This is a genomic window from Zoogloea sp. GW822-FHT05C07 (genome assembly GCF_058800215.1).
This window is the reverse complement of sequence record NZ_CM179510.1, coordinates 681,368-793,013: the sequence shown is the minus strand read 5'-3', so window position 1 is coordinate 793,013 and position 111,646 is coordinate 681,368. Positions and strand designations below refer to the sequence as shown.

Genomic DNA, 111,646 nt, shown 5'->3' with positions numbered 1-111,646 from the left:
GATGTAGAGCGTGCAGCCGAGTTCATCAACGTCACAATGCTTCGCGTTGAGCAGTTCCCCGATGCGCGCTCCCAAGGCCAGCAGCATTACGAAGAGCAGGCGAACCGGAGGTGGGGCTTCCTGCAGATGCACGCCAATGACTGCTAGTTGTTCGGCCGTGTAACGCTCCCGTCGCTGGTTGTTCAGCTTCAGCTGGCGGATCGTGGCTGCCGGGTTCGCTGCAATGTCTCCGTTCCTGAACGCCCAGTTGAAGAGCGCCTTCAGGAGGGCGATCACCTGATACACCGTCCCCTTCGAGATCTTCTCGCGGCGATCGGTCGGTTCGGCGCCTTCAAGCAAAGCATCGATCAACTGCTGCAGGTGACGGCGTGTCACCTTCTTCATGACGAGCTTGCCGATCTTGCGTCGAACGTAGCGGTTAAAGACTCCGAGATCGTCTTTCCACGATTTCTTCGTGGCTTGGGCCCATGGCAGTCGACATTCCTCGAAATACTCGGCAACCGTCATTTCGCCCGCGAGGGGATTGCCTCCTGCTTCCAGCGTGGCCAAGAACTCACGGGCCTTCACAATGGCATCGAATTCAGTCATCGCACTGAGTCGGCCCAGCGTTTTGTGCGTGTGCGTGCAGGTGCTCGGCTTGATGTAACTGAGAAGCCAGGTCGGGTCCGGCCAATTCACCCGCAAGATGACTTCCTTCTGGATCTGAGAATGGACCTCGACGGGGGAACGGCGTGGAGTGCCTACTGAGGCGGACGTTGAGCCATCAACCAATGCCGTCGTCGGAGCGTTCGTCGTGAGTGCCTCCATGATTCTTGGCGACAGGATTCGAGTGTCGCCCGGCATATTCAGATCAGTGGCGTAAGGCATTTTGTGACCACGCGGCCGGCGCGTGGTCGGAGAGGACTTGACAGGTTGCAGTCCGGAAAGATCGCGGGGCGCGATCGAAGTGTGCGTGCCAGCGTTCGACCCGTGAAGCGTTTCTACCCGGCCTTCTTGGTGTGCCGTAGAGCCCAAGGGCCGCTGCATTGCAGACCCCGGCGTGATTCGAGGTGCGTCGTTACCCGGGAGCAGGGCAACGAAGAGTGCATGGGGTGCCGCCACGAGTTGCCGCAAATCGTTGGACATGACGCTGGACCTAGCTGCCCGCGTGGGGGCAAGACCGGGTGGCATGGGCGACGTCGTTGAACACCAGTTTCACAAATGACCTCCGAGATAAAGAAGTAATCGAAAGCTGCCGTTTTTTCTGTGCAGCTGCAGCGAACTGTACTCACGAAAACTGGATTGTTCAACTGTTAACTTGTTGATTTTTAAAGTATAAAGTCTGTTTTATATGGGCCGTGGCTTAGGCGGAGCTATGTGACAAAAGTCTTTAAACTATTGTTTTATAAAGAAAGCCGATATAGCCTGATAGGAGCGATTTTTTCCGTATATTCGACACATTTTCTTGAAAAATTGGCGGCTAAACCTCGATCTCGGGTGAGTCCCGAACTGCTCAACTGGGTCCAACGGTATCTAATCGACTGTGCCGAGAGTGGGGGGGAGTCGTCTCGGCGGGCGGCGCCGACAGCGCGTTCGGTTCACGAGGCGTATCTCGCGTCGGGGAAAAAGACCATCTCGGAACAGACGATCCTGCGTTACATGCGCATCGCCTGCGAGTTGTTGGAGACTCCTGTTGAGTTGCCCACAAGGGGCCGCCCCAGTGCGGACGTAGAACCTCTTCTGTGCGTCGCGTGGATCGAGTTCTCGCGACTCACAGGGCTTTCGCGACATCAGTTGTATTCCGCACTTAAGGAGCGATCCGAGCTCAGGTCATTGATTGGCCGAGGTCGGTCATCCCTCTATGCGGCACTGAAAGCTAGCGGGTTTCCGGCTGGTTGGAGAGTCGCAAGGGATCGAAATCTCCAGACCCGCCTCCTGCTTCATCATGTCCTAGTCCGTTCGTGCGAAGGGCATTGGGGGCTGGTCATGCTCGCTTACGATGAGGTTAGCGAATTGCTTCGAGCGCGAGTTGTGCACCTTCCCACTTGGCCTGAGGCGCGCGCCCCAGCGCAAAAACCCCCCCGAGGCCGACCTGTAAAAGAGCCAAAAACCGATCTGAGCTTTAGCGTCACTAAGACCCCGGGAGGCTATCGAATCCAGCCCCCGGCGGCATTGCTCGTCGAGTTTGCCGAGGGGATGCGCGAGCAACTCAAAGAGCTGGCGAGTCTCGTGGATGATGTCTTGCTGCCTCCGGCACTCATCGATGGGGCGCGATTAGTGGAAGAGATGAGACAGGTTGTCGTCCCCCGTCGGTGGAACCATTTTCGTCCTGCATTCAAGTTCCATCCACGAGGGCCAAAAGCAGACCTTGACAGTATAGAAGTTCATCCGTTGCCGGTTTCGTTGGGGGCTCTGCGGAAGTCACTAGAGAAATATATTCGTCTGTACAACGGTCCTAACTGGTCGATGCAGGTCGATGTGATGCAGGCTTCAGTTCTCCACTTCGAAGAGCCGGTTACGCAATGTGAAGGGACTCGGGCAAGTAAGGAGGGGCTTTGAAAAGCACTTTGTCATAGGGTAAATTCACTGAGCCGTAAGGCGGGAAGTCGCTCAACCCTGTGTAGCATCCGACCTATATAGCGCATCATGACTGATACTTTCGAAGGTGTGATGTGGGACGCATGTTCAAACTTGCAGTGGGTAACTGGTTCTATACAGGTAACTCCCGAATCTCATGGAGGCGGACTTTCATTTCAACTGGGGGAGACGCCGGGCGCTTACTGGATGAACATGGAAGACACCGAAAGAGGGGCGATCGAAGCCTTGAAGCGGGCTCAAGAGCATGGTGTCAAATCGGTAACGATATAGACCCCCTTACCAAAATTGACACCAAAAAAATGACCACCCGCCGGTCGCCCTCGACGGGCGACCAAGCAGGTGACCATTCAACGGTCAGGCGTTGACACGCCTTCCGTCTTAACCGATCCACCGTCCTGCTGGGCTGCCTGCGTGGCCCGCGTGATCACATCCGAGATCGCCTGGGAGGCTCGGGCCAGGGTCGAGTCGGCCAGGTGGCTATAGACCATGCTGGTGATTGGACTATGGTGATGTAATAATTTTTGTAAAATAAATAGATTCTGTCCAGCATGACTAACGGCTAAAGATGCATGCGTATGTCGTATATCATGTAAACGAACGTGCCCCCGGATGCCCGCCGCAGCGAGCGCTCTCGCGAATGCCTTACGCGGATCGCATAAGTGCTTCGTCGAATCTGTTGGCGACGGAAACACCCAGGGGCTCGCCTGCCGGCTCTTCAGGCTTTCCAGCAGCGCAATGCACTCGTCCGATAAGGGGGAGGACTGCGGCTTGCCCGATTTTGTCATTGGCATGAACCAGATGCGCCGCTCCAGATCCATGTGCTCCCAGCGGGCCTTGAGGGCATTGCTGCGGCGGCACCCGGTAAGAAGCATGAAGCGCAGCGCCGCCATCACCGACGGCGCCGGGTCCTTGTCCATCGCCACCACCAGCCGCCCGACCTCTTCGAGGCTCAGATACCGGCTCTTGCCCGAGTTCTCCCGGAAGCGCGGAATCCCGCGGCAGGGATTGTCCGGCAGGACGCCGAGGGTCACCCCGCGCCGCATCATCGCCGACAGCAAGGACAGGAACCGATTCGCCGTGGCCGGTGAATGGGTCTTGCGCACCGCCCCGATGAAGCGCTCGACGTCCCGGCGCTGGATGTCGCACAGGCGGCGTTCGGCTCCGAAGAACGGAAGGATGTGCAGGTCGAGCTTGCTCTGGTCATCCCGCCAGCTCCGCTTATGGACCTTGGCGTAGCCGTCCAGGTAGTCCTTCGCGAAGTTTGAGAGCGTCGGCGAACTGCGCTCCAGATCGCGCCCTTCCTGCGGATCGATGCCGCGATCCAATTGGCTGCGGGCCTCCAGGGCCAGACGTCGGGCATCGGCGAGCGGCGTGGCGGGGAACTCGCCCAGGCGCATCGCCCGCTTGCGGGAGCGAAACACATAGCGCAGCCAGAAGGTTTTGCGCCCGGAGGCCTTCGACACGGACAGGCGCAGCCCAGGCACCTCCGTGTCGCTGACTTCATAGCCTTTACCCGGCGCATCAGCGGGGCAGGGCGGTAACTGCTCGATGGCACGGACGGTGAAGCGGAAGCGTGTGGCACGGTTCATCGTGAAATCTCCTCGATCAAGGGAAGAAGGAATGGACAGGACTGATCCCCGCCTGCCCGCCGGCCGCGCACGTCCCTGCGCACTCAGTCTCTTAAGTCCGAGGTGCGTGTCGTCCCGGATCACGACGGGGCGGGATCGGGTCTTGGTACGGCTGAAACGATGGGACGGGCGGGCCGCGGGGGAGGGCGGCGGCCGGCGGGCGCCGGTCGATTGCCGGTGTTTCCGGCGGGGTGGCGGGACCGCCTTACGGCGCCGTGGTGAGCCAGGCCCGATCGCCAAACTGGCGATGCAGCACGTCGGCCAGATCGACGGTGGTCACGTCGGTGAGGCCCAGGTTCGCGAGCTGGTGGCGGGTCGCGACCTCATCGGTTGTGAGCACCCATTGGGTCGCACCACCGGGCTCGACCTGCAGCAGCCAGACCGAAGGTGCGTGGGGGAAGCCGTAACGGGCCAGGGTCTGGATCAGCGCCAGCCGCTCGGCCTCGATCCGCGGCATGCGGGCCTCGAATTCCAGGATGCCGGCCCGCTCCGCGAAGCACTCATAGTGGTTGGCATCGAGCTGACCGACCAGTCGCGCGACGCCGGCATCCCGCGGGATGGGATGGTTCGACGGGATCATGGCTCAATACTCGTCAGCCAGGAGGATCGTCGTCACTGCCCGCGGCTCGGCCTCGGTGATCACGTAGAGCCTGATCCCGGCGACCGTATAGACCGACAGCAGCCGCGCACCGGTCTGGAGCGCCGCCTCGTGTTGGCCTGGGCATCCTCGGGGCCCACCTCGCCCCAGTCGCCGGAGAGGTGGCGAGCCAGCAGCCGGACGGGGTGAAGGTTCTGCTCGTTCAGCAGGGTGTCGGCGCCGCGGGTCGCGACGATCTCTCCGGGACTGAAGCGCAGCTTTGGGGGTTGGTTCATAGGGTTCTCCAGAAAGCAGAACGCCCGATGCGGTCCTCGCATCGGGCGTAACAGGTCAAGGGACGAAAGAAGGGGCTGGTCCTTAGGGGCGGAAACGCCCCACGGCTAGACCTCCACCGGCTCGGTGACGGCATACTCGGCACACAGCGCCAAGAGTCGCGGCTCCACATCCGGATCGCGGGGCACGAAGAGCGTGACGCCTGCATCGCCGTCAGCCGGCACGAAGACCAGCTCGTAGAAGCGGGCATGCCGACCGGCGTACTCGAAGATCGGGCTGAAGGCGGGATCGCCGTAGGTCACGCCGGTGACCGGATTGGTAAGGAGCGGGATGCCGACCGCCGCTTCCACCGCCGGGAGTGCATCGCCGGGGGCCATGACGATGTAGGGCCCGTGCAGATCGGCGTCGAAATCCTCGCCCAGTTCCCGTTCGTCGAGCCGTCGCTCGATCAGCGCGCGCAGCACCTAGGCGTCAAGCGCCGCCACGTCAGACGGATTACGCAGGATCTGCATCGTGCACCTCCTCGCCGACCTCGTCCGTAGCTACGACTGGGACGAAGCGGTTGCCGCCGCGCTTGTCCTTCTTCTTGCCTTTCGGCTCCGCGGATGCCGCCAAGGCCGGCGAGGTCGCTTCGACCGGGGCCGGCGGGAACACGAAGACCTCGCCCGGCAGTGCCATCATCTGCAGCCGCCAGGCATCCCAGTCACCCGCCTTCACGAGACCGAACTTTGCGTCCGGTGACTTGGCGAGCAGGCCCTGGGCGATCAGTGCCGCGCAGGCGTAGGGCGCATTGTTGTTGCTGCGCCCGGTGAAGCCGCCCTTGAGCTGCTTCGAGCCGAAGGGCTTGCCGGCCGGCGCCGCATCGACGACCGCTTCCAGCGCATCGATGCCGACCACCTCCCGGTTGAAGTTGCCGCCGCCTTCGGCTGCGGTGATCAGCAGGAAGACCTCGGCGTGGTCGGGATCGGTCAGCAGCGCGTACTGAATCGCCGAGCTGCCAGAAAGGGTGGGTGCCCGCGATTCGAGCAGGCGGTGATAGGCCGTCGGCGCGACGGCAGGGAAACGTGAAGCCATGAGGGGGTCTCCATAAAAAGTTCGCCCCGGGGCCGGTGGGCCACGGGGCGATCAGGAATGAAAGCGCGGAAAGGGAACGGTCAGCCGGTTGAGCGGTGGATGTCGCTCTGGCGCTGAGTGACGTGGTTGATCACCGCCTCGGCCACGATCGGCACGAGCACAGACAGCAAGGGGCCAGCGCCCGGCACAGCGGCCAGGGCAATACGGGAAAGCACAGTCGAGAGCATGTCATGGGGTCTCCAACAGAACGGACAACGAAAACGCCCCGTCAAGCCAGGCAGCTTGACGGGGCGCAGGGAAAGGACAGGAAAGGAAGGGGAAGGGCTCAGCGCAGCAGCCGGATGACGTCCACCCACACCTCGTCGAACGGCGCGCCGGAACGGTAGAGCGCTGGAAGGTGCGTGAGGTCGAGCGGCAGATGGAGCGCGTCATCGCTCGGCAAACGGCCGCTCTGCCGTAACGCGGCATGGAGATGATCGAGGACCTGCGCGGCACAGCGCTCCCGGGCGTGGGCGACCGCCCGCTCGATCCGCAGCATCTTGTAGGACTCGATGACGGTGCGGGCATAGTCGCCGTCGCAGGCGAGTTCCACGGCGAGCGACACGACCGGGAAGTGGAGCGCCTCCTCGACCGCGTCCAGCGTCATGAGGGACCACTGCAGGGCGGAGCGGTAAGCGCTGACGGGATCGTCATGGGCCAGGGGAGTGGCGGTGGATGGCTGAGCGCGGTCGGCGAACATGGCAGGCTCCGGAGCGAGGGGAAGGACGGCCGCCCAGCGAAGGAGCGGGACAATCGCCTGTTCAGTTGAGGCAGCCCGCCTCAACCTGCCTACCCGACAGGGCGGGCTCACAGCAGCCCGCGTTCGCTGAAGGACAGCGGCGAGGCCGTGCTAGTGACGATGAAGTGATCGAGCACGCGTACATCCACGAGGGCCAAGGTTTTCTTCAGCACATCGGTGAGCGCGATGTCGGCCTGGCTCGGCTCCGGGCTGCCGGACGGAGGGAGTGTCAGATATTTTGTGTTCAAGGCGGTTCGATTCTTCCTGCCCTGCCGCGGCAGGGCAGGAAGAATCGGCTCATCGTGTCATCGCCGGGATGAAACGATCGGTGTAGAGGATGGCAAACTGGTTCATCGCCTGCCTCCAGTACAGCATCGGCTTCTTCCACTCGGCCGTAATGTTGCGCAGCGCCAACCAGATCAACTTGGTCGCCGCCTCGTCCGTCGGGAAGTGGCCCCGCGTCTTGATGATCTTGCGTACCCGCGCATTAAGACTCTCGATAGCATTGGTCGTGTAGATGACCCGGCGCACCTCGGGTGGGAAGGCAAAGAACGGGATCACCTGCTCCCAGGCCCGTCGCCACGACAGCGTGATGGTCGGGAAGCGCTGCCCCCATTCCCCTTCTGCAAACGCCTCGAGCGCCGCCTCCGCCGCCTCGACGCTCACCGCCTGGTAGATCGGCTTCAAGGCATCGGCGAGCCCCTGACGGTCCTTATAGCCGGCGTAGCCCAGGCTGTTGCGCAGTAGATGCACGATGCAGGTCTGTAGCGTCGTGCGCGGATACACCGCTTCGAGCGCCTCGGCCATGCCTTTCAGACCGTCGGTGACGGCAATCAGGATGTCGTCGCAGCCGCGCAGCTTCAGGTCGTTGAAGACCTTCAGCCAGAACTTCGCTCCTTCGGTCTGCTCGATCCACAGGCCCAGGATGTCCCGGCTACCGTCCGAGCGCACGCCCAGCGCCAGGAATACCGCCTTGCTGCACACCACCGCATCCTCGCGGATCTTCACCCGCAAAGCATCGAAGAACACCACGGGGTACATCGCCTCGAGTGGCCGGCTCTGCCACTCCCGCACTTCTTCCATCACCGAGTCGGTGACCTGGCTGATGAAGTCCGGCGACACCTCTGTGTTGTACATCTGCATTAGAAATGCCTGGATCTCGCGCACGCTCATCCCGCGGGCGTACATCGCAATGATCTTGTCGTCGAAACCCGTAAAGCGCCGTTCGTGCTTGCCGATCAACTTCGGCTCGAACTGTCCGGCACGGTCCCGCGGCACGTCGATGCGCAGCGGCCCCTCGTCGGTGAGCACCGTCTTGCCGCTCGTGCCATTGCGCTGGTTGGCGCTCGATTCAGGCTTCTCCTCGCCCGCTGCGTAGCCAAGGTGATGGCTCATCTCGGCCTGCAGCGCCCGCTCGATCAGCGCCTTCTTGAAACCGCGCATCACGTCCTCGACCGCCTCTGCCGTCATCGGACCTGTCACCATCTGCTCCAGCCATCGCTTCGCCTCTTCCGGCAACTCCGCAACGGCGGGCAGGGGCTGTTTCTGTTTCTTCCTTGGCATAACCTTCCCTTTCAGGGCTTACGTTATGCCTCAAACACAAAAATTCTGACAGGCTCCGGACGGATGGTTATGGGCGAGGAGGACCGCCGCCGCGTTGTGCTGCAGTGCCAGCTTCACCACCTCGCGGGGATACACGGAGGTCTGGGACAAGGTCCCGCGGAAGAGCTCGACGACCTCCCGTACCCGATGCTGGCTGTCGAGTAGCACCACCACAAAGACTTCATGAGGCCGGTCCGCGAAGCGCAGGCGCAGCAGGTCACGGACCTTCTGCGGGCTATCGAGGCAATCGCCCAGCTCGACGGCCTCGGCCAGGGCTCGGGTCAGCAGCTCCCTGGCGGCTCCCAGAACATGGGCGACGCGAAAGTCGGCGGAGACCTCGCGGACCCTCGTAGGGCGGGCATGGAGCTGGAAGAGCTCGACCAGCGGGCGCTCGCAGAGCACCTTCGCGGCGACATCGCCGACCAGCACTCCGAGCAGGGTCGAGGTGGGTAAAGAACGGATGGACATCAGGGAATCCGGCATGAAGACCTCCGAAAGAGCGATGCCGGTGCTACGAAGCATCGGCGGCGTGGACAGAGAAAAGCCCCACTCACCGGGGGTGAGCGGGGCTGGAAAAGATCCGGCTGGATCATAGAAATGATATGCGGATCGACGGGAGGGCTCTGACGGGAGCCGGTTGAGGCAGGCCGCCTCAACTGGTGCGAACAGCGTATTGTTGGCCTGACGAGGCCTGTGGAGCCTCCACGACCCGGGCGCGAGGAATCGCGTGCGGGGGAACTCCGGTTATGACGAGGATGCAAGAAGAAGGGGTAGGTGCAGGGTGACCTGCACCTACCCCTTCTTCTCGCGCGCCGCGTTCAAGACGATTTCAGGCCTGCACTCCGAGCAAGCCTTCGTTCGGGATCAGAAGCGTGACCACGGCATAGCGGCCACGGCGTCGATCGGCCTCAATCAGTCCGGCGGCTGACAGGCGGTTGAGCGCATCGAGCGCCGCATCGTCAGAGATGGCGAAGCGGGCGCGCATCCACGAACTGAAGGTAATGGTGTTTGTACCGGTCGAGGCGGCCTGGATGCACAGGGCCAGGGCGACGGCCAGCGTACGGCCGCCGGGCAGCGCCGCAGCGCGGGTGAGGAAACCGAGCGGCAGCGGGGTGACCGGCTTGGGCTTGAGCGCAGGGCGAGGCGGCGGGAGGATAGAGGTGGGCATCGTGACCTCGGGGGTGAAATCGACGATGGGATGTTTTAGAAGGATCGGGCTGGAGGCTGCAACGGGCAGGCGACAGTTATCTGCTAATCAAAAAGATTAGAAGGTGTACAGGCTATTGGCCCGTCTGTAGAATCCATCGTCATCATGACAGCGGCGAGAATCTCTTGGAAGCGGGTGTTCAGGAGGCGGGAGGGGCTCGGAGAGAGAGGCTCGTCCACGTAGATTTCAGACTTTTCTTCCTCGGTGAGGTCTCCCGCGCGGACATCTCGGGAAGGTTCGATGTCGCCCCTGCCGTAGCGACTAGGGATTTCGCTCGCTATCGAGCTCTCGCTCCCGACAACATCCGCTTCGATGGAAGTTCGAAGACCTATCGGGCAACCGACGAGTTCAAGCCCCTGTTCGAGCACTCCTTGGATCGCGCACTGTCCGCTTTGTCCAAAGGTTTTGGGGACGGGCTAGGAGGGGCGGCGAGCGGTCTTGTGCCCTGTGAGTATCCTGTTCCAATAAACCGTCCAGCGATTGAGGTGCTCGCGGCAGTGACCCGAGCCATTAGCGGAAGGCGCATCCTCTCTCTGTCCTACGTGTCATCGTCTAGCGGGGTGACCGAGCGGGAAATCGTCCCACTTGCCTTGGCGGACAATGGTCTGCGCTGGCATGTACGGGCCTTCGATCGAAGGACCTCTTCCTTCCGCGACTTCGTCCTGACGCGCGTCCGCTCGGTTCGGGTTGTCTCCGGCATGCCTTTATCCGAGGAGTCCGTTGCTTATGACATCCAGTGGCTCCGTGAAGTGGAGATGGAAGTCGTTCCCCATCCGGATTTTCCGCGCTCGGAACTGGCCGCTCTGGACTATCCGATGATGGACGGGGTCCTGCGCATCCGGGCCAGGGCTGCTCTCGCGGGCTACGTCCTGCGCCGATGGAGCGTTGACTGCTCCGAAGGGCATTCCCTCAGAGGCCCCGAGTATTGTCTCTGGCTAAGGAATCGCACGGTGCTGGAGGGTGTGGACAGCGCGTTCATCGCTCCCGGCTACCTCCCGTAGGAGCCCGCCCTTGGATAGTCCAGTGAGGAAGCTCAACGCCCTCCTTAGGCTCGCGGCCATTTCGGGTGTCGAGACGGCAGTCAAGCTCCACATTCGCCGAGGCGACGATCTGGATGCCAGAGACGGCTCAGGGGCCACGCCGCTAGCTCTAGCGGCGGCCAAGCGGAGGAAGGGCGCAGTCCGGCTGCTACTGGATGCAGGGGCAAATCCTGCGCTTGCGGACGAATGCGGCATGGACGCTCTGGCTCACGCTAGAAAGGGCGGATGCCCCGAGACGATCGCGCTGCTGATGGAGGCCCTGGCCCGCAGAGCTGCTCCCGAACCTTCTGGGGGGGCTCCTTCGGAAGATCCTGGTTCGCTCTTCAACGAGGAGGAGGTCGTTTCCGTTGAGGGGGCAGCGGAGTCACTACCAATCCCGACCGAGCGCCTTCTGTTGGAAACTTTCGGCGGCGCTTCTGCCGATGAGTCGGAAGCCACGCCTCCTTGGGAGGTTCCCCCGGGTCCTGAGAGCGGGGTCGAGGCTTCCATCTTCGACGTTGCCTCCGAGGAGGCGGCTGACGTCGTGTTGTTTGACGACGAGCCGCTGGATGAACTATCCGCCGACGACTGGGAGGCGGAGGAGGAAGTCACAGCCCCGGAGGGGGACGAGACAGTCATTGAGGCGGCTAGGCAGGTTCACGAAAGCATCGGACGGCACAAAGTAGTGGATCGCGACGAGGACTGGGGGGACGTAGACCTCCATCTGCCCGTCAGAGCCGCTCCACTCGCTCGCGACGAGGGGACGGGGGTAGTCAGGGACCTTTTTCTCACTGCTCTGCGCGAGGGAATGGTTTCAGAGGGCAACCTGATCAAGGTCTGCTCGAACGTCGATGGGAGCCGCAATGACGAGGCCGAGAGGCTTCTGGCCGCAGTCGTCGGAGAGCTTGGGGCGACTGTCGTTGAATGGACTGGGTCGGAGCAGCCGTTTCAAGCCGAACCCACATTGGAGGAGGAGCACCTGCTGACGGAGGCGACGGAGTTTGCAGAGGAGCTTGCCTCTGGCCGAAATGACCCGTTCAGGTTTTACTCGAAGGATATCCGCGGAGATCTTCTCGAGGCCGAGGAGGAAATCGCCTTGGGACGCGAGATGGAGGAGGCTGGTCGAGCAGCCCTGTCGGCCCTGGCGCAGTGGCCGGAGGGCCTCTCTGCCCTGTCCGGCGCTGCTGCCCGAGTCGCGCGAGGGGAGGCGGACGCGGAGTCATTCTCCGCGGGACCGGAGCCGGGGGTGGATGATGAGTCGGATTTGCGGCCGGTCTGTGCGAACGACGAGAGCGACGAGGATGACGATTCGGAACTGGACGAGGAGAGCTTCTTCTTCGTGAATGCCGTTGCCGCTGTCGAAGCCGCCAGGGGAGACGCCCGTCGTACAACAGAGGCTCTGGAAGATGCGCGGCTGACGCGCGGCTTCCTCCTTGAGCTGACTGGAAAGGCTGATCGGGACGGTGCGGGACGCGACTTTGTCGAGGCTCTCGAACGCCAGGCGGCGGCGCGGGATCGCATGATCCTCAGTAACCTGCGACTCGCGCTATCCATCGCCAAGAAGCATCTCTGGTCGGGAATTCCGCTCGACGATCTCGTTCAGGAGGCGAACATCGGTCTCATGAAGGCGGTCGAGCGTTTCGACTGGCGCCGAGGCTTCCGGTTCTCCACCTATGCGACGTGGTGGATTCGGCAACAGGTCTCACGCTCCATAGCCGACACAGGCAGGGTCGTCAGAGCCCCAGTCCACATTCAGGAGACGGCTAGAAATGTCCTGAGAGAAAAGAATGAAGTGGAGGCACGGCTCGGACGTCCCGAGAGCATGGTTGAGACCGCGCGACGCGTTGGCGCGCCCCTCGCGAAGATTCACGTGCTCCTGTCAATGTTCGACGAAGCTGTTTCCCTTGATGAAATCGACCCCGATACAGGACTGCTGCGAGCGGACGGCCTTCCGGACACGCATGCCCTCGACCCAGCGGACGTCGCCGAGCATGCCTCCCTGCGCTCGACCCTTCTCGGAATGCTGGATTGCCTTGATGAAAGGAGTCGGGAAGTAATCCTTCTGCGCTTCGGCCTGACAGGCGAGGACACGATGACCCTTGAGGAGCTCGGGCTGCACTTTGGGGTAACGCGAGAGCGCATCAGGCAGATTGAGTCGAAAGCCATGCGTCGATTGTCGAGTGAGAGTCGACGGGAGACGCTGACTCCGTTCCTGGGGCATTCCGGTGCATCCCGACGCTCTACCCCTCCCGATGAGCCACGGGGCATCAGAGAAGAACTGGATCCAACCGAAGGCGTGGCTCATACCGGGGGGAACACAGTCATCAATGCAGTTCCAGCTCCCGAGGTCAAAAGAGATGATCTAGCCTCAAGATTCCGTGACGAGGCAAGGACGCTCGGGCTGAGAGTCCATGACAATCGTGCCGAAGGCGGGGAGTTGATGATCGTCGCTCCCTATCAATCAACGCCAGCGATTAGGGCGTTCGGTCGCCGGCTTATTGCTTTCGGCTTTCAGAAAGTTCAGAAGGATGTTTTTGTAATATGACGAGTTGTGGCGCCAGGTATGCCCCCCCGAAAGCTGGGGCCATGATGGAGGCGCTGCGAGGCCTCGGGTACTCGACCGCCACCGCTGTGGCTGACGTTGTGGACAACTCAGTATCCGCAGGTGCTCGCGAGGTACGTCTGTTATTCGATTGGAAGGGGCCCGACAGCACGATCTCGATTCTGGATGACGGCCGTGGCATGAACGACCCGGAACTCGAAGCTGCCATGACGCTTGGGACCATCAACCCCCTCGACGAGAGGGCTTCGACGGACTTGGGGCGCTTCGGTCTAGGGCTGAAGACGGCGTCCTTCTCACAGTGTCGCAGGCTCACTGTGGTGTCGAAGCGAGAGGGGCAAAAGATCGTCTGCCTACGCTGGGACCTCGACGCCATCGCCTCAGATCCGGAGGGCGGATGGCGCATGTTCGAGGGGCCGGCTCCCGGCTCGGAGCGTTTTCTAGAGCCTCTTGCCACTTTACGCTCGGGGACGCTCGTCCTCTGGGAGAGGATGGATCGGGTGGTCACTGCCGGCTCGGACTTCGACCACTTCGCCGACCTCGCCATCGACGTAGAGTCCCGTCTCGCCATGATTTTCCATCGCTTGCTGGAAGGACATCGGCCGGACTTTCGACTGTTCGTCAACGACAAGCCCATGGTCCCGTGGGACCCCTTCATGACGGGACATCCGGCCAAGCCGTGGGAGTCTCCGGTCGCACGGATCTCCACCCCCTCCGGCTCGGTCGAGGCTCAATGTCACGTGCTCCCCCACAAGGACAAGCTGTCCGACGACGACTTTGCGAAGGCCGGGGGTCCGGAGGGATGGACGTCCCAGCAGGGCTTCTACGTCTATCGAAACAAGCGCCTGCTGCTGGCGGGAGGGTGGCTCGGACTCGGAAAGGGAAGGGCGTGGAACAGGGAGGAGTCGCACCGTCTGGCGCGGATCAGAGTGGACATCCCGAACTCGGCCGACGCCGACTGGAAGATCGACGTGAGGAAGTCCACGGCGCGGCCGCCGGTCTTCGTCCGCTCGTGGCTGACCGGTCTGGCGGAGAACACGCGCGAAAAGGCCCGCAAGGTCTTCGCCTTCCGCGGCTCGCCCACACCGGGGCCGGGCGGTGCGCCGATCGAGCAGGCTTGGTGGGTCGAGCGCCTGCGGAGCGGCGTCCGATACCGCATCGACGAGAAACATCCCGCCGTCGCCGCCGTCATTGAGGCTTGCGGGGACAGGAAGGACCTCGTCAAGGCGATGCTGCGGGTCGTCGAGGAAACCGTTCCGGTTCAGCGCATCTGGCTCGACACCGCCGAGAACAAGGATACCCCGAGGACGGGCTTCTCGGGCGAGTCCGAGACGGCTCCCGACGGTGTGAGGACGGTGCTCCTGACCCTCTTCAGAGACATGATCGGCCGGCGCGGCATGACCCCGGAGGCGGCCGTCCGTGCGCTGTCCTCCACCGAGCCTTTTCAGAATTACCCCAAACTCGTCGCGGCCCTTCCGGACGTCGCGACGAAGCCTGACGAAGGAAACGCTGGATGACGGAAGAGCAGAGCAAGCTGTTTCAGGGTTTAGTCAGTATCGTCCAGACGACGCTGGCGGCCGATATGGACAAGGGCTCGGTCACGCCGACGCTCATCATGGAAAAGGTCGACTTCGTCGCCGACAACCTCTACCCGGGCAAGGATATCGACAGGACGGAGGCGCGCGACGAGCTCATCCGCCGCTTCAGTCTGTGGATCGGCGGGGCCACGATGCTCTCCGACAAGACGGGCCACAAGGACTGGCTCAACGCATCGCGCCGTAAGGACTGGCGGTACTGGCAGCGCTACCGCGACTTCCTGGAAAGCAAGATGTCACTGAAGGCCGTTGACGCCCTCGATGAGGCGACCAACAAGATTCTGGAACTGCTTGAAGATCCCCTGAGGGAGGGCTGCTGGGATCGGCGGGGCCTCGTCGTTGGGCACGTCCAGTCAGGCAAGACGGGGAACTACACCGGCCTGATCTGCAAGGCGGCCGACGCGGGCTACAAGATCATCATCGTCCTCGCCGGCCTGCACAACAACCTCAGGTCCCAGACCCAGATTCGTCTGGAAGAGGGGTTCCTGGGCTACGAGACCTCGGCCAAGAATGACGTAGTCCGCTACATCGGCGTCGGTGAGAACGGGCGAGATGCGGAGATTCGCCCGAATTGCGCGACGAACAGATCGGACAACGGAGACTTCAACACCAAGGTCGCGAAGCACCTGGCCATCTCCCCGGAGCAGCGGCCCTGGCTATTCGTCGTCAAGAAGAACAAGACGGTGCTCGAACGCCTGCTCAAATGGATTCGCAACCACGTCGCCGACGCCAAGGACGCGGACGGCCGCCCCCTCGTCTCGGGCTTTCCTCTGCTGCTGATCGACGATGAGGCTGATCACGCCTCCGTCGACACCGGGGATCAGATCGTTAACAAGGACGGCACAGTGGACGACGAGTATCAGCCGAAGGCCATTAACAGCCGCATCCGGAAGATTCTCCACTCGTTTGCCCGGAAGGCCTACGTCGGATATACGGCCACGCCATTCGCGAACATCTTCATCGACCGCCGGAAGACTACGAAGGATGAGGGGCCAGATCTGTTCCCTCAGTCATTCATCGTCAATATCTCCGCTCCCTCGAACTACGTCGGCCCCGCCCGCGTCTTCGGGCTGCGCTCGATCGAAGGCAGAGCGGGCGGTCTGCCCCTGACTCGCGAGGTGGACGACCAGACTGACGCCTCAGGCGAGGATGGATGGATGCCCTCTAGGCACGACAAGAACCACGTCCCCCTTTTTGAGGGGCGCGACGAGGTTCCGCCGTCTCTGCGAGAGGCGCTTTCCGCCTTCGTGCTCTGCTGCGCGGTGCGCGTCCTTCGAGGGCAGGGCGACAGGCACTGCTCGATGCTGATTCACGTGACGCGCTACACCGCTGTTCAGGAGGAGGTCCGCCGACAGGTGGACGACCTCGTGAAGAGCTTCCGCAAGCGTCTTCGGGGGTTCGGCGCGGTGGAGAGGGACGAGTTGCTGGCGGAGTGGCGTGAGCTCTGGGCGGATGACTTCGTTCCAACTTCTGCCGCAGTGGCGACGGCCATGGACGAGACGTCCGGCGAGTTTGAGCTTCCCAGCTGGGAGGATGTCGAGTCTGTTCTCCCCGAGGTACTCGAAGACCTTGCGAACGGGGTCAGGGCCATCAACGGGTCGGCCGGCGACGTGCTGGACTACGCCGAGCGGGAGGAGACCGGGCTGAAGGTCATCGCCGTAGGCGGCGACAAGCTCGCCCGGGGGCTGACGCTGGAAGGCCTCTGTGTCAGCTACTTCGTCCGCACCACCAAAATGTACGACACCCTGATGCAGATGGGCAGGTGGTTCGGATACCGTCCCGGCTACCTCGATCTTTGTCGTCTTTACACGACCTCCGACCTCGTCGAGTGGTTCGGCCACATCGCCGACGCGGCAGAGGAGCTTCGCCAGGAGTTCGACACGATGGCGAAGATCCATGCGACGCCCGAGACCTACGGCATGAAGGTCCAGTCGCATCCGGTTCTCATGGTCACGTCGCCCATGAAGATGCGCAGCGCGAAGACCCTGCAAGTCTCGTTCAGCGGCTCAGTGCTTGAAACCGTCGCCTTTCATCGTGACGCATCGATCATCGAGCGGAATCTTGCGGCGACGGAGCGCCTGCTCGAAGCGGCTGGAGCTCCGACGGAGGGAGGAGGCCTCGTCTCGCGCAGGCGGGGATCAGGCGTTCAGGAGTGGAGGGGCGTCCTATGGGAAAACGTTCCTGCCGAGCACGTCGTCGAGTTCCTTTCAACCTATCTGACGCATCCGGCTGCCAGAAAGGTGAACAGCGCGGTGCTGGCGGACTTCGTCAAGGCGATGTCGGCCAAGGGCGAGCTCACCTCATGGACCGTCGCGGTGATTGGCGGCAAGGACGGGGCGGACGGAGGGCCGTTCGAGCTCTGCGGCAAATACGCCCTAGAGCACATGATCGTCCGAAAGCCCAACTCCAACATGGAGCACTACTCCATCGGCCGGCTTCTCTCGCCGAGAGACGAGGCGATCGACCTCGACGAAGAGGCCTGGCTTGCCGCCATGAGGCTTACGCTGGAGGATCGGGCGCGGGACCCCGGGCGAGGAACGGAGGAGACCGGGAAGGAGCCGCCGAAATACCCTGGAGGAGTCTGGGTGCGTCGAGTGCGCGGATTGGGGGACGACAGCGTTCCTGCTCATCCGGAGCGCGGCCTCCTGCTTCTTTATCCGATCGATCAGAAGGACACCGGGTTGCCCGAAGGCTCTATGCCCGTAGTCGGCTTCGGGATCAGCTTCCCTACCAGCCACTCGACGACGACTGTGAAATACGAGGTGGATCATCTTCTCTGGGAGACCGAGTATGCCCCGGCCGATTGACGAGTTCCTAGCCGTATGGGCGGCTCTGTCCGGCCGAGGCGACGAGGAGGGCGGCTGGCTCGGCATCCCCGTGGCCCCTGCGGGAGTCTGCGAGCTCATGGCGGCTAGACGCTTTCCGGGCAACGAGGAGGCTCTTCTCGCCCGCTTTCCCACGGTCCGTCTCGGATCGTCCGAGCGTCTTCCGGAGGGCAAGGGGTTCGAGGTCGTCCGGGCGGACCCGTTCGGCGACGGCAGGACGTGGATAGCTCTGTCCAGGAAGGAGTCGGGTAGTCCCGAACTGTTCGCGGAGATGGTCGGTGACGTTGCCGGAGCCATGGACGCCGACGCGGGGGAGGGCGAGACGGCCGTTCTCAGGACCATGCTGCGCAGGGTGCACATGTGGCAGCAGTTCATGTCGCGCGGAGCCGGGCCTCTGAGTCCCGAAGCGGAGCTCGGTCTGGCGGGAGAACTCTACTTCATGGCTCGTCTTCTCGACGCCGGAGTCTTGCCGGATTGCGTGCTGAGGGGCTGGGTCGGGCCGGACGACGCTCCGCAGGACTTTCTCCTCGGAGACGGGGCGATCGAGGTGAAGGCGACGATGTCCTCGTCGGGGTTCCCGGTGAAGATCGGTTCACTGGAGCAGTTGGACGATGCCGTCGCCTCTCCGCTCTTTCTCGCCGCTGTCAGGTTTGTGCGAGGCGAGGGGGGCGCTACGCTTCCCGAGATGGTCTCCGAGGTGGGGCGGCGTCTCGGGGACGAGCCCGGGGCGATTGACTATCTGCGGGAGCGACTCATGGTCGCGGGCTACGCGGAGGCCTACGCTGGCCAGTATTCTCGAAGATTCGAGCCGAAGGAGAGTCGGGTTTTCTCCGTCGTCGAGGGCTTCCCGCGCCTTACGTCGGGAGTCGTTCCCGCCGGGGTGACTCGCGCCCTCTACGAAATCAATCTGGACCACGCCGGAGATTTCCTGCGCGACTTCGACGAGGTCCTCTTGCAACTAGGAGAGATCCAATGACCCTCGACGACTTCCTCGCCGAGACGCGGACCGAGATAGCGGCGCAGATGAGCGAAGGCTCCCCCTTCGCGGAACTGGTGTTCTGCGAGGTGGTGATGCAGCACCTCGTCGATGCCGGTATGACCTTCGAGCCAGTCGTTTGCCATTTTCAGGGGAAGGTGGCGAATGCCAACTTGCGACTCAGCGGCTATGCCATCTCCGACGACGCCGATCAGCTCGACCTCTTCGTCAGCCTCTACGAGGGATTTGAGACCATAACGCCCGTTCAGGACCAGAACTCCAAGACGGCGGCCCAGCAGTGCGTCCGCTTCCTTGAACTCTGTGCATCGGGGCGTCTTGCCGACAAGCTTGACCCGTCCAGCGACACTCACTCCCTCGCCTTGACCATCAGGGAAATATACGACGGCCTCGAACAAGTCCGGGTGTTCGTCCTCACGGACGGCGTTGCCAAGTCGAAGAGCTTCAAGCCCAGGGATGTCGGCGGCAAGTCAGTCCGTCTCGAAGTCATGGACATTGAGCGATTGTTCCGTCATCGCTCGGAGGGCAAGCCGCGAGACGAGCTTGTCATCGATTTCAATGAGGTTTCAGGATCGCCTCTGCCCTGCGTCTTCGTCCCTGGCCAGACGGGAGACTACGATTACGCCCTGACCGCAGTCCCCGGTGAGGCCCTGCGCCACGTTTACGAGAAGTTCGGCCCTCGGCTTCTGGAAGCCAATGTGCGCTCGTTCCTGAGCGTCAAGGCCAAGGGTGTGAATGCCGGCATTCAGAGCACGCTGCGCGTTACTCCCGAGCGTTTCATGGCCTTCAATAACGGTATCGTCTTGGTCGCCGACGAGATGAAGCTTGCGCGGGCCGAGGACGGCTCCCCCGGAATCGTCTGGCTTCGGGGTATGCAGATCGTGAACGGGGGGCAGACCACAGCCTCGCTCTACTTTGCGAAGAAAAAGTACCCGGATACCGACCTGAGCAAGGTCAGAGTCCCCGCGAAAATCATCGTCATGAGGGAGGCGGATCCGACGAAGGAGGAGGCTCTGGTCTCAGACATATCGCGTTACGCGAACTCCCAGAATGCCGTCCGACAATCCGATCTGTCGGCGAACAAGCCCTTCCACGTGGACGTCGAGCGGCTGTCCCTGTCCGTCTACTGCCCTGATGGGGTGGGCCGCTGGTTCTACGAGCGGGCCGCGGGAAGCTACAACACCCTTCTCTCGCGCGAAGGGACGACCCCGGCCCGGTTGAAGGCCTTAAAGGAGTCCGTTCCGCCCTCGCGCAAGATCACCAAGACAGAGTTGGCGAAATATCTGATGGCGTGGGACGTCAGGCCGGACGTCGTCAGCCTTGGAACGCAGAAGTGCTTCGACCGCTTCATGACGGGGCTTGGCGAGGCTGAAGCGGCGGGGGCTCCGCTCGTGCCCGCCCCCGCGTTCTTCAAGGCCCTCGTCGCAAAGGCCTTGGTGTTCAAGGCCGTCCACAAAACGGCTCGTCCGCTTGTGTCCGCCTTCCTGGCGAACGTGGCTGCCTACACGGTTGCCGTCGTGGCCCAGTCCTATCGCGACGTTTTCGATCTCGAGAAGGTCTGGAGGAATCAGGGCGTCTCACACCAGTTCCTCGAGCAGGTCGAGATATGGGCTCGGGAGGTGAATGAACGTCTGCACGTGACGGCGAACGGGAAGATGATCTCTGAGTGGGCCAAGCGGCCGGAGTGCAAGGAGGCGATGTTCGCACAACCGTTCTCTCCACCATCCGTGGACGTTCCTGAAGCGCGGCAGGGCTGATTCGGTGGCCGACGTCGTCGACGCAGCAACGAGAAGCCGGATGATGTCCGGCATCGGAGGACGGAACACGAAGCCGGAAATTGTCGTCCGCAAGGCTCTCTTCGCGGCGGGTTTCCGATTTCGCCTCCATCGGAAAGATCTACCGGGGCGTCCTGATGTGGTTCTCCCGGGGCGTCGAGTTGTCGTTTTCATCCACGGCTGCTTCTGGCACGCCCATCCAGGTTGCCGCTACGCCAGAATGCCGGCTACGCGTCGTGAGTTCTGGGAGGCCAAGCTCTCCGCCAATGTCGAACGAGATCGACGAGTGCGAGATGCTCTGCTGTCGGCGGGCTGGCGTGTTCTGGTCGTCTGGGAGTGCGCGACGCGCTCGTCCAGAGTCCGGGAGGATCTTCCTGAGCTACTGGCCGGCTGGGTCAGGGGGGCCGAAGTCTGCGGGGAGTTCGGCTCCGGTTCCACGCCTCCATGAACTTCCAGACTACCCTGGCGATCTTGCGGGCGAGAAGAGGAGGAACTGCATTGCCGACCTGAGTGTATTGCTCGGTTCGGTTGCCGGCGAAGAAGTAGTTATCCTGGAAGGTCTGGAGGCGAGCGGCCTCGCGTACCGTCAGGCTTCTGCACTGCGATGGATCGGGGTGAATGAAGTAGTGCCCGTCTTTGGCTATGTGCGCGACCACGGTGGACGACCAAGACCCCTCCAGCTGAACCCGGAAGCGGTCCGCGAACGGCACTTTATCCGAGGAAACATTGTCGTGCTTCGGAAGTAGGGGTGTCGGGAAGTCGGCGATCTTCGGCGAATACCCTTTCACCTTTCCGAAGGCTGCGGCGAAGAGGTAGCGGTGGAGGTCGGAGCGCATGTGCGAGCGCGTCTCGTGCTGAATCACCCCGCCAAGACGTTTGTCGATATACCACTTGTCCAGTCTGGCCCGCATATCGTTGAGCGCCGTATCGTGACGCATGAACGGGCCTCCGGTAGAAACATGAAGGTGGGCTCTTTCGATGGCGCCACTTATTTCTTTGAAGACTGCCTCCAGCTTCTCGGACTGGTGCCAGCGAAGCTCCTCGTTCGTCTCAGCCAGAGCGGAAAGCCATTCTTCGTGTCCGTCGGGTTCCTTTGACAGTCTGCTTCTAAGGGGAGGAAGGCCGGACAGCACTTCTCCGACTGTTACTTTCAAGTTCTCCCTCCCCAGGACGAACTCCTCTGGTGAGGAAGAAAGCTCCGGGACCGAACGTGCGACGTCCGAACGAATCCCGAACAGGATGACTCTGTGTCTCCCCTGGGGAATGCCGAAGCGCTCCGCCTCGATGACGAAGTCTTGTGGATCTATCTCTCCGGCGATGCCGGGTTTCACTAGGGACCGAATCTGATATTCGAGTCCGTCGCCCGGCGCGGACAGGTCGGCCACGATTCTGTCGAAGATCGGTGAGCCTCCGTGCTGCGAGGAGAGCATCCCCTTCACATTCTCCATAACGAACACGGCCGGTTTGTGCTTGCGGATGATGCGCAGGTACTCCCGGTAGAGGAAGTGCTTCTCGTCGCTCTCGAACTTTTCCTGCGATTCCCGCGTCCGGCGGGAGCGTCCGGCTATGGAGTACGCCTGGCATGGAGGCCCGCCTATCAGGATCCAGTCGTCCGCGCCGGCCAGAGCTGTCTGAATCCGGCTGTCGAGGTCTTCCGGGGCGTCCTTTCCTAATTCAAAGTTACGCGCCTCCTCCAAAGCTTCTTTTCCCGCCTCGGCTGCGTTGGAATGGGAGAGGAGAGCTTCGCGGGAGATTTCGCCGCGAATGTGTTCGTAGTAGCAGTCTGGGGCCTTGCCTCGGGGAAACTTGCGGTAAAGCGCGCGAAGGGACAGCGTCTTGTGGGCCGTCTGGTCCTTCTCCGCCGAGACTTTCAGGGAGAAGAAGGGCGAGTGATCCTGGGCCAGAAGCGACGAGAAACCTTCTCCCAAGCCGCCGGGGCCGGCGAAAAGGTCGATTACCGGAATGGGTCTGCGCTGGGCCATGCTTCGTCGTTATGGTTCTTGTGTCGTCAAAAAAGAAAAAGGCGCGACTCGCGCGCCGTCAAATGCTAGTGGAATCGCCAGGGCGCGTAGCATTCAGCGCGCGGATTTTACCTCTTCGATAGGTGCCTTCGATACCCGGAGGGGGCGAGAAGGTACTGCGATAGGTACGTTTGTTTACATTGTACTGTATATTATTTCAGTACTCCATCTGGGCCCAATCATGTCGCTCAAACCATGCGCTTGATCGAGCTGGGCACCTTCATTTGTCAATGCCCCTGTGCTGGATGAGCATTCCTCACGTGTGTGCGAACCGTTTGATTCGGCGACACGGGAGAATCAAGCGGTTCCCCGTGCGTGTGAAATGGACCGATGAATCCGCCCAACTGGGCGGATTGAAGCCGTTCCGGGCTCGCGAGGGCCTGGGGCTGCTGAGGTGGCCTGGCTGTCGGTCGGAGTGGGAGGCGGTCGGCGAGCCGCGAGTCCACGTAGAACGCGGTGTCAATTGACGTACTACATAGACCCCCTTGCCGAGAATGACACCAAGACGATTGGTCGCTTCGAATCCGTCTGAGTGCCGGTCTGGTGACGGGCGAGTGCGTTGAAGAGGCTGTGTTTCCCGGCGTAGAGCCACGGTGAGAGCTTCGCGGCGGGCGGGGCACGTGCAGTCGGATAGGGGGCGCCAGCTGCACCGCTATTGCGGCAGAACCGGCCGCATGGCGTGACGAGTGGCCGAGATCGCCATGACGTCGCATCAAGCACGGCTAGGGCGGAGCGGTCATGCCTCGATGGGCGATCCAGTCTCCGGCATCGTCGACCCCGGACCAGCAATCGACCAGACAACAAAAAAGCCAACCCTTGCGGATTGGCTTTTCTGCTTGCTTGTCTTGGCTCCTCGACCTGGGCTCGAACCAGGGACCTACGGATTAACAGTCCGGCGCTCTACCGACTGAGCTATCGAGGATCTGACGGGTTGGCGATCTGCATCCGATTGGGTGCAAATGACCTGAATTTTTTCTGGCTCCTCGACCTGGGCTCGAACCAGGGACCTACGGATTAACAGTCCGGCGCTCTACCGACTGAGCTATCGAGGAACAGAGGCGCGAAGTATAGGAAGACGTTGCTGAAACGTCAAGCTGGTTTGCGCGAATTTTGCCCCCGGCACGGGCCGGGGGCGGTGCGGCGGAAGCTTAGGCCTTGATGACGGCGGCGATGGCGTCGGCGACGTAGTCGAGGTTCTTGCTGTTCAGCGCGGCCAGGCAGATGCGGCCGGTGCCGACCGCGTAGATGCCGAACTCGGTCTTCATGCGCTCGACTTGGGCAGTGCTAAGGCCGGTGTACGAGAACATGCCGCGCTGCTTGATGACGAAGGAGAAGTCCTGATCGATGTTGCGGGCAGCAAGTTTGTCGACGAGGCCGGTGCGCATGGCGCGGATGCGGTCACGCATGCCGGCCAGCTCGGCTTCCCACTGAGCGCGCAGCTCGGGGGTGGACAGCACGGCAGCCACGACCGCGCCACCGTGGATCGGCGGGTTGGAGTAGTTGGTGCGGATCACACGCTTGAGCTGGGACAGCACGCGGGCGGACTCGTCCTTGCTCTGGGTGACGACGGACAGGGCGCCGACGCGCTCGCCGTACAGCGAGAAGCTCTTGGAGAACGAGCTGGACACGAAGAAGGACAGGCCGGAGGCGGCGAACAGGTTCACCGCGACGGCGTCCGGCTCGATACCGTCGGCGAAGCCCTGGTAGGCCATGTCGAGGAAGGGGATGAGGCCGCGGGCCGCACAGGCCTTGACCACTTCGGCCCACTGGGCTTCGGTGAGGTCGGCGCCGGTGGGGTTGTGGCAGCAGGCGTGCAGCACGATCACGGAGCCGGCCGGCAGCGTGTTGAGCTTGGCGATCATCGCCTCGGCGTTGGCGCCGCGGGTTTCCGGGTTGTAGTACGGGTAGGTTTCGACCGGGAAGCCGGCAGCCTCGAACAGGGCGCGGTGGTTTTCCCAGGACGGATCGGAGATGTAGACCGTGGCGCCGGACACGACGCGCTGGATCAGGTCGGCGCCGATGCGCAGGGCGCCGGTGCCGCCGAGGGCCTGGGCGGTGACGACGCGGCCGTCACGGATGAGGGCGCTGTCGGCACCGAACAGCAGGTTCTGCACCGCGCTGTTGTAGGCAACGGGGCCTTCGATGGGCTGGTAGCCGCGCGGGGGGGCTGCTTCGAGGCGGGTCTTTTCAGCGGTTTTGACGGCAGCCAGCAGGGGAATCTTGCCGTTGTCGTCGAAATAAACGCCAACGCCGAGGTTGACCTTGGTGCTGCGGGTATCCGCGTTGAAGGCTTCGTTCAGGCCAAGAATCGGATCGCGGGGGGCCATTTCCACCGCAGCAAAGATCGAAGAGCTCATGGGGTCTCCAAAAGGGGCGAAGGGAGCGGGGCACCTTGTGCCGGCCGCTGGGCGATAATGCGGGCTTGTCCAACGAAGTCGGGCTTGAAGCAAGGTGCTGTTCAAAGCCTGACTTGAACTTGTAATTTTATCATGGTCGATCAATCCGATAGCGGGCGTGTGGTGGTTTTCGAAGGCAGCCCGTTCCGACTGCACCAACCTTTTCAGCCCGGCGGCGACCAACCGGAGGCAATCCGCAAGCTCGTCGAGGGCATCGAAGACGGTCTGATGTTCCAGACTTTGCTGGGCGTGACGGGCTCCGGCAAGACCTACACGATGGCCAACGTCATCGCCCGCTGCGGCCGGCCGGCGCTGGTGCTGGCCCACAACAAGACACTGGCGGCGCAGCTGTATTCGGAGTTTCGCGAGTTCTTTCCGGAGAACGCGGTGGAGTACTTCGTAAGCTACTACGACTACTACCAGCCGGAAGCCTACGTGCCGTCCCGCGATCTGTTCATCGAGAAGGACTCGGCGATCAACGAGCACATCGAGCAGATGCGCCTGTCGGCCACCAAGAGCCTGATGGAGCGCCGCGATGTGGTGATCGTCGCGTCGGTGTCGTGCATCTACGGTATCGGTGATCCGGGCGACTACCACAGCATGGTGCTGCACCTGCGGGAAGGAGAGCGGATCGTCCATCGGGATCTCGTCCAGCGCCTGGTGGCCATGCAGTACAGCCGCGCGGACGTGGACTTCAAGCGCGGCACCTTCCGTGTGCGCGGCGACGTGATCGACATCTACCCGGCGGAAAATGCCGAGCACGCGCTGCGGGTGGAAATGTTCGACGACGAGATTGAGCACCTGACGCTGTTCGATCCGCTCACCGGGCACCTCAAGCAGAAGCTCAGCCGCTTCACCGTCTATCCGTCCAGCCATTACGTGACGCCGCGGGCCACGGTGCTGAAGGCAGTCGAGGCGATCAAGGAGGAGTTGCGCGAGCGCATGGAGGTGTTCTACAAGGGGAGCAAGCTGGTCGAGGCCCAGCGCATTGAGCAGCGCACCCGCTTCGACCTGGAGATGCTCAACGAGCTGGGCTTCTGCAAGGGCATCGAGAACTACTCCCGCCACATGTCTGGGCGGAAGGCCGGCGATGCGCCGCCGACGCTGATCGACTATCTGCCGAAGGACGGCCTGATGTTCATCGACGAGTCCCACGTGTCGATCGGCCAGGTCGGGGCGATGTACAAGGGCGACCGCTCGCGCAAGGAAAACCTCGTCGAGTACGGCTTCCGCTTGCCTTCGGCGCTGGACAACCGGCCGCTGAAGTTCGAGGAATTCGAGCGCCTGCTGCCGCAGACCGTCTTCGTGTCGGCCACGCCAGCGGCCTACGAGAAGGAGCACCAGGGCCAGGTGGTCGAGCAGGTGGTGCGCCCGACCGGGCTGGTGGACCCGATCATTGTCGTCAAGCCGGCGACCACGCAGGTGGACGACCTGCTCGGCGAGATCAAGCTGCGCCTTGCGGTGCAGGAGCGGGTGCTGGTGACCGTGCTGACCAAGCGCCTGGCCGAGGACCTTACCGAGTACCTGTCCGAGAACGGCATCCGGGTGCGCTACCTGCACTCGGACATCGACACCGTGGAGCGGGTCGAGATCATCCGCGACCTGCGCCTCGGCGAGTTCGACGTGCTGGTGGGCATCAACCTGCTGCGGGAAGGCCTGGACATTCCCGAAGTGTCGCTGGTGACGATCCTCGACGCGGACAAGGAAGGTTTCCTGCGTTCCGAGCGCTCGCTGATCCAGACGATCGGCCGCGCGGCGCGCCACCTGCATGGCACGGCAATCCTCTACGCCGACCGGATCACCGATTCGATGCGCGCCGCGATCGATGAAACGGAACGCCGGCGTGCCAAGCAGCTGGCTTTCAACGAGGCTAACGGTATTACGCCTAAGTCCGTGACAAAGCGCATAAAGGACATCATCGACGGTGTCTATGATGCGGGGACGGATGACAGGAAGACTCCAGCTGTAGCCGAAGGGCGTGCCGACTACCAGCAACTCGACGAGAAGGCGCTGGCCAGGACGATCCGGCAGCTCGAGAAGGAAATGCAGGAGCACGCCCGCAACCTGGAGTTCGAGAAAGCCGCGGCGACACGGGACCGTCTGTTCCGTCTGCGCCAGCAGGCATTTGGTGCCGAAGGGCACGATTCGTCCGCTTCACCCAACGCCACCGGCTGAGAAAGACTGATCAACGTGGTTCTCACTCTTGTACGTTCTGCCTGCCGCCTGCTTAAATTGTCAGTAGGAGGGGAGCACAGAATGAAAATATTGTTCGTATGCACTGGCAACATCTGTCGGTCGCCGACGGCCGAGGGTGTGGCGCGTCGCTGGCTGGCAATGGCCGGGCTGGGGGATGAGGTCGGTGTGGATTCCGCCGGAACACAGGGTTATCACGTGGGGGAGGCGCCGGATCCGCGCTCCCAGTCGGCGGCTTCGCGGCGTGGCTATGATCTTTCCCGTCTGCGGGCACGGAAGGTGGAGGCCAAGGATTTTGCCGAGTTCGATCTGCTGCTGGCGATGGACCGGGACCACCTTCAATACCTGCGGGACAAGGCACCGGAAGGCACCCGCCACAAGGTGCGCATGTTCATGAGCTATGCCCGCATGTCCCGGCGGGACGACGTACCCGATCCTTATTACGGTGGTGCGACGGGCTTCGATGCCGTCCTCGACATGTGCGAGGACGCCGTGCAGGGGCTCATCGACGAGATCCTTCCGGAGGTCAATCGCCGCCGGCAATCCGTGGGCTGAAGAGCGGGCAACGCCAGGAGCGCCAGGCCGCGACGGCAGCTCCTGCGTCCCGTACCGCCAAACAAAAAGGCCAGCCTCGAAAGGCTGGCCTTTTTATTGGTAGCGTTGTGCCCTTACTTGTTGGAGGTTTCCACCTGGACCAGAGGCTCATCGACGACCGGGGTGGCGACGCGGGTGCGGCGACGGCGTGCCGGCTGCGCAGCCTCTTCGGCCGGAACCTCAGCCTGGAAGGCCTTTACGGCATCGGCGCGGGTTTCCACCAGCACCAAGCCGCTGCCCGACAGATCGATGGGCGCCACGATCGGCGCTTCCGGGCTGGTCTTGGTAACGACGGCTTGCACTTCCGACTGGGCCTCGACGACGGGCGCGGCTTCGACCTGCACCGGAGCCGCTTCCTGTTCGGCAGCGGCGGCCGGGGTCAGCTGCTCCACAGCGACTTCGGGCTGGGTTTCGACGGCAGCGACGAGCGGTGCCACAACGGCTTCGCTTTCGACGAGCGGGCTGCTCATCACCTCGACAGCAGCCGTTTCGACCACGACGACCGGAGCGGGCTCGACAGGAGCCTGTTCGACTGCGGGCTGGCCGATGGCCGCGACGGCCTGTTCGATCAGATCGGGCTTGACCTGAGTGTCGGTGGGGGCTTGGACGGCGGGTTCGGCCATGGCTGCCGTTTCGGCCGGAGCGGCTTCCACGACGGCTTCCGCCACGACTACGGTGGGCGCAGCTTCGACGACCACCGGGCTGGCTTCAGCCGCCGGGACTTCGCTGACGACGGGCTGCAGAGCAGCGACGACGGCTTCGGCCGCCGGAGCGACTTCCTGCTCGGCACCTGCCTGAGCCTCATCGCCGATCGCCAGTTCGCCTTGGGCGGCGGCTTCGACGGAGTTGGCTTCCTCGTTGCGGCGGCCACCACGACGGCCGCGACGGCTGCGACGGCTGCGTTCGTTGCCTTCGCCTTCGGCCGATGCCGGGTTGGCTTCGGTCGGTGCCGCAGTTGCGGCCACGGCGTTGGCGGTCACTTGCTCGGCGCTGGCGACGATGCCTTCGGCTTCGGCAGCCTTGGGGGCCGGGTTGTTGCGGCTGCGACGTTCGCCGCGCTCGGCACGCTCACCGCGTTCGCTGTTGCGGCCTTCGCGCTCACCACGTTCCTGGCGTTCGCCGCGCTGGCGCTTTTCGCGCTGCTCGGTCTGCGCTTCGCCGGCGGTGGCGTTGCGTGCGTTGTCACGGGGCTCGCGCGTTTCGCGGGCTTCGCGGTTGTCGTTGCGCTCCTGGCGCTCGCCACGCTCACCACGTTCGTTGCGCTCTTCGCGCTGACCATCCCGGCGGCCGCGGTTGGTGTCGCGACCGTCACGGCGGTTGCGCTCGTTGCGGGGGCGGGATTCGCGGCGCGGCGTTTCGGGTTGGGCCACGACAGGTGCCGGCTCGGGCTGCTTCTCGCCGCGGAAGAACGCGAAGATGCGGGCCAGCAGGCCGGGTTGGCTTTCCGGCACGGCAGCGGCCGGCGCGGCCTTGGCTTCGACGACCGGCGCGGGCTGGTCGGGGGTGATGCCCTTGACCGCGGCTTCCTGGCGTACCGGGCGTTCCGGGTTGGCGGACGGCGGGGTGTAAGTTTCGCCGTCCGGCTTGGTGGCCATGCGGTAGCTCGGCAGGCTGGTGTCTTCGCTGTTGAGCTGGTCGTGGCGCAGGCGAACGATCTCGTGTTGCGGGGTTTCCAGGTGACGATTCGGGATCAGCACCAAGGTGACCTTGTGGCGCAGCTCGATCTTGGCGATGTCGTCGCGCTTCTCGTTGAGCAGGAAGGTCGCCACATCCACCGGAACCTGGCAATGCAGGGCGCCGGTGTTGTCCTTCATGGCTTCCTCTTCGAGGATGCGCAGGATATGCAGGGCCGACGATTCGGTGCTGCGGGTGTGGCCGGTGCCGTTACAGCGCGGGCAGGGGATGTAGCTGGTCTCGGCGAGGGCCGGGCGCAGGCGCTGGCGGGATAGCTCGAGCAGGCCGAAGCGGCTGATCTTGCCGGTCTGCACGCGGGCGCGGTCGTAGCGCAGGGCATCGCGCAGGCGGTTCTCGACTTCGCGCTGGTTCTTCTGCGACTCCATGTCGATGAAGTCGATGACGATCAGGCCGCCGAGGTCGCGCAGGCGCAACTGGCGGGCCACTTCGTCGGCGGCTTCGCAGTTGGTCTTGAAGGCGGTTTCCTCGATGTCCGCACCGCGGGTGGCGCGGCCGGAGTTCACGTCCACGGACACCAGCGCTTCGGTGTGGTCGATCACGATGGCGCCGCCGGACGGCAGGCTGACCTGGCGCGAGTAGGCGGACTCAATCTGGTGCTCGATCTGGAAGCGGGAGAACAGCGGCACGTCGTCGTGATAACGCTTCACGCGGTTCACGTTCTGCGGCATCACATGGGCCATGAACTGGCGGGCCTGCTCGTACACGTCGTCGGTGTCGATCAGGATCTCGCCGATGTCCGGCTGGAAGTAGTCACGGATCGCGCGGATCACCAGGCTGCCTTCCTGGTAGATCAGGAAGGCACCGGCCTGGGATTCGGCGGCGCCGTCGATGGCACGCCACAGTTGCAGCAGGTAGTTCAAGTCCCACTGCAGCTCTTCGGCGTTGCGGCCGATGGCGGCGGTGCGGGCGATCAGGCTCATGCCGCCCGGGACTTCGAGCTGGTCCATGACGTCGCGCAGTTCGGCGCGCTCGTCACCCTCGACGCGACGGGACACGCCACCGCCACGGGGGTTGTTGGGCATCAGCACCAGGTAACGGCCGGCCAGAGACACGAAGGTGGTGAGGGCGGCCCCCTTGTTGCCGCGTTCGTCCTTCTCGACCTGGACGATCAGCTCCTGCCCTTCCTTCAGCGCTTCCTTGATGGAAGCACGGCTGGCTTCGACTCCAGGCTGGAAGTAAGAGCGGGAGATTTCCTTGAACGGCAGGAAGCCGTGGCGCTCGGCGCCGTAGTCGACAAACGCGGCTTCGAGACTGGGCTCGATGCGCGTGATGACGGCTTTGTAGATGTTGCTTTTACGTTGTTCCTTGGCGGCCGACTCAATGTCGAGATCGATCAATTTCTGACCGTCGACAATGGCAACGCGGAGTTCCTCGGCCTGCGTTGCATTGAAGAGCATGCGCTTCATTCGTCTTCTTCTCCCGCGCAGCACACGGGCAGGACGAACCGCGCCACCGCTTAACTGCGGTGACTTAGTTTGGCGTTGTCGCGACTATCCTTCATCGAGGGGAATATCAAACTAATGTGGGCGGCGGGGTTCGTCTATGCACCCTGAACCGCGATTTTCCGCTGGGGACCGTGATGAACCTGGGGCACGACTGGTCTCGCAACTCCTTTGCCGTGCCGTACTCTCGGGTACGACGGCATTTCCCTTTGCGACCTCGGGCCTGCTCTCCAGAACTTCCTCACCGTCCCTGAATTCAGGGCCGTCAAACTGCGTGTGCGCTAGCGCGCAATAAGTACAAGTTTATTGTCGAATACAGTACCATCGCCCTCTTTTTGTCCGGCGATGGACCTTCCTGCGGTGTTTCGGGAGCGGGTGTGACCCTGGTGCTTGACCAGTGTCGAGTCGCTCCGGCGTGGCACAGGCCGGTGTTGAAGTCTTCACAACACGCGTGGGCAAATGCGACGCATCAGAACCGAAAAACCGCTCGCCAGTATATTTCAAAAAGATGGCCTTGAGTAAAGCCCCCTCTGTGATGCGTGTAGTCGTGGATGACGCGAGTGCCGGGCAGCGCATCGACAACTTCCTGGTCCGCGTCTGCAAGGGCGTGCCGAAGAGCCACGTGTACCGCATCCTGCGCAGCGGGGAAGTACGGGTGAATAGCAGGCGGGTGGATCAGACCTATCGCCTGCAGCTCGGCGACGAGGTGCGCATTCCGCCGATCCGCCTCGCCGAGAAAGCGGCGGGGCCGGCCATACCGGTCGGCAAGCCCTTCGACATCGTCTTCGAGGACGACGCTTTGTTGGTCCTCGACAAGCCGGCGGGCCTGGCCGTGCACGGGGGGAGCGGCGTCAGTTTCGGCGTCATCGAGCAGTTGCGCCGCCAGCGACCGGAGGCGAAGTTCCTCGAGCTGGTGCATCGCCTCGACCGGGAGACCTCGGGCCTGTTGATCGTCGCCAAGAAGCGTAGCGCGCTGACCGTGCTGCACGACATGATGCGCGAAGGCAAGGTGCGCAAGCGCTACCTGACCCTGGTGGCTGGGCGCTGGCTGAACCCGATGCAGCACGTGAAGCTGGCCCTGCACAAATACCTGACCGAAGGTGGCGAGCGTCGTGTCAGCGTGAACCCCGAGGGCAAGCCGGCGCATAGCATCGTCAGGCTGCTGAAGCGCTGGCAGAGCTACAGCCTGGTCGAGGTCGAGCTGAAGACCGGCCGCACGCACCAGATCCGCGTGCATCTGAGTCATCTGGGCTTTCCCTTGTGCGGCGACGACAAGTACGGGGATTTTTCGCTCAACAAGCAACTCGAAAAGCAGGGGTTCAAGCGGATGTTCCTGCACGCGGTGAAGCTCGCCTTCCATCACCCGTTGACGGACCAGTTGATCGAGCTGGAGGCGCCGCTGCCGCCGGAGCTGGAGCGCCATGTGGTGCAGGTCGAGCAAACGGAAGAGAGGGAGTATGGCTAAGCGTTTCGAACTGATCGTCTTCGACTGGGATGGCACGCTGATGGATTCGGCGGCGGCCATCGTGCGCGCGATCCAGGCGTCGGCGGCCGACCTCGGTCTGCCGATGCCGTCGGATGCCCGGGCTCGCCACGTGATCGGCCTCGGCCTCAGCGATGCGCTGCATTACGCCGTGCCCGAGCTGGCGGAGTCGGAGTATCCGCGTATGGTCGAGCGTTACCGCCATCACTACCTCGCCGGTGATCATCAGCTGACGCTGTTCGATGGCACCGTCGAGCTGATCGCAGCCCTGCGTGAGCGTGGGCACTTGCTGGCGGTGGCGACTGGCAAGAGCCGCAAGGGGCTGGAGCGGGCGCTGGCGTTTTCGGGGCTAGGCGAATACTTCCACGCGACCCGCTGTGCCGATGATTGTTTCTCGAAGCCGCATCCTGCCATGCTCGAGGAACTGATGGACGAGTTGGGCGTGGCTCAGACGTCGTGCCTGATGATCGGCGACACCACCCACGATCTGCAGATGGCCAGGAATGCAGGGGTGGAAGGGCTGGCGGTGAGTTTCGGGGCGCATCCGGTGGAGCAGTTGCAGGCGGAGGCGCCGCTGGCCTGTGTGCATTCGCCGGCGGAGTTGCGGGAATGGCTGGAACGCAACGCCTGATCTGTCCATCGGACGCGCTTCGCGAGGGCGAGGACGGGGTGCGCTTCAGCGTCACCCGAGTCACCGGGGAAGAGCCGGCCTTTGTCGTGCGTTTCCGCGGGCGGGTGCATGCCTACCTGAATCGCTGCGCCCATGTGCCGATCGAGCTGGACTGGACGCCCGGGCGTTTCTTCGACGACGAACGTCTTTACCTGATCTGCGCGACCCATGGTGCCCTCTATGAACCGGAGAGCGGCCGCTGCGTGGCGGGGCCGTGTCGGGGTAAGCGCTTGCTGGCGCTCTCCGTCGAAGAGCGCGATGGAATGGTATTTCTTGTAGACGAATAGCGATGGACGAAAGCGGGTCTGAACATTGGGAGCGCCGGGTGCTGGAAAAACTGGCGCTGGAGGGGCTGGCGGAGCAGAAGCGCCGTCGCCGCTGGGGCGTGTTCTTCAAGCTGGTGGCCGTGTTCTACGTGGGGCTCGCGCTGTGGATCCTGGGTGATTTCGGCGCAGCGGAACCGCTTGATGGCGGGCGCTTCACCGCACTGGTGAGCGTCGATGGCGTGATCGCCGCGAAGGGGGAGGCGAGCGCGGAGCGGATTGTGGCGGCCCTGCAGTCGGCGTTCGACGACAGCGGCACCCAGGGCGTTGTGCTGCGCATCAACAGTCCCGGCGGTAGCCCGGTGCAGGCAGGCATCATCAATGACGAGATCGGCCGGCTGCGTGCGCTGCATCCGCAGGTGCCGGTGTATGCGGTGGTCGAGGATGTCTGCGCGTCGGGCGGCTACTACGTGGCGGTGGCGGCGGACCGGATCTTCGTGGACAAGGCTAGCATCGTCGGATCGATCGGTGTGCTGATGGATGGTTTTGGTTTTGCCGGGTTGATGGGCAAGCTGGGTGTTGAGCGCCGCCTGCTGACGGCGGGAGAGAACAAGGGCTTTCTCGATCCGTATTCGCCGCAGAACCCGAAGCAGCTTGAGCATGCGAAGTCCATGCTGGGCGACATCCACGGGCAGTTCATCGCGGCGGTACGGAAAGGGCGCGGTGCGCGCCTGCAGGAGACGCCGGACATGTTCTCCGGCCTGATGTGGACCGGCGCGAAGAGTGTTCAGCTCGGCCTGGCCGATGGTTTCGGCACTGTCGCCTCCGTGGCGCGGGATGTCATCAAGGCGGAGAGCGTCCGTGATTTCACGCAGAAGCCCGGGCTGGCCGAGCGTTTTGCAGAGCGCTTCGGCACCGATATGGCCGAAAGCTTGATGAACACGCTGGGAAAGGCGACGGTGCGCTGACTGCCGTCAGGCGGCGAGGATCAGGAAGACGGTCGGTCGCTTGGCCAGTTCCGGTGCGGCGATCTTCTTCCATTCGGCGACCGGGCGGGTGTGGATCCACTCGCTGTCGAGGGTTAGATCGCGGGCGACGCACAAGCGTGTGTCGGCCTTGCAGACGCCGCGCAGCGCTTCGAACATCCGCTCGTTGCGGTACGGGGTCTCGATGAACAGCTGGGTGCGGGAAAAGCGCGCCGATTCGGCTTCCAGTTCGCGGATGCGCCGGTTGCGGGCTTCTTCATCCACCGGCAGGTAGCCGTGAAAAGCAAAGCTCTGGCCGTTGAGCCCGGAGCCCATCAGGGCTAGCAGCAGGGATGACGGGCCGACCAGCGGTGCGACGCGGATGCCCAGTTCGTGCGCGCGGCGGGCCAGCAGGGCGCCCGGATCGGCAACGGCCGGGCAGCCGGCCTCCGACATCAAGCCGGCGTCGCTGCCCGCGAGCAGGGGGGCGAGCAGGGTGTCCAGGTCGGCGGTGGAGGGTTTTTCGGGCAGCTCACGGATGTCGATGTCGCGCAGCGGTTGCGGGTGTTCGAAGCGCTTCAGTTCCGCGCGGGCCGTCTTGGCGTTTTCGACGACGAAATAGCTCAGGCTGCGGGCGCGGGTGGCGACGTCGGCAGGGGTGGTCAGTCCGGTGGATGCGGGGCCGAGGCTGACCGGGATCAGGTAGAGGGTGCCGCTGTTCATGGCTTTCAGGGAAGGGCGATGCCTTCGTTGCGCAGCATGCGGGCCAGCGCGATCAGCGGCAGACCGACGAGGGCGTTGGGGTCGTCGCCGCTGAGGGCGTCCAGCAGCGTGATGCCGAGCCCTTCCGATTTGGCGCTGCCGGCGCAGTCGAGCGGGCGCTCCTTGTCTACATAGCGCACGATCTCGTCGTCGCTCAGGCTGCGGAAGCGGACCTCGGTCGGTACGGCATCCACTTGCACGTGGCCGCTGCGCGTATTGAGCAGGGCAAGGGCGGTGTGGAAGATGACCGTGCGGCCGCTCATCGACTTGAGCTGGGCAATGGCCCGCTCGACGGTGCCAGGTTTGCCGAAGCGGGCGTCGCCCATATAGGCCACCTGGTCGCTGCCGATGATCAGGGCGTCGGGAAACTGGCCGGCGACCGCGCGGGCCTTTTCGACGGCGAGCCGTTCGGCTGTGGCTTGCGGCGCCTCACCGGGCAGCGGGGTTTCGTCGATGTCCGGGCGGGCGACATCGAAGGGTAGGTCGAAGCGCTGGAGCAGTTCGCGGCGGTAGGTCGAGGTGGAGGCGAGAACGAGTTTCATCGTAGCGGGAGGCCTGCAGTCGCGATGACTGGCGCAATCAAGCAGGGTTTTGACACGGGGAGCCGAAAATAATATCATGCCCCGCTTATGTCGCAAGAAAGCTTCGTGATCGACCTGCGGGCGCTGGCCAGAGACGGGCGTAGCGTGCAAAGAGCGGTGCCGGTAAAGAGTTTCGGTCGTCTGGCCGATTCGCTGCTGGAGCCGGTCGGCACGGTGACGTTCGAGTTTCAAGGTGAGTGTGACGACGAGGGCAAGCTCTACGTCGATCTGCGGGTCCAGGGTGACCTGGTGTTGCAGTGTCAGCGCTGTCTTGAGGCTTTGGTGTGGCCTTGCAGTGTGCGGAATCGTCTCCTGTTGCTTCGTGCCGGTGAGGAATTGCCGGAGGATGAGCTGGAGAACGATGAGGTCGATGCCCTTGAGGTGGAGCCTCAGACCGACCTGCTGGCCTTGGTGGAAGACGAGGTGCTCCTCGCCTTGCCCTTGGTGCCGCGCCACGAAAATTGCGAACCGCCGGTGAAAGCCGACGGCAATGAAGAAATTTCGCCCTTCGCCGTTCTGCGCCAGTTGCGCGGCAAGGTTTAAGTATTCCTCAAGGAGTGTTCCATGGCTGTTCAACAGAACAAAAAGTCCCCGTCCAAGCGCGGTATGCATCGTTCCCACGATTTCCTGATTGCCCCCCCGCTGGCCGTCGAGCCGACCACCGGTGAAGTGCACCTGCGTCACCACGTGTCGCCGTCCGGCGTCTACCGTGGCAAGAAGGTTGCCAAGGCCAAGGGCGAGTAATTTCCCCGGTCCGCGAGCGGCGCGACGCCTATGGGCGCTCGCGCCGTTTTCACACATGCTCCTCTCTGTTTGCGCCGAATGACTGTCACCCTGGCTATTGACTGCATGGGGGGCGATCACGGCCCCTCGGTGACCGTGCCGGCTTCCCTGCATTTCCTGCGGGAAGATCGCGACACCCGGATCATCCTCGTCGGGCGTCCGGAGGCCATCGAGCCCCATCTCGGAACGGCCTTGGCCGAGTTCGGAGAGCGCCTGCGCATCCATCGCGCCACCGAGGTGGTCGGCATGGATGAATCGCCCGCTCTGGCCATGCGCAATAAAAAGGACTCGTCGATGCGCGTCGCGGTCAACCTCGTCAAAGACGGGGAGGCCCAGGCGGCGGTGTCTGCCGGCAATACCGGCGCACTGATGGCGATTTCCCGTTTCGTCCTGAAAACTCTTCCCGGTATCGACCGCCCGGCGATCTGCAGTACGCTGCCGACGCTGCGTGGGCAAACCCATGTGCTCGATCTGGGGGCCAATGTGGACTGCTCGCCCGAGCATCTGTTGCAGTTCGGCATCATGGGCGCGATGCTTGTTGCGGCCGTCGAACACAACGAGCGTCCCAGCGTTGGCTTGCTGAACATCGGCGAGGAAGAGATCAAGGGCAATGAGGTCGTCAAGCAGGCTGCCGAGTTGCTGCGTGCCAGTGGGCTCAACTTCTACGGCAACGTGGAAGGCAACGACATCTACAAGGGAACCGTGGATGTGGTCGTCTGCGACGGCTTCGTCGGCAATGTGGCGCTGAAGACGTCCGAAGGCTTGGCCCAGATGATGGCCACATTCCTGCGCGAGCAGTTCTCCCGCAACTGGCTGACCAAGCTGGCGGCGCTCTTCGCGATGTCCGCCCTGAAGGGCTTCAAGCGCAAGCTGGACCCCCGGCGTTACAACGGCGCGGCCCTGCTGGGTTTGCGTGGCGTGGTGGTGAAGAGTCATGGCGCGGCCGATGCCTTTGCTTTCGAGCAGGCGGTTTGGCGGGCCGTGGAAGCCGCGCGCAATCGCCTCATAGAACGTATCAGCGAACGAATGGAACGTGAAAGGTCCGTTGCATGATTTATGCACGAGTGGCTGGCACCGGGAGTTTTCTGCCCGGCGAACCTGTTACCAACGATGATTTGGTGGCGCGCGGCATCGATACGTCGGACGAGTGGATTGCCGAGCGTACCGGTATTCGCGCCCGCCATCTGGCTGAGCCGGACGTCACCGCCAGCCAGCTGGCCTACGAGGCATCGGTGCGGGCGATCGAGGCGGCGGGCTGTCAGCCGGCGGACATCGACCTGATCATCGTCGCGACCTCTACGCCCGATTACATCTTTCCGAGTACCGCAGCGCTGCTGCAGGCCCGCCTGGGTATCGTCAATGGTGGTGCGGCTTTCGACCTGCAGGCGGTGTGTACCGGTTTCGCTTACGCGCTGGCCACCGCTGAGAAGTTCATCCGTTCGGGCAGCAACAAGCGGGCGCTGGTCGTCGGGGCCGAGGTCTTCTCGCGCATCCTCGACTGGAACGATCGCGGTACCTGCGTGCTGTTTGGCGATGGTGCCGGCGCGGTCGTGCTGGAAGCCTCCGACAAGCCCGGCATCCTGGCCACGGCGCTGCACGCCGACGGCAGCCACAATCCCATCCTGTGCGTACCCGGGCAGGTCAATCGCGGAAGCGTGACCGGCGATCCCTTCCTGCGCATGGATGGCCAGGCCGTCTTCAAGTTCGCGGTCAAGGTGCTGAGCGAAGTGGCGCGCGAAGTCACCGAGCAGGCCGGCATGCCGCTCGACGCGGTGGACTGGCTGATTCCCCACCAAGCCAACATCCGCATCATGCAGGCGACGGGCAAGCGCCTCGGCGTGCCAATGGAGAAGGTCATCGCGACGGTCGCCCAGCATGGCAATACGTCGGCGGCGTCTATTCCGCTGGCACTCGACCAGGCCGTCCGTGACGGGCGCATCCAGCGCGGGCAGCGTCTTCTGCTCGAAGGCGTGGGTGGCGGCTTCACGTGGGGCGCCGCGCTGCTCGAGTTTTAAAGAACAAGCAACAAGAATCAGTCACCATACAGGGTAGGGATCATGAATTTTGCGTTTGTGTTTCCGGGGCAGGGCTCCCAGTCCGTGGGCATGATGAATGCCTACGGCGAGTCCGCCGTGATTCGCCAGGCTTTTGCCGAGGCATCCGATGCGCTCGGCGAGGATCTGTGGCAGATGGTGCTGGAAGGTCCGGCCGAGGTGCTGGCCCAGACCGTCAATACCCAGCCGCTGATGCTGACCGCCGGTGTGGCCGTGTATCGCGAGTGGATCGCCCGCGGTGGTGCGGTGCCGGCCCTGGTCGCCGGTCACAGCCTCGGCGAGTATTCGGCGCTGGTGGCGGCCGGTTCCCTTGAGCTGGCCGAAGCGGTCAGGCTGGTGCGCCTGCGCGCGCAGGCCATGCAGGAAGCGGTTCCGCAGGGCGAAGGCGCGATGGCCGCGCTGCTCGGCCTGGAAGAGGATGCAGCCGTCGAGGCCTGTGCCGAAGCGGCCCAGGGCGACGTGGTCTCCGCCGCCAACCTGAACTCCCCGGGGCAGATCGTCATCGCGGGCTCCAAGGCTGCCGTCGAGCGTGCGATCACCGTGGCCAAGGCGCGCGGTGCCAAGCGCGCCGTGCTGCTGCCGGTGAGCGCGCCGTTCCACTGTGCGCTGATGAAGCCGGCGGCCGAGCGTCTCGCTGCGCGCCTGGCGGAAATCGAGCTGAAGGTGCCGGCCATTCCGGTGCTCAACAATGTGGACGTGGTCGTCGAGGACCAGCCCGCGCGCATCAAGGATGCGTTGGTGCGCCAGGCCTATTCCCCGGTGCGCTGGATCGAGACGGTGCGCGAGATCGCCCGTCGTGGTTCGACGCATGTGTTCGAATGCGGCCCCGGCAAGGTGCTGGCCGGCATGACCAAGCGTATCGAAGGCAGCCTGCAGGGCGGCGCGATCGCCGACGTGGCCAGCCTGGAAGAGATTCTGAAGACAACGGGGGCGGTATGACTCAGGTTTTGCAGGGACAGGTTGCACTGGTGACCGGTGCGTCCCGCGGTATCGGACGGGCCATTGCGCTCGAACTGGGGCGCATGGGTGCGACGGTGATCGGGACGGCAACTTCGGAAGCCGGTGCGGCGGACATTCAGGCCGGCCTCGAGGCGGCAGGTATCGCAGGTCGCGGCCTGGCCCTCGACGTGACCGATGCCGAGGCCTGTGAAGCGGCGCTGGGTGCGATCGAGAAGGATTTCGGCGCGGTGGCCGTGCTGGTCAATAACGCCGGCATCACCCGCGACAACCTGGCCATGCGCATGAAGGATGGTGAGTGGGATGCGGTCATCGACACCAATCTGAAAGCTGTCTTCCGCATGTCCAAGCTGGTCATGCGTGGCATGATGAAGGCGCGTGTCGGCCGGATCATCAACATCACCTCGGTGGTCGGCAGTTCCGGCAATCCGGGCCAGGCCAACTACGCGGCCGCCAAGGCTGGCGTGGCGGGCATGACCCGGGCGCTGGCGCAGGAACTCGGTAGTCGCAACATCACGGTCAACTGTGTTGCGCCGGGCTTCATCGACACCGACATGACCAAGGAATTGCCGGAAGCGCAGCGCGAGGCGCTGCAGGGCAAGATCGCGCTGGGCCGTCTCGGCAAGCCGGAAGAAATCGCCTCCGTGGTGGGCTTCCTGGCGTCGCCGGCTGCGTCTTACGTGACTGGCGCGACCTTGCACGTGAACGGTGGTATGTACATGGCCTGATCCTCGCCACGCTGGCGGGGGGGCATGTTTTTGGTAGAATGCGAAGGTTTTTGAATTCACACCCGTAATCAGGGAAGGAGTAAACACATGGAAAATATCGAACAGCGCGTCAAGAAAATCGTTGCCGAACAACTCGGTGTCAACGAGTCCGAAATCAAGAACGAATCCTCCTTCGTGGATGATCTGGGCGCCGACTCCCTCGACACCGTCGAGCTGGTGATGGCTCTGGAAGAAGAGTTCGAGTGCGAGATCCCCGACGAAGAAGCCGAGAAGATCACCAGCGTTCAGCAAGCGATCGACTACGTCACCGCCCACCTGAAGAAGTAAGTTTTCGGAGCCTGCCTTGACCCGTCGCAGAGTCGTCGTCACCGGCCTTGGCGTTATTTCGCCGGTCGGCAATACCGTGTCTGAAGCCTGGGACGCCATCCTGAATGGTCGTTCCGGCATCGGTGAGATCACCCGTTTCGATACCACAAATTTCTCGGCAAAAATCGCCGGTGAAGTGAAGGGCTTCGATATTGGTGCCTATCTTTCGCCGAAAGAAGCGCGTCGTATGGATGGGTTCATCCACTACGGCCTTGCCGCGGGCATCCAGGCTTTCCGTGATTCGGGCATCGAGGTGACCGAGGAGAATGCCCACCGGATCGGTGTCAACATCGGTTCGGGCATCGGCGGTCTGCCGATGATCGAGGATACCCACGACGATTTCCTCGCCGGCGGTCCCCGCAAGATTTCCCCGTTCTTCATCCCCGGCACCATCATCAACATGATCTCGGGTAATCTGTCGATCATGTTTGGTCTGAAGGGGCCGAACATCGCGGTCGTCACGGCCTGTACCACCGGCCTGCACGCGATCGGCACCAGTGCCCGGATGATCGAATACGGCGACGCTGACATGATGGTTTGCGGCGGTGCCGAGTCCACCGTCACGCCGCTGGCTGTTGGTGGCTTTGCGTCCGCCAAGGCCTTGTCCACGCGCAATGACGATCCCGCCACGGCCAGCCGTCCGTGGGACAAGGATCGTGATGGCTTCGTACTGGGCGAGGGGGCTGGCGTGCTGGTCCTCGAGGAGTACGAACACGCGGTCAAGCGTGGTGCGCGCATCTATGCCGAACTGGCCGGTTTCGGCATGAGCGGCGATGCCTACCACATGACCGCGCCGGACACCGACGGGCCGCGTCGCAGCATGGTCAATGCGCTGAAGAACGCCGGCGTGAACCCGGATGAAGTGCAGTACCTCAACGCGCACGGCACTTCCACGCCGCTTGGCGACAAGAACGAAACGGAGGCCATCAAGCTGGCTTTCGGTGCCGATGTCGCCAAGGGTCTGGTGGTTAACTCCACCAAGTCGATGACCGGCCACCTGCTTGGCGGTGCGGGCGGTCTCGAGTCCGTGCTGACGACGCTGGCGGTCTATCACCAGGTGTCGCCACCGACGATCAATATTTTCGAGCAGGATCCGGAGTGCGATCTGGACTACTGCGCGAACGTTGCCCGCCCGATGAAGATCGACGTGGCAATGAAGAACAACTTCGGCTTCGGTGGTACCAACGGTACCCTGGTGTTCCGCAAGATCTGACCACATGGACGCACGGAAACCCGCGCGTCCATGACCGTCATTGAGTTCAGGCCGTCGCGGCTGCTCGCCATGCTTCTTGTGGCGCTGCATCTCGCGGCGGCTTTTTCATTTCTGCTCGGTTTTGGTTTGGGAGTGGCCGGTGCAGTCGGGTGGCTGGTGCTGGCGGGATCAGGCTGGCATTGCTGGCGTCATTGCCGTCGAGTGCCGGAGCCTCTGGGGCTGCTGGAGGATGGAGTGCTGCTCTTTGATCCGGATGGGCTACTGGAGCACAGGCTGAATCTGCTGCCGGCAAGCGTGGTGACTTATCCGGCTGTCTGGTTGGTCTGGCAGGTTGAAGGCGAGCGGGAAACCGGCGCGCTGATGCTGCTGCGCGATCAGCTCGCGCCATCGGCGTGGACGGAACTGCAGGTGTGCTTGCGTCTGCGGGCCCGGATGCGTCTCGAGGGCCCGCAGGATTCGCCTTAGTCTCGCGGCAGCGGCGCACGCACGAAGCTGCTGCGCTTGCGCGGCGGACGGAGGGTGGTATCGCGGGCCTTCGGCAGGGTTTCCGGATAGTCGCGACTGAAGTGCAGGCCACGGCTTTCCTGGCGCTTGAGGGCGCTGCGGACGATCAGTTCGGCGGTGACGACCAGGTTGCGCAGCTCGATCAGATCGTTGGAAACACGGAAATTGCTGTAGTACTCGTCGATTTCCCGCGCCAGCAGGCGGATGCGGTGCTGGGCGCGCTCGAGGCGCTTGTTGGTCCGCACGATGCCTACGTAGTCCCACATGAAGCGGCGCAATTCGTCCCAGTTGTGGGAGATGACGATCGTCTCATCGGCGTCCGTGACCCGGCTTTCGTCCCACTGGGGCAGGTTGTCGGGCAGGGGGCGGGGATTGGCGAGAATGTCGGCGGCGGCGGATTCGCTGAAGACCAGGCATTCGAGCAGGGAGTTGCTGGCCAGCCGGTTGGCGCCATGCAGGCCCGTGCAGGCGCTTTCCCCAATCGCGTAAAGCCCCTTCACATCGGTGCGCGCGTGCAGGTCGGTGACGATGCCACCACAGGAGTAATGTGCCGCTGGCACGACCGGGATCGGCTGGCGGGTGATGTCGATGCCCAGTTCCAGGCAGCGCGCCAGGATGTTCGGAAAGTGGCTCTGCAGGAAATCCGCCGGCTTGTGGCTGATGTCGAGGAAGACACAGTCCAGGCCGTGCTTCTTCATCTCGAAGTCGATGGCGCGCGCCACCACGTCACGCGGGGCGAGCTCCAGGCGCGGATCGTGATCCTGCATGAAGCGGCTGCCGTCCGGGCGGCGCAGCACGCCGCCTTCGCCGCGCACGGCTTCGGAGATTAGGAAGGACTTGGCTTGCGGGTGGTAGAGGCAGGTCGGATGGAACTGGATGAATTCCATGTTGGCGACCCGGCAGCCGGCGCGCCACGCCATGGCCACGCCGTCGCCGGTTGCGGTGTCGGGGTTGGTCGTATATAGGTAGACCTTGCCGGTGCCGCCGGTGGCCAGCACCGTGTGGCGTGCGGCGATGGTGCGCATCTCGTCGTTGGCGATGTCGAGCACGTAGGCGCCGAGGCAGCCTTCATCCGAGCGCCCGACCTTGGTGCCGGTGATGAGGTCAATGGCGATGTGCTGCTCGAGGATCGTGATGTTCGGGTGGCGGCGGACCTGTTCGGTCAGCGTGGCCTGTACTGCGGCGCCGGTGGCATCGGCGGCATGGATGATGCGCCGGTGGCTGTGGCCGCCTTCGCGGGTCAGGTGGTAGCCGATGGCGGTGCTGGGGTCGGTGGTGAAGGGGACGCCATGCTCGATCAGCCAGTGGATTGCGCGGGGGCCGTTCTCGACGACGAAGCGCGTGGCGCTGTCGGAGCACAGGCCGGCGCCGGCTGTGTGGGTGTCGGACACATGGGCTTCGGTGTCGTCGGCGGGATCGAGAACTGCGGCGATGCCGCCTTGGGCCCAGGCGCTGGCGCTGTCTTCGAGGGAGCGTTTGGTAACGAGGGCGATCTTGAGTTTGTCTGCCAGGCGCAGAGCCAGGGATTGTCCGGCCAGGCCACTGCCCAGAATGAGCACGTCAAAAGCGGTCACTTCGGTGGGATTGCCGCGGTGGGCTGTTTTGCGAAGGGCCGACTATAGCACGTGCAGTTAGTCGCAAAACAACCCTGAGGACGACTGAACTATACGGATGCGGCAGGGTCTAGGAGGTACTTTGGCCAGGTTTTGGCGGCTCTCGGGATATACTTCTGGGCCGGTGACCCTTCAGGTCACGACTACGAAGATATTTGTTTCCCGACCATGAGCGATCGCGAAATTGACCAGCAGTTGGTCGAGCGTGTGCAGCGCGGCGACAAACAGGCGTTTGGCCTGCTTGTTTCCAAGTATCAGCGCAAGCTTGCCCGTCTGTTGTCGAGATTGATCCGAGATCCAGCCGAAGTGGAGGATGTCGCCCAGGAGACGTTCATCAAGGCCTATCGTGCCTTGCCGTCGTTTCGTGGGGACAGCGCTTTTTACACGTGGCTTTACCGCATCGGGATCAACACTGCCAAGAATTTTCTCGTTTCGCAGGGGCGGCGCGCGCCCACGACGACCGATTTCGATTCCGAAGAGGCCGAGACTTTCGAGGAAGGGGACCAGCTTCGAGACATCAATACGCCGGAACGCCTCCTGATGACCAAGCAGATTGGCGACACCGTCAATGTGGCCATGGAGGCGCTGCCTGAAGAATTGAGAACGGCGATAGTCCTGCGCGAGATCGAAGGCCTGAGTTACGAGGAGATCGCCACGATCATGGAGTGCCCTATCGGCACCGTCCGTTCGCGGATTTTCCGCGCGCGGGAAGCAATTTCTGAAAAGCTCAAGCCGTTGCTCGATACGGCTCCGAATAAAAGGTGGTAAGACGATGAAAGAAAAGGTTTCTGCCCTGCTCGACGGCGCGCTCGACGAGCATGCGACGACGCGGATGTTCGATTCCCTTAAGCGGGACGGCACATTGCGTCAGGAGTGGGAGAACTATTGCCTGATCGGAGATCTGTTGCGCGATGAGCAGGTCCTGTCGTCGGACTTCACTCGTAATGTGATGCTGTGCCTGGATGACGAACCTACCGTTCTGGCGCCGCCGAAGCGTGAAATCGGGGGAAGCTGGGTCCGTCATTTGATGCCTATCGCGGCGTCTGTGATGGGGGTGGCGGCTGTCGGCTGGGTGGCGATGAACCTGAACGGTTCCGGCCAGGATGCCCTGCAGATGGCCCAGGCCAAGAAGGCGCCCATTGCGGCGGTGGCGTTGGACCGGGCGCCGGCCAAGCTGGCCGCCAACAGTGAAATGTCGGAGCGTGAATATCTGTTCGCCCATCAGGCATTGGCGCCGTCGGCGGCCATGCCGGGCGTGGCCCTGTATGTGCGTACCGTTTCGGATACCCAGGTGGCCAGCCAGCGATGAAGCATTTTTTCTGTTGCCTGGTGGCGCTGGGGGCATGGAGTGGCTCCGCCCTGGCCGACGTTCCGACAGATCCGCTCAGCTGGCTTGCACGCATTTCCAATGCGGCCCACAAGCTCAATTACACGGGTACTTTCACGTACCAGAGCGGCAAGAACGTCGAGACGTCGCGCATTGCCCACCTGGTGGACGGCAGTGGCGAATACGAGAAGCTCGAAGCGCTCGATGGCAGTCCGCGCGAAGTGGTGCGTAACAACGAAGAGGTGCAGTGCTTTTTGCCCGACCAGAAGCTCCTGATCATCGACCAATCGACGGCGCGCCGCAGTTTCCCTGCACGCCTGCCGCAATCCCCCAGCGCGCTGGCAGAGCACTATCGCATCCGCAAGGGCGAGATGGTCCGCATCGTCGGCATGGAGAGCCAGCAGATCATCCTTGAGCCGAAGGATGACATGCGCTTCGGCCACCAGTTCTGGGCCGACGTGGGTTCCGGCCTGCTGCTGCGGGCGCGTCTGGTCGGTGAGAAGGGCGAGAACATCGAGCAGTTCGCCTTTACCGAAGTCCAGGTGGGCGCCCCGTTCGACAAGGAGAAAGTCAAGCCCCGCTTCGTGCGCTCGAGCGACTGGAAGGTGGTCAACGCGCGCGGCAGCGATGTGAAGGTCGAAGATACCGGCTGGGTCTTCAAGAACGCCATCCCCGGTTTCCGTCAGGTCGTGTCGGTGGCCCGTCAGGGGCGCAAGGAGCGCGGCGAGGCCTATCACGTGGTGTTTTCCGACGGCCTCGCGGCGATTTCCGTGTTCATCGAGCCCATGCCGGCCAAGAACAACCTGCAGAGCGGGATGAGTTCGTCCGGGGCGTTCAACATCTTCCGCCGCACGGTGTCCGATCACCTGATCACCGTGCTGGGTGAGGTGCCGCAGCAGGCGCTGGTGCGCATCGCCGATGGCGTGGAGATGCGGAAGCGCTGATGCGGGTCAATGGTGTCGTCCAGCGGCTGGATGCCGGCTATGCGTGGGTGGATGTGTCCGTGGCCCAGGGCTGCGGTCGCTGCAACGAGCCGGGAGGCTGTGGCGGCGTCAATCTTGCTCGCCCCTTGGCGCCGATCAGTCGGAGCGTGAGGGTGGTCAACGACATCGAGGCATATCCTGGTGAATCGGTCGGCGTCGTCATCGACGATCGCGTGCCCTTGCAGGCTGCGTTGTGCGCCTACGGCTGGCCGGTGCTGGGCGTCATCACCGGAGCTGTTTGCGGCGCCGTCGTGGCCCCGGAGGACGGCAGTGCCGATCTGCTGGCCGCGCTGGGGGCGTTGGCCGGCGGTTTGGCTGCCGCCGCGTGGGGGCGTCGGCGGAGTCGTGGAATGCAGCAGGATCTGCCCATGCGCCTGGTGCGCGGGGGGGCGGATCAGGCAGGAGCATGCGGGCAATGAAGGCCGTGCTCCAGTGTTGTCGTGCACTGCTGGTGGCGGGATGTCTGCTGGCAGGCAGTGTGCCGGCTGCTGCGTTGTCGCGGGATCTACCGGATTTTGCCGAGCTGGCCGAGCGCCAGGGCATGGCGGTCGTCAATATCAGCACCACCCAGGCGGTGCGCCAGGGCAAGGGGCCGGTGCCGAGTCTGGATGAGGACGATCCGATGTTCGACTTCTTCCGGCGCTTCATGCCCCGTCATCCGGGCGCGCCTCGGGTCGAACCGGACAACCGTTCCCTCGGCTCCGGTTTCATCGTCTCCCCGGACGGCTACGTGTTGACCAATGCGCACGTTGTCGAAGGTGCTGACGAGATCATCGTCAAGCTGACCGACAAGCGCGAGTTCCGAGCCCACCTGATGGGGGCGGACCCGCGCAGCGACGTGGCGCTGCTGAAGATCGAGGCCACCGGCCTGCCCAAGGTCACCTTGGGTGATCCTTCCCGGCTGCGGGTCGGCGACTGGGTTGTGGCCATTGGTTCGCCTTTCGGTTTCGAGAATTCGGTGACCGCCGGTATCGTCAGCGCCAAGGGGCGTTCCCTGCCGCAGGAAAGCTTCGTGCCCTTCATCCAGACGGACGTGGCGATCAATCCCGGTAATTCCGGTGGCCCGCTGTTCAACATGAAGGGCGAGGTCGTCGGAATGAACTCCCAGATCTACAGCCGTACCGGCGGTTTCATGGGTCTATCCTTCGCGATTCCCATCGATGTGGCGATGGAGGTGCAAGGCCAGTTGCGCAGCAATGGCCGCGTGCAGCGCGGGCGCGTCGGCGTCGTCATACAGGAGGTCTCCCGCGAACTGGCCGACAGCTTCGGGCTGGGCAAGCCGGTCGGCGCGCTGGTGAGTTCCGTCGAAAAGGGTAGCCCGGCGGAGAAGGCCGGCATCGAGCAGGGCGACATCATCCTGCGTTTCGACAGCCGGACGATCGGCGTGTCGGGCGATTTGCCGCGGGCTGTCGGCAGCACTCGGCCGGGTAACAAGGTTCCGCTGCAGGTGTGGCGCAAGGGCGTGACGCGCGATCTGTCCGTCGTGGTGGCCGAGTTGCCCGACGACAAGGTGCGCAAGGTCGCGGGCAAGGTCGCCCGGCCGGACAGCTCGCCCAACAAGCTGGGCATCCTGGTCGTCGAGCCCAGTGCCGAACAGAAGCGCGATGCCCGTTTTGCCGGTGGCGGGGTGGTCGTCGATGCGCTGCGCAGTGCGTCGGCGCGGGCCTCCGAAATCCAGTCCGGCGACGCGATCCTGGCGCTGGTGGTGAAGGGCGGGCGTACTGACATCCGCTCGGTGGATCATTTCAACAAGGTTGTTGCCGGCCTCGAAGCGGGGCAGACCGTGACCCTGCTGGTGTTGCGCGGCGATTTCCAGACCTTCGTGCCGGTGAGAACGATTGAGCGCTGAACACACGCTGACTGTCCTGAGCCGGGAGTGGTGCCATTTGTGCCACGATCTTGTCGATGCGCTGGCGCCCTTGCAGCAGGAACTGGGCTTTGCCATTGAGGTGGTGGACGTGGATGCCTTTCCGGAGCTCGAGGAAGTGTGGAGCGAAAAGGTGCCAGTGGTGCTGGCGGGCGAGACCGAACTGTGTCATTACTTCCTCGACGAAGCGGCGGTCCGTGCTCATTTCCGGCGTATCGGTTAGAATCCAAGTCTTTGCCAGGCAAACAAAATTTATTCAGGGTGCCCACCGGCACCCTTTTTCATGGCCGACATGCAACACATCAGAAACTTTTCGATCATTGCCCATATCGACCACGGCAAGTCTACGCTGGCCGACCGGATCATCCAGCTTTGCGGTGGTCTCTCCTCACGGGAGATGGAAGCCCAGGTGCTCGACTCGATGGATATCGAGCGTGAGCGTGGCATCACCATCAAGGCCCAGACCGCGGCGCTCGACTACCGTGCCCGCGATGGCCAGATCTACAACCTGAATCTCATCGACACGCCGGGACACGTGGACTTCTCCTATGAAGTCTCCCGTTCGCTGGCGGCCTGCGAAGGCGGCCTGCTGGTGGTGGACGCCTCCCAGGGCGTCGAGGCGCAGACCGTGGCCAACTGCTACACGGCGCTCGACCAGGGCGTTGAGGTGGTACCGGTCCTCAACAAGATGGATCTGCCCCAGGCCAATCCTGATGGTGCCAAGCAGGAGATCGAGGACGTCATTGGCATCGATGCGACCGACGCGATCCCGTGTTCGGCCAAGACCGGCATGGGCGTCGAGGACATCCTCGAAGCCGTGATTGCCCGCATTCCGCCGCCGAAGGGTGATCCCGATGCGCCGCTGAAGGCCCTCATCATCGACTCGTGGTTCGACAACTACGTGGGCGTGGTGATGCTGGTGCGGGTGGTGGATGGCACTCTCCGCCCGAAGGACAAAATCCTGTTCATGTCCAACGGCGCCCAGCACCTGTGCGAGCAGGTCGGTGTGTTCACGCCCAAGTCCCTGCAGCGCGAAAGCCTGTCCGCTGGTCAGGTGGGCTTCATCATCGCCGGCATCAAGGAACTCAAGTCGGCCAAGGTCGGTGACACCATCACGCTGGCCAACCGCAAGGCCACCGAGCCGCTGGCCGGCTTCAAGGAGATCAAGCCGCAGGTGTTCGCCGGCCTGTATCCGGTCGAGTCCAACGAGTACGACCAGCTGCGCGAGTCGCTGGAAAAACTGCGCCTCAACGACGCCTCCCTGCAGTTCGAGCCGGAAGTCTCCCAGGCGCTGGGCTTCGGTTTCCGCTGCGGCTTCCTTGGCCTGCTGCACATGGAGATCGTGCAGGAGCGTCTGGAACGCGAGTTCAACATGAACCTCATCACCACGGCGCCGACCGTGGTGTACGAAGTGTTGATGAAGGACGGCACCGTCGAGCAGATTTCCAACCCGTCGAAGCTGCCCGATCTGTCGAAGGTGGACGAGGTGCGCGAGCCGATCATCAAGGCCGTCATCTTTCTGCCCCAGGAGTACGTGGGTCCGGTGATCACGCTGTGCAACCAGAAGCGCGGCGCGCAGGTGGACATGCTCTACCACGGCCGCCAAGTGCAGCTGATCTACGACATGCCGATGAACGAAGTGGTGATGGACTTCTTCGACAAGCTGAAGTCCGTTTCCCGCGGCTACGCGTCGCTGGACTACGAGTTCAAGGAATACCGCGCGGCCGACCTGGTCAAGCTCGACGTGCTGGTGTCCAGCGAGAAGGTCGATGCGCTGTCGATCATCGTGCACCGGGCCAACTCCCAGTACCGCGGCCGCGAACTGGTGGCCAAGCTGCGTGAGCTGATTCCGCGCCAGATGTTCGACGTGGCCATCCAGGCCGCGATCGGTTCCAACATCGTGGCTCGCGAGACCATCAAGGCTCTGCGCAAGAACGTGCTGGCCAAGTGCTACGGCGGCGATATCACGCGGAAGAAGAAGCTCCTCGAGAAGCAGAAAGAGGGCAAGAAGCGCATGAAGCAGGTCGGCAACGTGGAAATTCCGCAGGAGGCCTTCCTGGCCGTGCTGCGGGTCGATGAAGGCAAATAACCGGCCGCTGGCCGGTTCAGGAGTGCAGGCGTGAATTTCGCGTTGATTCTGTTTGTTCTGTTGGTGCTCAGCGGCGTCCTGTGGGCGCTTGATCACTTCGTGGCCAGCAAGCGGCGGGCGATCGGGGCCAAGTCGCCATGGTGGGTGGAGTACGGGGCGAGTTTCTTCCCGGTGATCCTGGTGGTGTTCTGCCTGCGCTCCTTCGTCGTCGAGCCGTTCAAGATTCCGTCCGGCTCGATGATTCCGACGCTGCTGGTTGGCGACTTCATCCTGGTGAACAAATGGACCTACGGCATCCGCCTGCCCGTCATCAACAAGAAGGTGATCGCCGTCAATGAGCCCAAGCGCGGCGACGTGATGGTCTTCCGCTTCCCCGGTGATCCGTCGCTGGACTACATCAAGCGGGTCGTCGGCCTGCCGGGCGACAAGGTGCAGTACTTCGACAAGAAACTGACCATCAACGGCCAGGCCATGCCGCAGCAGCCGGCGGGCGACTACCTGCACGCCGACCGGCTGTACTACTCGCCGCGCTTCACCGAGAAGCTCGGCGACGTGGAGCACAACATCATCGTCGAGAACGAGGCGCCGGCCTTCGTTTCCCAGGTCACCCAGTACCCGTTCCGCGAGAACTGCACCTATACTAGCCGCGGCGTGTCCTGCACGGTACCTGCCGGTCATTACTTCATGATGGGCGACAACCGGGACGGCAGCTTCGACAGCCGGGGCTGGGGCTTCGTGCCGGAAGAGAACATCGTCGGCAAGGCCTTCTTCATCTGGTTCAATTTCAGCGACCTCAAACGTATCGGTAGCTTCCATTGATGATGACGCGAAAGAGACAATCGGGCCTGAGCCTGATCGGAGTGCTTCTTGTCGGCGCCCTGCTGGGCGCCTGTTTGCTGGTCGCCTTCAAGATGGTACCGGTGGTGAGTGAGTACTTCGGTATCAAGCGGGCCATCTCCGCGGTGGCGGGCGGTGCGGACCCGATGACGGCAACGGTGACCCAGTTGCGCAGCGATTTCTCCAAGCGTGCCATCGTCGACGAGATCACCAGTATCTCCGCCGCCGATCTCGACATCACCAAGGAGGGCGGCCACATCGTGATTTCGGTGGAATACTCCCGCAAGGTTCCGCTGTTTTCCAACGTCAGTCTGCTCGTCGATTTTTCCGCCAGCTCGGTCAGCAAGTAATCCGTCATGAAGCTGGATGTGTTGCAAAAGGCCATCGGCCATCGCTTTTCCCGAATTGAATTGCTGGAGCAGGCGCTGACTCACCGCAGCTTCGGCTCTCCTCACAACGAGCGGCTGGAGTTCCTCGGCGACAGCGTCCTCAATTGCGTGACGGCGGTAGCCTTGTTCGGCCGTTTCAGCGAGCTGCGCGAAGGGGACATGTCGCGCCTGCGCGCCAACCTTGTTCGCCAGGAAACCCTGCACCGCCTGGCTGACGGCCTGAAGCTCGGAGATTACTTGCGCCTCGGAGAAGGGGAGCTGAAGAGCGGCGGGCACCGTCGTCCGTCCATCCTCGCCGACGCGCTTGAAGCGATCTTCGCGGCGGTCTTCCTGGACGCGGGTTTCGAGACGGCCAAGGTGGTCATCGACCGACTCTACGAAGCGTCGATCGCCAACCTCGATCCGGCCCGTGCGCTGAAGGATCCGAAGACCGCGCTGCAGGAATGGTTGCAGGGCAAGCGCATGCCGCTGCCACGTTATTCCCTCGCCGACACCCGCGGCGAAGCCCATCAACAGGAATTCGAGGTCGAGTGCGAAGTCGCCGGCCTCGGCCTCAAGACCCGCGGCATCGGCGTAAGTCGCCGCGCTGCCGAACAGCAGTCCGCCCAGCGGGCGCTGGAACTCCTACCGAAGCAATGAGTGACATTCAATCTCCCGCCGAGTCCGCTTTCCGGACCGGCTTCGTGGCCATCGTCGGGCGCCCCAACGTCGGCAAGTCCACGCTGCTCAACCGGCTGATCGGCCAGAAGATCAGCATCGTCTCGCGCAAGGCGCAGACGACCCGCCACCGGGTTACCGGCGTGCTGACCGAGGGCGCCTCGCAGTTCATTTTCGTCGATACGCCGGGTTTCCAGACTCGTCACAAGAATGCCCTCAACCGGGCCATGAACCGCACCGTCACGCAGGTGCTGTCCGACGTAGACTTGGTGCTGTTCGTCATCGAGAGCGGCCGTTACGGCCCCGAGGACGAGCAGGTCGTCAAGTTGCTGCCGGAAGGCGCCAAGGTGATCCTGGTCGTCAACAAGGTGGACATGCTGGAGGACAAGGCGCGTCTGCTGCCTTTCCTGCAGAAGGTGAGTGCGATCTATCCGTTTGCCGAGATCGTGCCGGTCAGCGCCGAGAAGGGCCGCAATACCGACCAACTGCTAAAGGCCGCCGCGCCTTACCTGCCGGAAGGCGAGCCGATCTTCGATGCGGACGACATCACCGACCGCAGCGAGCGCTTCCTGGCCGCCGAATTCCTGCGCGAGAAGCTGTTCCGCCAGCTCGGCGAAGAACTGCCTTACGGCATCGCGGTGGAGATCGAGAAGTTCGAGGCCGAGCCCGGCCTGCGCCGGATCAACGCGGCGGTGATCGTCGACAAGGCGCCCCACAAGGCGATGGTGATCGGCAAGGGCGGCGAGCGCCTCAAGCGCATAGCCACCGAAGCCCGCGTCGAAATGGAAAAGCTCTTCGAATCCAAGGTCTTCCTGGAGGTGTGGGTCAAGGTGAAGAGCGGCTGGGCTGACGACGAACGGGCTCTGAAGAGCCTCGGCTACGAATAAGCCGCTTTCCCCGTGAGCGCCAGGCCGCGCGTCGACCAGCAGCCGGGGTTCGTGCTGCACAGCTATCCGTACCGGGAGACCAGCCTGATCGTCGAGGTGTTTAGCCGCGACTACGGCCGCGTCGGACTCGTCGCCAAGGGCGCACGGCGGCCGATGTCCCAGCTACGCGGAGTGCTGATGGCCTTCCAGCCGCTGTTGATCGACTGGAGCGGCGGCGGCGAGATGAAGACCTTGGTGCGTGCCGAATGGCAGGGTGGCCAGCCGCTGCTGGGCGGTCAGGCCCTGCTGTGCGCCTACTACGCCAATGAACTGCTGATGCGCCTGCTGCCGCGGGAAGACGCCCATCCGGCGCTCCACAAGGCCTATGGCGAGGCGCTGCGGGCGCTGGCCGCCAACGAATCCCAGGAGGTCGTGCTGCGCCGCTTCGAACTGGCCTTGCTGCAGGAGCTCGGCTACGGCCTCAGCCTGGATATGGAACAGGACGGAACCCCCGTCCGGCCCGATGCTTTCTACACTTATATAACCGAACGCGGCGTTGTGCAGGTGGGTGATGAAGTCGCCGACGACGCCGTGACCGTCAGCGGGCGTACGCTGCTCGACATGACGCAGGGCAATTTCCGCCATCCGGAGACCCTCGCCCAGAGCAAGGCCCTGATGCGCCGCCTGATCCAGTATTACCTCGGCGGGCAAGTGCTGCAGTCCCGCCGCGTCTTCACCGAACTCTTAGCCTTTCCCGGAGATCCGTCTTGATCGAACTCGGCGTCAATATCGACCACGTTGCTACCCTGCGCCAAGCCCGTCGCACCTGGGAGCCCGACCCCGCGTGGGCTGCGGTGGAGGCCCATCTCGGCGGCGCCGACGGCATCACCGTGCACCTGCGCGAAGACCGCCGCCACATCCAGGACGCCGATGTGCGCAAACTGCGTGAGCTCACGCAGATCAAGCTCAACCTGGAGATGGCTGCCACTGATGAGATGGTCGGCATTGCCTGTGGCTTGAAGCCTGAAATGGCGATGTTCGTGCCGGAAGGCCGCCACGAGGTGACCACCGAGGGCGGTCTCGACATTGTGTCCCAGGAGGCCCGGCTGAAGGAGGCGGTCGCGCGGCTGGCCGATCAGGGCATCATCGTCAGCGTCTTCATCGATGCGGAGCCTGCCCAGGTGGAGGCCGCCGCACGCATCGGGGCGCGGGTCTGCGAGATCCACACTGGGCCTTATGCCCATGCCTTCCATGCGGCCGGGCGGGACGCGGAAAGTCCTGCCGTGCTGGCCGAGATCGCCAAGATCGCCGCGGCGGGGGAGGCGATCCGTGGCCTTGGCATGCGCTTCAACGCCGGCCACGCCCTCAACTATTACAACATCCAGCCGATCGCCCGCCTGCCGGGCATCCGCGAACTGCACATCGGCCACTCCATCGTCAGCCGCGCGGTGTTTACCGGCCTGCGCGAGGCGGTGCGGGAAATGAAGCGCCTGATGCGGGAAGCCGCGGAGCGCGGCGTACGGCCGTGATCTACGGCGTCGGCACCGACATCGTGCGGGTCGCCCGCATGGAAGAGGCCCTGTCCCGCCACGGCGAACGTTTTGCCACGCGCATCCTGGCCGACGCCGAGCGGGATGCCTTCACGCAGGCGCGTGCCCCGGCCCGCCTGCTGGCCAAGCGCTTCGCCGCCAAGGAGGCCTTCGGCAAGGCCCTCGGCATCGGCGTTGCCGCGCCGGCCACGCTGCATGCGCTGTGGGTCGGCCACGATGCGTTGGGCAAGCCGGTGTTCGAATATGCGCCCGCGCTGGCGGACTACCTGCAGGAACGTGGGCTGGTCGCCCATCTGAGTCTTTCCGACGAAACCGATTACGTCGTCGCCTTTGCTGTCATCGAGAAGCCATGAAGCCATCCCATACCCCGCCCGGTCCGATCATGCTCGACGTGGTCGGGCACGAAGTCACCGCCGAGGAGCGGGAGATCCTGCAGCACCCGCTGGTCGGCGGGGTGATCCTGTTCGCCCGCAATTACGCCGAGCCGGAACAGCTACGGGCGCTGACCGCGGCGATCCGCGCGGTGCGCCCGGGCCTGGTGATCTCGGTGGACCACGAAGGCGGACGTGTGCAGCGTTTCCGCGAGGGCTTCACGCGCCTGCCGGCGATGCGCCGTTTCGGCGAGTTGTGGGACAGCGATCCCGCGGCCGCTCGTGCCGCGGCGCGCCAGGCCGGCCTGGTGCTGGCGGCCGAGCTGCGCGCCCATGATGTGGACCTGAGCTACGCGCCGGTTCTCGACCTGGATTATGGAGTCAGCGCGGTGATCGGAGATCGGGCCTTCCACCGCCAGCCTGAGGTGGCTACTGAACTCGCCCGTGCAGTCGTCGGTGGCCTGGCCGCGGCGGGCATGAAGGCGGTCGGCAAGCATTTTCCGGGGCATGGCGCGGTGGAAGCGGACTCCCACGTGGCGATCCCGGTCGACGAGCGGAGCTTCGACGTCGTGTGGGCCGAGGACGTGCAGCCCTTCCTGCAACTGGCCGGCGAGCTGGGCGGCGTGATGCCGGCCCACGTGATCTACCGCAACATCGACGCGCGTCCGGCCGGCTTCTCGCCCTTCTGGCTGCAAGACGTGCTGCGCCAGCGCGTCGGCTTCGGCGGCGTGATCTTCAGCGACGACCTGACGATGGAAGGCGCAAGTGTGGCGGGCGACATCGTTGCCCGCGCCGAAGCCGCCCATGGCGCCGGCTGCGACATGGTGCTGGTGTGCAACCGGCCCGAACTCGCCGTGCGTCTGCTCGATGCATGGCATCCGGTGGTCGATGCCGGCAGCGCCGCGCGCATTGCCGCGCTCCGTCCGCGGGCCGGCAGTGCTCCGGCGACGCCGGCCGCACTGGCCGACTGGGCCGATTACCGCGCTGCTCGCGACGCCGTGCTGGCGCTGGCCTGATCTGGACCCCTGCCGTGAGCTTCGACGCCAAGGCCTTTCTGCGCACGCTGACCGAGGAGCCCGGGGTCTATCGCATGATCGGCGCCGACGAGGCGGTGCTTTACGTCGGCAAGGCCAAGAACCTCAAGCGACGGGTGTCGTCCTACTTCCAGCGCACCCAGCTGAGCCCGCGCATCGCGATCATGGTGAGCCAGGTGCAGCGGGTGGACACCACCGCCACCCGTTCCGAGGCCGAAGCGCTGATCCTCGAGAACAATCTCATCAAGAGCCTTGGGCCGAAGTACAACATCCTGTTCCGGGACGACAAGTCCTATCCCTACATCGCGCTGTCCGGCGGCGACTTCCCGCAGATCTACTATCACCGCGGCGGTTTCGCGAAGGGCGTGCGCTACTTCGGGCCGTTTCCCAACAGCTGGGCGGTGCGGGAGAGCCTGCACCTGATGCAGAAGATCTTCCGCCTGCGCACCTGCGAGGACTCCACCTTCAGCAACCGCTCGCGGCCCTGTCTGCTGCATCAGATCCAGCGCTGCACCGGGCCTTGCGTCGGGCTCATCGACAAGGACGCCTATGCGGCCGACGTGCAGATGGCCAGCCTGTTCCTCAACGGCCGCCATGGCGACGTGATCGACGACCTGTCGAAGCGCATGCAGGACGCCTCCGACGCGCTGGCCTTCGAGAAGGCGGCGATGTACCGCGACCAGATCCGCAACCTGCAGGCCGTGCTGCACAAGCAGTTCGTCGAAAGCGCCAAGGACGAGGACGTGGACGTCGTCGCGGCGGTAGAGCGGGGCGGGCTGGTGTGCGTCAACCTAGCGATGATCCGCGGCGGCCGGCACCTTGGCGACCGGCCACTGTTCCCCAGCAACGCCCAGGGCTGCACGCCGCTGGACGCGCTGGTGGCCTTCGTCGAGCAGCACTATCTGGATCAGCCGCTGCCCGGCAAGATCCTCGTCAATCTCGAGCCTGCCACTGTCAAGGAGGCTCTCGAAGAGGTCGTCGAGGGCAAGGTGGTGGTGATGGCAGCGCGCTACGAGAACGAGCGGGCCTGGATGGGCATGGCCGAGAACAACGCCGGCCTCGCCTTGCTGGCACGGGAGCAGGAGTCCGCCCGCGGCGAACAGCGCCTCGATGCCCTGCGCGATGCCCTCGGCCTGGCCGACACGCCGAACCGCATCGAGTGTTTCGACATCTCCCACACGATGGGTGAGTCCACGGTGGCTTCCTGCGTGGTGTGGGACGGCAAGGCGATGAAGAAGTCCGAGTACCGCCGCTACAACATCAGTGGCATCACCCCCGGCGATGACTACGCGGCGATGCGCCAGGCGCTGACCCGGCGCTACGAGAAGGTGGCGGCCGGGGAGGGCGTGCAGCCGGACCTGATCCTCATCGACGGCGGCAAGGGCCAGATGGGCGTGGCCAAGGAAGTGCTGGCCGAACTCGGCCTGGAAGCCATCACGATGTTCGGCGTCGCCAAGGGCGAGAGCCGCAAGCCGGGGCTGGAAGAGCTGGTCTTTCCGGACGGCCGCGAGCCCGTACATTTGCGTCCGGACGCGCCGGCGTTGCACCTGATCCAGGAAATCCGCGACGAAGCCCACCGTTTTGCGATCACCGGCCACCGCGCGCGGCGGGCCAAGACGCGTAATACCTCGCGCCTGGAAGACATCGCCGGCGTCGGCCCGACCCGGCGGCGCAAGCTGCTGGCGGCCTTCGGTGGCATGGACGGTGTGCGCAATGCCACGGTAGAAGACCTCTGCCGTGTCGAGGGTATCAACCGGCACTTGGCCGAACAGATATACAATTCACTGCGATAGCCAGTGAACGCCGACATGCTCTTCAATATTCCCAATTCGCTTACCTGGGCACGCATTGCCCTGATCCCGTTTTTCGTCGGCATCTATTACCTTCCCGCAAGCGTGATGTCCCCGGGCGACAAGAACCTGGTCGCCACGCTGACCTTCGTCGCTGCGGCGGTGACTGACTGGTTCGACGGCTACCTGGCGCGCAGTCTGGGGCAGACCTCGGCCTTCGGCGCCTTCCTCGATCCGGTGGCCGACAAGCTGATGGTGGCGGCGGCGTTGATCGTGCTGGTGCACCTCGGCCGCGTCGATTCGTTGATCGCGCTGGTCATCATCGGTCGGGAGATCACCATCTCGGCGCTGCGCGAGTGGATGGCCAAGGTCGGGGCGGCCGGCAGCGTGGCTGTGGCCTTCGTCGGCAAGCTGAAGACGGCAGCCCAGATGTCGGCGATTCCACTGCTGCTGTTCCAGGCACCGATCCTCGGCTTCGACAGCATGGGTATCGGCACGCTGCTGATCTACGTGGCCGCGGTGCTGACACTGTGGTCCATGGGCTACTACATGCGCTGTGCGTGGCCGGAGCTGATCAAGCGCAGCCAGTAGAAAGATTGCGGTTTAATTTGACAGACAAGAAATTTTGCCTATAATGGCGGTCTGTCACGCGGCAGTAGCTCAGTTGGTAGAGCGCAACCTTGCCAAGGTTGAGGTCGAGAGTTCGAGACTCTTCTGCCGCTCCAGATTTTACGGGGAAGCAAAACCTGCTTCCCCGATTGATTTAAGGCGCGATAGCAAAGCGGTTATGCACCGGATTGCAAATCCGTGTAGGTCGGTTCGACTCCGGCTCGCGCCTCCAGTAGTACGCGGCAGTAGCTCAGTTGGTAGAGCGCAACCTTGCCAAGGTTGAGGTCGAGAGTTCGAGACTCTTCTGCCGCTCCAGAATGCAACGGGGAAAACGAGTGATCGGTTTCCCCGTTTTCGTTCGTCTGCCGCTTGTGGCGATAGACCCGCCGGCAGCGCGCGGGCGCGGCACGACACCTTCATTCGCCCGCAGCGATTCTGCAAGAGAGCTGTCACCGGATTTGCCTACCATCGTCATCACGGGCGTTCCCTTGCCCGGATCGGCAAGATCGGTGGGAGATGAAGATGAGGCGTTTCCTGTTGGCCGCGGTGCGGCGCTGGGTGCGGTGGATCTGTGGCCCGGATGCGGAGAGTTTCCTGCTCGACGACGAATGGCGTTCGCTGCTTTTCGTTCCGGACGTGGACGGGGTTCAGGAGGCCTAGCCCTGCGGGTGTTCCGTCCGTGAGCGCCATGCTCGTCAGCCGTGCAGAATGGATCTAGTCTTCAAACTGGATGCGGTGACGGGAGGAATTCATGCGTGGCACGCAGATTTGGGCGGGGCTGCTGGGCGTGGTGCTGGCGGGGCCGGCTTTGGCCGTTTTCAAATGTGTCGGCAGCGATGGCCGGGTGACCTACACCGATGGGCCCTGCGCTGCCGATAGCCGGGTGCAGGCCGTCGAGGTGCCGCCACCCCTGACTCCGCAGGAGGAGGCGGAAGCGCGCCGGCGTGGCGAGCGTCTGCTCGATGATGCACATGCGCTGGATGCCCGGCGCAGTACCGAGGCGGCCGAGCGTCAGCGCAGCCTGGATGCGGAAAGGCGGGCAGAGGCCCAGCAGCGCGAACAGGGCAAGGATGACGCTGAGCACTGGAGCGCGGTTTATCCTGCCTCCATCTATGGCCGTCGCTGGCCGCCGGTCAAGCCGGTGCAGCCCAAGCCGAAGCCCGTCCAGAAGGACACTCTCGGAAAGATGAACGCTTATCCGTTCCGTTGATCGGGCTGGTCGCGGAAATCCCGGTAAGCGGCGGAGGCCGCGTCCTGGTGGTCGATGTCGCCGAGGATCAGCAGGCGGACCGGCTGTTGATGACCGTTGCGGCTGATTCCCGCGTTGAGCGCATCGATGACGCGCGGCGCGAAGCCGGCTGCGGCCGCATCGAGCACGATCAGCGTCGGGCGCCGCGGTCGCCAATCGGCCAAGGCGGAGAGGCGGGTTTCATCCACGTCGGTCAGCCAGGCGTCGTCCCACGGCTCATCGTTCCGCCGTGGCAGGAACCACAGCAGCGGACGCAGTTGTACGCCGATCCGGTAGGCGATGCCGCCGAAGCGGCTGCGCGTGTCGAGTTGGTGATAGCCGGCCAGGCGGTAGCCGAAGGCATGCACGCGATGCCGCTGCCTCGGGCTGATGACGGCGCAGGCCAGCGGGCATGGCGCGGCGGGAAAGCGCCAGGGCAGCAGCGTGGAGCCTGACCCGGCACCTTCCATGACCCAATCCTGCAGTGCTGCATCTAGCGGCGCCGGGCCGGCATCGCCCGTGGGCTGGCCGGTGATCGGCTGCAGCGCCGTGTCGTCGTAGCGCTCGCGCAGGCGTGGCAGCCGCGGCGCAACGGCGACAAGTAGCGCCGCTGCCGCTGCCAGCCCGGCGCTCAGCACGCGAAGCGGCTCCGCAGCTCGTTGAGGTTGAGTTCCGCCAGGATCGCCTCGATGCGCTCCATCGCGTTCTTGCGCGGCTGGCCGGTGTGACGGGCGATGATCAGCTCGTTCTTCATCGAGTGTTCCCAGCCGACCAGCTCGGTCACCGTGACCTGGTAGCCGTGGGCTTCCAGCTGCAGGCAGCGCAGCGCGTTGGTGAGTTGGCTGCCGAATTCCCGCGTGTGGATCGGGTGGCGCCAGATCTCCGATAGCGGCGTCATGCCGAAGCTGGCGTTCTTGTTCTGGCGCAGCACGCTGGCCACCTCGGCCTGGCAGCAGGGCACCAGCACCACGAAGCGGGCCTTCTTGGCGAAGGCGAACTGGATCGCGTCGTCGGTGGCGGTGTTGCAGGCGTGCAGCGCGGTGACCACGTCGATGCGCTCGGGCAGCTCGGTGGAGCGGGTGGATTCCTCGACGCTCACGTCCAGGAAGCGCATGCGCGGGAAGCTCAGCCGCTCGGCCAGCTCGCGGGAGCGGGCGACCAGCTCGGCGCGGGTCTCGATGCCGAACACTGTGCCGGCCTCTTTCGCCTTGAGGAACAGGTCATAGAGGATGAAGCCCAGATAGGACTTGCCGGCGCCGTGGTCGGCGAGGCTCAGGTCACCGTGCTGCTCCAGCACCTCGGCGAGCAGCGGCTCGATGAACTGGTACAGGTGATAGACCTGTTTGAGTTTGCGCCGGCTGTCCTGGTTGAGCTGGCCGTCGCGGGTCAGGATGTGTAGTTCCTTCAGCAGCTCGATCGACTGGCCGGGGCGGATCTCCGGATGGACCGCCGGCCTGGCGTCGGTAGCCGGGCGGGCCGCGCCCGCGGCGGGCTTATTCCTGGCCATGCTTCTTGGACTCGGCCAGGCCGAGGGCCTTCCAGCCGGCGATGCCGAGCTTCTGCAGGGTTTCCATGTTGCGCTCGTAGATCATCTCGGCTTCCGGAAAGGCTTCCACGGCGCGGTCGATGCTCGCTTCGCGGATCAGGTGCAGCGTCGGGTAGGGCGAGCGGTTGGTGTAGTTGGTGATGTCGTCCGCCTCGGTGCCTTCGAACTGGAAGTCCGGGTGGAAGCTGGCGATCTGCAGCACGCCGTCCAGTTCGTGCTCGCTGACGGCCTCGTCGGCGATCTGCACCAGGTCGTTGAAGTCGAGGAAGTCGGGGAACAGCGTCGGATGCACCAGCAGCGTGGTATCGGTGACTTCGGGATCCACTGACGCCAGATGGTCCAGTTCCTCGTCCAGTTGCTCAAGGAAGGCGTCGAGGTGGCGGGCATCGCTGACTACGATGCGGACCTGGTTCTTGACGTAGACCGACTTGGCGAACGGGCACAGGTTGAGGCCGATGACGGCCTTCTCGATCCATTCGCGGGTCGCGGCGATGATTTCTTCGTGGTTCATGGTGCGGTGTTTCCGGGGATTTCCTTCGAGGGACGCCATTTTGCCCTGATAATGGCGGGCTTTCATTGATTCAACGCACGCCCATGTCCATCCAGTGGTTTCCCGGTCACATGACGTCCGCCCGCAAGAAGGCGGCGGAGAGCATGGAGCGCATCGATGTGGTCATCGAGGTGCTCGACGCCCGCCTGCCCGAAGCGAGCAGCAACCCGATGATCCGCGAACTGCGCCTGCATCGCCAGCGGCCGTGCCTGAAGATCCTCAACAAGGCCGACCTCGCCGATCCGGCGGTGACGGCCCAGTGGATCGCCCACTACAACGCCCAGAAGGGCGTCAATGCGGTGGCGCTGTCGTGCAAGAAGCCCAGCGACGTGGCCAAGGTGGTCGGCTTGTGCCGGCCGTTGGCGCCGCACCGCAACGATCGCCTGAAGCCGCTGCGCATGATGATCATGGGCATCCCCAACGTGGGCAAGTCGACGCTGATGAACGCGCTGCTGAAGCGGCGCGTGGCCAAGGTCGGCGACGAGCCGGCGGTGACCAAGAGCCAGCAGATCCTCGACCTGTCGCCGACGGCGACCCTCATCGACACGCCGGGCATGATGTGGCCGAAGATCGAGCACGATTCCGACGGCTTCATGCTGGCCGCCAGCCACGCCATCGGCCGCAACGCGGTGATCGACGAGGAGGTGGCGAACTTCCTCGGCGACCTGCTGCTGGCGCGCTATCCGGCCTTGGTTTCCAAGCGCTATGGCGTGGCTGTCGATGGCCTGGACGGCCCGGCGCTGGTGGAGGCGATCGCCCAGCGCCGCGGTTGCCGCCTGAAGGGCGGGGCGCTGGACATCGAGAAGGCGTCGCTGATCCTGCTGCAGGACTACCGCGACGGTGCCCTCGGCCGCGTCAGCCTGGAAACGCCGACGACCCGTGCGGCCATGATGGAGGCCCACGCCGCCATGCGGGCCGCCGCGGCGGCGGCGAAGGAAGACGAGCGGGACCCGGACGCGGACGAATAAGCGGCCAGGGAAGGATTCGAACCCGCAGTTTGCGGGCCGAATCCGCGCGGACTCAAACCCGCAGCAGCACCGTCTTCAGCGGCGGATTGCCGTCCGTGCTCGGGAAATCCTCCTCCGGCGTGATCCATTCCAGCGCGCGTACCTCGCGTCCGGCCTTGCGGGCGCTGCGCACCAGCTGGTCGGCCCAGGCGTCGCGGTCCACCTGGGCGACGTTGTTGCAGCACACCAGTGCGCCGCCTTCGGCCGTACACAGCAGGGCCGGCTTGAGCAGGGCCGGGTAGTCGTTGACCAGGTCCACCACGCCGAAGGCGCTCTTGGCGTAGCGGGGCGGGTCGAGGAAGACCACGTCGAAGCTGTGTTTCTCCAGTTCCGGGAAGGGCGGCATGCGTTTGCCGCGCACCACCTTCGGCTGGCCGATGCCGGACAGCTGGCGCATCGCCGCGAAGGCGTCGCTCTTCACGAAGCGCAAGCGGATCGGCAGTTCGTTGAGGCGCGCATTGGCCTTGCCGACCGACAGGCTGGATTCGGCGAAGTCCACATTCACCACATGGCGGGCGCCGGCCTTGGCGGCAGCGACACCGACGCCACAGGTGTAGGCGAACACGTTGAGCACCGATTTGCCAGCGGCTTCGGCCATCACCTTGCGGCGTGCGGCGCGCAGGTCGAGGAACAGCCACGGATCCTGCCCGGCGTGGCGGGCCTGTACGTTGTACTTGACCCCCAGTTCGGAGAACTCCCGCAGGGCTTCGGCCTTGGCCAGCTGGGCGGGCGGCAGCGGATTGCTGACGCGCGAGTTGGAGTGGCTGCGGTCGTTGTAGACCAGGTCTAGCCCCGCACAGGCTTCCGCATAGAAGGCCGTGACGGCTTCTTCTTCGGCCACGCTCAGCGGGCTGTGGAAGCTCTGCACGAGGATCAGGTCGCCGTAGCGGTCGACGGTGAGGCCGGGACGGCCTTCCGTTGTGCCGTGGAAGAGCCGGTAGGCGTTGGTCTGTTCGGCTTCCAGGCGGGCGATCAATTCACTGCGGAGGGTGAGGGCCTGCGCCAGGGCAGGGGCGAGGGTGGCGGAGCGTTCTGGCATGGTGGTGGATCGCGTAGTGACGTTGTTATATGGCTCAGAGACCGAAGAATTCTCGGATCTTTTTGCCCAGGGCGGCAACTTCCGAGCCCCGGTTGGCATTCTGGCCGGTTTTGTCCTCAGCATACCCCCTTTCCAGGGCATGGAAATGGCTTAGGCGCTCTTCGAGGATGGACGACATGCCCTCGGCGAGCTCAGGCCGGCTGCGGATGATGTGCTCGAAGCCGGCCTTGTCGAGACGGTAGGCCTCGATGTCGGTGGCGGCAACCACCGTCGCGCGGCGCGGTGCGCCGGTCATCAGGCCGAGCTCGCCGAAGACGCTGCCCGGGCCGCGCTTTTCGAGCAGGCGCGGCGGGCTGCCGTCGGTGGGTTGCCACCAGGCTTCGGCTTCGCCGCTGACGATGATGTACAGCCAGTGAGCGATGGCGCCCTGGCGGGTCATGATGTCGCCGCGGGCGAAGGGCGCGTTGACGAGGCGGCCGGCCAGTTCCAGCTGCTCCGCCTCGGACAGGCGCGAGAACAGGTCGATCTGCGCGATGGCCTGTTGGCGGCGGTTCAGCTCGCGGGCGCGGACCTCTTCCCGGTGGGCTTCGCCTTCGGCCACCAGGTGGATCGTCTGGTCGCTGACCGCCAGGCGCAGCCCCTCCCGCTGCAGCGCGGCGAGGATGTGGTGGCGGACTTCCGAGTCCGTCGATTCGTCGGGCCCCGGATCGAGCAGCCAGTAACGCACCGCGTAATGGGCATAGCCTGGGCCGAAGTTGAGCAGCAGGCACTGGGGCGCCGGCGTGGCGCTGACATTGGGGATGCGGGCAGTGGAGATGTCCTGCAGCACGGTGCCCGTCACGCGGCCCGGCGGTACCGACAGATCCACGTCGAAGCCGACGCTGCGCCGTTGCAGCGGCAGGGTCTGGCGCTTGTTGCAGATCAGCGCGTAGCGGTTCTTCATCAGATGGCTGTTGGGGACCAGCACCCGCTCTCCGCTGCGGCAGATGATGGCGGTGTAGCGCCACTGGATGTCGCTGACGCGGCCGGCGAGGTCGTCCATCTGGATCCAGTCGCCGATCTCCAGGGAGTTGTCCATCTGCAGGGCCAGCCCGCCGAGCAGGTTGCCGAGGGTTTCCTGCATCGAGATGGCGACCACGGCGGTGAGGACTGCCGAGGTGGTCAGCAGGTGGGACAGCTGCATGCCGGCCAGGTTGAGGCGCAGGAAGGCCCAGGCCACGTAGCCTACGATGACCAGGATGTCGCCGAGGATGCCGGAGATGCGGATGCCGACCCGCGGCAGCACCACGTCGAACAGGGCCAGGCCCAGGTAGCGGATCACCGCCAGCCCTTCGCCGAACACCGCCATCTGGCGCAGCCAGTGCAGTGCGGCGGGTTCCACGTGGCCTTCCAGGCTGCCGGCCAGCAGGTCGCCGAGCAGGCAGGCGGTGAAGAACACGCCGGTATTGACGAGGGAGCGCCGCCAACTGCGCAGCGGGCCGAAGATCAGGGCGCCGCTGACGAGCATCAGCAAGATGGCGAAGGGTGCCTCCGGGCTCAGCAGGGGAATGTGCATGGTCTCGGGATGCCACTCTGGCGCGGCATCATGATCGGTGAGGCAATGGAAAACAGCCCCGCGCCTCTCGCGAGGGGCGGGGCCGGCGGCGTTCGGCGGGGGCTAGAGTGCTGCGCGCAGGCGGGCCGCCATCTCGTCGAGCTCGACGCGGCTCGGCGTGGTGGCCGGCCACACGCCCGGCAGCTTGTCGCCGGTGACGCGGGGCAGCACGTGGAGATGGAAGTGGAAGACGGTTTGCCCGCCGGCCACTTCGTTGGCCTGGAACAGGGATACGCCTTCGCAGCCGGCGGCTTCCCGCACCGCCTTGGCAACCCGCGTAGTGGTGCGGAACACCGCCTCGGCGAGCTCGTCCTCCAGCGTGTAGATGTTCTCCCGGTGGGGCTTGGCGATGACCAGCGTATGGCCCGGGTTGCCGGCCATGATGTTCAGGAAGGCGAGGGTGTGCTCATCCTCATAAACCTTCGATGCGGGCAACTCGCCGCGCACGATGCGGCAGAAAATGCAGTCGTCCATGTCTCTCTCCTCTTGATGTGTTCTTGTACTCAGTCGTCGGCTCTGTCGGCCAGTGCCTTGCGCAGGTTGTATTCGTTTTGCCAGCTTTTGCGCAAGGGGTCGGAGTGGGCGTAGTGGTGGCTTTCTTCCGGGCTCTGGGCGTGGAAGGTCTCGACGGTGCGTTGCAGCAGGTGGTGGTGTGGCAGCATCGTACCGAAGAACAGCACGTCCTCGGCGCGCTGGATCAGCACTGTGGGAAAGTTCTCCACGTCGTAGTCATCGAGCAGGTCGGCTTCGTCTTCCACGTCGAGCCACAGGAAGCGGGCGTTCGGGAAGTGTTCGGCCATGGCTTCGAAGCCGGCGCGGTAGTCGCGGCAGGTGCCGCACCAGGCGGCGCACAGGCAGGCGACGAGGAATTCGGGCGTGTCGGTTGGGGTCGTCATGGGTCGGTGTGGTCCGGAGGGGCAGGGGCGGGCGCCGCCGGGGCGCTTTCCAGGGCGATCCACTTCAGCCACTGGCCGCAGGCGTTGCGCGGGCCGCGGCGGCTGGTGCCGTGCCAGGGGCCTTCCTGGCAGGGGCCGCGGTCGTTGTCCTCATCGTATTCGACGGTGTCGGGCTCGGCACCGGGCAGCCGTTCACCGCCCCAGCGGTTGCAGCTGAGGCAGCGGCGACGTTCTGCAGACTGGGTGGCCAAGGCGAAGTTCCGCGCCGCTCAGTCGTCCAGCGTCGTCGAGGAGAGCAGGGTGCCGTCCTCGGCGTAGTCCATCAGCGTGGTTTCCTCGTCGATCACCTGCACGACCTTGGCCTGCTGCAGGGCGCCGCTCGGGTAGTAGCTGTAGTGGTGGGCGGATTCGATCTCGCCGTAGACGACCTTCTCGCAGGTGGTCATGCGGTCGGCCGCGTCGTAGTAGGCGCGGTAGAAGGTGATGCGGTTGCGCAGGTCCGCGTCTTCCAGCGGCGAGGTGAGGTTCAGCGGCAGGCTGACGCCGCTGTAGGTGACGAAGTGACGGACGGTGCTGGCGGATTCGGTGCTCATGGCGTCATAAGGCGGGTGTGGGTGGTGTCCCGCCATTATGACGCGCTGCCGCATCAATGGGGGGCCGCGGCCTCCTTGCGCAGGGCGTAGCGGTTGGCCAGCAGCGAGCAAACGAAGAGCTGGATCTGGTGGTAGAACATGATCGGCAGCACGATCAGGCCGATGGCGGGGTTGGCGCCGAAGAGCAGCTTGGCCATCGGCACGCCGGAGGCGAGGGTCTTCTTCGAGCCGCAGAACACCGTTGTGATCTCGTCCTCCACCTTGAAGCCGAAGCGCCGCGACAGCCAGGTGGTCAGCACCAGCACCAGGGCCAGCACCAGGGCGGCGCCGAGCATAGCAGTGAGCAGGGTGCCGATGCCGTTGTTGCGCCACAGGCCCGAAGCCACCGAGTCGCAGAAGGCCGAGTACACCAGCATCAGGATCACCCAGCGGTCGAGCAGGGTGGTCAGCTTCTTGTGGCGCTGGTGCCAGGCGTGCAGCAGCGGGCGCATCAGCTGGCCGAGCACGAGGGGCAGCAAGAGCAGCTTGGCGATGCTCAGCACGGTTGCGAGGAAGGGCAGGCCCTGGCCGTCCACGTGGGTGAACAGGGTCACCAGCAGCGGCGTCAGCACGATGCCCAGCACGCTCGACAGGGTGGCGTTGAAGATCGCCGCCGGCACGTTGCCGCGGGCCAGGCCAGTCATCGCCACCGACGACGAGATGGTGGACGGCAGCGCGCACAGGTAGCAGAAGCCCAGCGCCAGGTCGCGGGGCAGCCACTGGCCGACCAGCGCATCGGCGATGAACCACACCAGCGGAAACACCGCGAAGGTCATGCTCTGCACCACCGCGTGGATGCGCCAGTTCATGATGCCCTGACGCAGGCTGGTGAAGGACAGGCCCAGCCCGTGCAGGAAGAACACGATGGCGATGCCGATGTCGGTCAGTACATCGCCGTGCAGCACGCCGCCGCTGCGGCCCAGGTCGGGCAGCAGGCTGGCGAGGACGACCGCGCCGAGCATGCCGACGAGGAACCATTCCTTGTGCAGCCAGGTGCGCAGTTGCTGGAGGCCGCTTGCAGTGTTGGGGTTGGAGGGCACGATGGGCTCCGTCTCGTTATGGGTATGGTGGTGCACTCTAAGGCGTGGCAGGCTGTCTTTCTAACGACAGATCGACAACGAATGGCGATTAACAGACAAAACATTCATGACCGCTCCCAACAAGCGCAGCGTGCCGAGCCTGGCGAGCCTGCCGCGCCCGCTCTATAACCGCCACGAAAGCCTGGCCCCCGGTTCATGGACCGAGGAGCACAGCCATCCCTGGTGCCAGCTGTCCTACGCCAGCAGCGGCGTGCTCGGGGTGCGCACGGCCGCCGGCGACTACGTGGCGCCGCCGCGCTTCGCGGTGTGGATTCCGCCGGACCTGCCGCATCAGGTGGTCAATCGCCGCCGTACCGAGATGCGCAGCCTGTACGTCACGCCAGCGGCGGCGGCCGCGCTGCCGGCCGAGTGCTGCGTGCTGGAGATGAGTCCGCTGGTGCGGGAGCTGATCCGGCGTATCGGCGAGCTACCGGTGGAGTACGACGAGGCCGGCCCGGCGGGGCGGCTGGTGGCGGTGCTGCTGGACGAGCTGGCCGGGCTGCCGCGGGCCGGCTTCGGCCTGCCGCTGCCGAAAGACCGGCGCCTCGGGGTGATCTGCGCGGCGCTGCAGGAGCAGCCGGACGACACGCGCAGCCTGGCCCAGTGGGCCGTCGAGGCGGGGGCGTCGGAGCGTACGCTGGCGCGCCTGTTCGTGAAGGAGACCGGGCTGGGCTTCGGCGAGTGGCGGCAGCGCCTGCGCCTGCTGCTGTCCCTCGATGCGCTGGAGGCCGGCGACAGCGTGACGGACGTGGCCCTGGCCCATGGCTACGAATCCACGTCGGCCTTCATCGCTGCCTTTCGCAGCATGTTCGGCGTGACGCCAGGCGAATTGCGCGGCCGCGCCGCGTTATAAGAACCCCCAGGGCCGGGTTGCGCCCAGCGGCCCTCCGCGGGGGGCGGAAACCTGGGGCGGCCCGACGTTTCCATGGGCGCGGCGCGCGCTATTGCACGGTAGCGGCTTCCGGTTCGGCCGGGGCGTTCATCTGGCGCAGCGTGGCGACCAGGTCGGTGAAGCGCTCGCCCTGCACCACCACGTGGGCGTGCAGCAGGCTGGCGGCCTGTTCGCCGTCGCCGGCGACGATCGCCTCGACGATGCCGGCGTGCTCCGAGAACGAGGACTGCATGCGGTTGCGCACCCGCAGCTGCAGGCGCCGGTAGGGGCGCAGGCGGCGGTGCAGCGCGGTGGCCTGCTCGGCGAGGAAGCCGTTGTGGCTCGCTTCGTAGATGCGGCGATGGAAGACCTCGTTGAGCTGGTAATACAGATCCGGCTTGCCGGCGTCCCGTGCTTCCTCGCAGGCCTGGTGGGCGTCGCGCAGGCGGGCCAGCTCGGCCGGCAGGATGCGCCGCGCGGCCAGGCGACCGCACATCGACTCCAGTTCGGCCATCACCTCGAACATCTCGCACAGGCGGTCGGCGCTCATTTCCGGCACGGTCGCGCCGCGGCGCGGGCGGATCTCCACCAGGCCGATCGACGCCAGCTGGATCAGCGCCTCACGGATCGGCGTGCGCGACACACCGAAGGCGGCGGCCAGTTCCTGTTCGTCCAGGCGCATGCCCGGCGGGTACACGCCGGTGACGATGCGTTCCTCGATTTCCTCGCCCAGTTGCTCCGAGCGCCGGACCGGCGTGGGGTTGAGTGCGTCCATGTTTTGGCTCCTTTCGATTGACTATACAAAGCCCTTGACTTTGTGTCCACGGAGATTAATCTTGTATACACAAACAAAACTTATGAATACATAAGCGTCACTGGTGAATTCATGGGTCGCGTTGAAAGCTCATCAAGAAGCTCGTTTAAACCCATCACCGTGGCTTGGCCACACAAGGAGGAAACGAAATGATCATTTACGGAACGGCCATCCTGGCCGCCTGCCATCTGCTCGGCGTCTATATAGGCGACCTGCTGGGCGCCTTCATCGGCGTGAAGGCCAACGTCGGTGGCGTCGGCATCGCAATGATGCTGCTGATCTCGGCGCGGGTTTATCTGCACAAGCGCGGCCTGATGCCCGACACCACGGAAGCGGGTGTCGGTTTCTGGGCCGCCATGTACATCCCGGTGGTGGTCGCCATGGCCGCCCAGCAGAACGTGGTGGCGGCCCTCAAGGGCGGCCCGGTGGCGCTGATCTCTGCCATCGGCGCAGTGCTGCTGTGCGCCTGCACGATTGCCCTGATCAACCGCACGGGACCGAAGCGCCAGGACACCGCCTGGCAGACCGGCACCGTGGCCGAAGAGTCCTGAGCCGGAGGAGACCAGCATGGAAATGATTGAACACGCCATCCGCGAAAACAGCCTCGTCGGCGCCTTCGCCTTCGTCGGCCTGATCATGTGGATCTCGGTCCACCTGTCCCGCAAGCTCACCTTCGGCCGCGTGCATGGCTCGGCCATCGCCATCGTGATCGGCCTGGCGCTGGCCTACTGGGGCGGCATCCAGACCGGTGGCAGCAAGGGCCTCGCCGACCTCAAGCTGTTTGCCGGCATCGGCCTGATGGGCGGCGCGATGATGCGCGACTTCGCGATCGTCGCCACCGCCTTCGAGGTGCAGGTGGATGAAGCGAAGAAGGCCGGCCTGGTCGGCGTGATGGCCTTGCTGCTGGGCACCATCATTCCGTTCATCGTCGGCGCCTCCGTGGCCTGGTCGATGGGCTACACCGACGCGGTGGCGATGACCACCATCGGCGCCGGCGCGGTGACCTACATCGTCGGCCCGGTGACCGGTGCGGCCATCGGCGCCAGCTCCGACCTGATGGCGCTGGCGATTGCCACCGGCCTCATCAAGGCCATCATGGTGATGGTGTTCACGCCGGTCGCCGCCCGTTTCATGGGTCTCGACAACCCGCGCTCGGCGATGGTCTTCGGCGGCCTCGCCGGCACCGTCAGCGGCGTGTCGGCCGGCCTTGCCGCCACCGACCGGCGCCTGGTGCCCTACGGCGCGCTGGTCGCCACCTTCCACACCGGCCTGGGCTGCCTGATGGGCCCGTCGGTCCTGTTCCTGGCCACCAAGGCCATCGTCGGCTGAGCCGACTCCCCAACCTGACACAACAGGAGATTCCATGAACGCTCCCCATCCTGCCGGAGCCTGGGACACCCGTCGCCGTGGCCGCCAGCAGCGCCTGGAACGGGCCGCTGCCCTCGGGCTGGCGCGCCGCGTCGAGGCGCCTCGCGTCGGCGAGCTGCTCGAAGCGGTGATCGAACCAGGCGACCGGGTCTGCCTCGAAGGCAACAACCAGAAGCAGGCCGACTTCCTTTCCGAAACCCTGGCCGACTGCAGCCCCGAACGCCTGCACGACCTGCACATGGTGCAGTCGGTGCTGGCCCTGCCCAGCCATGTGGATTTGTTCGAGCGCGGCATCGCCAGCAAGCTCGACTTCTCCTTCTCCGGCCCCCAGGGCGGCCGCCTGGCCCGCTTGGTGCAGGACCGCCAGATCGAGATCGGCGCGATCCACACCTACCTGGAGCTGTTCGGGCGCTACTTCGTGGATCTGACCCCGAACGTGTGCCTGATCGCCGCCCACGCTGCGGACGCCGCCGGCAACCTGTACACCGGCGCCAACACCGAGGACACGCCGGCCATCGTCGAGGCGACGGCCTTCAAGGGCGGCATCGTGATCGCCCAGGTGAACGAGCTGGTGGATACGCTGCCGCGAGTGGACGTCCCCGCCGACTGGGTGGACTTCTACGTGGTCGCGCCGCGGCCCAACTACATCGAGCCGCTGTTCACCCGCGACCCGGCGCAGATCACCGACGTGCAGGTGCTGATGGCGATGATGGCGCTGAAGGGCATCTACGCCGAGTACGGCGTGAAGCGCCTCAACCACGGCATCGGCTTCGACACCGCCGCCATCGAGCTGCTGCTGCCGACCTACGCCACCGAGCTGGGCCTGAAGGGCAAGATCTGCACCCATTGGGCGCTCAACCCGCACCCGACGCTGATCCCGGCCATCGAGTCCGGCTGCGTCGAGTCCATCCACAGCTTCGGCTCCGAAGTCGGCATGGAGAACTACATCGCGGCCCGCTCCGATGTGTTCTTCACCGGCGCGGACGGCAGCATGCGTTCCAACCGGGCCTTCAGCCAGACAGCAGGCCTCTACGCCTGCGACATGTTCATCGGCTCGACGCTGCAGATGGACCTGGCTGGCAACAGCTCGACCGCCACGCTGGGGCGCATCACTGGCTTCGGCGGCGCGCCCAACATGGGCTCCGATCCCCACGGCCGCCGCCACGCCTCGCCGGCCTGGCTGAAGGCCGGCCGCGAAGCCGGCGGACCGAACGCCATCCGTGGCCGCAAGCTGGTCGTGCAGATGGTCGAGACCTTCCGCGAGCACATGGCGCCGGTTTTCGTCGAGGAACTGGACGCCTGGAAGCTGCAGGAGAGCATGGGCATGGAGCTGCCGCCGATCATGATCTACGGCGACGACGTGACCCACATCGTGACCGAGGAGGGCATTGCCAACCTGCTGCTGTGCCGCACGCCGGAAGAGCGCGAGCAGGCGATCCGCGGCGTTGCCGGCTTCACGCCGGTGGGCATGGCCCGCGACCGCCAGATGGTCGAGCAGCTGCGCCAGCGCGGTGTGATCCGCCGCGCCGAAGACCTGGGCATCGATCCCCGTCGGGCCAACCGCGACCTGCTCGCGGCCCGTTCCATCAAAGACCTCGTGCGCTGGTCGGGCGGCCTCTATGCCCCGCCGGCCCGTTTCCGCAACTGGTGAGCCCCATGGAAAAACTCGAATTCCGTTTCCCCGCCCAGCCCGCCACGCCGGCCGCCGGCGCGGCCCTGTGTGGCGTGGTCGGCTCCGGCAACCTGGAGATCCTGATCCGCCCGGGCGACGAGGCCGACGCCTGCGTCGTGTCGGTGAAGACCTCGGCCCGCGGCTTCGGCCGCATCTGGGAGGCCGTCATCGCCGAATTCGCTGCCCGCCACGCGGCCGGAGGCACCCGCATCGCCATCAACGACATGGGGGCGACCCCGGCGGTCGTCAGCCTGCGCCTGGGCCAGGCCCTCGGCGAATACACCGGAGGTGTCCAATGAACGCGCCCGTGGCCAACCAGCTGGTGCTGCGCCGCAGTTACTTCGAGGCCAGCGCCCGTGCCCGTGTGGCGGCGGTGCTGGATGCCGGCAGCTTCCGCGAATTCCTGCCGCCGGAGGCCTCCGAGCCGAGCCCGCACCTGGCGGTGCTGGACATCCCCGGCGCCTTCGACGATGGCGTGATCGTCGGTTCCGCGACCCTTGGCGGCCGGCCGGTGCTGGTGATCGCCCAGGAAGGGCAGTTCATGGGCGGGGCGGTGGGCGAGATCCACGGCGCCAAGATCGTCGGCCTGCTGCGCCGCGCGGCGCAGGAGAAGCCGGCGGCGGTGATCTTCATGGCGGACTCCGGCGGCGTGCGCCTGCACGAGGCCAACGCCGGCCTGATCGCCATTTCCGAAGTCATGCGTGCGGTGCTCGACACCCGCGCGGCCGGCGTGCCGGTGATTGCGCTGGTCGGCGGCAGCTGCGGCGCCTTCGGCGGCATGGGTATCGTGTCGCGCCTGTGCTCGGCGATCGTGATGTCCGAGGAGGGGCGGCTGGCCCTGTCCGGCCCGGAGGTCATCGAGACCGTCGCCGGCGTCGAGGAGTTCGACTCCAAGGACCGCGCGCTGGTGTGGCGTGTGACCGGCGGCAAGCACCGCTACCTGACCGGCGACTGCGCCGAACTGGTGGAGGACGATGCGGCCAGCTTCCGTGACGGCGCCATCGCACTGCTCGCCGGCTGGCAGGAACCCGTACCGGCGAGCAGCACGCTGCGTGCCGAGCAGGCACGCCTGACCGAGCGCCGCCAACGTTTCGCCGGTCTGCGTGACGGCCTCGACGTGTGGCAGGCCCTTGGCGTTGCCGAACCCAGACAGATTCCGCTGATGGACCGGGACAGCCTGGTCGCCCTGAAGAAAGGATTGCCGGCATGAGCCTCCAGCACATTCTCGACGGCCTCTTCCCGGCCGGACACGACGTGAGCGTCCACGGCCAGCTCGTCGCCGGCTGCGCCCAGACCGCCCTCGGCACGGTGGCGGTGCTCGGCACCACCGACGCCGCCGCCATCGGCCACGACATCGCCCTCGGCCTGGCTGGGCGGGTGCTCGACGTGGTGGATCAGCATCCCGGCCGGCCCATCGTCTTCCTCGTCGATACCAAGGGCCAGGCCCTGTCCCGTGCGGAAGAACTGCTGTGCCTCAACGGCAGCCTGGCCCATCTGGCCCGTTGCGTGGATCTGGCCCGCCGGCAGGGGCATGTGAGCCTCGCACTGGTCACCGGCGAGGCGGTCAGCGGCGGCTTTCTGTCCTTCGGCCTGATGGCGGACAAGACCTACGCGCTGGCCGACGCCCAGGTGCGGGTGATGGACCTGAAGGCGATGGCGCGGGTTACCAAGATCCCCCACGAACGCCTGCAGGAACTCGCCGCCGAGTCGCCGACCTTCGCGCCCGGCGCCGAGAACTACCTGCGCATGGGTGCCATTGAGGCGATCTGGGATGCGCCGCGTGCCGCGCTGCTGGAGGCGGCGCTGGCTGGCCAGCAGGCCGCCGGGCCAGCCGTCGACGAGCGGATGGCCCGCGGTGCGGAGCGGGGCGGGCGCCATCTCGCCGTCGCCACGGCGGCGGCCGTGGTGTCGGCCTGAGGCACGCGGCCATGCGTCGCCACGATCTGGCCATGGTGCGCGCAGGGGCGCCAGTGCGCTTCCTGTGCGGGGCGCTCGACGAAGCCTTGTCGGCGCGGGTTGCCGCGTGGATCGCCGCCGGCCGGCCGCTGGTGGTAGCGCGCCAGCTGGCCGGCGGCAGTGAAGCGTTGCTGGGGCTGACCCTGCCGGCCGCCGAAGGGCGCCGGCGCGTCGGCTGCTTGGTGGAGCGGGCGGATCTGCTGCAGGTCCGCCGTCCGCTGGCCGTTGCCGAGTGCCTGCATCGCCTGGCCGACGACGTGGCCGCGCCGCTGGCCGCGCTGGCGGAGCGGCTGGCGGCGGCCGGCGTGAGCGTCGGCGTCTACGGCTCGCTGGCCTGGGAGGCCTTGAGCGGCGAGGGCTACCGCCACCCGGAGTCCGACGTGGACCTGATCTGCGACGTGGCCTCCGCCGCCCAGGCCGAGGCCTGTCTGCGTCTGCTCGCCGATGGTGCTGTGGCGCTGCCCTGCGGGCTCGACGGGGAGATCCGCTTCCCGGACGGCTGCGCGGTGGCCTGGCGGGAGCTGGGTGCCGCCTGGGGCAAGCCCGACGCGAAGGTGCTCGTGAAGGGCGGCGTCGACGTCGGTCTGTTGCCTTTGGCGGTCGTGCTGGAACAGTTCGAGGAGGATGCGCTGCATGTCTGACGCCCTTGCCCTGCGCCGGGAGGATTTCTGCCCGGCCGTTTTGCCCACCGCCTCCGTGGAGGGCTTCGCGGCCCGCGTCGGCAGCCTGGCCATCCGCGCCCTGTACCGGGAGGTGGCGCTGTCGCCGAAGCCCGGTCTGGTCAGCCCGGCCGATTCCGGCAGCCACACGGACATGGATTTCCGCACTTTCGTGCGCAGCCTGCAGTCCCTGCGCGATTACTTTCCCGAGATCGCCCGTGTCGGCGCCGCCAGCCCGTCCTTCGAGCCGCTGCGCCAGCTCGGCGTGGCGGCGGAGGCGAAGATGCTGCAGGCGACCGGCGGAGTCAACACGCACCGCGGGGCGATCTTCAACATCGGGCTGCTGTGCGCCGCCGCCGGCGCGCTGCATGCGGAGGGGCGTGATTTTGCCGCGACCGATGTGTGCGCCGAGGTGACGCGGCGCTGGGGGGCGGCGATCCTCGGATCGGCCAGCCCCGCGTCCCACAGCCACGGCGCGGAGGTGGCGCGGCGCTACGGTAGCGGCGGCGCCCGGCGGGAGGCGGCGGATGGATTTCCTGCTGCACTGGAGGTGGGTTTGCCGGCTTACCGGGAGGCCCTGCGCCTGACCGGCGATCCCCAGCGCGCCGCGCTGCAGTGCCTCTTCGCGCTGATCGCCCGCCTCGAAGATACCAACCTGCTGTGGCGTGGCGGGCCCGAAGGGCTGGCCTTTGCCCAGTGGTGTGCACTGGATTTCCTCGCTGCCGGCGGCGTGGCCGCGGAGGGCTGGGAGGCGAGGGCGCAGCAGATCCACCGGGAATTCGTCGCGCGTAACCTGAGCCCCGGCGGCAGCGCCGACTTGCTCGGGGTCACGCTCTTTCTCGACGCACTCTGAGGCCACCCATGCGCCTGGCAATTCTGTTCAGCGGGCAGGGGAACCAGCAGCCCGCTCATTTCGATGCCTTGCGGCAAGGCGCATCGCCCGAACTGGGTGCGGCGCTAGCTGAGACGATCCCGGAGACATGGCACACGGTGGCGCTTTCCCTTGCCGAGCTGCAGGCCAACCGGGTCGCCCAGCCGTTGATCTTTGCCTACCAGATGCACCTGTGGCGCCAGTTGCAACCTGCGCTGCCGCGGCCGGTGGCCGTGGCAGGCTATTCCCTCGGCGAAATGGCGGCCTGCTGCGCCGCCGGCGCCTTTCCGCTGGAGGCCGGCGTTGCGCTGTGCGTGCAGCGGGCGGCGCTGATGGATGCCTGCGTGGACGGCCCGGCCGGCTTGCTGGCGGTGCTCGGCCTGCGTGCCGAGGTGGTGGCGGAACTGGCGGCGCGCTGCGGTCTGCTGGTGGCGATCCGCAACGGGCCGGACCACTTCGTGCTCGGCGGGCACGCCGCTGGCCTCGTCGAAGCCGAACAACTGGCGCAGGCGGCGGGGGCGAGCCGGGTGGTGCGCCTCGGCGTCGGCACGCCATCCCATACGCCCTTGCTGGCGGCGGCCAGTGTCGGTTTCGCAACCTTGCTGGCGCCGTACCGCAGCGGCCGGCTGGCCTTTCCGGTCTTCAGCGCCATCGACGGACGGGCGGCCCGCACTGCGGCCGACGGCATGGACGCGCTGTCGCGCCAGATCAGCACGCCGCTGGACTGGGACGCCTGCCTCGGCGCGGTGCTGGAGATGCAGCCGGACGTGGTACTGGAGATCGGCCCCGGCAACGCGCTGGCGCGCATGTGGGGCGAGCGGGACAATGGTGTGCCGGTGCGCGCGTCGGACGATTTCCGTAGCGCCGCCGGCATCATCGACTGGGTGCGCGCGCGGGGCTGATCCCGCGCAGTGAGCCGGCCTTAGCTAGCCGGGTTCAGGGCTTGGCCGGCGCGGCGGCCTGGGCCTTGAGCGGCGCGCGCAGGGCCTCGAAGCGGGCCGGCGCGACGTATTGCAGGAGTTCCTTGCCCTTGCTGTCGAGCACCAGGTCCAGGCCCTTTTCCGGGTAGAGCAGGTGTTCCAGGTGGTCGTTGACGCGGATGCGCTCGGCCGGCGCGCCGAAGCGTTCCTGGACCACCGCGTCGTCCAGATTGACGCTCGGGATGAAGGCCAGGCCGCGGATCCGCGCGGCGAGGGCGGCGGCCCGGTCGGTGTCGGCCAGCGTGGCCTTGCGGGTGGTGCTCTGCATGTACTCGGTCTTCGGCGAGCGCTCGCGCATGCCTTCGATGGCGGCCTTGTCGAAGTCGGCCGTGACGATCAGCTTGCCGGCCACGAAGCCGGTGGTGACGCTCTCGTAATAGCCTTCCACGTTGCCCGTCTCGTTGGGTTCGGCGATCACCGCCAGCTGCAACTCCTCACCGAAGCGGGCGCGGGCGTCGGCCAGCGTGCTGCGCCCGAGGGTCAGCCCGAAGACCCGCGCTTCGCCTCCCGGCAGCACGTCGATCTGCCACGGCAGGCCGGAGGTGGGCACCGCCTTCGGGTCGAAGTGAGCGTACTGCCACGCGGCGGGGCCGACGATCAGGGCCAGGATCAACAGGACGACGGCAAGGGCGATCTTCATGGGGACGGGGACGGAGTTTGGCGGAGGCATGGAGGGCGGATGAACCTGTCCTCCACGGCGTTCAGTGGGGTGCGTGGAAGCCTTCCGGCACCTTGGCGTGGAAGACCACCGGCACGGCGGGCATGTCGAGCACGGACTGGCGGATCTTGCCGACCACGTGCATCTCGCAGCGCTTGCAGTCGAATCTGAGGGTCAGCTTTTCCTTGCCGTTGATCAGCGTCATCGGGTCGGGGCGGATGCCCTTCACTTCCTTCGGGCACAGGTTGAAGCTGTAGCGCAGGCAGTGCTTGGTGATCATCAGCGAGGCGTCGTCCACGTGCTCGTTGGCCTCGTAGGCGGCCTCGATCAGTTGCACACCGTGGCGCTGGTAGAAGTCCCGCGCCTTCTGGTTGAGCACGTTGGCCAGGTAGCTGAGTTCGGTCTGCGGATACGGCACCGGCGGTTCGACCGCCGCCCGGCGCGGCAGCGGCGCCAGCGCTGCGAGGCGCGCGGCTTCCAGCTTTTCGACAGCCTCGCGGCGCAGCGCGTTGATGGCGCCGGCGGGCAGGAACCAGGCCTGGTCGAGCTGCAGCTCGATGGCGCGGGCGGTGAAGATCGTCGCGCCGAGCTTGCCGAGGTTGTCACGCAGGCCGGCGAGGGCGCGCTCGGCGTCCTTGGCGGGCTCCTTGGCATGGGGCAGTTCGGCGCAGGCGGACACGCCGGTCTCGTCGGTGAGGGTCAGCGCGAAGCCGTCCGGCGTTTCGGTGAGTTGCAGATCCACTCCGATGCGGCGCTCGGCGGACTTTTTCTCGAGCATCTTCTCGAACTCGTGGTCGCGGTTGCGGAACACGCCGCTGCCGGGGAAGAGCTCGGCCGGCACGGCGTCGGCGGTATGTACGCGGAAATCGTCGCCGACGCGCTCGGCGCGGTTCACCCGCAGGCCGACGAGTTCGCCCTTGCGGTCGTAGAAGCTCAGGCCGTCGCCGTTGTGCAGCTCGACGGCGCTGGTGGTGTCGAACCAGCGGCGCTGCTTGCCGTCCAGGCGGATCACGCTGCCCACCGGCTCGCCGACGAACTTGGGCGAGTCGAAGGCGCCGATGTCGGCGGTGCGGCCATTGACGAAGTAGTCGGTGGCGCCGCGGTTGAAGGTTTTGTCGGCCAGCGGCTGGAACAGGAAGGTGCTGCGCCCGGCGGACGTGCGGCTGTATTCCGGCGTGTCCTCCATGATCTCGTCGAGCAGCAGGCGGTAGTGGGCGGTGATGTTCTTCACGTAGGCCATGTCCTTGTAGCGGCCTTCGATCTTGAAGCTGGAAATCCCCGCCTCGGCCAGCGCGCGCAGGTTGGCGCTCTGGTTGTTGTCCTTCATGGACAGCAGGTGCTGGTTGCTGGCGACCAGGTTGCCGTCCTTGTCGGCGAGGTCGTAGGGCAGGCGGCAGGCCTGGGAGCACTCGCCGCGGTTGGCGCTGCGGCCGGTGTGGGCGTGGCTGATGTAGCACTGGCCGGAGAAGGCCACGCACAGCGCGCCGTGCACGAAGAACTCCAGCGCGCAGTCGGTGGCGGCGGCGACCTTGCGGATCTCGGTGAGCGTCATTTCCCGCGCCAGCACGATCTGCGAGAAGCCCACGTCCTGCAGGAAGCGCGCCTTGTCGGCGTGGCGGATGTCGGTCTGGGTGCTGGCGTGCAACTGGATCGGCGGCAGGTCGAGCTCCAGCAGGCCCATGTCCTGCACGATCAGCGCGTCGGCACCGGCTTCGTGGAGCTGGCGGATCAGGCGCTCGGCGCTGGCTACTTCCTCGTCGTGGAGGATGGTGTTGCAGGCGACGAAGATGCGCGCGCCGAAGCGGTGGGCGTGGCGGGTCAGGCGCTCGATGTCCGCGATGGTGTTCTCGGCGTTGGCGCGGGCGCCGAAGGCCGGGCCGCCGATGTACACGGCGTCGGCCCCGTGGTTGATGGCCTCGATGCCGATGTCCGCGTTCTTGGCGGGGGCGAGGAGTTCGAGCTGCTTGCGGGAATGGGTCATGGTGGTGCTCTCGGGGGTGAGTACGCTGCTCGTCCGGCAGCTCGCAACCCGCCATTATCCCCGGTCCCGCGGGGGGCGTCGACCATGGCCCCAAGACCCGCGCCGGGCCTGGATTTGCGTTTGCTCAGCGGTGCACGCAGGTCTCGGTGCCGAAGTTGCCGTCCTTGAATTCGGGCTCGTAGTAGTACTTGCTGAAGCGCCACTTGCCGCCCTTGGTCTTGCTGAAGGCGGCGATGCCGGTGCCGTAGTCCTTGGTGCTGGCGTCGGTCAGCGCGAAGTGGATGGCCATCTGGCGGCCGTTGGCGGCGGCGTGGCCCGGGTAGGCGCCGTAGCCGGGGACTTCCAGCTTGAAGCTGTAGGCGCCGAGCTTGCCGGTGCTCTGGCCGGGCACCCGTTCGAGGGTCACGGTGCCGGTGTACTTGCCTTCGTGGCTGTCGTCGCCGGTGCAGTCGTAGGTGCCGCTGAAGTCCTCGCCGGTGAAGGGGGCGTGGGCGTGGGCTGCACTGCAGGCAAGACAGAGGATGAGGGTGGAAAGGCGCTTCACGGTCGGGGGCTCCGGCTGGGGTCGAAAGGCCTTATTGAACCACGATGCCGACGTCCTGTTCAGCCGGCAGCCCCAGCCAGCGTTCCATTGCGTCGAGCAACGCATCGGGCTCGAAGGGCTTGATCAGGTAGTCGTCCATGCCGGCACTCAGGCAGCGACGCCGGTCCTCCGTAAAAGCGTTGGCCGTCATCGCCAGGATCGGTACGCGGGCGTACTCAGGCAGCTGGCGGATCCGGCGGGTGGCTTCGAGGCCGTCCACCTCGGGCATCTGCATGTCCATCAGGATCAGCGCGTATAGTTTGCCGGCTGCTTTTTCCACGGCGATGCGTCCGTTCTCGGCCCAATCCACGTGCAGGCCGGCCTCTTCGAGCAATTCGCGGGTGATTTCCAGGTTGACCGGTTCGTCTTCGACCACCAGCACCTGGGCTCCCCGTGGAAGAGGGCGCTGCAAGAGGCCGGCTGGCGCGGTGAGGGGGGCTGCGCCTGCTGGAACGGCGGCGAAGCCCACGACGCACCAGAAGGTGCTGCCACTGCCGGGCTCGCTGTCGGCGCCGATGCTGCCGCCCATCAGGCTGACCAGGCGCCGGCTGATGGCGAGTCCCAGACCGGTGCCGCCGTATTGCCGGGTGGTGGAGTGGTCGGCTTGCTCGAAGGCCTCGAAGATCCGCTCCAGCGCGTTCTGCGGGATGCCGATGCCGGTGTCGCTGACTTCGAAGCGGACCCGCACGAGGCCGGTTTCGTCGTCTTCCAGTTTGTGGGCACGGATGCTGATGCCGCCTTCGGCGGTGAACTTCAGCGCGTTGCCGGTCAGGTTCAGCAGCACCTGGCCGACGCGCTGGCCGTCGCCGATGAACTGGAGGTCGGTCAGTGCCGGGGCGATGTCCATCGCGAGCAGCAGCCCCTTGTCGCGCACGGCGCCACCGATCAGTGCATCCAGCGTGTGGAACAGTTCCGGCAGCGTGAAGGGCGACTGCGATAGTTCGAGCTTGTCCGCTTCGATCCGCGACAGATCGAGGATGTCGTTGATGACGCCGAGGAGATGGCGGCCGGAGCCGATGATCTTGTCGAGCTGGTGCTGTTGCGTTGATGTGGCGCCGCGTTGGAGCAGGTGGGACATGCCCAGGATGCCGTTGAGCGGCGTGCGGATCTCGTGGCTCATGTTGGCGAGAAAGGTGCTCTTGGCTAGGCTGGCCGCTTCGGCGGCGTCCCGTGCGCGCTCCAGCTCCGTACGCGCGAGGAAGTCCCGGCGGATCAACCATTCCCTCCACCAGCCGACCCCGGCGGCGAGGATGAAGACGGTGAGGGCCTGGTAGCTCCAGTAGGCGAAGGCATGGAGTTCGCTGCTGATCCCGGCCCGGATCGCATACATGAAGGCGGCGAGGATGGTGAGGCCCGCGCCGAAGGCGATGCGGAACTGCACGCCGAGAATCACGAAGATGTAGAGTTCGAGGAAGGTGAAGTTGAGCACGCCGACCCACGACGACAGGCCGCCGGCGCCGCCCTGGTTGTCGATGCGGGCCAGAACCCAGAACAAGCTGAGTGAAATGCAGACCAGTGAGCCCGCCATGACGGCCTGCCAGTTGCGCCTGGCGGTGTCGGTGAACGAATAGCCGATGGCCAGCAGCAGCAAAGGCGCGCTGAGCGTCAGGCGGCCGAGGTTGGCACTGACGTCGGGGAATACCATGAAATCCACCGCACAGTCGCCCAGCACGAGGAGCAGGCCGAGCACCAGGCTGGCCTGGGCGAAGCGGTGGTAGTAGTCGGTGTAATAGGCGCTGAAATGCTTTTCGAGCCGCGAATCGAGAAAGCGCAGGAACAGGCCGTAGGCCAGCGTGGAGTCGGGGGCGGAGGCGGTGTGGTGAGTCACGGGAGCGGTAGATCGGATCGCGGTGTCCCGATTGTCCGTGCTCGCAGTGGGGAAAAGTGTTACGCGGGGTGGCGGGTGTGTACTTCGCCACACCCGCTCGATTCAGCGCCGGGTTAAGTGATAAAAATGATATTTTTCAGTGGTTTAAATTGGATTTCTGGGGGTGGTCACGGCTTCAGAACGAAGAGCCGGGCGTTTGAAGGAAGCTGATCTCTTCCGGTGACGACGGCCGTCCGAGCACCGCATTGCGGTGGGGATAGCGCCCGAAGCGATCGATGATGGCCTTGTGGCGCAGTTCGAAGTCCAGGTTGCTCTCCAGGCCAGGCTGGCTGAACAGGCGGACCGCGTGGGTATGGATCAGCGCCGATTCGCTGTGCATGTAGGGCATGTACAGGAAGGCGCGGCGGGCGACCGGCAGTTCGAGGTCGGCGCCGGCGGCCACGGCGGTCTGGGCCAGTATCAAGGCCATGCCGTCGCAGGCGAAGGCGCGTGGGTCGTCACGGAAGAGGTTGCGGGAAAACTGGTCGAGCACGATGATCTCGGCCAGCCGCCCATCGGCGGTGGCACGCCAGGCGTGCAGTTCGCCGCTGGCCGCTGCCGCGTACACCGCCCCGAAACGGGTGACGATGAGGCGGTCGAATTCGTCCGAGCGGGCAAACCATTGCCTGGGCGTGCTTTCTTTGAACCAGAAATCGAGTACGGCTTCGGAGTCGGGCAGGGATGCGGCCATGCTGCGTTGTCCTCCTGATCTTGCGGGGCAGGGTTGTAAAACGGAATCATGAATCATCGCGCGCGCTTTCTTGCGCTTCAGTCGCTGCTGCACGACCACCAGGCCTTCTGGCGGCCGCCCCCATTCTATGTGCATCGCCCGGCCTGGTGCGAGCAGTGGCCGGCCCTGGCGGAGGCGGTGCTAGGGCTGGAGGATGCTGCGCTTGAAGCCCTGGTTGCGTCGCCGGACGATTGCCGCGCCTGGCTGGCGGGCCATCTGCCGCTTGCCGTTGAACTGGGCTACCTGAGCGATGTGGCACCGCTGCCGGCCCGCAGCCTGGCGCCGAGCGGGCCGCATTTCGACTGGTTCATCCCTGGCCGCAAGCGGGCCCAGATCGAAGCTTTCGCCAGCCACGGGCCGGCGGTGGCGGCGCCGCTGCTGGAGTGGTGCGCCGGCAAGGGCCACCTCGGTCGCCGGCTGGCTCTCAGCGACGGACAGCCGGTGAGCTCGCTGGAGATCGATCCGGAGCTGTGCGCGGACGCCGGGCGGCTGGCGGCCCGCGTCGGCGTGGCGCAGCAGGTGGTGTGCGCCGATGCGCTCGAAGCGTCGTCGCGGGCCCAAGTGCGTGGCCGCGAGGTGCTGGCCCTGCATGCCTGCGGAGAACTCCACCGCTCCCTCGTGCGCAGCGCGGGCGGTGACGGCGCCCATGCCTACCGGATCGCGCCGTGCTGCTACTACCGCGGTGCCCAGGACGGCTACCGGCCGGTCAGCCGCGAAGCCTCGCTGCCGCTGGACGGGCGCGCGCTGCGCCTGGCGGTGACCGAAACCGTGACGGCACCCCAGCGCCAGCGTCAGCGCCTGGCCCGCGACCAGGCCTGGAAGCTGGGCTTCATCGCGCTGCGCAATGCGTTGGAAGGGGAGGCCATCCGGCCGTTTCCGCCGATGCAGTCGCAGCTGCTGTCCGGTGATTTTCCCGCTTACGGAGAGGCGGTGGCGCGGCGCCAGGGCGTCAGTCTGCCGGCGCAGGTGGACTGGGCGCACTGGCTGGCGGTCGGCGAACGGCGCCGTGGCGAAGTCCGCCGCCTGGAGCTCGTCCGCCATGCCTTCCGCCGCCCGCTGGAGATGTGGCTGGTGATGGACCTGGCGCGCGGCTTCGAGGAAGCCGGTTTCCGGGTGGATGTCGGCACCTTCTGTGAGCGCAGCCTCACGCCGCGCAATCTGATGGTGCTGGCCCGGCGCGACGGGTGAGCCGCGGCAGACCTACAGGCGGAATGCCCCCATCGACTGCCGGAGGGTGTCGGCGCGCCGTTGCAGGTCCCGCGTTTCCTGCTGGATGCGCTGGGCGGCTTCGGCGTTGCTTCTGGATTGCCGGGCGAGGGCGTCGGCCGTGCTGGTGATGTTGCCGATGGCGGCATCCTGCTCGCGCACGTGGTCGGCCATCGCGGAAATACTGGCATTCACCGCCTCGGTGGCGGCGATGGTGTTCTCCAGCTGGCGCGCCGCCTCGTCGCTTTGTGCGACGCCGGTGGAGAGCCGGTCGTTACTGTCGGAGATGGCTTTCTCCACTGCGGAGCAGTCGTTGGCCAGGCTGCGGGTCACGGCTTCGATCTGATCGGCCGTCTGGGCCGATTTTTCGGCCAGCTTGCGTACCTCGTCGGCGACGACGGCGAAGCCGCGGCCCTGCTCGCCGGCGCGGGCTGCCTCGATGGCAGCATTGAGGGCCAGCAGATTGGTCTGGTCCGCGATTTCCTTGACCTGCTGGGTCAGCAGGCCGATGTTGCCGGTGCTGGCAACGAATTTCGATACTACGGCCTGGGTGTTGCCGAGGCCGTCGGCAACGTCGTGCACTTCGCCGATCAGTGCGCTCACCATCCGCTGGCCGGCCTGGGTGCTGCTGCGGGCCTCGGCGGCTTCCTGGCTGACGCGCCGGGATTCTTCGGCAAGCGTACGGATGACGGCGCTCATTTCCTCCATCGTCGCGGCCAAAGCGCTGGCCGCATCGCTCTGACGATGGGTGTCGCTCAGGATGCCGGTGGCGTTGGCATCCATTGCGGCGCAGCCCTGGTGGACGGCCTCTGCGGATTGCTTGGCTTCACCGATCAGGCCCACCAGTTGGCGACGCAGGCTCTCGGCGCTGTCGGCGAGCAGGCCGATTTCGCCGTCCATGCGGAGCGTCGGCGGGTGGCCGAGATTGCCGTCCGCCAACTGGCGCAGGGTTGTGACGAGCGTATGGGTCGGTGCCACGATCGAGCGGCGGATCAGCACCACGAAGAGCGCCACCGCGCCGGCCAGCGCCAGGCCCATGGCCACCACAGCGACGATGACGCCCTGGCGGGCCCGTGCATCGGCGTCCTGTTGGGCCTGGGCCGCCGCCTGGGCGATATTTTCGACGGCATCGTTGAGCAGTTTGGTCGGCGTGCGGTCGATACCGGTGACGGCCGTGTCGCCGGCCTGCGGGTCGCCGTCGGCGGCCTTGAAGGCTTCCAGCCCCCGGCGATAGCCTTCGGCCATCTGCCGGTGGGCGTCGAGGAATTCACCGATGCGCTGCCGGGCCTGCCCGCTGACCGCCGGGTTCTGTTGCAGGGCAGTCAGCTTGTCGCGCACTAAGGCCTCCTCGTCCTCGAAGCCCTTCCAGTACTTGTCCCGCTTGGCCGGATCCTTGCCGCGCAAGAGCACGTTCTTCCATTCCTGCACCTGGATCTTGAAATGGCTTTCGACGCGCTGGATCTCGGTCTGGGCGTCCTTCAGGCCGGTGACCCCGTTCTTGTAATGATCGAGGGCTCCAAGCAGGGAGGCCGCGCCGATGCCGCCGCCCGCGACGACGACCAGCAGCGCAACGATCTGGGCGAGGATGAGCTTGCCGGCGATGGATTTTTTGTGGGGACTCATGGCGGTGCTCCCGTGGAGCGATGGGAGTGGGGGAGGCGTGAATTTTAGAGGCCTTTCGGTCTTTGGCACACCGAATTGAGCGGGGCGGGGTGTCAGCCTCTGGCGTCCGGCCCGCCGCACTGGGACAATCCGCCTCCGACCACATCCCGCCGAAGGGGACGCCATGGAATCCCGACTGACCGAGATCGAGATCAAGCTCGCCCTCACCGAAGACCTGGTGGACAGTCTGAACATGACCGTCCACCGCCAGCAGGAGCAGATCGATGCGCTGCAGCGGCAGATCCGCCTGCTCTACCAGCAGATGCAGTCCGCCACGCCGACGGCGGAGGCCCGCGATCTGCGCGACGAAATTCCGCCGCATTATTGATGTTGGGTGCGGCGGCTCCGCCCTGCCGTCATCCTCGGCGGTGACTGAAGGTTTGTGCTAAAACCATGCCGGCACAAGGGAGTTTCGATCGGTATATCATTGACCACCCCGCCTGAATAGAAGAACTGATGAGCAAACACCCGATTCGTGTGCTGTCGCTGATGGTTTTCGTGGTGATCGGTGTGTTGCTGGTGCTGTGGTGGTCCGGCCCGCGCGGGGCGCGGCCGGAAGTGTCCGGTGGTACGGCGGGCCCGGGGGCCGCGGCCAGTGATGTGCGTGAGCTGCGCTTGGGATTGAACATCGCCGCCGGCAGTGCGCTGCATGCGGCGGCGCTGCGTTTTGCTGAACAGGTCGGCGAGCAGAGCAAGGGCAAGCTGAAGGTCACTGTGTTTCCCGACCAGCAGCTGGGCAGCGACGACCAGATGCTCGAGATGGCACGCAGCGGCAAGCTCGACCTGGTGCTGACGCCGACTGCCAAGCTCAGTTCGGCGATCCCGGCCATGCAATACGCCGACCTGCCGTTCTACTTCGCGAGCCGGGAAGAGCTGTATGCAATGCTCGACGGCGAGCCGGGACGCATGCTGCTGTCCAAACTCAACGGGATTGGCTTGGTTGGCCTGGCCTTCTGGGAAAACGGTTTCAAGCAATTCACCGCCAATACGCCGATCCGCCGCCCGCAGGATTTTGCGAAGCTGCGCATCCGCACGATGAAGAGCCGCATCATCGCCGATCAGTTCGAGGTACTCGGTGCCCAGGCCATCCCGATCGATTTTCACGCCACCTACAAAGCACTCGCCGATGGTGCGGTGGACGGCGAGGAAAACCCGCTGGTGGCCATCGTCGGCATGCGTTTCCACGAGGTGCAGAAGCACCTGACTCTCAGCAATCATGCCTACCTGGCTTACGTGTTCTCGGCGAGCAAGGCCGTGTTCGAGTCCCTGTCGCCGGAGCTGCGGGAAGTCGTCGCGCGCAATGCCCAGGCGCTCACAGTGTGGGAACGCGAGGAAACGTCGCGTCGCGAAGCCCAGTTCATCGAGACCGTCCGTGCCGCAGGTGTGGAGATCCATACCCTGACACCAGAGGAGCGCGAGGCCTTCCGCAAGGCGCTGGCGCTGATTGCCGACAAGTTCGGCTTCGACGTGGGCTATGACCTGTTGGTCAAGACCGAGGAATTGCGCCACCAGCGGCAGGAGGGGGCCCAGGCCGCGGCCGGTGCGAGGCGTCCGCCACCGCTGGTGGTCGGCATCGATGCGGATTTCTCGATGCGCAGCGCCCAGGGCGGTGGGGCCATCTACCGGGGGGTGCAGCTGGCCGTCGAGGAGATCAACGCGGACGGTGGCATTCGGGGCGTACCGCTGCGGGTGGTCGGTCTCGACCATGGCACCAATGCGAAGGTGGGGCGGCAGAACCTCGCCCGTTTCGCGGCCATGCCGTCGCTGCTGGCCGTCGTCGGCGGCGTGCAGACGGCCGTCATCGCGGACGAGCTGGAGGACATCCATCGCCTGCAGATCCCCTTCCTGATTCCGTGGGGAACCGGGCGCGGCCTGGTCGAGCACGGGCATCGCCCGAACTACACCTTCCGGGTTTCGGTCAGCGACAGCCTGGCGGCGCCCTTCCTGCTGGAGCACGCATTGCGCCTCGGCGGCCGGGTTGTCGTGCTGCTCGAGCGCTCTGCCTGGGGGCGCAGCAACGACGAGGTGCTCAAGCCGTTCATCGAAAAGCTGCCAGCCGGCCGCGTGGAGATCGAGTGGTTCAATGTAGGAGATGCGGGGACCGAGGCCCGGTTGCGCGCGATTGCCAGCAGCGATGCGGCTGCGCTGGTGTTGGTGGCGAATGCGCTCGAGAGCCAGAAGATCGTGCAGGCGCTGGCGCGCCAGGACAAGCCCCTGCCGGTGTTCGCGCACGCGGCGCTGACCGGTGGCAATTTCTGGCAGACCACCCAGGGCGCCCTGCAGCACGTGGATCTGCGCTTCGTGCAGTCCATCCTGATGGACGATGCGGCCACGCACCCCCGCTTCCGAAAGTTCCTCGACCATTACCGGGAGCGCTACGGCCTCGGCCGGGACGAGATGGTGCCGTCGCTGATCGCCAGCGTTCATGCCTATGAGCTGACCCTCATGCTGGCCCGGGCGGCGCGCCAGGCGCGGCCGGACGATCATGCCGCGGTGCGCAGCGCGCTGGAATCCCTGGGGGCTTACCCGGGCGTGCTGCGCGATTACAAGCAGCCCTTCACTGCGGAGCGTCACGATGCGCTCGAGCGCGGACAACTGCGCCTGGCGCGTTTCGACGCCCGCGGCCGTATCGTGGCCGCAGAATGAAACTGGCCTTCATCACCCGCAGCGTCCGCCGGCGGATCACCTGGGTCTTTGGGTTGTTCGTCGCCCTGTCGATGGTCACCGTGGCAACCACGGTGGGCTTCCGCCTGCATTCGGCGATCACCACCAACCTGACCCACGAACTGGAGGAGCGGGCCCGCCAGGATGCCCGGCTGCTGCTGCAGCGCTTCGACTATCTGCTCGAAAGCGCCAACGTGCTGGTCAGGAACCCGCTGGTGGTGAACGGCCTCAACGATGCCCAAGGGCGCGAAACCTACCTGCCGGAGCTGATCAAGAACTTCCGCGAGGGGCGTGACGTCTTCGCCGTGGCCTTGCTCGGCTATGACGGCAAGCCGCTGTATTCGACGCTGGATACGCTGCCGACCTATGAGGCTTCGGCCGAACTGCGCAGCACGCTGGCCAATGGCGTGGTCAGCTACCTGATCGATCGCAGCCACGGGCACTGGGTCGTTTTTGTGCCGGTGACCTATTACAGCACCACGCAAGGGGTGCTGGTGGTGGTGTACGACCTGGGCGCGGTGGCCCGTCGCGTGCTGCCCGCCGATCCGCTGCTCGGCCACCGCCTGCTGGTGGCGGACCAGACCCTGTTCGCGCATCCGGCCTCCGATGTCAGCGACCTGCTGATCGCGCGCAAGGCCGTCAATGACAACAGTCGCAGCTTCCTCGATGGCCTCGGACTGCAGCTCGAAGTGTCGGCGCCGCGCCAGCACTACCTCGCACCGGCCTTCAGCGCCATCGGCGACGTGGCGCTGCTGGGCCTGGTCCTGACCCTGGTGGCGATCGCCATCGCCTACTGGATCGGCTTCTCGGTGTCGCGCCCCATCTTGCTGCTGCGCCAGCGGGTGGCCGCCGCCGACGGCAGCCCGGAGCGCCATTGCGCGCCGCTGGGTACCCACGACGAGCTGGAAGAGCTGGCCGGCATGTTCGACCAGCGCACCCACGAACTGCGGGACATCCAGTTGCATCTTGAGGACCTGGTGGACCGGCGCACCCGCGAGCTGGCGGTGGCCAAAGATGCCGCGGAGGACGCCAGCCGCTTCAAGAGCAGCTTCCTCGCCAACATGAGCCACGAGATCCGCACGCCGATGAACGCGATCGTCGGCCTGACCCACCTGATCCGCCGCTCGGCGGTGGATTCGCGGCAGATCGAGCAGCTCGACAAGATCTCCCAGGCGGCACGGCATCTGCTAGGCATCATCAACGACATCCTCGATTTCTCGAAGATCGAGGCCGGCAAGCTGACCATCGAGAACGCCGATTTCGAGCTCGACCGGGTTTTCCGCAATCTCAACGATCTGATCTGCGACAGGGCCGCAGAGAAGGGCCTGGAGGTCATCAACCGCATCGATCCGGCCATCCCGACGGTGCTGCACGGCGACCAGATGCACCTCGGGCAGATCCTCGTCAATTTCGCCAGCAATGCGGTCAAGTTCACCGATGCCGGCTGTGTGATCTTCCGGGCGCGCCTGCTGGGTGAGGACTCCAGTGCGGTGATGGTGCGCTTCGAGGTCAGCGACACCGGCATCGGCCTCAGCGAGGAGCAGCGTAGCCGCCTGTTCCAGGCCTTCATGCAGGCCGATGCTTCGACCACCCGCAAGTTCGGTGGCACCGGCCTCGGGTTGGCGATCAGCAAGCGCCTGGTCGAGCTGATGGGCGGGCAGGTCGGCGTGGACAGCACGCTCGGCAAGGGCAGCACCTTCTGGTTCGAGCTGCCGCTGCAGCGGGCGGCCAGCACCCCGCCGGCCCGCTGCACCGTGAAGCTCGACGAGAACCTGCACGTGCTGGTGGTGGACGACAACGCCGACGCCCGCACGGCGCTGGAGGACATGCTCGTTGCGTTCTCGGCGCGGGTGGTCACGGCGGATTCCGCCGAGCATGCGGTGGCCCTGGCCCGCGAGGCCCTGCTGGGGGGCAGCCCGTTCAACCTGATCCTGATGGACTGGGCGATGCCCGGCATGGATGGCATCGAGGCCAGCCGCCGGATCCTGGCCCTCGGCTCCGACGCCAGGATCATCCTGGCCACCGCCTACAGCAGCGAGTGGACCACTGAACAGTTGCGCACGATGGGCATCCAGGCCCAGTTGAGCAAGCCGGTCACGCCGTCGATGCTGCACGACGCCATCGTCGAGGTCTTCTCCGGCGTTGCGCCGCCGCGTGCGGCACCGGCGGCGCTCGACCTCTCGCCGCTGCGCGGCCGCCACATCCTGCTGGCCGAGGACAACCCGGTGAACCAGGAGGTGGCGCTCGCGCTGCTGGAGGAAACCGGCCTGCGCGTGGACGTGGCCAACGATGGCGTGGAGGCGTTGCACAAGGCCGGCCACACGGCCTACGACCTGGTCCTGATGGATGTGCAGATGCCTCACATGGACGGCCTGGAGGCGACCCGGGCGTTGCGTCGTCTGCCCCAGTGCCAGTTCCTGCCGATCCTGGCGATGACTGCCAATGCCTTCGATGAGGACCGGCGCGCCTGCCTGGACGCGGGCATGAACGACCACGTCGCCAAGCCGGTGGATCCGGACAGCCTGTTTGCCGCGCTGATCCACTGGATGCCTGCCCGTGTCCAGGCGCCGGTGGCCCGCCACGGCGGCAACGACGGCGCGGCAGCGGAAGAGCGGGAGCAGGCGCTGCGCGAACGGCTGGCCGGCATCGACGGCGTGGACATGGCCTTCGGGCTGGGCATGGTTCGCGGCAAATTCGCGACCTATCGGCGTCTGCTCGCGATGTTCGTCGACACCCACGAGGGCGAGGTCGGGCGTATCCAGGCTGCGCTGGATGCCGGCGACCTGGACGGTGCCCAGCGGGCGGCTCACTCGCTCAAGGGAAGTGCGGCCAGCCTCGGCCTCGTGCGCATCCAGCAGGAGGCGGCCGCCGTCGAAGCGCCGCTGAAGGCGCGGGACGGGGATGCCGTTGCCGGGGCGCGGGCAGCGCTGGAGGGACTGGCGCACGAACTGCTGCCGCTGCTGGAGCAAATACGCCCGTTGCTGTAACGCGCAGCCCCGGAATGGGCGTTCCGGCACTGGATTGGAGTGAAGCAGTGCCAGCCTCGGGCAAGGGGCCACGCGTATCATGCCCGGCATGAGTCTGCGTGGCTTGTCCATTCGTCTGGCGCCGTTTTTCATGCTGGTGGCCGGAGCCCTGTCCGGCCTTTTCGCGGGGAGCGCCCACGCGGCCGGGGTGTTGCGCGTACTCGCCTGGCCGGGCTACGCGGATGCGGAGGTGGTCCGCAGCTTCGAGAAGAAGAGCGGCGCGAAGGTCGAGCTGACCGTCGTCGATTCTGACGAAAGCCTGTGGCAGAAGGTCAGCGCCAACGGCGGCGGCGATTTCGACGTGATGGCAGTCAATACCGCCGAGCTGCAGCGCTACATCGCGGCGGGCCTCGTGCAGCCGGTGGATCCGGCGCGGATCGCCGGCACCCGCCGCCAGCTGCCGCGTTTCCGCAAGCTGGCCGAGATCCCCGGTCTGGTGCATGTCCGCGGGGGCCAGGCTGCGGCCTACGGCATTCCCTACACGTATTCGACGATGGGGCTGATCTACGACCGCCGCCAACTCACCGACGCGCCAACCTCCATCACGGCTTTGTGGGATTCCCGTTACCAGGGCAGGGTGCTGGCTTACAGCGGCGGTGTGCACAGTTTCTCCCTGGCGGCACAGGCCCTCGGCCTGCCGACGCCGTTTCGCCTGGAGGGCGGGCAATGGGAGCGGGCGGTGGACAAGCTCATCGAGCTGCGCCGCAACGTACTCGGCTTCTATAACCGTCCCGAGGAGTCGGTGCAATTGTTCCTGCGCCACCGCGTCGCGCTGATGTTTGCCAACTACGGTTTGCAGCAGCTGCACATGCTGCGGGCCGCCGGGGCCGACGTGGGCTACGTCATCCCCCGTGAAGGCGCGCTGGCCTGGCTGGATTGCTGGGCGATCACCCGTGGCGCGCGGGATGTCGATCTGGTTCATGCGTGGATCGACCACCTGCTCGGCGATACGGCCAGCGGTTTGCTGGTCAGCCGCCAGGGCCTGGCTAACACGCTGGTTGAGTCGGACGCGCGGAATGCGTCGGACCGCATCATCTGGCTGGCCGCGGTCGAAGACGTGCCCCGCCGCGAGCGCCTGTGGGCGCGCATCCATTCGGGTGACCGGGCCGCGCGGGTGCTGGCGCCATGAGGATGAGCATCGCGGTGCGCCTGGGCCTCGCGCTGGCCCTCGTCGGAGTGCTGGCGGCGGGCCTGACCGGCTATTACGGCTATGCCGAAAGCCGCGCGATGCTGGTGGCGGCGGCGGAGGAGCGCCTGCTCACGTCGACACGGGTGCTGGTGCGCCAGCTTGCGGTCGGCCTCGACAACACCGCCCGCGATGTGCGCCTGATCGCCGAGCATCCCCAGGCCGCCCGCCTGCTGCGGCGCGCCGATCCGATCCTGCAGGTGACCAGCGAGCGTAACGTGGCGCTGCTCTTCCAGCGCATGCTGGAGACCCATCCGGAGTATTTCCAGATGCGCCTCATCGATGCCGCCGACCACGGCCTGGAGCGGATCCGTGTCGACCGGGACGCCAACGGCGTGGTGCGCATCGAAGGGGACGAGCTGCAGGAGAAGGGGCATTTCCCTTATGTCTTCGAGACGCTGCGCCTGCCGCCGGGGGCCGTGTTCGTTTCCCGCGCCGGGATCAATCACGAGGTCAGGGCCCATGCTGGGCAGGGCAAGCCGTCCCTGCAGGTGGCCGCCCCGATCCGCGAAAGGCCGGACGGGCCGGTCCTCGGCCTGGTGGTGATCAACGTGGACCTGAACGGCTTGTTCGCCCAGCTGGCCGCCGACCTGCCGGCCGGCCTGCAGCTGTACCTGAGCAACGGTAGCGGCGATTTCCTGATCCATCCCGATCCCGGGCAGGCCTTCGCGTTCGATCGCGGGCAGCGCGCCCGCGTGCAGGACCAGTTCCCCGCTACCGAGGCCCTGCTGGCCGACAAGGACGGCTCGTCCGGGCAGCTGGTCACCACCTCCCGCTCGGCCGGGCAGGCGGCCGTGGTGGCGGCCTTCGTGCGCCAGCATTTCACGACGCTGCACAGCGAGGACGAATTCGTGCTCGGGCTCTCCCAGCCCCTCGCCGCGGTGATCGAACAGAGTGATCGCCTGGGCGCGGCGACCTTGCGCGTCGTGCTGGGCTTCAGTGCATTGGCGGTGCTGCTGGCTTTCATGCTGGCGCGGGCGCTGACCCGGCCGCTGCATCAGATCGTGCAGGCTGTGCGCGGCTTCGTGCCCGGTGTGGTGTGGCCGCAGTTGCCGAGCCGGCGGCAGGACGAGATCGGCGTGCTGGCGCGCAGTATCGAGGACATGCAGCAGCAGATCCGCGCCCAGTTCGACAGCCTGGAAGACAAGCAGCGGGCGCTGGACCGACTGGCCAGCCATGACAGCCTGACCGGCCTGCCGAACCGACGCCTGTTCCTCGACCGTCTCGACCAGGCCCTGGCCCATGCGCGGCGCAACGACGGGCACCTGGCGCTGCTGTTCATCGACCTGGACAACTTCAAGACCATCAACGACAGCCTCGGCCATGCGGCCGGGGATGCGGTGCTGTGCGCCGCTGCCGTGCGCCTGCTGCAGCTGGTGCGGGCCAGCGACACGGTGGCCCGCCTGGGTGGCGACGAGTTCATCATTCTGCTCGACGGCGCCGACGATCCCGAAGCCATTGCCCACGTGGCCGGGAAGGCGCTGGAGGCCTTGGCCCAGCCGGTCATGCACAAGGACCAGGCGCTGCAATCCGGCGGCAGCATCGGCGTGTCCCGTTACCCTTACGACGCGACCGGCGCCACGGAGCTGATCGCCATGGCCGACAAGGCCATGTACCGGGCCAAGAGCGGAGGCCGCCAGCGGGCCTGCTTCGCGGAAGCCTCCTGAGCCGGGCGGCTCAGTGCAGGGTTTCGGGCTTGGCCAGCGGTTGCACGTCCACCCATACGTCGCTGCCGTCGTCGGTCTCGCGGATCTGCAAGCCGAAGCTGGCAAAGGCGGCCTGCACGTCGCGGCGCAGCGGGATGTCTGCCAGTTCGCCGGGGCCGATGGCGTGGCCGGCGGCCAGGTGCTGGGCGGTGGTGGCCCAGATCGGTGACAGGAAGGACTTGGACACCAGCTCGTGCATCTCGGCGCTGATGGCGGACAGCGGTTGGCCGAGGCCGTCGAGATAGCCCTGCACGTGGGCGACGGCCTGCATCAGGTGGGCGATGCGGCCCATGCTCTTGGCGAACAGGCTGTCCAGGTCCTGATCGGCGAAGTACAGGGTGATTTCCTCCTGCATGCCGTCCGGCAGGGCCTGCAGTAGCGCGGCTAGGTGGTTCAGCAGCAGGTCGGCGTCGGCGGGCACCGACCAGGCGCTGCGCCGGTTGATGCGGTATTCCTGCCACATGGCGCTGACGATGGGCGCCAGTGCCCTGGCCAGTGGCGCGTCGGATGCGGCCTCCGGGGTGGCCTGGGCATCGTGCAGGCGCCAGCATTCCTTGTGCAGGTGGTGGATCAGTCGCGCGATCTCGGCGCCATCGCTGGACAGGATCTGCCACAGCTTGCTGCCATCGAAGAGCAGGGCCAGCTTGCCCTCGTCGGCGACGAGGCGCGACAGGTGCTCATCGGCGACCGGCGCGGCGCCGAAGTGCTGCTCGGCGGCGGGCAGGTCGTCGACGACGCGGATGCGCGACAGGCTGGACAGGTCGAGCTCCTCGTCCCGGTCCTGGATGCGTTCCAGCAGGGCTTCGATGACCTGGCGCAGGGTGTTCGCGTTGGCGGTGGAGACGGGACCGTCGAATTCGATGTTCATGGTCGGAGACACGATTCCTGAAATGAAAAAGGCCCGGCATCCGGCCGGGCCCGCGTGGATTGCAGCTTATTCCTCGACGTGGCGCAGGGACAGGTCGATGGCGCGCACGTCCTTGGTCAGGCTGCCGATGGAGATGCGGTCCACGCCGGTTTCGGCGATGGCGCGCACGCGCTCGAGGTTGACGCCACCAGAGGCTTCCAGCTCGGCGCGGCCCTTGTTGATGCCGACCGCGTCGCGCATCTCGTCGAGGCTCATGTTGTCGAGGAGGATCATCTTGGCGCCGGCGGTGAGGGCTTCCTCGAGCTGGACCAGGTTCTCGACTTCGACTTCGATGAACACGTTGGACGGGGCGATGGCGCGGGCCTGCTCGATCACGGCCTTGATGCTGCCGGCGGCGATGATGTGGTTTTCCTTGATCAGGATGCCGTCGTAGAGGCCGACGCGATGATTGGTGCCGCCGCCGACCTTGACCGCGTACTTCTGCGCCAGGCGCAGGCCGGGCAGGGTCTTGCGGGTGTCGACGATCTTGGCCTGGGTGCCGGCCACGGCCTGCACGAAGATGGACGTGAGGGTTGCGGTGCCGGACAGCAGCTGGACGAAGTTCAGCGCGGTGCGCTCGGCGGTGAGCAGCGCGCGGGCGCTGGCATCCACTTCGCACAGCAGCTGGCCGGGCTTGATGCGCTCGCCGTCGCGGGCGTGCCAGATCACCGAGGCGTCGGGCTCCAGCGCGGTGAAGGCGGCGTCGAACCACGCGGTACCGCACAGCACGGCGTCTTCGCGGGTGATCACGCGGCCGCGGGCGGTGCGGTTGGTGGGGATGAGGCGGGCGGTGAGGTCGCCGGTGCCGATGTCTTCGGCCAGGGAGGCCGCCACGGAGCGCTGGACTTCAACGCGAAGCTGTTCTGCAAATTCCATCGGGGTTCACCTAAGATGTATCGGCCCGAATTCTAACACTTGGGGGGAGCGCGGCATGGGGACGATGATGGGGGTGCTGGAGGTCAGCCTGGGCGTCTTGATCGCCTTGATACTGGTGGGCGGTACGACCTACTGGTATGTGCAGGACATCACCCAGAAGAAGCACGCGATTCTGCGCAACTACCCGCTGGTTGGGCACTTGCGTTACTTCTTCGAGCAGCTCGGCGAGTATTTCCGGCAGTACTTCTTCCTCGGTGACCGGGAGGAGATGCCCTTCAACCGGGCCACCCGCGGCTGGGTGTATCGCCTCGCCAAGAACGAGGGCGGGGTGATCGGTTTCGGCTCCACCTACGACATGCGTCACCCGGGGGCGCTGATCTTCGTGAACGCCGGCTTCCCGGTGCTGGAGGACGAGCAGGAGCCCACCGCGTCGCTGACCATCGGGGTAGGTTACGCGGCCAAGCCCTTCACCGCGCGCTCCATCGTCAACATCAGCGGCATGAGCTACGGCGCGCTGTCGAAGCCGGCGGTGCAGGCCTTGTCGCGGGGCGCGGCGGAGGCCGGCTGCTGGATCGACACCGGCGAGGGCGGGTTGGCGCCGGCCCACCTGGAGGGCGGGGCGGACATCATCGTGCAGATCGGCACCGCCAAGTACGGGGTGCGCGACGCCGACGGCCACCTGTCCGACGCGCGCCTGCGCGAGCTGGCTGCCCACGAGACGGTGCGGGCCTTCGAGATCAAGTTGTCCCAGGGCGCCAAGCCGGGCAAGGGCGGCGTGCTGCCGGCCGCCAAGGTGACGCCGGAGATCGCGGCGATCCGCGGTATTCCGGTGGGCGTGGATTCGATCAGCCCCAACCGCCACCGGGACGTGGCCAACGTCAATGAGCTGCTGGACATGGTCGTGCGCGTGCGCAGCGTGACCGGCAAGCCGACCGGCATCAAGACGGCCATCGGCGGGCGGCGCTTCATGCATGAGTTGTGCGAGGCCATCGTGCGGCGCGGGCCGCAGGACGCGCCGGATTTCATCACCGTGGATGGCGGCGAGGGCGGTTCGGGCGCGGCGCCGCAGGCGCTGGCCGACCACATGGCCTTGTCCATCGACGAGGCGCTGCCGCGGGTGGTGGATACGCTGATCGAGTTCGACCTGCGCGAACGGGTCCGCGTGATCGCCTCCGGCAAGCTGGTCACCTCGGCGCGGGCTGCGTGGGCGCTGGCCTGTGGGGCGGACTTCGTGAACACTGCGCGGGGTTTCATGTTCTCGCTGGGCTGCGTGCAGGCCATGCGCTGCCACCAGAACACCTGCCCGACCGGCATCACGACGCACAACGCCAAGCTGCAGCGCGGGCTGGTGGTGGAGGAGAAATACCTGCGGGTCGCTAACTACGCCCGCAACATGAACCGGGAGATCGATATGATCGCCCACGCCTGCGGCCTCCGGCAGGCCCGGGAATTCCGCCGTGAGCACGTGCGCCTGGTGCAGCCGGATGGCCGCAGCGAGGCCTTCAATATGCTTTATCCCTACCCCGAGCCGGGCTGCGAAGGGCGGGGCCATTACTGAAGCGCCCGCCGGTTTGCCGGCCGGGTGGGCGACTTTTGCCGGTGGGCGGGATTTTCCCCAAAATGGGTCGAGAGGCTGGCGGGACATGCTGCCCTTTGCGGCAGTGGCTGGTGGATCCCGCCGGCAGTTTTTTCCGCCGGGCCGCGGCAGGCCGTCGTGGTGCTTCCGATCCCGTGCCAAAGCCGCGGGAATGTGCTGTTTCAGGGTGTTTGGCTTAACCCAACTTTACCCGTCTTAACCGCTTGTGTCGGTCAGGCAGGGGCATTCCGGCCGTTAAGTTGCTAGAGAGCAGAGCCTGGTCCGCAGTTCGCGGAGGCGGGCCCGGAAAGCGTCTCGGCTTTTCCCGGTCACTTACGGAAAGGAATGCACCATGGTCAGCAGCGTAGGCAGTAACTACAGCTCCGTTTCGGCATACACGACGCGAACGCGCCCCGATCCGGCCGAGCTGGCAAGCAAGCTGTTCTCCAAACTCGACACCAAGGGCCAGGGCTACATCCAGGAAAGCGATCTGGAGTCGGCCTTTAACCAGGTCTATTCGTCCGCGTCGTCTTCAGCCTCCAGTACCGCGACGGATTCGTCTGCGTCCTCGTCGGCATCGAGCCAAGCCTCGACGGACGCCACCCAGCTCTTCTCGGCGCTGGACAGCGACGGCAACGGGCAGGTGACGGAGAGCGAGTTCTCGAGCGGCTTGCAGAAGCTCGCCGATGCCCTCGACAGCCAGGCTTTCAGCAGCCGCATGCAGGGTGCGGGCCATGGTCACCACAGGGATGGCGATGGGGACGGTGGCGTTCAGAACGACACCGGTTTCACCAAGGATCAACTCACCAGCCAGTTGCAGGCCATCGGCTCGACGGACAGCCAGCGTTCCGGCGTGATCTCCGATGTCGTCAATAACTTCGACAAGGCCGATACCGACGGCGACGGCAAGGTGACGCTGCAGGAGGCGATGGCGTACGAGCAGTCCCAGAGCACCACGGCCTCCGCCTCGGCGAGCGCGACGGCGACGTCTTCTACCGATTCGGCGTCCGCTACCGCGTCGAGCTCCGTGTCCAGCCACCACGATGGCCGGATGATGCACCGCCTGATGGATCTGATGCGCACCTATGGTTCGAACAATGGCAGCACGAGCGACAGCAGCACTCCTTCGATCACCGTCACCGCCTGATGACGATGTCTGTCTGTGGCCACCCGGGGTTTCCCGGGGCGGCTACAGACAGATCTAGCTTCAATGCACGTCGAAATTGGTCGCCGTCGGGGCGAAGCCGCTTTCCTGGTATTCCACGTCGCCGTCCCGCGCCCACACGTAATGGGGCTGATCGGCGGGGGCCAGGTAAACCGCGCCGGCCGGGATGGGCTGGACCCGCGTTTCGTCGAAGATGGTGCCAAAACCTACGTACAGGGTGCCGGACAGCACCGTCGTGATCCGGTCGTCCGGATGCACATGCACGCCGATGCGCCCGCCCTGGGCCAGGCGCAGGCGTAGCGCGTAGGGGCCGGGGGCCGTTTCGGTGCCGATCAGCCAGGCGGCGCGCAGTTCGGGCAGATTGGGTGGGGTGATCCAGGTGGCTTGCGCCGGGATGATCGCCTGGGCCGTGGGTCCGGGCGGTTCAGCGGGGGCCGTCGGTATCACGGCGTCTTCGGCGGGGGCTTCGACCGGCGGGATGTCTTCAGGGGTGTCGGGTCCGCGCTCGGCATGGGCTGTGGTGCAGGTGACGGCCACGGCCAAGGCCAGCACGGCATACAAGGGCTGCAGGGTTCTACGCATCGGCGGAATCCACTCGTAAGGACGCCGCAGCTTACCAGCGGCTTATCGATCTGGTATCGAATTCGGTATCGCTGTCCGCCGTGGTCGGACGGTAGGCGACGAAGATCTGGTCTTCCGGGATCCCCGCATGGCGCGCGATGCCGGCGACGGCCGCCTTCAGCAGCGCATCCGCGCGGACGGCGCCGATGCCGTCTTCCGTCACCCGCAGTTCGGCCAGCACAGGCTGGGCGTTGCCGGACATCAGCGCCATTGCCAGCCCGGCGACGGCCGGGTGCTGTTCGGCCAGGAAGGTCCAGCTCACGGAGACCTGCTCCGGCGCCAGGCCGGCGGCGTGGGCCAGATCGAGGCGGATCGCGTCGAGCAGCGGCCCGGTGTCCCGTGCATCGGGGAAGGGCTGGGAGCGGATATGCAGGAAGGGCATGGCGGGATTCCTGGCGGAGAGTCGATACCTGCCGTTCAGTATCCGGGCAAGCGGGCCGTGCTCACAAGGCCTGTTCGACGCGTGTGCACACCTGCGTTGCCAGGTCGTCGGCGAGGCAGTCGATTTCCACCAGGTCGCCCCAGTTCTCGCGGAAGTTGCGCTGCCAGGTGATCTGCCGCTTGGCGAGCTGGCGGGTGGCGAAGATGCCCTTGTCGCGCATCGTCGGCAGGTCGATGTAGCCGTCGAGGTATTCAAGCGCCTGGCGGTAGCCGACGCAGCGCATCGACGGCAGATTCGGGTCGAGCTGGTACTGCTTGCGCAGCGCGACGACTTCATCGATGAAGCCGGCCAGCAGCATGGTGTCGAAGCGGCGGGCGATGCGGGCGTGCAGCACCGCCCGGTCGCCGGGCGTTAGCGCGAGGGGGATGTAGCGGTGGCTGTCGGTCTGCTCTTCCCGGCGGGCGTAGCTGGCGGCCAGCGGCTGGCCGGTGAGGCGGACGATCTCCAGCGCGCGCTGGATGCGCTGCGCGTCATTGGGTTCGAGGCGGGCGGCGGCGTCCGGATCCAGCCGGGCCAGTTCGGCGTGCAGGGCCGGCCAGCCGTCGCGGGCGGCGGCGTCCTCGATCTCGCGGCGCAGTTCGGCATCGGCCTCCGGCAGGTCCGACAGGCCTTCGCGCAGCGCCTTGTAGTACAGCATGGTGCCGCCGACCAGCAGCGGGATGCGGCCGCGGGCGGTGATCTCGTTCATCAGGCGGCGCGCGTCTTCGCAGAAGCGGGCGGCGGAATAGGTTTCCTCGGGGCTGACGATGTCGATCAGGTGGTGCGGGCAGATGGCCTGCTCGTCCCGGCTGGGCTTGGCGGTGCCGATGTCCATGTCACGGTATACCAAGGCCGAATCGACACTGACGATTTCCACCGGTAGCCGCTGGGCGAGGGACAGCGCGCAGGCGGTCTTGCCGCTGGCGGTGGGGCCCATCAGCAGGATGGCGGGCGGGAGAGGCTGTGTTTGGGGCATGATGCGCCTTTTCTGTGGACGCGCATTGTAGCGGGTGGGATGTGGGCGTGAGGATGGGGATGAGGTGGTGGAGGCAGGCCTGGTTGCTGCTGGGCCTTCTGGTGCTTACCGGCAGTGCGGTGGCGAAGGGGCCGCTGTATCTGTGGGAACTCAGCGACGAACAGGGCCGGCCGCGGGCCTGGCTGTACGGCACGATCCACGTCTGCGACGCGGGCTGTTTTCCGCTGCCGGGGCGGGTCCGGGCGGCGCTGGCGGAGGCGGACAGCCTCGGGCTGGAACTGGATCCGGAGGATCCGGCGCTGTCGCCGCGTTTGCTGCAGGCCAGCCTGTTGCCCGCCGGGCGGCGCCTCGACGACATGCTGCCGCCCGCCCTGCGGGTCCGCCTGGCCCGTGTGCTGACCCGCTTCGGGCTGCCAGCGGACGCCATGCAGCGCCTGCAGCCCTGGATGGTCGGCGCGCTGCTGACGCTGCAGTCGGCCCAGCGGGCCGGTCTGGGGACCAACCAGGGCGTCGACCTGTGGCTGGCCCGCAGCGCGCGGGCCCGCGGCCAGTCCGTGTGGGCGCTGGAGACCGTCGAGCGGCAGGTGGCGGCGATGGGGGCCGGCGGCGACGCCGCCCAGGTGGCCAGCCTGGCCGAAACGCTTGGCCTGATCGAAAGGGATGAGGCCGAGCCCTATTTCCGCCGCCTGCTGACAGCCTGGCGGCGCGGCGACAGCGTGGGGGTGGACCGCATGCTGCGCGAGGAAGCCAGCGTCGAAGCGATGACACCGATGCTCGTCGAGCTGCTCGACAGCCGTAACCGGGAGATGGCCGAGTCCATCGTGGCCCGCCTGCGGAATGGCAAGCGCCCCTTCATCGCCGTCGGCGCCGGGCATTTCGGTGGACCGAAGGGCTTGCTGGCGATGCTGGCCGACAAGGGCTTCCGAGCCCGCCAGGTGAGCGAGGAGTGACGCGTCGGCTCGCGGCGTTGCTGTTGGCTGCGCTGGCCGGCGTGGCGGAGGCGGTGCCGGTGGCGGTGGATGTCGGCCACTACCTGGAGCGTCCAGGGGCGACCAGCGCCTATGGGATCACCGAATTCGAATACAACCAGTCCCTCGCCGCGGTGCTGGCGGGGCGGCTGGCGGTGGAGGGCGTGCCGGTGCGGCTGATCGGCTGGCGTGGTGAGATGGCCGAGTTGCGGGAACGGCCGCGCCAGGCGGAGGCGGCCGGAGCGGGGTTCTTCCTGTCGGTCCATCATGATTCGGTGCAGGAGAGCCAGCTGGAAGCGTGGGAGTGGAAGGGCCAAGCGCTGCGTCATGCGGATGGCTTCGCCGGTTTCTCGCTGTACGTGTCGCGCCTCAACCCGCGCCTGGAGCGGAGCCTGGCCTGCGCCCGCGCCATCGGCGCGGCCCTGCGCGACGCCGGCCTGCCGGTTGCGACCCACCATGCCGCACTGGCGCCCGGCCTGGGGCTCGAATGGGCCGACGAGACGCAGGGCGTGTATTACTACGACAATCTGGCGGTGCTGAGGGCCGCGACCGTGCCGGCGGTGCTGCTGGAGGCTGGCGTCATCGTCAATCGCGAAGAGGAGCGCCAGCTGGCCGGCGCCGCGCGGCGGGCCCTGACGGCGGAGGCGGTGGCGCGCGGCCTGCGGGAGTGTGGCGTGACGGCGGGCGACGGGCGCCGCTAGACCTTGATGCTGCGTTGCGGAACCCATCGGCCATTGCGGCGATCCATCAGAGTAGCCACCGTGATGCCCGTACCCAACATTGAAAGGATAGTCCCGAAAGCATGAAATCCGTCCTGTTGTCCTATTTCTCCGCGCTGCGCAGCCTTGGCCGGCCGGGTGTGCTGTGGCATCTGCTGTGGCCGACGCTCGCCGCGGCAGCCCTGTGGACCACCGCGCTGATCCTCAGTTGGGGCAGCATCGTGGCCGTCGGCACTGACCTGATCACCCACCTGCCGCTGGTCGGTCCCTGGCTGGCCGACTCGGAAACGGCGCTGCTGGTGGCCTTGTTCATGTTCAAGCTGGGCCTGGTGCTGCTTGCGCTGCCGATCATCTACGTGACGGCCGCCACGCTGGTGGCGGCGGTGGCCCTGCCGCTGATGACCGAGAAAGTGGCCGCGGTCGATTACGCCGACGTGGCCCGGCGGGCCGGTGGCAGCCAGATCGGCAGCGTGTGGAACGCGCTGACCTCGGTGCTGCAGTTCCTCGTGCTGCTGATCCTCAGCCTGCCCCTGTGGCTGATCCCCGGCGTCGGGCTGCTGATCTCCCTGCTGCTGACCGCGTGGCTCAACCAGCGGGCCTTCCGCTACGATGCGTTGATGGCCCACGCCGACAAGTTCGAGATGAAGGATCTGCCGCGCCGCGAGGCCAGCGGCCTGTTCGGCGTCGGCCTGGTGGGAGCGGTGATGGCCCACGTGCCGGTCCTCAACCTGTTTGCGCCGGCCCTGGCGGGGCTGGCCTTCGTCCATTACCTGCTGTCGGCGCTACGTGTGACGCGGCAGAACGAGAACATCATCGAGGTGCAGTGAATGACTCAAGCAGCCCAGCCGGCTTTCGGCGCCATCATCATCGGTGATGAAATCCTGTCCGGCCGCCGGGAAGACAAGCACCTGGCCAAGGTGCTGGAGCTCCTCAAGGCCCGCGGCCTGCGCCTGGCCTCGGTGCGCTACGTGGGCGACGAGCGCCCGCGCCTGGTCCAGACCCTGAAGGAGAGCTTCGCCAGCGGCGACATCGTGTTCAGCTTCGGCGGTATCGGCGCCACGCCGGACGACCACACCCGCCAGGCGGCCGCCGAAGCCCTCGGTTTGCCGCTGGCCCTGCACCCGCAGGCCGAGGCCGAGATCCGCGCCCGCTTCGGCGACGAGACCACGCCGCAGCGCCTGCAGATGGGCGTCTATCCGCAAGGCAGCGACATCGTGCCGAATCCCTACAACCAGATTCCCGGCTTCTCGATCCGCAACCACTTCTTCGTGCCGGGCTTTCCGATCATGGCCTGGCCGATGGTCGAATGGGTGCTCGACACGCGCTTCAAGCACCTGTACCACCAGGCCGACTACGTGGAACGCTCGGTAATCGTGTGGGACGCGATGGAGGGAAAGCTGATCGACCTGATGGAGCGCATCACCACGGACTTTCCCGATGCGACCCTGTTCAGCCTGCCCAGTGTCGGCGGGGAGGGCGGTCGGCGCCATATCGAACTGGGCATGAAGGGGCCGACCGCCCGCGTCGACGAGGCGATGGCCTTGATCACCGCTGAGCTGGCGCGGCGCGGTTACAGCTGGGAGCCGCCGACGGCGGACTGAGGTGAGCCTGTGAGCGCTCCGTCCCGCTATCGGGATTTTCCGGGTCGGCGCTGGCTGGGTGTGGCGCTGCGCGCAGCGCACCTCGCCGGCGTGGTCGGCGTTGGTGCCGGCCTGGTCGGCGGAGGCGTGGCGGATTCGCATTTCCCCGTGCTGCTCGTGCTGTCCGGTGTGGCCATGGCGGCTCTCGATGCGTGGTCCAACCCGCGCTGGCTGGCGGAGCCGGCAGGCTTGTCCCTGCTCGTCAAGTTCGGGCTGCTCGGCTGGTTTCTCATCGATGAGGCCCGGCGGCCGGCCTTGTTCTGGGGTGTGCTGGTCTTCTCGGTCATCTTCGCCCACGCGCCGGCGAGTTTCCGCCATCGAGGGCGGAGCCGGCGCCAGCCCGGGCAGCTGTGACGGATGTCACAAGGCTGAAGTCTTCATACCGTATGCTCGGCGCCGATGTGGTTGCAGGCGAGGGTATGCGCAATGAATGAAGAATGGATTCTGGAGAAGACGGCGGAGGGATTGGCGGAGATCGCGAACCGCAGCCGTCGGGTGCCGAACCGTCTGCGGACCGTGCTGATCCTGGTGGATGGCCGCAATAGCGTTGGCCAGCTGTGCGCTTCGGCAGCCGCCTTGGGCAACATCCGCGAGGCGCTGGCTGAGCTGCGCGAGCTGGGGCTGATCGCCCCGCTGGACGGAGGCTTGCCGCCAGCCAGCAGGGCTTCGGTGCAGCCGGCGGCGCGCCTGCAGGGGCCCCTCACACGGCCCGAACCCCAGCCCGGCCGCCGCCGTTCCCTGGCGCTGGCGCGCCTGTACCTGCTCAATGCGATGGAGCAAAGCCTGCGTCAGGCCGATCTGCCGGTGCGCGAACGCCTGCGCAACTGCACCACGCGGGCCGACCTGCTCGACGCCTTCGAGCTGTGCCGCGAGATCGCCGCCGAAATGGGTGTTGCCCACATCGACACCATCGAGGCCCAGTTCCTCGGCATGCTGCCCGACGAGAGCTGAGTCCGCGGGTCAGCCCTTGCGTTCTGCCGGAGTGGCCTCTATATTTCGATTGTCCCAAAGGGGAGTAGCTCCACGTCGGTGGGCCGTCAAGACGGAGAATGCCGTGCGAACCCGCCGTGCCATGCACGGCGCCGCGGCTGATCTCCCGGCTACCGGGCAGTCGTTCGAGAATCAAGGGCGACTGTGAGCAAGACCTTTGCCGCGATGGCAAAGTGTCTTTCGGCAAAACCGGCTCCCCCGCCGGACCAAGCTCATTGGCCTTTCGTCATCGCTGGACGAAAGGCCTTTTTGTTTGGTTCCGTTTTGGGAGATTTCACATGGAAAGCATTGGTACCTGGTGGATGTGGGCGGGCTTCGCGGCCGTTGTGCTGGTGATGCTGGCTATCGACCTGCTGGTGGTCGGCGGCGGCAAGGAACACAAGGTGTCCCTGAAGGAGGCCGGCCTGTGGTCGGTGGTGTGGGTCAGCGTCGCGTTGCTGTTTGCCGGCGCCCTATGGTGGTATCTGGACGGCACGGCCGGGCGCGAGGTGGCCAACGCGCGGGCGCTGGAGTTCGTCACCGGCTACCTGATCGAGAAAGCGCTGGCCGTCGACAACGTGTTCGTGTGGCTGATGCTGTTCTCCTTCTTCGCGGTGCCGCCGGCGCTGCAGAAACGGGTGCTGCTGTTCGGCGTGGTTGGTGCGATCGTGCTGCGTACGCTGATGATCTTCGCCGGCGCCTGGCTGATTGCCCAGTTCAGCTGGCTGCTCTATGTGTTCGGCGCCTTCCTGCTGCTGACCGGTGTGAAGATGTTCGTCAGCGCCGAACATGAAACAGACCTCAACCGGAACCCGGTGGTGCGCTGGCTGCGTGGCCACATGAAGATCAGCTCCGAGTTCCATGGCCAGCGCTTCTTCGTGCAGCGGGAGGAGGGCGGCCGCATGGTCCGCTATGCGACGCCGCTGTTCCTGGCGCTCGTGCTGGTGGAGGCGTCCGACGTGATCTTCGCGGTGGATTCGATCCCGGCGATCTTCGCGATCACCACCGACCCTTTCATCGTGCTGACCTCCAACATTTTCGCGATCCTCGGCCTGCGCGCGATGTACTTCCTGCTCGCCGACTTCGCCCAGCGCTTCTCGCTGCTCAAGTTCGGCCTGGCCGCGGTGCTGGTCTTCATCGGCGGCAAGATGCTGCTGGTGGACCTGGTGCATGTGCCGGTGGGGATGTCCCTCGGCGTGGTGGCCGCGCTGATCGGCACGTCCGTGTGGCTGTCCCTGCGAAAGGAGCGCCTGGAGGCGGTGCAGGCTGAGAGGTGAGTGTGCCCCCAGGGCCTGGCTGCGCCCGGCCCGCCCCCCGTGGGGGAGAAGGAAACTTGGGGCGGCTCGACGTTTCCTTGAGAGGGTGGACGCCGCCCGGCAGGACGTGCATCCTGCCGGGCTTGCCCGATTGCCTGGAGAACTTGCCGCGTGCGGATCCGCAACGAAACCCCGGCCGACGTGGCCGCCGTCCGCGAGGTGAACCTCGCCGCCTTCGAAAGCCCGGCCGAGGCGGATCTGGTGGATGCCCTGCGCGGGCATATCTTCCCCTATGTGTCGCTGGTGGCCGACGACAAGGGCGTCATCGCCGGCCACATCCTGCTTACCCCGGTCCATCTGCCCGGCCATCCGCGCGCGCGCCTGATGGCGTTGGCGCCGATGGCGGTACGCCCGGACTACCAGCGTAGCGGCGTCGGCTCGGCACTGGTCGTCGAAGGCCTGCGCCAGGCCCGCGAGGCGGGCGCCGGCGCCGTGGTGGTGCTGGGTCATCCGGCCTATTACCCGCGTTTCGGCTTCGTGCCGGCTTCCCGCCACGGCATCCGCTTTGCGCATGATGTGCCGGACGAGGCCTACCTGATCGTCGAACTGCAGCCGGGCCACCTGGCCGGGCTGGCCGGCACTGTCCAGTACCACGCCGCCTTCGACGCGGTCTGAGCCGCGCCGGTCCGCGTGGGGCCGTTCAGCCGCGGGCGCCGCGCAGCCGTCCGAGGGCGGGCCGCCAGGTGCCGCTCTCGTGGACGACGAGGCCGAGCAGGATCATGCCCGTGCCGGCCATGACCTGCGTGCCGATCTCCTCGCGGTTGAGCAAATGCCCGAGCACCAGCGCCATCACCGGCGTGATCAGCGTGATCAGCGCGACTTTCGAGGCTTCCAGATGCTTGATCACGTAGTAGTACAGCGCGAAGCCGATCACCGATCCGAAGACGCCCAGGTAGCCGATGGCCGCCGCCGTGCGCGAGGGCAACGTGGCGGGCAGCGCCGCGCCGTCGGTCAGCCATAACAGCCCGAACAGCGGCAGCGACACCGCCAGGGAGCCGAATGTGGTGGCCAGCGGCGGGCTGTCGTCGCCGATCTGTTTCAGTGCGACCAGGCTTAGCGATGAGATGAACACCGCCACCAGCAGGGCGATGAGGCCGGCCGCGGTGTTGGCTCCGCTGGCCGCACCGTCTGGCATGAAGATCAGCACTAGCCCGCCTGCGCCGAGCAGCGTGCCGCCCAATCTCGTCGGCGTCAGGGAACGCTCCCCGAGCCAACAGGCGGCCAGCAGGCCGGCCATCAGCGGCGAGAGTCCGAACATCACGGAGATCAGCCCGGAGCTCACGTAGCGCGCGCCCCAGTAGGTCAGCGCCATGATGCCGAATAGGCCGACGCCACCGATCAGGTAAGCCCGGCGCGCGCGGGCATGGAGTGGCAGTCCGATTCGCCCGACGCGCAGGATCGCCGCGGCCACCAGCGCCCCGATCAGCATGCGGGCCAGCGCGGAGAAGGCGAAACCGGCGCCTTCGGTGCTCCAGCGGATGGCGAGTGGGGTGGTGGACCAGATCAGGATGATGGCGAGGTAGGCGAGGGAAACCGGCATGGCGCACCTTTCGTGGCAGGGGGGGGGATGAATCCCGGAGGGGCAAAGAAAAGGGCCGCGGTCTGATGATCCGCGGCCCCTGGTGATGTCGGTGAGTGCTGCTGCGAACTACCCCGATCCCGGCCCCGGACAAGCGGCAACGCGCCATGCGCGCAGTGCGCGACGGCGGATGCAAATGGTCGGGAAAGTCTTCGGGAAGTTCATGGGCCCATGATGCTGGCGATCTGCCGGGCGCGTCAAGCATGAATGCGCCTTGCATGTTCGGTTGCCGAAGCCTGATGGTGTCCGGCCAAGGTGGGGGGCTGGCGGCAGCGCTGCTGCGCCGGGCCTGTCGAATCCTCCTTTGCGCCATGTCAAAGGGGGCGCCAGGCGGGCGGACTTATGATTCCCTCCATTGCTGCGTCGCGTCTTGTGCCGGCCCGTTGTGGGCTGTCGGAGGGCGCCGTTTCCCCGCAGGGAGTCGTCATGAGCACCTGTCTCAACCTCGACGGCAACGAAGCCGCCGCACGGATGGCCTATCTCGGCAGCGAGGTGATCGCCATCTACCCGATTACTCCGTCCTCCAGCATGGGCGAATGGGCCGACGAATGGGCGGCCCAGGGCAAGCCCAACCTGTGGGGCGTGGTGCCGAAGATCATCGAGATGCAGTCGGAAGGCGGTGCGGCCGGCGCGCTGCACGGAGCGCTGACCTCCGGCGCGCTGGGCACCAGCTTCACCGCCAGCCAGGGCCTGCTGCTGTTCATCCCCAACCTCTACAAGATGGCCGGTGAGCTGACGCCCTTCGTGCTGCATGTGGCGGCGCGGGCGGTGGCGACCCACGCGCTGTCGATCTTCGGCGACCACTCCGACGTGATGGCCTGCCGTGCCACCGGTTGCGCGCTGCTGGCCAGCAACTCGGTTCAGGAGGCCCAGGACATGGCGCTGATCGCCCAGGCGGCGACCCTCGCCGGGCGCATCCCAGTGATCCATTTCTTCGACGGCTTCCGTACTTCCCACGAGGTTGCCAAGATCGTCGCCGTCGAGCCGGACGCGGTGCGGGCGATGATCGATGACAGCTTGGTGGCCGCCCACCGGGCCCGTGCGCTGTCGCCGGAGCATCCGGTGATCCGCGGTACGGCGCAGAACCCGGACGTGTTCTTCCAGTCCCGCGAGCGGGCCAATCCCTATTACGACGCCTTCTCCGGCCTTGTGCAGGACGCGATGGACCGTTTTGCCGGGCTGACCGGCCGGCGCTACAGCCTGTGTGACTACGTCGGCGCGCCCGATGCGGAAAGGGTGGTGGTGGTGATGGGATCGGCTGCGGAGACCGCCGAAGAGACCGTCGAGCACCTGCTGGCCCGCGGCGAGAAGGTCGGCGTGCTCAAGCTGCGCCTGTACCGGCCGTTTCCGGCGGCGGCATTGCTGGAAGCCTTGCCTGCCAGCGTGAAGGCCATCGCCGTGCTGGACCGCTGCAAGGAACCCGGTTCTGACGGCGAACCCCTGTTCAAGGACGTGATGACCGCCTGCGCGGAAGCCGCGGCCGACGGCCTGCGCCCGATGCCGCGGGTGATCGGCGGCCGCTATGGCTTGGCCAGCAAAGAGTTCACGCCGGGCATGGCCAAGGCGGTGTTCGATGAGCTGGCTGCGACAGCGCCGAAGCGTCGCTTCACCGTCGGCATCGTGGACGACCTCACGCACCTGTCGCTGCCGTGGGACGCGGATTTCCGCACCGACGCGTCCCGCCGCCTGCAGCATGCGGTGTTCTGGGGCCTGGGCGCGGATGGCACGGTGTCGGCCAACAAGAACTCGATCAAGATCGTCGGCGAGGCCACCAAGCTGCAGGCCCAGGGCTATTTCGTCTACGACTCGAAAAAGTCCGGTGCGGTGACGGTGTCGCACCTGCGCTTCGGGCCGGCGGCGATCCGCTCCAGCTACTTGGTGGAGGCGGGCATGGCGGGCTTCGTGGCCTGCCACCAGACGGTCTTCGTGGAGCGCTACGACCTGCTCGCCCACGCGGCGCCGGGTGGCGTCTTCCTGCTCAACACGCCGGAGCCGGCGGACGCGGTGTGGTCCAGCCTGCCGGCGGCGATGCGTGCCGGCATTCTTGCCCGCGGCCTGCGCCTGTGGGTGATCGACGCCTACCGGGTGGCCCAGGAAAGTGGCATGGGGCGGCGCATCAACACCATCATGCAAACCTGCTTCTTCGCCATCTCCGGCATCCTGGCGCGGGAGCAGGCCATCCCGGCGATCAAAAAAGCGGTGGACAAGACCTACGGCCGCAAGAGCCGGCGCCTGGCCGACCTCAACCACAAGGCCATCGACGTGACTTTGGCCAATCTGCACGAAGTGCCCTTCGTCGGCCTGCATGGCGACGGCGACACGAGTCGGCCGGCGATGACCGCGGCCGTGCCCGACTTCGTGCGCGACATCACGCTGCCGATCTACCGCGGTGAGGGCAATCGCCTGCCGGTGTCGGCGATGCCGGCGGACGGCACTTTCCCGAGCGGCACCGCACAGTTCGAGAAGCGCAACATCGCGCTGGAAATCCCGGTGTGGGAGCCGGACCTGTGCACCCAGTGCGGCAAGTGCGTGTTCGTCTGCCCGCACGCGGCGATCCGCGCCCGGGCCTTCCCGGTCGAGGTGGCTGTCGATGCGCCGCCGACGTTCAAGCATGTGCCGGCCAAGAGCAAAGACTTCCCCGCTGGCACCCACATCAGCTACCAGGTGGCGCCGGAGGATTGCACCGGCTGCGGCGATTGCGTCGAAGCCTGCCCGATCCACGACAAGTCCAATGTCAGCCGGCTGGCGGTGAACATGGCAACCCAGGCGCCACTGCGCGAGCAGGAGCGGGCCAACTTCGATTTCTTCCTGAAGCTGCCGGAATTCGACCGCAGCCAGCTCAAGCAGGCCACCATCCCCGGCGCGATGCTGCTCGATCCGCTGTTCGAGTTCTCCGGCGCCTGCGCCGGCTGCGGCGAGACGCCCTACATCCGCCTCGCTACCCAGCTGTTCGGCGACCGCATGCTGGTGGCCAATGCCACCGGCTGCTCGTCGATCTACGGCGCCAACCTGCCGACCACGCCTTACACCGTGAATGGCGCCGGGCGTGGGCCGGCCTGGTCCAATTCCCTGTTCGAGGACAACGCCGAGTTCGGTCTCGGCATGCGCCTGGCATCGGACCAGCTGATGGGCTACGCGCAGAGCCTGGTGAAAGAGCTGGCGTCAATCATCGGCGGCGATCTGGCGGAAGCGCTGGTGTCCGCCGATCAGCGCCAGGAGGTCGGCCTGCGTGCCCAGCGGGAGCGGGTCGCCCAGCTGCGCCAAGCACTGGCGGGCAGCGCCCATCCACGCGCGAAGGAGCTGGCTTCCCTCGCCGAATGGCTGATCCGCCGCTCGGTGTGGATCATCGGCGGTGACGGCTGGGCCTACGACATCGGTTATGGCGGCCTCGACCACGTGCTGGCGCTGAACTACGACGTGAACGTGCTGGTCCTCGACACCGAGGTTTATTCCAACACCGGCGGCCAGACCTCCAAGGCGACGCCGGTTGGTGCAGTGGCCAAGTTCTCTGCCGGTGGCAAGGCGACCGCCAAGAAGGACCTGGCCCGGCTGGCTTCCGATTACGGCCACGTGTACGTGGCGACGGTGGCCTACGGCGCGAAGGACGTGCACACGCTGCGGGCCTTCCACGAGGCCGAGTCCTATGCTGGCCCGTCGCTGATCGTCGCCTACAGCCCGTGCATCGCCCATGGCGTGGACCTGCTCTACAACCAGCATCAGCAGGA

At 65.6% G+C, this 111,646-nt stretch carries 107 protein-coding genes, 5 tRNA genes and 2 pseudogenes (2 of these 114 cut by a window edge); 72 read left to right on the top strand and 42 right to left on the bottom strand.

Annotation, left to right across the window (positions count from 1 at the left end; all coding sequences use genetic code 11):
• The 11 genes and pseudogenes from AC3QL2_RS03730 to AC3QL2_RS03680 all read right to left on the bottom strand — a co-directional run.
• Positions 1-867, bottom strand: partial view of a tyrosine-type recombinase/integrase gene (locus tag AC3QL2_RS03730; RefSeq protein ID WP_493235461.1) — the 5' portion only. It extends 396 nt beyond the left edge of the window; only the first 867 of its 1,263 coding nucleotides appear in the window; the start codon lies at positions 865-867; its stop codon lies off the left edge, out of view.
• 2,057 nt (positions 868-2,924) lie between these two features.
• Positions 2,925-4,166, bottom strand: coding sequence for a tyrosine-type recombinase/integrase (locus tag AC3QL2_RS03725; protein ID WP_493235462.1), 1,242 nt, complete (start codon positions 4,164-4,166; stop codon positions 2,925-2,927).
• Between the two features lie 244 nt (positions 4,167-4,410).
• A complete protein-coding gene (locus AC3QL2_RS03720; RefSeq protein WP_493235463.1) occupies positions 4,411-4,785 on the bottom strand; it encodes a hypothetical protein in 375 nt (124 codons plus the stop codon).
• A gap of 398 nt (positions 4,786-5,183) precedes the next feature.
• Positions 5,184-5,540, bottom strand: coding sequence for a hypothetical protein (locus tag AC3QL2_RS03715; RefSeq protein WP_493235464.1), 357 nt, complete (start codon positions 5,538-5,540; stop codon positions 5,184-5,186).
• Positions 5,541-5,571: 31 nt separating this feature from the next.
• Complete coding sequence (locus tag AC3QL2_RS03710; RefSeq protein WP_493235465.1) at positions 5,572-6,150, bottom strand: hypothetical protein; 579 nt, start codon at positions 6,148-6,150, stop codon at positions 5,572-5,574.
• A gap of 80 nt (positions 6,151-6,230) precedes the next feature.
• Positions 6,231-6,377 (bottom strand): hypothetical protein, encoded by a 147-nt coding sequence (locus AC3QL2_RS03705; protein WP_493235466.1) that lies wholly within the window; start codon positions 6,375-6,377, stop codon positions 6,231-6,233.
• A 98-nt stretch (positions 6,378-6,475) separates the two neighbouring features.
• Positions 6,476-6,889, bottom strand: coding sequence for a hypothetical protein (locus tag AC3QL2_RS03700; RefSeq protein WP_493235467.1), 414 nt, complete (start codon positions 6,887-6,889; stop codon positions 6,476-6,478).
• Between the two features lie 107 nt (positions 6,890-6,996).
• Positions 6,997-7,149 (bottom strand): annotated as a pseudogene (locus AC3QL2_RS03695) (JAB domain-containing protein); the annotation flags it as partial.
• A gap of 76 nt (positions 7,150-7,225) precedes the next feature.
• Positions 7,226-8,491: an IS256 family transposase gene (locus tag AC3QL2_RS03690; protein WP_493236435.1), complete on the bottom strand. Its 1,266-nt coding sequence runs from the start codon at positions 8,489-8,491 to the stop codon at positions 7,226-7,228.
• A gap of 45 nt (positions 8,492-8,536) precedes the next feature.
• A pseudogene (locus AC3QL2_RS03685) lies at positions 8,537-8,836 on the bottom strand (JAB domain-containing protein); the annotation flags it as partial.
• A gap of 523 nt (positions 8,837-9,359) precedes the next feature.
• A complete protein-coding gene (locus AC3QL2_RS03680) occupies positions 9,360-9,698 on the bottom strand; it encodes a hypothetical protein (protein ID WP_493236148.1) in 339 nt (112 codons plus the stop codon).
• Between the two features lie 164 nt (positions 9,699-9,862).
• Here AC3QL2_RS03680 and AC3QL2_RS03675 point away from each other — a divergent pair, with 164 nt between their 5' ends.
• The 7 genes from AC3QL2_RS03675 to AC3QL2_RS03645 are packed head-to-tail and all read left to right on the top strand — an operon-like array spanning position 9,863 to position 20,953.
• A complete protein-coding gene (locus tag AC3QL2_RS03675) occupies positions 9,863-10,738 on the top strand; it encodes a BrxR family transcriptional regulator (protein WP_493236149.1) in 876 nt (291 codons plus the stop codon).
• Positions 10,739-10,760: 22 nt separating this feature from the next.
• Positions 10,761-13,301 carry a sigma-70 family RNA polymerase sigma factor gene (locus AC3QL2_RS03670; RefSeq protein ID WP_493236150.1) on the top strand — a complete coding sequence of 847 codons (2,541 nt, stop codon included), beginning with the start codon at positions 10,761-10,763 and terminating at the stop codon, positions 13,299-13,301.
• A gap of 41 nt (positions 13,302-13,342) precedes the next feature.
• Complete coding sequence (locus AC3QL2_RS03665) at positions 13,343-14,833, top strand: ATP-binding protein (RefSeq protein ID WP_493236151.1); 1,491 nt, start codon at positions 13,343-13,345, stop codon at positions 14,831-14,833.
• On the top strand, positions 14,830-17,718 hold the full coding sequence (locus tag AC3QL2_RS03660; RefSeq protein ID WP_493236152.1) for a Z1 domain-containing protein: 2,889 nt from the start codon (positions 14,830-14,832) through the stop codon (positions 17,716-17,718). Before AC3QL2_RS03665 ends, AC3QL2_RS03660 begins: the two co-directional genes overlap by 4 nt.
• Positions 17,702-18,712, top strand: coding sequence for a PD-(D/E)XK motif protein (locus AC3QL2_RS03655; RefSeq protein WP_493236153.1), 1,011 nt, complete (start codon positions 17,702-17,704; stop codon positions 18,710-18,712). Before AC3QL2_RS03660 ends, AC3QL2_RS03655 begins: the two co-directional genes overlap by 17 nt.
• On the top strand, positions 18,709-20,487 hold the full coding sequence (locus tag AC3QL2_RS03650) for an AIPR family protein (protein ID WP_493236154.1): 1,779 nt from the start codon (positions 18,709-18,711) through the stop codon (positions 20,485-20,487). The genes AC3QL2_RS03655 and AC3QL2_RS03650 overlap by 4 nt, the downstream gene beginning before the upstream one ends.
• A 40-nt stretch (positions 20,488-20,527) precedes the next feature.
• On the top strand, positions 20,528-20,953 hold the full coding sequence (locus tag AC3QL2_RS03645; protein WP_493240351.1) for a very short patch repair endonuclease: 426 nt from the start codon (positions 20,528-20,530) through the stop codon (positions 20,951-20,953).
• Here AC3QL2_RS03645 and AC3QL2_RS03640 read toward each other — a convergent pair.
• The 4 genes from AC3QL2_RS03640 to AC3QL2_RS03625 form a co-directional block, all read right to left on the bottom strand.
• Entirely contained in the window at positions 20,901-22,487 is a 1,587-nt protein-coding gene (locus AC3QL2_RS03640) for a DNA cytosine methyltransferase (RefSeq protein ID WP_493236156.1), read from the bottom strand. The genes AC3QL2_RS03645 and AC3QL2_RS03640 overlap by 53 nt on opposite strands.
• A gap of 885 nt (positions 22,488-23,372) precedes the next feature.
• A tRNA-Asn gene (locus AC3QL2_RS03635) sits at positions 23,373-23,448 on the bottom strand.
• Positions 23,449-23,502: 54 nt separating this feature from the next.
• Positions 23,503-23,578, bottom strand: a tRNA-Asn gene (locus tag AC3QL2_RS03630).
• Positions 23,579-23,674: 96 nt separating this feature from the next.
• A complete protein-coding gene (locus AC3QL2_RS03625; protein ID WP_493236157.1) occupies positions 23,675-24,883 on the bottom strand; it encodes an amino acid aminotransferase in 1,209 nt (402 codons plus the stop codon).
• 132 nt (positions 24,884-25,015) lie between these two features.
• Here AC3QL2_RS03625 and uvrB point away from each other — a divergent pair, with 132 nt between their 5' ends.
• On the top strand, positions 25,016-27,097 hold the full coding sequence (gene uvrB, locus AC3QL2_RS03620; RefSeq protein ID WP_493236158.1) for an excinuclease ABC subunit UvrB: 2,082 nt from the start codon (positions 25,016-25,018) through the stop codon (positions 27,095-27,097).
• 81 nt (positions 27,098-27,178) lie between these two features.
• Positions 27,179-27,670, top strand: a complete 492-nt coding sequence (locus tag AC3QL2_RS03615) for a low molecular weight protein-tyrosine-phosphatase (protein ID WP_493236159.1) — start codon at positions 27,179-27,181, stop codon at positions 27,668-27,670.
• Between the two features lie 113 nt (positions 27,671-27,783).
• On the opposite strand, the gene AC3QL2_RS03610 is transcribed toward AC3QL2_RS03615, so the two are convergent.
• Positions 27,784-30,810: an Rne/Rng family ribonuclease gene (locus AC3QL2_RS03610; protein ID WP_493236160.1), complete on the bottom strand. Its 3,027-nt coding sequence runs from the start codon at positions 30,808-30,810 to the stop codon at positions 27,784-27,786.
• A 544-nt stretch (positions 30,811-31,354) separates the two neighbouring features.
• Here AC3QL2_RS03610 and AC3QL2_RS03605 point away from each other — a divergent pair.
• Genes AC3QL2_RS03605 through AC3QL2_RS03590 form a run of 4 tightly spaced genes read left to right on the top strand, consistent with a single transcriptional unit; the run spans position 31,355 to position 34,230 of the window.
• Entirely contained in the window at positions 31,355-32,311 is a 957-nt protein-coding gene (locus tag AC3QL2_RS03605; RefSeq protein ID WP_493236161.1) for an RluA family pseudouridine synthase, read from the top strand.
• On the top strand, positions 32,304-32,960 hold the full coding sequence (locus AC3QL2_RS03600; RefSeq protein ID WP_493236162.1) for an HAD-IA family hydrolase: 657 nt from the start codon (positions 32,304-32,306) through the stop codon (positions 32,958-32,960). The genes AC3QL2_RS03605 and AC3QL2_RS03600 overlap by 8 nt, the downstream gene beginning before the upstream one ends.
• Positions 32,939-33,286 carry a Rieske (2Fe-2S) protein gene (locus tag AC3QL2_RS03595; RefSeq protein WP_493236163.1) on the top strand — a complete coding sequence of 116 codons (348 nt, stop codon included), beginning with the start codon at positions 32,939-32,941 and terminating at the stop codon, positions 33,284-33,286. Before AC3QL2_RS03600 ends, AC3QL2_RS03595 begins: the two co-directional genes overlap by 22 nt.
• A 2-nt stretch (positions 33,287-33,288) precedes the next feature.
• Positions 33,289-34,230: a S49 family peptidase gene (locus AC3QL2_RS03590; RefSeq protein WP_493236164.1), complete on the top strand. Its 942-nt coding sequence runs from the start codon at positions 33,289-33,291 to the stop codon at positions 34,228-34,230.
• Positions 34,231-34,236: 6 nt separating this feature from the next.
• Here AC3QL2_RS03590 and AC3QL2_RS03585 read toward each other — a convergent pair whose 3' ends face one another.
• Both AC3QL2_RS03585 and AC3QL2_RS03580 read right to left on the bottom strand, forming a co-directional pair.
• The gene (locus AC3QL2_RS03585) at positions 34,237-34,950 is read right to left on the bottom strand and encodes an SAM-dependent methyltransferase (RefSeq protein WP_493236165.1); all 714 of its coding nucleotides are present in this window, start codon (positions 34,948-34,950) and stop codon (positions 34,237-34,239) included.
• Positions 34,951-34,955: 5 nt separating this feature from the next.
• Positions 34,956-35,531, bottom strand: coding sequence for a Maf family protein (locus tag AC3QL2_RS03580; RefSeq protein WP_493236166.1), 576 nt, complete (start codon positions 35,529-35,531; stop codon positions 34,956-34,958).
• Positions 35,532-35,636: 105 nt separating this feature from the next.
• Here AC3QL2_RS03580 and AC3QL2_RS03575 point away from each other — a divergent pair, with 105 nt between their 5' ends.
• From AC3QL2_RS03575 to AC3QL2_RS03535, 9 genes are all read left to right on the top strand, one after another.
• Positions 35,637-36,113: a YceD family protein gene (locus tag AC3QL2_RS03575; RefSeq protein WP_493236167.1), complete on the top strand. Its 477-nt coding sequence runs from the start codon at positions 35,637-35,639 to the stop codon at positions 36,111-36,113.
• A 21-nt stretch (positions 36,114-36,134) separates the two neighbouring features.
• The gene (gene rpmF, locus AC3QL2_RS03570) at positions 36,135-36,314 is read left to right on the top strand and encodes a 50S ribosomal protein L32 (RefSeq protein WP_493236168.1); all 180 of its coding nucleotides are present in this window, start codon (positions 36,135-36,137) and stop codon (positions 36,312-36,314) included.
• A gap of 78 nt (positions 36,315-36,392) precedes the next feature.
• A complete protein-coding gene (gene plsX, locus AC3QL2_RS03565; protein WP_493236169.1) occupies positions 36,393-37,406 on the top strand; it encodes a phosphate acyltransferase PlsX in 1,014 nt (337 codons plus the stop codon).
• Positions 37,403-38,368 (top strand): beta-ketoacyl-ACP synthase III, encoded by a 966-nt coding sequence (locus AC3QL2_RS03560; protein ID WP_493236170.1) that lies wholly within the window; start codon positions 37,403-37,405, stop codon positions 38,366-38,368. Before plsX ends, AC3QL2_RS03560 begins: the two co-directional genes overlap by 4 nt.
• Positions 38,369-38,410: 42 nt before the next feature.
• Entirely contained in the window at positions 38,411-39,346 is a 936-nt protein-coding gene (gene fabD, locus AC3QL2_RS03555; RefSeq protein WP_493236171.1) for an ACP S-malonyltransferase, read from the top strand.
• Positions 39,343-40,092, top strand: a complete 750-nt coding sequence (gene fabG, locus AC3QL2_RS03550) for a 3-oxoacyl-ACP reductase FabG (protein ID WP_493236172.1) — start codon at positions 39,343-39,345, stop codon at positions 40,090-40,092. The genes fabD and fabG overlap by 4 nt, the downstream gene beginning before the upstream one ends.
• Before the next feature lie 87 nt (positions 40,093-40,179).
• Positions 40,180-40,419 carry an acyl carrier protein gene (gene acpP, locus AC3QL2_RS03545; RefSeq protein ID WP_079435598.1) on the top strand — a complete coding sequence of 80 codons (240 nt, stop codon included), beginning with the start codon at positions 40,180-40,182 and terminating at the stop codon, positions 40,417-40,419.
• 16 nt (positions 40,420-40,435) lie between these two features.
• Positions 40,436-41,671: a beta-ketoacyl-ACP synthase II gene (gene fabF / locus AC3QL2_RS03540; RefSeq protein WP_493236173.1), complete on the top strand. Its 1,236-nt coding sequence runs from the start codon at positions 40,436-40,438 to the stop codon at positions 41,669-41,671.
• A gap of 30 nt (positions 41,672-41,701) precedes the next feature.
• Positions 41,702-42,136, top strand: a complete 435-nt coding sequence (locus AC3QL2_RS03535; protein WP_493236174.1) for a protein YgfX — start codon at positions 41,702-41,704, stop codon at positions 42,134-42,136.
• On the opposite strand, the gene nadB is transcribed toward AC3QL2_RS03535, so the two are convergent.
• Positions 42,133-43,749 (bottom strand): L-aspartate oxidase, encoded by a 1,617-nt coding sequence (gene nadB / locus AC3QL2_RS03530; protein ID WP_493236175.1) that lies wholly within the window; start codon positions 43,747-43,749, stop codon positions 42,133-42,135. The genes AC3QL2_RS03535 and nadB overlap by 4 nt on opposite strands.
• 207 nt (positions 43,750-43,956) lie before the next feature.
• Here nadB and rpoE point away from each other — a divergent pair, with 207 nt between their 5' ends.
• The 22 genes from rpoE (at position 43,957) to AC3QL2_RS03420 (ending at position 59,367) form a co-directional block, all read left to right on the top strand.
• A complete protein-coding gene (gene rpoE, locus AC3QL2_RS03525; protein ID WP_079435684.1) occupies positions 43,957-44,556 on the top strand; it encodes an RNA polymerase sigma factor RpoE in 600 nt (199 codons plus the stop codon).
• Between the two features lie 4 nt (positions 44,557-44,560).
• Positions 44,561-45,097, top strand: coding sequence for a sigma-E factor negative regulatory protein (locus tag AC3QL2_RS03520; RefSeq protein ID WP_493236176.1), 537 nt, complete (start codon positions 44,561-44,563; stop codon positions 45,095-45,097).
• Entirely contained in the window at positions 45,094-46,059 is a 966-nt protein-coding gene (locus AC3QL2_RS03515; protein ID WP_493236177.1) for a MucB/RseB C-terminal domain-containing protein, read from the top strand. Before AC3QL2_RS03520 ends, AC3QL2_RS03515 begins: the two co-directional genes overlap by 4 nt.
• A complete protein-coding gene (locus AC3QL2_RS03510) occupies positions 46,059-46,517 on the top strand; it encodes a SoxR reducing system RseC family protein (RefSeq protein ID WP_493236178.1) in 459 nt (152 codons plus the stop codon). Before AC3QL2_RS03515 ends, AC3QL2_RS03510 begins: the two co-directional genes overlap by 1 nt.
• Complete coding sequence (locus AC3QL2_RS03505; protein ID WP_493236179.1) at positions 46,514-47,947, top strand: DegQ family serine endoprotease; 1,434 nt, start codon at positions 46,514-46,516, stop codon at positions 47,945-47,947. The genes AC3QL2_RS03510 and AC3QL2_RS03505 overlap by 4 nt, the downstream gene beginning before the upstream one ends.
• Complete coding sequence (locus AC3QL2_RS03500) at positions 47,937-48,188, top strand: glutaredoxin family protein (protein WP_493236180.1); 252 nt, start codon at positions 47,937-47,939, stop codon at positions 48,186-48,188. The genes AC3QL2_RS03505 and AC3QL2_RS03500 overlap by 11 nt, the downstream gene beginning before the upstream one ends.
• A gap of 69 nt (positions 48,189-48,257) precedes the next feature.
• Positions 48,258-50,054 (top strand): translation elongation factor 4, encoded by a 1,797-nt coding sequence (lepA, locus tag AC3QL2_RS03495; protein ID WP_493236181.1) that lies wholly within the window; start codon positions 48,258-48,260, stop codon positions 50,052-50,054.
• Positions 50,055-50,084: 30 nt separating this feature from the next.
• A complete protein-coding gene (lepB, locus tag AC3QL2_RS03490) occupies positions 50,085-50,873 on the top strand; it encodes a signal peptidase I (RefSeq protein WP_493236182.1) in 789 nt (262 codons plus the stop codon).
• Positions 50,874-50,914: 41 nt separating this feature from the next.
• Entirely contained in the window at positions 50,915-51,241 is a 327-nt protein-coding gene (locus tag AC3QL2_RS03485; RefSeq protein ID WP_493236183.1) for a DUF4845 domain-containing protein, read from the top strand.
• Positions 51,242-51,247: 6 nt separating this feature from the next.
• Positions 51,248-51,919, top strand: a complete 672-nt coding sequence (gene rnc, locus AC3QL2_RS03480) for a ribonuclease III (RefSeq protein ID WP_493236184.1) — start codon at positions 51,248-51,250, stop codon at positions 51,917-51,919.
• Positions 51,916-52,824 (top strand): GTPase Era, encoded by a 909-nt coding sequence (era, locus tag AC3QL2_RS03475; RefSeq protein ID WP_493236185.1) that lies wholly within the window; start codon positions 51,916-51,918, stop codon positions 52,822-52,824. Before rnc ends, era begins: the two co-directional genes overlap by 4 nt.
• Before the next feature lie 12 nt (positions 52,825-52,836).
• The gene (recO, locus tag AC3QL2_RS03470; protein ID WP_493236186.1) at positions 52,837-53,574 is read left to right on the top strand and encodes a DNA repair protein RecO; all 738 of its coding nucleotides are present in this window, start codon (positions 52,837-52,839) and stop codon (positions 53,572-53,574) included.
• Positions 53,571-54,332: a pyridoxine 5'-phosphate synthase gene (locus tag AC3QL2_RS03465; RefSeq protein ID WP_493236187.1), complete on the top strand. Its 762-nt coding sequence runs from the start codon at positions 53,571-53,573 to the stop codon at positions 54,330-54,332. Before recO ends, AC3QL2_RS03465 begins: the two co-directional genes overlap by 4 nt.
• Positions 54,329-54,706, top strand: a complete 378-nt coding sequence (gene acpS / locus AC3QL2_RS03460) for a holo-ACP synthase (protein WP_493236188.1) — start codon at positions 54,329-54,331, stop codon at positions 54,704-54,706. The genes AC3QL2_RS03465 and acpS overlap by 4 nt, the downstream gene beginning before the upstream one ends.
• Positions 54,703-55,740 carry a beta-N-acetylhexosaminidase gene (gene nagZ / locus AC3QL2_RS03455; protein WP_493236189.1) on the top strand — a complete coding sequence of 346 codons (1,038 nt, stop codon included), beginning with the start codon at positions 54,703-54,705 and terminating at the stop codon, positions 55,738-55,740. Before acpS ends, nagZ begins: the two co-directional genes overlap by 4 nt.
• 74 nt (positions 55,741-55,814) lie before the next feature.
• Positions 55,815-57,551: an excinuclease ABC subunit UvrC gene (gene uvrC, locus AC3QL2_RS03450; RefSeq protein ID WP_493236190.1), complete on the top strand. Its 1,737-nt coding sequence runs from the start codon at positions 55,815-55,817 to the stop codon at positions 57,549-57,551.
• Between the two features lie 15 nt (positions 57,552-57,566).
• Complete coding sequence (pgsA, locus tag AC3QL2_RS03445) at positions 57,567-58,139, top strand: CDP-diacylglycerol--glycerol-3-phosphate 3-phosphatidyltransferase (protein ID WP_493236191.1); 573 nt, start codon at positions 57,567-57,569, stop codon at positions 58,137-58,139.
• Between the two features lie 58 nt (positions 58,140-58,197).
• Positions 58,198-58,273, top strand: a tRNA-Gly gene (locus tag AC3QL2_RS03440).
• 42 nt (positions 58,274-58,315) lie between these two features.
• Positions 58,316-58,389 (top strand) — tRNA-Cys (locus AC3QL2_RS03435).
• A 7-nt stretch (positions 58,390-58,396) separates the two neighbouring features.
• Positions 58,397-58,472, top strand: a tRNA-Gly gene (locus AC3QL2_RS03430).
• A 207-nt stretch (positions 58,473-58,679) separates the two neighbouring features.
• Positions 58,680-58,817: a hypothetical protein gene (locus tag AC3QL2_RS03425; RefSeq protein ID WP_493234024.1), complete on the top strand. Its 138-nt coding sequence runs from the start codon at positions 58,680-58,682 to the stop codon at positions 58,815-58,817.
• Positions 58,818-58,908: 91 nt separating this feature from the next.
• Positions 58,909-59,367 (top strand): DUF4124 domain-containing protein, encoded by a 459-nt coding sequence (locus AC3QL2_RS03420; protein WP_493234023.1) that lies wholly within the window; start codon positions 58,909-58,911, stop codon positions 59,365-59,367.
• Here the strand turns inward: AC3QL2_RS03420 and AC3QL2_RS03415 are convergent.
• Genes AC3QL2_RS03415 through AC3QL2_RS03405 form a run of 3 tightly spaced genes read right to left on the bottom strand, consistent with a single transcriptional unit; the run spans position 59,352 to position 61,442 of the window.
• Positions 59,352-60,023 (bottom strand): hypothetical protein, encoded by a 672-nt coding sequence (locus AC3QL2_RS03415; protein WP_493234021.1) that lies wholly within the window; start codon positions 60,021-60,023, stop codon positions 59,352-59,354. The two genes, AC3QL2_RS03420 and AC3QL2_RS03415, sit on opposite strands and share 16 nt — an antisense overlap.
• Positions 60,017-60,892 (bottom strand): class I SAM-dependent methyltransferase, encoded by an 876-nt coding sequence (locus AC3QL2_RS03410; RefSeq protein ID WP_493234019.1) that lies wholly within the window; start codon positions 60,890-60,892, stop codon positions 60,017-60,019. The genes AC3QL2_RS03415 and AC3QL2_RS03410 overlap by 7 nt, the downstream gene beginning before the upstream one ends.
• Positions 60,879-61,442 (bottom strand): DUF1415 domain-containing protein, encoded by a 564-nt coding sequence (locus AC3QL2_RS03405; protein ID WP_493234017.1) that lies wholly within the window; start codon positions 61,440-61,442, stop codon positions 60,879-60,881. Before AC3QL2_RS03405 ends, AC3QL2_RS03410 begins: the two co-directional genes overlap by 14 nt.
• Positions 61,443-61,525: 83 nt before the next feature.
• Between AC3QL2_RS03405 and ylqF the strand changes: the two genes are divergently transcribed.
• Positions 61,526-62,449 (top strand): ribosome biogenesis GTPase YlqF, encoded by a 924-nt coding sequence (gene ylqF / locus AC3QL2_RS03400; RefSeq protein ID WP_493234015.1) that lies wholly within the window; start codon positions 61,526-61,528, stop codon positions 62,447-62,449.
• A gap of 52 nt (positions 62,450-62,501) precedes the next feature.
• Here ylqF and AC3QL2_RS03395 read toward each other — a convergent pair whose 3' ends face one another.
• The 7 genes from AC3QL2_RS03395 to AC3QL2_RS03365 all read right to left on the bottom strand — a co-directional run bounded on the left by AC3QL2_RS03395 (position 62,502) and on the right by AC3QL2_RS03365 (position 67,689).
• The gene (locus AC3QL2_RS03395; RefSeq protein ID WP_493234013.1) at positions 62,502-63,527 is read right to left on the bottom strand and encodes a class I SAM-dependent rRNA methyltransferase; all 1,026 of its coding nucleotides are present in this window, start codon (positions 63,525-63,527) and stop codon (positions 62,502-62,504) included.
• A 34-nt stretch (positions 63,528-63,561) separates the two neighbouring features.
• A complete protein-coding gene (locus AC3QL2_RS03390) occupies positions 63,562-65,082 on the bottom strand; it encodes a cyclic nucleotide-binding domain-containing protein (protein WP_493234011.1) in 1,521 nt (506 codons plus the stop codon).
• Positions 65,083-65,184: 102 nt separating this feature from the next.
• Positions 65,185-65,595 (bottom strand): HIT family protein, encoded by a 411-nt coding sequence (locus tag AC3QL2_RS03385; protein WP_493234009.1) that lies wholly within the window; start codon positions 65,593-65,595, stop codon positions 65,185-65,187.
• Between the two features lie 29 nt (positions 65,596-65,624).
• Entirely contained in the window at positions 65,625-66,017 is a 393-nt protein-coding gene (locus AC3QL2_RS03380) for a thioredoxin family protein (protein ID WP_493234008.1), read from the bottom strand.
• A complete protein-coding gene (locus AC3QL2_RS03375) occupies positions 66,014-66,268 on the bottom strand; it encodes a hypothetical protein (protein WP_493234007.1) in 255 nt (84 codons plus the stop codon). Before AC3QL2_RS03375 ends, AC3QL2_RS03380 begins: the two co-directional genes overlap by 4 nt.
• A gap of 18 nt (positions 66,269-66,286) precedes the next feature.
• A complete protein-coding gene (locus tag AC3QL2_RS03370) occupies positions 66,287-66,610 on the bottom strand; it encodes a DUF6156 family protein (RefSeq protein ID WP_493234005.1) in 324 nt (107 codons plus the stop codon).
• A gap of 53 nt (positions 66,611-66,663) precedes the next feature.
• Positions 66,664-67,689: a bile acid:sodium symporter family protein gene (locus tag AC3QL2_RS03365; protein ID WP_493234003.1), complete on the bottom strand. Its 1,026-nt coding sequence runs from the start codon at positions 67,687-67,689 to the stop codon at positions 66,664-66,666.
• A 106-nt stretch (positions 67,690-67,795) separates the two neighbouring features.
• Between AC3QL2_RS03365 and AC3QL2_RS03360 the strand changes: the two genes are divergently transcribed.
• On the top strand, positions 67,796-68,581 hold the full coding sequence (locus tag AC3QL2_RS03360) for an AraC family transcriptional regulator (protein WP_493234001.1): 786 nt from the start codon (positions 67,796-67,798) through the stop codon (positions 68,579-68,581).
• An 88-nt stretch (positions 68,582-68,669) separates the two neighbouring features.
• Here the strand turns inward: AC3QL2_RS03360 and AC3QL2_RS03355 are convergent, their stop codons facing one another.
• Positions 68,670-69,374, bottom strand: coding sequence for a GntR family transcriptional regulator (locus tag AC3QL2_RS03355; RefSeq protein ID WP_493233999.1), 705 nt, complete (start codon positions 69,372-69,374; stop codon positions 68,670-68,672).
• A gap of 188 nt (positions 69,375-69,562) precedes the next feature.
• Here AC3QL2_RS03355 and madL point away from each other — a divergent pair, with 188 nt between their 5' ends.
• Genes madL through AC3QL2_RS03310 form a run of 9 tightly spaced genes read left to right on the top strand, consistent with a single transcriptional unit; the run spans position 69,563 to position 76,841 of the window.
• Positions 69,563-69,964, top strand: coding sequence for a malonate transporter subunit MadL (madL, locus tag AC3QL2_RS03350; RefSeq protein WP_481119101.1), 402 nt, complete (start codon positions 69,563-69,565; stop codon positions 69,962-69,964).
• A gap of 16 nt (positions 69,965-69,980) precedes the next feature.
• Positions 69,981-70,742 (top strand): malonate transporter subunit MadM, encoded by a 762-nt coding sequence (madM, locus tag AC3QL2_RS03345; RefSeq protein ID WP_374486591.1) that lies wholly within the window; start codon positions 69,981-69,983, stop codon positions 70,740-70,742.
• A gap of 34 nt (positions 70,743-70,776) precedes the next feature.
• Complete coding sequence (gene mdcA / locus AC3QL2_RS03340; RefSeq protein ID WP_493233997.1) at positions 70,777-72,432, top strand: malonate decarboxylase subunit alpha; 1,656 nt, start codon at positions 70,777-70,779, stop codon at positions 72,430-72,432.
• A 5-nt stretch (positions 72,433-72,437) separates the two neighbouring features.
• Positions 72,438-72,752, top strand: a complete 315-nt coding sequence (gene mdcC, locus AC3QL2_RS03335; RefSeq protein ID WP_079436842.1) for a malonate decarboxylase acyl carrier protein — start codon at positions 72,438-72,440, stop codon at positions 72,750-72,752.
• On the top strand, positions 72,749-73,663 hold the full coding sequence (locus AC3QL2_RS03330; RefSeq protein WP_493233996.1) for a biotin-independent malonate decarboxylase subunit beta: 915 nt from the start codon (positions 72,749-72,751) through the stop codon (positions 73,661-73,663). The genes mdcC and AC3QL2_RS03330 overlap by 4 nt, the downstream gene beginning before the upstream one ends.
• On the top strand, positions 73,660-74,370 hold the full coding sequence (gene mdcE / locus AC3QL2_RS03325) for a biotin-independent malonate decarboxylase subunit gamma (protein WP_493233994.1): 711 nt from the start codon (positions 73,660-73,662) through the stop codon (positions 74,368-74,370). The genes AC3QL2_RS03330 and mdcE overlap by 4 nt, the downstream gene beginning before the upstream one ends.
• 11 nt (positions 74,371-74,381) lie before the next feature.
• Complete coding sequence (gene mdcG, locus AC3QL2_RS03320) at positions 74,382-75,050, top strand: malonate decarboxylase holo-[acyl-carrier-protein] synthase (protein ID WP_493233993.1); 669 nt, start codon at positions 74,382-74,384, stop codon at positions 75,048-75,050.
• Entirely contained in the window at positions 75,043-75,921 is an 879-nt protein-coding gene (gene mdcB / locus AC3QL2_RS03315; RefSeq protein WP_493233991.1) for a triphosphoribosyl-dephospho-CoA synthase MdcB, read from the top strand. The genes mdcG and mdcB overlap by 8 nt, the downstream gene beginning before the upstream one ends.
• Before the next feature lie 8 nt (positions 75,922-75,929).
• Complete coding sequence (locus tag AC3QL2_RS03310) at positions 75,930-76,841, top strand: malonate decarboxylase subunit epsilon (RefSeq protein WP_493233989.1); 912 nt, start codon at positions 75,930-75,932, stop codon at positions 76,839-76,841.
• Positions 76,842-76,875: 34 nt separating this feature from the next.
• Here the strand turns inward: AC3QL2_RS03310 and AC3QL2_RS03305 are convergent, their stop codons facing one another.
• The 5 genes from AC3QL2_RS03305 to AC3QL2_RS03285 form a co-directional block, all read right to left on the bottom strand.
• Positions 76,876-77,559, bottom strand: a complete 684-nt coding sequence (locus tag AC3QL2_RS03305; RefSeq protein ID WP_493233987.1) for a hypothetical protein — start codon at positions 77,557-77,559, stop codon at positions 76,876-76,878.
• A 61-nt stretch (positions 77,560-77,620) separates the two neighbouring features.
• Complete coding sequence (locus AC3QL2_RS03300; RefSeq protein WP_493233986.1) at positions 77,621-79,558, bottom strand: peptidase U32 family protein; 1,938 nt, start codon at positions 79,556-79,558, stop codon at positions 77,621-77,623.
• Positions 79,559-79,682: 124 nt separating this feature from the next.
• Positions 79,683-80,102 (bottom strand): hypothetical protein, encoded by a 420-nt coding sequence (locus AC3QL2_RS03295; RefSeq protein ID WP_493233984.1) that lies wholly within the window; start codon positions 80,100-80,102, stop codon positions 79,683-79,685.
• A gap of 31 nt (positions 80,103-80,133) precedes the next feature.
• Positions 80,134-81,969: a response regulator gene (locus AC3QL2_RS03290; RefSeq protein ID WP_493233982.1), complete on the bottom strand. Its 1,836-nt coding sequence runs from the start codon at positions 81,967-81,969 to the stop codon at positions 80,134-80,136.
• A 175-nt stretch (positions 81,970-82,144) separates the two neighbouring features.
• The gene (locus AC3QL2_RS03285; protein ID WP_493233981.1) at positions 82,145-82,699 is read right to left on the bottom strand and encodes a DUF924 family protein; all 555 of its coding nucleotides are present in this window, start codon (positions 82,697-82,699) and stop codon (positions 82,145-82,147) included.
• A gap of 48 nt (positions 82,700-82,747) precedes the next feature.
• On the opposite strand from AC3QL2_RS03285, the gene AC3QL2_RS03280 reads away from it, so the two are divergent.
• Positions 82,748-83,926: a methyltransferase gene (locus AC3QL2_RS03280; RefSeq protein WP_493233979.1), complete on the top strand. Its 1,179-nt coding sequence runs from the start codon at positions 82,748-82,750 to the stop codon at positions 83,924-83,926.
• 12 nt (positions 83,927-83,938) lie between these two features.
• Here the strand turns inward: AC3QL2_RS03280 and AC3QL2_RS03275 are convergent, their stop codons facing one another.
• Positions 83,939-85,567, bottom strand: coding sequence for a methyl-accepting chemotaxis protein (locus AC3QL2_RS03275; protein WP_493233977.1), 1,629 nt, complete (start codon positions 85,565-85,567; stop codon positions 83,939-83,941).
• Between the two features lie 163 nt (positions 85,568-85,730).
• Between AC3QL2_RS03275 and AC3QL2_RS03270 the strand changes: the two genes are divergently transcribed.
• The 5 genes from AC3QL2_RS03270 (at position 85,731) to AC3QL2_RS03250 (ending at position 94,149) form a co-directional block, all read left to right on the top strand.
• A complete protein-coding gene (locus AC3QL2_RS03270; protein WP_481117951.1) occupies positions 85,731-85,934 on the top strand; it encodes a SlyX family protein in 204 nt (67 codons plus the stop codon).
• Between the two features lie 128 nt (positions 85,935-86,062).
• Entirely contained in the window at positions 86,063-88,252 is a 2,190-nt protein-coding gene (locus tag AC3QL2_RS03265) for a DctP family TRAP transporter solute-binding subunit (RefSeq protein ID WP_493233975.1), read from the top strand.
• Positions 88,249-91,257: a hybrid sensor histidine kinase/response regulator gene (locus tag AC3QL2_RS03260; protein ID WP_493233973.1), complete on the top strand. Its 3,009-nt coding sequence runs from the start codon at positions 88,249-88,251 to the stop codon at positions 91,255-91,257. Before AC3QL2_RS03265 ends, AC3QL2_RS03260 begins: the two co-directional genes overlap by 4 nt.
• Positions 91,258-91,336: 79 nt before the next feature.
• Positions 91,337-92,425, top strand: a complete 1,089-nt coding sequence (locus AC3QL2_RS03255) for an extracellular solute-binding protein (protein WP_493233971.1) — start codon at positions 91,337-91,339, stop codon at positions 92,423-92,425.
• On the top strand, positions 92,422-94,149 hold the full coding sequence (locus AC3QL2_RS03250; RefSeq protein WP_493233969.1) for a diguanylate cyclase domain-containing protein: 1,728 nt from the start codon (positions 92,422-92,424) through the stop codon (positions 94,147-94,149). Before AC3QL2_RS03255 ends, AC3QL2_RS03250 begins: the two co-directional genes overlap by 4 nt.
• A 10-nt stretch (positions 94,150-94,159) precedes the next feature.
• On the opposite strand, the gene AC3QL2_RS03245 is transcribed toward AC3QL2_RS03250, so the two are convergent.
• A complete protein-coding gene (locus tag AC3QL2_RS03245; protein ID WP_493233967.1) occupies positions 94,160-95,056 on the bottom strand; it encodes a hypothetical protein in 897 nt (298 codons plus the stop codon).
• Between the two features lie 66 nt (positions 95,057-95,122).
• Positions 95,123-95,971, bottom strand: a complete 849-nt coding sequence (gene nadC, locus AC3QL2_RS03240) for a carboxylating nicotinate-nucleotide diphosphorylase (RefSeq protein WP_493233965.1) — start codon at positions 95,969-95,971, stop codon at positions 95,123-95,125.
• Between the two features lie 55 nt (positions 95,972-96,026).
• On the opposite strand from nadC, the gene AC3QL2_RS03235 reads away from it, so the two are divergent.
• Positions 96,027-97,529 (top strand): FMN-binding glutamate synthase family protein, encoded by a 1,503-nt coding sequence (locus AC3QL2_RS03235; RefSeq protein WP_493233963.1) that lies wholly within the window; start codon positions 96,027-96,029, stop codon positions 97,527-97,529.
• Between the two features lie 370 nt (positions 97,530-97,899).
• Positions 97,900-98,694 carry an EF-hand domain-containing protein gene (locus AC3QL2_RS03230; protein WP_493233961.1) on the top strand — a complete coding sequence of 265 codons (795 nt, stop codon included), beginning with the start codon at positions 97,900-97,902 and terminating at the stop codon, positions 98,692-98,694.
• A 60-nt stretch (positions 98,695-98,754) separates the two neighbouring features.
• On the opposite strand, the gene AC3QL2_RS03225 is transcribed toward AC3QL2_RS03230, so the two are convergent.
• The 3 genes from AC3QL2_RS03225 to miaA form a co-directional block, all read right to left on the bottom strand.
• Positions 98,755-99,294 (bottom strand): cupin domain-containing protein, encoded by a 540-nt coding sequence (locus AC3QL2_RS03225; protein WP_493233960.1) that lies wholly within the window; start codon positions 99,292-99,294, stop codon positions 98,755-98,757.
• Between the two features lie 31 nt (positions 99,295-99,325).
• Complete coding sequence (locus AC3QL2_RS03220) at positions 99,326-99,715, bottom strand: hypothetical protein (RefSeq protein ID WP_493233958.1); 390 nt, start codon at positions 99,713-99,715, stop codon at positions 99,326-99,328.
• Positions 99,716-99,776: 61 nt separating this feature from the next.
• On the bottom strand, positions 99,777-100,730 hold the full coding sequence (gene miaA / locus AC3QL2_RS03215) for a tRNA (adenosine(37)-N6)-dimethylallyltransferase MiaA (RefSeq protein ID WP_493233957.1): 954 nt from the start codon (positions 100,728-100,730) through the stop codon (positions 99,777-99,779).
• 83 nt (positions 100,731-100,813) lie between these two features.
• Between miaA and AC3QL2_RS03210 the strand changes: the two genes are divergently transcribed.
• The 8 genes from AC3QL2_RS03210 (at position 100,814) to AC3QL2_RS03175 (ending at position 106,957) form a co-directional block, all read left to right on the top strand.
• Entirely contained in the window at positions 100,814-101,680 is an 867-nt protein-coding gene (locus tag AC3QL2_RS03210) for a TraB/GumN family protein (protein WP_493233955.1), read from the top strand.
• A complete protein-coding gene (locus tag AC3QL2_RS03205; RefSeq protein WP_493233954.1) occupies positions 101,677-102,399 on the top strand; it encodes an N-acetylmuramoyl-L-alanine amidase family protein in 723 nt (240 codons plus the stop codon). The genes AC3QL2_RS03210 and AC3QL2_RS03205 overlap by 4 nt, the downstream gene beginning before the upstream one ends.
• Positions 102,400-102,500: 101 nt before the next feature.
• Positions 102,501-103,244, top strand: a complete 744-nt coding sequence (locus tag AC3QL2_RS03200) for an EI24 domain-containing protein (protein WP_493233952.1) — start codon at positions 102,501-102,503, stop codon at positions 103,242-103,244.
• Positions 103,245-104,018, top strand: coding sequence for a competence/damage-inducible protein A (locus AC3QL2_RS03195; protein WP_493233950.1), 774 nt, complete (start codon positions 103,245-103,247; stop codon positions 104,016-104,018). It begins immediately after the preceding gene.
• A 9-nt stretch (positions 104,019-104,027) separates the two neighbouring features.
• A complete protein-coding gene (locus AC3QL2_RS03190) occupies positions 104,028-104,411 on the top strand; it encodes a hypothetical protein (RefSeq protein WP_493233948.1) in 384 nt (127 codons plus the stop codon).
• Positions 104,412-104,483: 72 nt separating this feature from the next.
• Positions 104,484-105,008 carry a hypothetical protein gene (locus AC3QL2_RS03185; protein WP_493233946.1) on the top strand — a complete coding sequence of 175 codons (525 nt, stop codon included), beginning with the start codon at positions 104,484-104,486 and terminating at the stop codon, positions 105,006-105,008.
• 317 nt (positions 105,009-105,325) lie between these two features.
• Positions 105,326-106,303, top strand: coding sequence for a TerC family protein (locus tag AC3QL2_RS03180; RefSeq protein ID WP_493233944.1), 978 nt, complete (start codon positions 105,326-105,328; stop codon positions 106,301-106,303).
• A 150-nt stretch (positions 106,304-106,453) separates the two neighbouring features.
• The gene (locus AC3QL2_RS03175; RefSeq protein WP_493233942.1) at positions 106,454-106,957 is read left to right on the top strand and encodes a GNAT family N-acetyltransferase; all 504 of its coding nucleotides are present in this window, start codon (positions 106,454-106,456) and stop codon (positions 106,955-106,957) included.
• A gap of 25 nt (positions 106,958-106,982) precedes the next feature.
• On the opposite strand, the gene AC3QL2_RS03170 is transcribed toward AC3QL2_RS03175, so the two are convergent.
• Complete coding sequence (locus tag AC3QL2_RS03170) at positions 106,983-107,882, bottom strand: DMT family transporter (protein ID WP_493233940.1); 900 nt, start codon at positions 107,880-107,882, stop codon at positions 106,983-106,985.
• 465 nt (positions 107,883-108,347) lie between these two features.
• Between AC3QL2_RS03170 and nifJ the strand changes: the two genes are divergently transcribed.
• Positions 108,348-111,646, top strand: the 5' portion of a protein-coding gene (nifJ, locus tag AC3QL2_RS03165; protein ID WP_493233938.1) for a pyruvate:ferredoxin (flavodoxin) oxidoreductase. 274 nt of this gene lie beyond the right edge of the window; the window shows 3,299 of its 3,573 coding nt (coding positions 1-3,299); its start codon is at positions 108,348-108,350; the stop codon falls past the right edge of the window.

What these genes read in the sequence shown, in the direction of transcription:
- rpoE (WP_079435684.1), top strand. Translation starts at nt 43,957, where the DNA reads ATGAGCGATCGCGAAATTGACCAGCAGTTGGTCGAGCGTGTGCAGCGC.
- AC3QL2_RS03245 (WP_493233967.1), bottom strand. Translation starts at nt 95,056, where the DNA reads ATGAACATCGAATTCGACGGTCCCGTCTCCACCGCCAACGCGAACACC.
- AC3QL2_RS03185 (WP_493233946.1), top strand. Translation starts at nt 104,484, where the DNA reads ATGAATGAAGAATGGATTCTGGAGAAGACGGCGGAGGGATTGGCGGAG.
- era (WP_493236185.1), top strand. Translation starts at nt 51,916, where the DNA reads ATGAGTGACATTCAATCTCCCGCCGAGTCCGCTTTCCGGACCGGCTTC.
- AC3QL2_RS03250 (WP_493233969.1), top strand. Translation starts at nt 92,422, where the DNA reads ATGAGGATGAGCATCGCGGTGCGCCTGGGCCTCGCGCTGGCCCTCGTC.
- AC3QL2_RS03370 (WP_493234005.1), bottom strand. Translation starts at nt 66,610, where the DNA reads ATGAGCACCGAATCCGCCAGCACCGTCCGTCACTTCGTCACCTACAGC.
- AC3QL2_RS03650 (WP_493236154.1), top strand. Translation starts at nt 18,709, where the DNA reads ATGACCCTCGACGACTTCCTCGCCGAGACGCGGACCGAGATAGCGGCG.
- AC3QL2_RS03505 (WP_493236179.1), top strand. Translation starts at nt 46,514, where the DNA reads ATGAAGGCCGTGCTCCAGTGTTGTCGTGCACTGCTGGTGGCGGGATGT.
- AC3QL2_RS03200 (WP_493233952.1), top strand. Translation starts at nt 102,501, where the DNA reads ATGAAATCCGTCCTGTTGTCCTATTTCTCCGCGCTGCGCAGCCTTGGC.
- AC3QL2_RS03535 (WP_493236174.1), top strand. Translation starts at nt 41,702, where the DNA reads ATGACCGTCATTGAGTTCAGGCCGTCGCGGCTGCTCGCCATGCTTCTT.
- AC3QL2_RS03660 (WP_493236152.1), top strand. Translation starts at nt 14,830, where the DNA reads ATGACGGAAGAGCAGAGCAAGCTGTTTCAGGGTTTAGTCAGTATCGTC.
- AC3QL2_RS03265 (WP_493233975.1), top strand. Translation starts at nt 86,063, where the DNA reads ATGAGCAAACACCCGATTCGTGTGCTGTCGCTGATGGTTTTCGTGGTG.
- AC3QL2_RS03405 (WP_493234017.1), bottom strand. Translation starts at nt 61,442, where the DNA reads ATGAACCACGAAGAAATCATCGCCGCGACCCGCGAATGGATCGAGAAG.
- AC3QL2_RS03700 (WP_493235467.1), bottom strand. Translation starts at nt 6,889, where the DNA reads ATGTTCGCCGACCGCGCTCAGCCATCCACCGCCACTCCCCTGGCCCAT.
- AC3QL2_RS03355 (WP_493233999.1), bottom strand. Translation starts at nt 69,374, where the DNA reads ATGGACGCACTCAACCCCACGCCGGTCCGGCGCTCGGAGCAACTGGGC.
- AC3QL2_RS03560 (WP_493236170.1), top strand. Translation starts at nt 37,403, where the DNA reads ATGATTTATGCACGAGTGGCTGGCACCGGGAGTTTTCTGCCCGGCGAA.
- AC3QL2_RS03180 (WP_493233944.1), top strand. Translation starts at nt 105,326, where the DNA reads ATGGAAAGCATTGGTACCTGGTGGATGTGGGCGGGCTTCGCGGCCGTT.
- madM (WP_374486591.1), top strand. Translation starts at nt 69,981, where the DNA reads ATGGAAATGATTGAACACGCCATCCGCGAAAACAGCCTCGTCGGCGCC.
- AC3QL2_RS03425 (WP_493234024.1), top strand. Translation starts at nt 58,680, where the DNA reads ATGAGGCGTTTCCTGTTGGCCGCGGTGCGGCGCTGGGTGCGGTGGATC.
- AC3QL2_RS03310 (WP_493233989.1), top strand. Translation starts at nt 75,930, where the DNA reads ATGCGCCTGGCAATTCTGTTCAGCGGGCAGGGGAACCAGCAGCCCGCT.
- AC3QL2_RS03275 (WP_493233977.1), bottom strand. Translation starts at nt 85,567, where the DNA reads ATGAGTCCCCACAAAAAATCCATCGCCGGCAAGCTCATCCTCGCCCAG.
- fabG (WP_493236172.1), top strand. Translation starts at nt 39,343, where the DNA reads ATGACTCAGGTTTTGCAGGGACAGGTTGCACTGGTGACCGGTGCGTCC.
- nadC (WP_493233965.1), bottom strand. Translation starts at nt 95,971, where the DNA reads ATGGAATTTGCAGAACAGCTTCGCGTTGAAGTCCAGCGCTCCGTGGCG.
- nagZ (WP_493236189.1), top strand. Translation starts at nt 54,703, where the DNA reads ATGAAGCCATCCCATACCCCGCCCGGTCCGATCATGCTCGACGTGGTC.
- AC3QL2_RS03610 (WP_493236160.1), bottom strand. Translation starts at nt 30,810, where the DNA reads ATGAAGCGCATGCTCTTCAATGCAACGCAGGCCGAGGAACTCCGCGTT.
- AC3QL2_RS03420 (WP_493234023.1), top strand. Translation starts at nt 58,909, where the DNA reads ATGCGTGGCACGCAGATTTGGGCGGGGCTGCTGGGCGTGGTGCTGGCG.
- AC3QL2_RS03710 (WP_493235465.1), bottom strand. Translation starts at nt 6,150, where the DNA reads ATGGCTTCACGTTTCCCTGCCGTCGCGCCGACGGCCTATCACCGCCTG.
- AC3QL2_RS03605 (WP_493236161.1), top strand. Translation starts at nt 31,355, where the DNA reads ATGGCCTTGAGTAAAGCCCCCTCTGTGATGCGTGTAGTCGTGGATGAC.
- AC3QL2_RS03680 (WP_493236148.1), bottom strand. Translation starts at nt 9,698, where the DNA reads ATGCCCACCTCTATCCTCCCGCCGCCTCGCCCTGCGCTCAAGCCCAAG.
- AC3QL2_RS03510 (WP_493236178.1), top strand. Translation starts at nt 46,059, where the DNA reads ATGCGGGTCAATGGTGTCGTCCAGCGGCTGGATGCCGGCTATGCGTGG.
- AC3QL2_RS03645 (WP_493240351.1), top strand. Translation starts at nt 20,528, where the DNA reads ATGATGTCCGGCATCGGAGGACGGAACACGAAGCCGGAAATTGTCGTC.
- mdcC (WP_079436842.1), top strand. Translation starts at nt 72,438, where the DNA reads ATGGAAAAACTCGAATTCCGTTTCCCCGCCCAGCCCGCCACGCCGGCC.
- AC3QL2_RS03305 (WP_493233987.1), bottom strand. Translation starts at nt 77,559, where the DNA reads ATGAAGATCGCCCTTGCCGTCGTCCTGTTGATCCTGGCCCTGATCGTC.
- AC3QL2_RS03585 (WP_493236165.1), bottom strand. Translation starts at nt 34,950, where the DNA reads ATGAACAGCGGCACCCTCTACCTGATCCCGGTCAGCCTCGGCCCCGCA.
- mdcG (WP_493233993.1), top strand. Translation starts at nt 74,382, where the DNA reads ATGCGTCGCCACGATCTGGCCATGGTGCGCGCAGGGGCGCCAGTGCGC.
- AC3QL2_RS03385 (WP_493234009.1), bottom strand. Translation starts at nt 65,595, where the DNA reads ATGGACGACTGCATTTTCTGCCGCATCGTGCGCGGCGAGTTGCCCGCA.
- AC3QL2_RS03590 (WP_493236164.1), top strand. Translation starts at nt 33,289, where the DNA reads ATGGACGAAAGCGGGTCTGAACATTGGGAGCGCCGGGTGCTGGAAAAA.
- AC3QL2_RS03230 (WP_493233961.1), top strand. Translation starts at nt 97,900, where the DNA reads ATGGTCAGCAGCGTAGGCAGTAACTACAGCTCCGTTTCGGCATACACG.
- AC3QL2_RS03195 (WP_493233950.1), top strand. Translation starts at nt 103,245, where the DNA reads ATGACTCAAGCAGCCCAGCCGGCTTTCGGCGCCATCATCATCGGTGAT.
- pgsA (WP_493236191.1), top strand. Translation starts at nt 57,567, where the DNA reads ATGCTCTTCAATATTCCCAATTCGCTTACCTGGGCACGCATTGCCCTG.
- AC3QL2_RS03285 (WP_493233981.1), bottom strand. Translation starts at nt 82,699, where the DNA reads ATGGCCGCATCCCTGCCCGACTCCGAAGCCGTACTCGATTTCTGGTTC.
- AC3QL2_RS03270 (WP_481117951.1), top strand. Translation starts at nt 85,731, where the DNA reads ATGGAATCCCGACTGACCGAGATCGAGATCAAGCTCGCCCTCACCGAA.
- AC3QL2_RS03665 (WP_493236151.1), top strand. Translation starts at nt 13,343, where the DNA reads ATGATGGAGGCGCTGCGAGGCCTCGGGTACTCGACCGCCACCGCTGTG.
- AC3QL2_RS03255 (WP_493233971.1), top strand. Translation starts at nt 91,337, where the DNA reads ATGCCCGGCATGAGTCTGCGTGGCTTGTCCATTCGTCTGGCGCCGTTT.
- AC3QL2_RS03300 (WP_493233986.1), bottom strand. Translation starts at nt 79,558, where the DNA reads ATGACCCATTCCCGCAAGCAGCTCGAACTCCTCGCCCCCGCCAAGAAC.
- AC3QL2_RS03520 (WP_493236176.1), top strand. Translation starts at nt 44,561, where the DNA reads ATGAAAGAAAAGGTTTCTGCCCTGCTCGACGGCGCGCTCGACGAGCAT.
- AC3QL2_RS03390 (WP_493234011.1), bottom strand. Translation starts at nt 65,082, where the DNA reads ATGCACATTCCCCTGCTGAGCCCGGAGGCACCCTTCGCCATCTTGCTG.
- AC3QL2_RS03515 (WP_493236177.1), top strand. Translation starts at nt 45,094, where the DNA reads ATGAAGCATTTTTTCTGTTGCCTGGTGGCGCTGGGGGCATGGAGTGGC.
- acpP (WP_079435598.1), top strand. Translation starts at nt 40,180, where the DNA reads ATGGAAAATATCGAACAGCGCGTCAAGAAAATCGTTGCCGAACAACTC.
- mdcE (WP_493233994.1), top strand. Translation starts at nt 73,660, where the DNA reads ATGAGCCTCCAGCACATTCTCGACGGCCTCTTCCCGGCCGGACACGAC.
- AC3QL2_RS03235 (WP_493233963.1), top strand. Translation starts at nt 96,027, where the DNA reads ATGGGGACGATGATGGGGGTGCTGGAGGTCAGCCTGGGCGTCTTGATC.
- miaA (WP_493233957.1), bottom strand. Translation starts at nt 100,730, where the DNA reads ATGCCCCAAACACAGCCTCTCCCGCCCGCCATCCTGCTGATGGGCCCC.
- AC3QL2_RS03220 (WP_493233958.1), bottom strand. Translation starts at nt 99,715, where the DNA reads ATGCCCTTCCTGCATATCCGCTCCCAGCCCTTCCCCGATGCACGGGAC.
- AC3QL2_RS03380 (WP_493234008.1), bottom strand. Translation starts at nt 66,017, where the DNA reads ATGACGACCCCAACCGACACGCCCGAATTCCTCGTCGCCTGCCTGTGC.
- AC3QL2_RS03600 (WP_493236162.1), top strand. Translation starts at nt 32,304, where the DNA reads ATGGCTAAGCGTTTCGAACTGATCGTCTTCGACTGGGATGGCACGCTG.
- lepA (WP_493236181.1), top strand. Translation starts at nt 48,258, where the DNA reads ATGCAACACATCAGAAACTTTTCGATCATTGCCCATATCGACCACGGC.
- AC3QL2_RS03225 (WP_493233960.1), bottom strand. Translation starts at nt 99,294, where the DNA reads ATGCGTAGAACCCTGCAGCCCTTGTATGCCGTGCTGGCCTTGGCCGTG.
- AC3QL2_RS03640 (WP_493236156.1), bottom strand. Translation starts at nt 22,487, where the DNA reads ATGGCCCAGCGCAGACCCATTCCGGTAATCGACCTTTTCGCCGGCCCC.
- AC3QL2_RS03260 (WP_493233973.1), top strand. Translation starts at nt 88,249, where the DNA reads ATGAAACTGGCCTTCATCACCCGCAGCGTCCGCCGGCGGATCACCTGG.
- AC3QL2_RS03410 (WP_493234019.1), bottom strand. Translation starts at nt 60,892, where the DNA reads ATGGCCAGGAATAAGCCCGCCGCGGGCGCGGCCCGCCCGGCTACCGAC.
- fabD (WP_493236171.1), top strand. Translation starts at nt 38,411, where the DNA reads ATGAATTTTGCGTTTGTGTTTCCGGGGCAGGGCTCCCAGTCCGTGGGC.
- AC3QL2_RS03595 (WP_493236163.1), top strand. Translation starts at nt 32,939, where the DNA reads ATGGCTGGAACGCAACGCCTGATCTGTCCATCGGACGCGCTTCGCGAG.
- plsX (WP_493236169.1), top strand. Translation starts at nt 36,393, where the DNA reads ATGACTGTCACCCTGGCTATTGACTGCATGGGGGGCGATCACGGCCCC.
- ylqF (WP_493234015.1), top strand. Translation starts at nt 61,526, where the DNA reads ATGTCCATCCAGTGGTTTCCCGGTCACATGACGTCCGCCCGCAAGAAG.
- mdcB (WP_493233991.1), top strand. Translation starts at nt 75,043, where the DNA reads ATGTCTGACGCCCTTGCCCTGCGCCGGGAGGATTTCTGCCCGGCCGTT.
- AC3QL2_RS03625 (WP_493236157.1), bottom strand. Translation starts at nt 24,883, where the DNA reads ATGAGCTCTTCGATCTTTGCTGCGGTGGAAATGGCCCCCCGCGATCCG.
- AC3QL2_RS03580 (WP_493236166.1), bottom strand. Translation starts at nt 35,531, where the DNA reads ATGAAACTCGTTCTCGCCTCCACCTCGACCTACCGCCGCGAACTGCTC.
- AC3QL2_RS03690 (WP_493236435.1), bottom strand. Translation starts at nt 8,491, where the DNA reads ATGCCAAGGAAGAAACAGAAACAGCCCCTGCCCGCCGTTGCGGAGTTG.
- AC3QL2_RS03170 (WP_493233940.1), bottom strand. Translation starts at nt 107,882, where the DNA reads ATGCCGGTTTCCCTCGCCTACCTCGCCATCATCCTGATCTGGTCCACC.
- madL (WP_481119101.1), top strand. Translation starts at nt 69,563, where the DNA reads ATGATCATTTACGGAACGGCCATCCTGGCCGCCTGCCATCTGCTCGGC.
- AC3QL2_RS03360 (WP_493234001.1), top strand. Translation starts at nt 67,796, where the DNA reads ATGACCGCTCCCAACAAGCGCAGCGTGCCGAGCCTGGCGAGCCTGCCG.
- AC3QL2_RS03720 (WP_493235463.1), bottom strand. Translation starts at nt 4,785, where the DNA reads ATGATCCCGTCGAACCATCCCATCCCGCGGGATGCCGGCGTCGCGCGA.
- uvrC (WP_493236190.1), top strand. Translation starts at nt 55,815, where the DNA reads ATGATCGGCGCCGACGAGGCGGTGCTTTACGTCGGCAAGGCCAAGAAC.
- mdcA (WP_493233997.1), top strand. Translation starts at nt 70,777, where the DNA reads ATGAACGCTCCCCATCCTGCCGGAGCCTGGGACACCCGTCGCCGTGGC.
- AC3QL2_RS03705 (WP_493235466.1), bottom strand. Translation starts at nt 6,377, where the DNA reads ATGCTCTCGACTGTGCTTTCCCGTATTGCCCTGGCCGCTGTGCCGGGC.
- AC3QL2_RS03280 (WP_493233979.1), top strand. Translation starts at nt 82,748, where the DNA reads ATGAATCATCGCGCGCGCTTTCTTGCGCTTCAGTCGCTGCTGCACGAC.
- AC3QL2_RS03330 (WP_493233996.1), top strand. Translation starts at nt 72,749, where the DNA reads ATGAACGCGCCCGTGGCCAACCAGCTGGTGCTGCGCCGCAGTTACTTC.
- rpmF (WP_493236168.1), top strand. Translation starts at nt 36,135, where the DNA reads ATGGCTGTTCAACAGAACAAAAAGTCCCCGTCCAAGCGCGGTATGCAT.
- AC3QL2_RS03395 (WP_493234013.1), bottom strand. Translation starts at nt 63,527, where the DNA reads ATGCCAGAACGCTCCGCCACCCTCGCCCCTGCCCTGGCGCAGGCCCTC.
- AC3QL2_RS03725 (WP_493235462.1), bottom strand. Translation starts at nt 4,166, where the DNA reads ATGAACCGTGCCACACGCTTCCGCTTCACCGTCCGTGCCATCGAGCAG.
- AC3QL2_RS03655 (WP_493236153.1), top strand. Translation starts at nt 17,702, where the DNA reads ATGCCCCGGCCGATTGACGAGTTCCTAGCCGTATGGGCGGCTCTGTCC.
- rnc (WP_493236184.1), top strand. Translation starts at nt 51,248, where the DNA reads ATGAAGCTGGATGTGTTGCAAAAGGCCATCGGCCATCGCTTTTCCCGA.
- AC3QL2_RS03615 (WP_493236159.1), top strand. Translation starts at nt 27,179, where the DNA reads ATGAAAATATTGTTCGTATGCACTGGCAACATCTGTCGGTCGCCGACG.
- uvrB (WP_493236158.1), top strand. Translation starts at nt 25,016, where the DNA reads ATGGTCGATCAATCCGATAGCGGGCGTGTGGTGGTTTTCGAAGGCAGC.